Source organism: Micromonospora sp. NPDC047467 (assembly GCF_040643095.1).
In the GTDB taxonomy this organism is placed as follows: domain Bacteria; phylum Actinomycetota; class Actinomycetes; order Mycobacteriales; family Micromonosporaceae; genus Micromonospora.
The window spans coordinates 112,350-227,692 of record NZ_JBEYTO010000007.1; the positions used below are offsets into that span (position 1 = coordinate 112,350).

Annotated in this window: 103 protein-coding genes and 4 pseudogenes (1 of these 107 only partly in view); 53 read left to right on the plus strand and 54 right to left on the minus strand. The window is 71.4% G+C overall.

The genetic code is table 11. The annotated features are described in order from the left end of the window. The 17 genes from ABZ780_RS20500 to ABZ780_RS20580 all read left to right on the plus strand — a co-directional run. Nucleotides 1–315 carry the 3' portion of an STAS domain-containing protein gene (locus ABZ780_RS20500; RefSeq protein WP_357487031.1) on the plus strand. The gene continues 279 nt to the left of window position 1, outside the view, so 315 of the gene's 594 nt are visible here — the last part of the coding sequence; the start codon falls outside the window, past its left edge; its stop codon occupies nt 313–315. Nucleotides 316–347: 32 nt separating this feature from the next. After that, nucleotides 348–641 (plus strand): BON domain-containing protein, encoded by a 294-nt coding sequence (locus ABZ780_RS20505; protein WP_357487033.1) that lies wholly within the window; start codon nt 348–350, stop codon nt 639–641. 101 nt (nt 642–742) lie between these two features. After that, on the plus strand, nt 743–1,126 hold the full coding sequence (locus tag ABZ780_RS20510; protein ID WP_357487034.1) for an MmcQ/YjbR family DNA-binding protein: 384 nt from the start codon (nt 743–745) through the stop codon (nt 1,124–1,126). 241 nt (nt 1,127–1,367) lie between these two features. Then, nucleotides 1,368–4,280: a glycosyl hydrolase gene (locus tag ABZ780_RS20515; protein ID WP_357487036.1), complete on the plus strand. Its 2,913-nt coding sequence runs from the start codon at nt 1,368–1,370 to the stop codon at nt 4,278–4,280. Nucleotides 4,281–4,745: 465 nt separating this feature from the next. Continuing rightward, on the plus strand, nt 4,746–6,038 hold the full coding sequence (locus tag ABZ780_RS20520) for a cytochrome P450 (protein WP_357487037.1): 1,293 nt from the start codon (nt 4,746–4,748) through the stop codon (nt 6,036–6,038). Nucleotides 6,039–6,266: 228 nt separating this feature from the next. Further along, nucleotides 6,267–6,746, plus strand: a complete 480-nt coding sequence (locus ABZ780_RS20525) for a helix-turn-helix transcriptional regulator (RefSeq protein ID WP_357001321.1) — start codon at nt 6,267–6,269, stop codon at nt 6,744–6,746. A gap of 181 nt (nt 6,747–6,927) precedes the next feature. Further along, nucleotides 6,928–9,381, plus strand: coding sequence for a nitrate- and nitrite sensing domain-containing protein (locus tag ABZ780_RS20530; RefSeq protein ID WP_357487039.1), 2,454 nt, complete (start codon nt 6,928–6,930; stop codon nt 9,379–9,381). Between the two features lie 17 nt (nt 9,382–9,398). Beyond that, nucleotides 9,399–9,803, plus strand: coding sequence for a roadblock/LC7 domain-containing protein (locus ABZ780_RS20535; protein WP_357001325.1), 405 nt, complete (start codon nt 9,399–9,401; stop codon nt 9,801–9,803). Nucleotides 9,804–9,841: 38 nt separating this feature from the next. Beyond that, on the plus strand, nt 9,842–11,035 hold the full coding sequence (locus tag ABZ780_RS20540) for an ABC transporter substrate-binding protein (RefSeq protein WP_357001328.1): 1,194 nt from the start codon (nt 9,842–9,844) through the stop codon (nt 11,033–11,035). Nucleotides 11,036–11,040: 5 nt separating this feature from the next. Beyond that, the gene (locus tag ABZ780_RS20545; RefSeq protein WP_357487206.1) at nt 11,041–11,928 is read left to right on the plus strand and encodes a branched-chain amino acid ABC transporter permease; all 888 of its coding nucleotides are present in this window, start codon (nt 11,041–11,043) and stop codon (nt 11,926–11,928) included. Beyond that, complete coding sequence (locus tag ABZ780_RS20550) at nt 11,925–12,944, plus strand: branched-chain amino acid ABC transporter permease (RefSeq protein WP_357487041.1); 1,020 nt, start codon at nt 11,925–11,927, stop codon at nt 12,942–12,944. The genes ABZ780_RS20545 and ABZ780_RS20550 overlap by 4 nt, the downstream gene beginning before the upstream one ends. After that, the gene (locus ABZ780_RS20555) at nt 12,941–13,684 is read left to right on the plus strand and encodes an ABC transporter ATP-binding protein (RefSeq protein WP_357487043.1); all 744 of its coding nucleotides are present in this window, start codon (nt 12,941–12,943) and stop codon (nt 13,682–13,684) included. The genes ABZ780_RS20550 and ABZ780_RS20555 overlap by 4 nt, the downstream gene beginning before the upstream one ends. Continuing rightward, the gene (locus tag ABZ780_RS20560) at nt 13,684–14,454 is read left to right on the plus strand and encodes an ABC transporter ATP-binding protein (RefSeq protein WP_357001334.1); all 771 of its coding nucleotides are present in this window, start codon (nt 13,684–13,686) and stop codon (nt 14,452–14,454) included. Before ABZ780_RS20555 ends, ABZ780_RS20560 begins: the two co-directional genes overlap by 1 nt. 30 nt (nt 14,455–14,484) lie before the next feature. Continuing rightward, entirely contained in the window at nt 14,485–15,318 is an 834-nt protein-coding gene (locus ABZ780_RS20565) for a class I SAM-dependent methyltransferase (protein ID WP_357487045.1), read from the plus strand. A gap of 329 nt (nt 15,319–15,647) precedes the next feature. Further along, entirely contained in the window at nt 15,648–21,110 is a 5,463-nt protein-coding gene (locus tag ABZ780_RS20570) for a carboxyl transferase domain-containing protein (RefSeq protein ID WP_357487047.1), read from the plus strand. Between the two features lie 335 nt (nt 21,111–21,445). Continuing rightward, the gene (locus ABZ780_RS20575) at nt 21,446–22,639 is read left to right on the plus strand and encodes an endo-1,4-beta-xylanase (RefSeq protein ID WP_357001342.1); all 1,194 of its coding nucleotides are present in this window, start codon (nt 21,446–21,448) and stop codon (nt 22,637–22,639) included. A 206-nt stretch (nt 22,640–22,845) separates the two neighbouring features. Beyond that, on the plus strand, nt 22,846–23,856 hold the full coding sequence (locus tag ABZ780_RS20580) for an endonuclease/exonuclease/phosphatase family protein (protein WP_357487049.1): 1,011 nt from the start codon (nt 22,846–22,848) through the stop codon (nt 23,854–23,856). A 6-nt stretch (nt 23,857–23,862) separates the two neighbouring features. Here the strand turns inward: ABZ780_RS20580 and ABZ780_RS20585 are convergent, their stop codons facing one another. From ABZ780_RS20585 to ABZ780_RS20605, 5 genes are all read right to left on the minus strand, one after another. Then, on the minus strand, nt 23,863–24,462 hold the full coding sequence (locus tag ABZ780_RS20585; protein WP_357487051.1) for an LUD domain-containing protein: 600 nt from the start codon (nt 24,460–24,462) through the stop codon (nt 23,863–23,865). Next, complete coding sequence (locus ABZ780_RS20590; RefSeq protein ID WP_357487053.1) at nt 24,459–25,904, minus strand: LutB/LldF family L-lactate oxidation iron-sulfur protein; 1,446 nt, start codon at nt 25,902–25,904, stop codon at nt 24,459–24,461. Before ABZ780_RS20590 ends, ABZ780_RS20585 begins: the two co-directional genes overlap by 4 nt. Beyond that, nucleotides 25,901–26,674 (minus strand): (Fe-S)-binding protein, encoded by a 774-nt coding sequence (locus ABZ780_RS20595; protein ID WP_357487055.1) that lies wholly within the window; start codon nt 26,672–26,674, stop codon nt 25,901–25,903. Before ABZ780_RS20595 ends, ABZ780_RS20590 begins: the two co-directional genes overlap by 4 nt. A 67-nt stretch (nt 26,675–26,741) precedes the next feature. After that, entirely contained in the window at nt 26,742–27,491 is a 750-nt protein-coding gene (locus ABZ780_RS20600; protein WP_357487056.1) for an SDR family oxidoreductase, read from the minus strand. Then, a complete protein-coding gene (locus ABZ780_RS20605) occupies nt 27,488–28,339 on the minus strand; it encodes a fumarylacetoacetate hydrolase family protein (RefSeq protein ID WP_357487058.1) in 852 nt (283 codons plus the stop codon). The genes ABZ780_RS20600 and ABZ780_RS20605 overlap by 4 nt, the downstream gene beginning before the upstream one ends. A 191-nt stretch (nt 28,340–28,530) precedes the next feature. On the opposite strand from ABZ780_RS20605, the gene ABZ780_RS20610 reads away from it, so the two are divergent. From ABZ780_RS20610 to ABZ780_RS20625, 4 genes are all read left to right on the plus strand, one after another. After that, nucleotides 28,531–29,763 carry a serine protease gene (locus tag ABZ780_RS20610; RefSeq protein ID WP_357487060.1) on the plus strand — a complete coding sequence of 411 codons (1,233 nt, stop codon included), beginning with the start codon at nt 28,531–28,533 and terminating at the stop codon, nt 29,761–29,763. A 184-nt stretch (nt 29,764–29,947) separates the two neighbouring features. Next, the gene (locus ABZ780_RS20615; protein ID WP_357487062.1) at nt 29,948–30,784 is read left to right on the plus strand and encodes a CPBP family intramembrane glutamic endopeptidase; all 837 of its coding nucleotides are present in this window, start codon (nt 29,948–29,950) and stop codon (nt 30,782–30,784) included. Continuing rightward, entirely contained in the window at nt 30,781–31,935 is a 1,155-nt protein-coding gene (locus ABZ780_RS20620) for a histidine kinase (RefSeq protein WP_357487063.1), read from the plus strand. The genes ABZ780_RS20615 and ABZ780_RS20620 overlap by 4 nt, the downstream gene beginning before the upstream one ends. Continuing rightward, the gene (locus ABZ780_RS20625; protein ID WP_357487065.1) at nt 31,932–32,591 is read left to right on the plus strand and encodes a response regulator transcription factor; all 660 of its coding nucleotides are present in this window, start codon (nt 31,932–31,934) and stop codon (nt 32,589–32,591) included. The genes ABZ780_RS20620 and ABZ780_RS20625 overlap by 4 nt, the downstream gene beginning before the upstream one ends. Before the next feature lie 8 nt (nt 32,592–32,599). On the opposite strand, the gene ABZ780_RS20630 is transcribed toward ABZ780_RS20625, so the two are convergent. Further along, entirely contained in the window at nt 32,600–33,481 is an 882-nt protein-coding gene (locus tag ABZ780_RS20630; protein ID WP_357487067.1) for an MHYT domain-containing protein, read from the minus strand. Nucleotides 33,482–33,646: 165 nt separating this feature from the next. Then, nucleotides 33,647–36,448, minus strand: a complete 2,802-nt coding sequence (locus ABZ780_RS20635; protein WP_357001369.1) for a DEAD/DEAH box helicase — start codon at nt 36,446–36,448, stop codon at nt 33,647–33,649. A gap of 77 nt (nt 36,449–36,525) precedes the next feature. On the opposite strand from ABZ780_RS20635, the gene ABZ780_RS20640 reads away from it, so the two are divergent. Next, nucleotides 36,526–37,305, plus strand: coding sequence for an HAD-IA family hydrolase (locus ABZ780_RS20640; RefSeq protein ID WP_357002774.1), 780 nt, complete (start codon nt 36,526–36,528; stop codon nt 37,303–37,305). A 19-nt stretch (nt 37,306–37,324) separates the two neighbouring features. Here ABZ780_RS20640 and ABZ780_RS20645 read toward each other — a convergent pair whose 3' ends face one another. Together ABZ780_RS20645 and ABZ780_RS20650 are read right to left on the minus strand one after the other, a co-directional pair. Continuing rightward, the gene (locus ABZ780_RS20645; protein ID WP_357001372.1) at nt 37,325–37,723 is read right to left on the minus strand and encodes a hypothetical protein; all 399 of its coding nucleotides are present in this window, start codon (nt 37,721–37,723) and stop codon (nt 37,325–37,327) included. Then, nucleotides 37,720–38,016 (minus strand): hypothetical protein, encoded by a 297-nt coding sequence (locus ABZ780_RS20650; protein WP_357001374.1) that lies wholly within the window; start codon nt 38,014–38,016, stop codon nt 37,720–37,722. The genes ABZ780_RS20645 and ABZ780_RS20650 overlap by 4 nt, the downstream gene beginning before the upstream one ends. 118 nt (nt 38,017–38,134) lie before the next feature. Between ABZ780_RS20650 and ABZ780_RS20655 the strand changes: the two genes are divergently transcribed. Beyond that, complete coding sequence (locus ABZ780_RS20655; RefSeq protein ID WP_357001376.1) at nt 38,135–39,046, plus strand: EamA family transporter; 912 nt, start codon at nt 38,135–38,137, stop codon at nt 39,044–39,046. On the opposite strand, the gene ABZ780_RS20660 is transcribed toward ABZ780_RS20655, so the two are convergent. From ABZ780_RS20660 to ABZ780_RS20685, 6 genes are all read right to left on the minus strand, one after another. Then, the gene (locus tag ABZ780_RS20660; RefSeq protein WP_357001379.1) at nt 39,009–39,947 is read right to left on the minus strand and encodes a diacylglycerol kinase family protein; all 939 of its coding nucleotides are present in this window, start codon (nt 39,945–39,947) and stop codon (nt 39,009–39,011) included. The two genes, ABZ780_RS20655 and ABZ780_RS20660, sit on opposite strands and share 38 nt — an antisense overlap. Before the next feature lie 186 nt (nt 39,948–40,133). Continuing rightward, on the minus strand, nt 40,134–41,087 hold the full coding sequence (gene tatC, locus ABZ780_RS20665; protein ID WP_357001381.1) for a twin-arginine translocase subunit TatC: 954 nt from the start codon (nt 41,085–41,087) through the stop codon (nt 40,134–40,136). Between the two features lie 18 nt (nt 41,088–41,105). After that, nucleotides 41,106–41,417, minus strand: coding sequence for a Sec-independent protein translocase subunit TatA (gene tatA / locus ABZ780_RS20670; RefSeq protein WP_357001384.1), 312 nt, complete (start codon nt 41,415–41,417; stop codon nt 41,106–41,108). 169 nt (nt 41,418–41,586) lie between these two features. After that, on the minus strand, nt 41,587–41,832 hold the full coding sequence (locus ABZ780_RS20675; protein ID WP_357001387.1) for a hypothetical protein: 246 nt from the start codon (nt 41,830–41,832) through the stop codon (nt 41,587–41,589). Nucleotides 41,833–41,842: 10 nt separating this feature from the next. Then, complete coding sequence (locus ABZ780_RS20680; RefSeq protein ID WP_357001390.1) at nt 41,843–42,952, minus strand: YafY family protein; 1,110 nt, start codon at nt 42,950–42,952, stop codon at nt 41,843–41,845. Then, nucleotides 42,949–43,947, minus strand: a complete 999-nt coding sequence (locus ABZ780_RS20685) for a WYL domain-containing protein (protein WP_357001393.1) — start codon at nt 43,945–43,947, stop codon at nt 42,949–42,951. Before ABZ780_RS20685 ends, ABZ780_RS20680 begins: the two co-directional genes overlap by 4 nt. 129 nt (nt 43,948–44,076) lie before the next feature. Here ABZ780_RS20685 and ABZ780_RS20690 point away from each other — a divergent pair, with 129 nt between their 5' ends. Continuing rightward, entirely contained in the window at nt 44,077–45,084 is a 1,008-nt protein-coding gene (locus ABZ780_RS20690; protein WP_357001396.1) for a cation diffusion facilitator family transporter, read from the plus strand. Nucleotides 45,085–45,151: 67 nt separating this feature from the next. After that, on the plus strand, nt 45,152–46,243 hold the full coding sequence (locus ABZ780_RS20695; protein ID WP_357487069.1) for a DUF3866 family protein: 1,092 nt from the start codon (nt 45,152–45,154) through the stop codon (nt 46,241–46,243). A gap of 151 nt (nt 46,244–46,394) precedes the next feature. Here the strand turns inward: ABZ780_RS20695 and ABZ780_RS20700 are convergent, their stop codons facing one another. The 4 genes from ABZ780_RS20700 to rfbA form a co-directional block, all read right to left on the minus strand. After that, nucleotides 46,395–46,586, minus strand: a complete 192-nt coding sequence (locus ABZ780_RS20700; RefSeq protein WP_357487071.1) for a hypothetical protein — start codon at nt 46,584–46,586, stop codon at nt 46,395–46,397. A gap of 67 nt (nt 46,587–46,653) precedes the next feature. Next, the gene (pafA, locus tag ABZ780_RS20705; protein ID WP_357001402.1) at nt 46,654–48,012 is read right to left on the minus strand and encodes a Pup--protein ligase; all 1,359 of its coding nucleotides are present in this window, start codon (nt 48,010–48,012) and stop codon (nt 46,654–46,656) included. 68 nt (nt 48,013–48,080) lie between these two features. Beyond that, on the minus strand, nt 48,081–48,704 hold the full coding sequence (rfbC, locus tag ABZ780_RS20710; RefSeq protein ID WP_357487073.1) for a dTDP-4-dehydrorhamnose 3,5-epimerase: 624 nt from the start codon (nt 48,702–48,704) through the stop codon (nt 48,081–48,083). Next, entirely contained in the window at nt 48,701–49,588 is an 888-nt protein-coding gene (rfbA, locus tag ABZ780_RS20715) for a glucose-1-phosphate thymidylyltransferase RfbA (RefSeq protein ID WP_357001407.1), read from the minus strand. The genes rfbC and rfbA overlap by 4 nt, the downstream gene beginning before the upstream one ends. Nucleotides 49,589–49,675: 87 nt before the next feature. On the opposite strand from rfbA, the gene rfbB reads away from it, so the two are divergent. The 8 genes from rfbB (at nt 49,676) to ABZ780_RS20755 (ending at nt 57,091) form a co-directional block, all read left to right on the plus strand. Further along, nucleotides 49,676–50,677 (plus strand): dTDP-glucose 4,6-dehydratase, encoded by a 1,002-nt coding sequence (gene rfbB / locus ABZ780_RS20720; protein WP_357487075.1) that lies wholly within the window; start codon nt 49,676–49,678, stop codon nt 50,675–50,677. A 259-nt stretch (nt 50,678–50,936) separates the two neighbouring features. Beyond that, the gene (locus tag ABZ780_RS20725) at nt 50,937–51,308 is read left to right on the plus strand and encodes a DUF2304 domain-containing protein (protein WP_357001412.1); all 372 of its coding nucleotides are present in this window, start codon (nt 50,937–50,939) and stop codon (nt 51,306–51,308) included. Next, the gene (locus tag ABZ780_RS20730) at nt 51,301–52,002 is read left to right on the plus strand and encodes a glycosyltransferase family 2 protein (RefSeq protein ID WP_357001414.1); all 702 of its coding nucleotides are present in this window, start codon (nt 51,301–51,303) and stop codon (nt 52,000–52,002) included. Before ABZ780_RS20725 ends, ABZ780_RS20730 begins: the two co-directional genes overlap by 8 nt. Beyond that, the gene (locus ABZ780_RS20735; RefSeq protein ID WP_357001417.1) at nt 51,999–53,306 is read left to right on the plus strand and encodes a polysaccharide biosynthesis protein; all 1,308 of its coding nucleotides are present in this window, start codon (nt 51,999–52,001) and stop codon (nt 53,304–53,306) included. The genes ABZ780_RS20730 and ABZ780_RS20735 overlap by 4 nt, the downstream gene beginning before the upstream one ends. Nucleotides 53,307–53,646: 340 nt before the next feature. Then, a complete protein-coding gene (locus ABZ780_RS20740; protein ID WP_053661334.1) occupies nt 53,647–53,916 on the plus strand; it encodes a metal-sensitive transcriptional regulator in 270 nt (89 codons plus the stop codon). A 326-nt stretch (nt 53,917–54,242) separates the two neighbouring features. Next, nucleotides 54,243–55,637 carry an MBL fold metallo-hydrolase gene (locus ABZ780_RS20745; protein ID WP_357001419.1) on the plus strand — a complete coding sequence of 465 codons (1,395 nt, stop codon included), beginning with the start codon at nt 54,243–54,245 and terminating at the stop codon, nt 55,635–55,637. 20 nt (nt 55,638–55,657) lie between these two features. Next, complete coding sequence (locus tag ABZ780_RS20750) at nt 55,658–56,245, plus strand: rhodanese-like domain-containing protein (protein ID WP_357001422.1); 588 nt, start codon at nt 55,658–55,660, stop codon at nt 56,243–56,245. 69 nt (nt 56,246–56,314) lie between these two features. Next, entirely contained in the window at nt 56,315–57,091 is a 777-nt protein-coding gene (locus ABZ780_RS20755) for a sulfite exporter TauE/SafE family protein (RefSeq protein ID WP_357001425.1), read from the plus strand. Between the two features lie 53 nt (nt 57,092–57,144). Here the strand turns inward: ABZ780_RS20755 and prcA are convergent, their stop codons facing one another. The 7 genes from prcA to arc all read right to left on the minus strand — a co-directional run bounded on the left by prcA (nt 57,145) and on the right by arc (nt 65,338). Further along, nucleotides 57,145–57,975: a proteasome subunit alpha gene (gene prcA / locus ABZ780_RS20760; protein ID WP_357001428.1), complete on the minus strand. Its 831-nt coding sequence runs from the start codon at nt 57,973–57,975 to the stop codon at nt 57,145–57,147. A gap of 61 nt (nt 57,976–58,036) precedes the next feature. After that, on the minus strand, nt 58,037–58,876 hold the full coding sequence (gene prcB, locus ABZ780_RS20765) for a proteasome subunit beta (RefSeq protein WP_357001431.1): 840 nt from the start codon (nt 58,874–58,876) through the stop codon (nt 58,037–58,039). Next, nucleotides 58,795–59,274, minus strand: coding sequence for an endonuclease VII domain-containing protein (locus ABZ780_RS20770; protein ID WP_357001433.1), 480 nt, complete (start codon nt 59,272–59,274; stop codon nt 58,795–58,797). The genes prcB and ABZ780_RS20770 overlap by 82 nt, the downstream gene beginning before the upstream one ends. A 228-nt stretch (nt 59,275–59,502) precedes the next feature. Next, nucleotides 59,503–59,718, minus strand: coding sequence for a ubiquitin-like protein Pup (locus ABZ780_RS20775; RefSeq protein ID WP_088948111.1), 216 nt, complete (start codon nt 59,716–59,718; stop codon nt 59,503–59,505). 104 nt (nt 59,719–59,822) lie between these two features. Then, nucleotides 59,823–61,340: a depupylase/deamidase Dop gene (gene dop / locus ABZ780_RS20780; RefSeq protein WP_357001435.1), complete on the minus strand. Its 1,518-nt coding sequence runs from the start codon at nt 61,338–61,340 to the stop codon at nt 59,823–59,825. Between the two features lie 108 nt (nt 61,341–61,448). Continuing rightward, nucleotides 61,449–63,413 carry a hypothetical protein gene (locus ABZ780_RS20785; protein WP_357001438.1) on the minus strand — a complete coding sequence of 655 codons (1,965 nt, stop codon included), beginning with the start codon at nt 63,411–63,413 and terminating at the stop codon, nt 61,449–61,451. Between the two features lie 140 nt (nt 63,414–63,553). Further along, nucleotides 63,554–65,338, minus strand: a complete 1,785-nt coding sequence (gene arc / locus ABZ780_RS20790) for a proteasome ATPase (RefSeq protein WP_357001441.1) — start codon at nt 65,336–65,338, stop codon at nt 63,554–63,556. 179 nt (nt 65,339–65,517) lie between these two features. On the opposite strand from arc, the gene ABZ780_RS20795 reads away from it, so the two are divergent. Continuing rightward, on the plus strand, nt 65,518–65,811 hold the full coding sequence (locus ABZ780_RS20795; RefSeq protein WP_053661350.1) for a ferredoxin: 294 nt from the start codon (nt 65,518–65,520) through the stop codon (nt 65,809–65,811). Nucleotides 65,812–65,861: 50 nt separating this feature from the next. Here the strand turns inward: ABZ780_RS20795 and ABZ780_RS20800 are convergent, their stop codons facing one another. From ABZ780_RS20800 to ABZ780_RS20810, 3 genes are read right to left on the minus strand one after another with little or no spacing between them, the layout of a single operon-like run. Next, on the minus strand, nt 65,862–66,434 hold the full coding sequence (locus tag ABZ780_RS20800) for a hypothetical protein (RefSeq protein ID WP_357001443.1): 573 nt from the start codon (nt 66,432–66,434) through the stop codon (nt 65,862–65,864). A 40-nt stretch (nt 66,435–66,474) separates the two neighbouring features. Continuing rightward, nucleotides 66,475–67,428 (minus strand): tRNA (adenine-N1)-methyltransferase, encoded by a 954-nt coding sequence (locus tag ABZ780_RS20805; protein WP_357002776.1) that lies wholly within the window; start codon nt 67,426–67,428, stop codon nt 66,475–66,477. Between the two features lie 44 nt (nt 67,429–67,472). After that, nucleotides 67,473–68,627 carry a site-2 protease family protein gene (locus ABZ780_RS20810; RefSeq protein WP_357487077.1) on the minus strand — a complete coding sequence of 385 codons (1,155 nt, stop codon included), beginning with the start codon at nt 68,625–68,627 and terminating at the stop codon, nt 67,473–67,475. 77 nt (nt 68,628–68,704) lie between these two features. Here ABZ780_RS20810 and ABZ780_RS20815 point away from each other — a divergent pair, with 77 nt between their 5' ends. The 4 genes from ABZ780_RS20815 (at nt 68,705) to ABZ780_RS20830 (ending at nt 74,247) form a co-directional block, all read left to right on the plus strand. Beyond that, the gene (locus tag ABZ780_RS20815) at nt 68,705–69,619 is read left to right on the plus strand and encodes a RecB family exonuclease (protein WP_357001447.1); all 915 of its coding nucleotides are present in this window, start codon (nt 68,705–68,707) and stop codon (nt 69,617–69,619) included. A gap of 266 nt (nt 69,620–69,885) precedes the next feature. Next, nucleotides 69,886–70,572 carry a response regulator transcription factor gene (locus ABZ780_RS20820; protein ID WP_357487079.1) on the plus strand — a complete coding sequence of 229 codons (687 nt, stop codon included), beginning with the start codon at nt 69,886–69,888 and terminating at the stop codon, nt 70,570–70,572. Between the two features lie 352 nt (nt 70,573–70,924). Then, nucleotides 70,925–71,692 (plus strand): ABC transporter ATP-binding protein, encoded by a 768-nt coding sequence (locus ABZ780_RS20825; RefSeq protein ID WP_357001454.1) that lies wholly within the window; start codon nt 70,925–70,927, stop codon nt 71,690–71,692. Continuing rightward, nucleotides 71,692–74,247 (plus strand): ABC transporter permease, encoded by a 2,556-nt coding sequence (locus tag ABZ780_RS20830; protein ID WP_357001457.1) that lies wholly within the window; start codon nt 71,692–71,694, stop codon nt 74,245–74,247. Before ABZ780_RS20825 ends, ABZ780_RS20830 begins: the two co-directional genes overlap by 1 nt. A gap of 248 nt (nt 74,248–74,495) precedes the next feature. Here ABZ780_RS20830 and ABZ780_RS20835 read toward each other — a convergent pair whose 3' ends face one another. The 3 genes and pseudogenes from ABZ780_RS20835 to ABZ780_RS20845 form a co-directional block, all read right to left on the minus strand. Beyond that, a complete protein-coding gene (locus ABZ780_RS20835; RefSeq protein WP_357001460.1) occupies nt 74,496–75,281 on the minus strand; it encodes a hypothetical protein in 786 nt (261 codons plus the stop codon). A gap of 545 nt (nt 75,282–75,826) precedes the next feature. Further along, complete coding sequence (locus tag ABZ780_RS20840) at nt 75,827–76,489, minus strand: HAD family phosphatase (RefSeq protein WP_357002778.1); 663 nt, start codon at nt 76,487–76,489, stop codon at nt 75,827–75,829. 121 nt (nt 76,490–76,610) lie between these two features. Continuing rightward, nucleotides 76,611–77,375 (minus strand): annotated as a pseudogene (locus tag ABZ780_RS20845) (neutral zinc metallopeptidase); the annotation flags it as partial. A gap of 455 nt (nt 77,376–77,830) precedes the next feature. Between ABZ780_RS20845 and ABZ780_RS20850 the strand changes: the two are divergent. Further along, a pseudogene (locus ABZ780_RS20850) lies at nt 77,831–78,763 on the plus strand (DUF6596 domain-containing protein); the annotation flags it as partial. Nucleotides 78,764–78,800: 37 nt separating this feature from the next. Here the strand turns inward: ABZ780_RS20850 and ABZ780_RS20855 are convergent. Beyond that, nucleotides 78,801–79,901 (minus strand): ionic transporter y4hA, encoded by a 1,101-nt coding sequence (locus tag ABZ780_RS20855; protein ID WP_357001463.1) that lies wholly within the window; start codon nt 79,899–79,901, stop codon nt 78,801–78,803. A 114-nt stretch (nt 79,902–80,015) separates the two neighbouring features. On the opposite strand from ABZ780_RS20855, the gene ABZ780_RS20860 reads away from it, so the two are divergent. Together ABZ780_RS20860 and ABZ780_RS20865 are read left to right on the plus strand one after the other, a co-directional pair. Further along, the gene (locus ABZ780_RS20860) at nt 80,016–80,378 is read left to right on the plus strand and encodes a metalloregulator ArsR/SmtB family transcription factor (protein WP_357001466.1); all 363 of its coding nucleotides are present in this window, start codon (nt 80,016–80,018) and stop codon (nt 80,376–80,378) included. Then, a complete protein-coding gene (locus ABZ780_RS20865) occupies nt 80,375–80,890 on the plus strand; it encodes an SRPBCC family protein (protein WP_357001468.1) in 516 nt (171 codons plus the stop codon). Before ABZ780_RS20860 ends, ABZ780_RS20865 begins: the two co-directional genes overlap by 4 nt. Here the strand turns inward: ABZ780_RS20865 and mug are convergent. Further along, on the minus strand, nt 80,887–81,456 hold the full coding sequence (gene mug / locus ABZ780_RS20870) for a G/U mismatch-specific DNA glycosylase (protein ID WP_357002780.1): 570 nt from the start codon (nt 81,454–81,456) through the stop codon (nt 80,887–80,889). The genes ABZ780_RS20865 and mug overlap by 4 nt on opposite strands. Before the next feature lie 107 nt (nt 81,457–81,563). On the opposite strand from mug, the gene ABZ780_RS20875 reads away from it, so the two are divergent. The 4 genes from ABZ780_RS20875 to ABZ780_RS20890 all read left to right on the plus strand — a co-directional run bounded on the left by ABZ780_RS20875 (nt 81,564) and on the right by ABZ780_RS20890 (nt 87,543). Then, entirely contained in the window at nt 81,564–82,307 is a 744-nt protein-coding gene (locus tag ABZ780_RS20875; RefSeq protein ID WP_357001470.1) for a methyltransferase domain-containing protein, read from the plus strand. 37 nt (nt 82,308–82,344) lie between these two features. Beyond that, complete coding sequence (locus ABZ780_RS20880; protein WP_357001472.1) at nt 82,345–83,160, plus strand: type II CAAX endopeptidase family protein; 816 nt, start codon at nt 82,345–82,347, stop codon at nt 83,158–83,160. A 333-nt stretch (nt 83,161–83,493) separates the two neighbouring features. Beyond that, nucleotides 83,494–84,624 (plus strand): ThuA domain-containing protein, encoded by a 1,131-nt coding sequence (locus ABZ780_RS20885; RefSeq protein ID WP_357002782.1) that lies wholly within the window; start codon nt 83,494–83,496, stop codon nt 84,622–84,624. Nucleotides 84,625–84,711: 87 nt separating this feature from the next. Continuing rightward, a complete protein-coding gene (locus ABZ780_RS20890) occupies nt 84,712–87,543 on the plus strand; it encodes a PQQ-dependent sugar dehydrogenase (RefSeq protein ID WP_357487081.1) in 2,832 nt (943 codons plus the stop codon). An 80-nt stretch (nt 87,544–87,623) separates the two neighbouring features. On the opposite strand, the gene ABZ780_RS20895 is transcribed toward ABZ780_RS20890, so the two are convergent. After that, the gene (locus ABZ780_RS20895) at nt 87,624–88,568 is read right to left on the minus strand and encodes an acyltransferase domain-containing protein (RefSeq protein ID WP_357001478.1); all 945 of its coding nucleotides are present in this window, start codon (nt 88,566–88,568) and stop codon (nt 87,624–87,626) included. A gap of 180 nt (nt 88,569–88,748) precedes the next feature. On the opposite strand from ABZ780_RS20895, the gene ABZ780_RS20900 reads away from it, so the two are divergent. Continuing rightward, entirely contained in the window at nt 88,749–89,663 is a 915-nt protein-coding gene (locus tag ABZ780_RS20900) for an NAD-dependent epimerase/dehydratase family protein (RefSeq protein ID WP_357002784.1), read from the plus strand. Nucleotides 89,664–89,830: 167 nt separating this feature from the next. Here ABZ780_RS20900 and ABZ780_RS20905 read toward each other — a convergent pair. Then, nucleotides 89,831–90,034 (minus strand): annotated as a pseudogene (locus ABZ780_RS20905) (VOC family protein); the annotation flags it as partial. A 23-nt stretch (nt 90,035–90,057) separates the two neighbouring features. Between ABZ780_RS20905 and ABZ780_RS20910 the strand changes: the two are divergent. Then, complete coding sequence (locus ABZ780_RS20910) at nt 90,058–90,666, plus strand: hypothetical protein (RefSeq protein ID WP_357001481.1); 609 nt, start codon at nt 90,058–90,060, stop codon at nt 90,664–90,666. A 9-nt stretch (nt 90,667–90,675) separates the two neighbouring features. Here ABZ780_RS20910 and ABZ780_RS20915 read toward each other — a convergent pair whose 3' ends face one another. Together ABZ780_RS20915 and ABZ780_RS20920 are read right to left on the minus strand one after the other, a co-directional pair. Then, on the minus strand, nt 90,676–91,077 hold the full coding sequence (locus ABZ780_RS20915) for a hypothetical protein (RefSeq protein WP_357001484.1): 402 nt from the start codon (nt 91,075–91,077) through the stop codon (nt 90,676–90,678). 82 nt (nt 91,078–91,159) lie between these two features. Then, nucleotides 91,160–91,342, minus strand: a complete 183-nt coding sequence (locus tag ABZ780_RS20920) for a hypothetical protein (protein WP_357001487.1) — start codon at nt 91,340–91,342, stop codon at nt 91,160–91,162. 111 nt (nt 91,343–91,453) lie between these two features. Here ABZ780_RS20920 and ABZ780_RS20925 point away from each other — a divergent pair, with 111 nt between their 5' ends. Then, complete coding sequence (locus ABZ780_RS20925) at nt 91,454–92,377, plus strand: NADP-dependent oxidoreductase (protein ID WP_357487083.1); 924 nt, start codon at nt 91,454–91,456, stop codon at nt 92,375–92,377. Nucleotides 92,378–92,463: 86 nt separating this feature from the next. Here ABZ780_RS20925 and ABZ780_RS20930 read toward each other — a convergent pair whose 3' ends face one another. Beyond that, the gene (locus ABZ780_RS20930) at nt 92,464–92,904 is read right to left on the minus strand and encodes a VOC family protein (protein WP_357001493.1); all 441 of its coding nucleotides are present in this window, start codon (nt 92,902–92,904) and stop codon (nt 92,464–92,466) included. Nucleotides 92,905–92,928: 24 nt separating this feature from the next. On the opposite strand from ABZ780_RS20930, the gene ABZ780_RS20935 reads away from it, so the two are divergent. The 3 genes from ABZ780_RS20935 (at nt 92,929) to ABZ780_RS20945 (ending at nt 95,049) form a co-directional block, all read left to right on the plus strand. Next, complete coding sequence (locus tag ABZ780_RS20935; protein ID WP_357487085.1) at nt 92,929–93,570, plus strand: hypothetical protein; 642 nt, start codon at nt 92,929–92,931, stop codon at nt 93,568–93,570. Nucleotides 93,571–93,864: 294 nt separating this feature from the next. After that, a complete protein-coding gene (locus tag ABZ780_RS20940; RefSeq protein WP_357487087.1) occupies nt 93,865–94,266 on the plus strand; it encodes a DUF4878 domain-containing protein in 402 nt (133 codons plus the stop codon). A gap of 177 nt (nt 94,267–94,443) precedes the next feature. Continuing rightward, nucleotides 94,444–95,049 carry a hypothetical protein gene (locus tag ABZ780_RS20945; RefSeq protein ID WP_357487088.1) on the plus strand — a complete coding sequence of 202 codons (606 nt, stop codon included), beginning with the start codon at nt 94,444–94,446 and terminating at the stop codon, nt 95,047–95,049. A 153-nt stretch (nt 95,050–95,202) separates the two neighbouring features. Here ABZ780_RS20945 and metH read toward each other — a convergent pair whose 3' ends face one another. Beyond that, a complete protein-coding gene (gene metH, locus ABZ780_RS20950; protein ID WP_357487090.1) occupies nt 95,203–98,718 on the minus strand; it encodes a methionine synthase in 3,516 nt (1,171 codons plus the stop codon). Between the two features lie 262 nt (nt 98,719–98,980). On the opposite strand from metH, the gene ABZ780_RS20955 reads away from it, so the two are divergent. Beyond that, entirely contained in the window at nt 98,981–99,850 is an 870-nt protein-coding gene (locus ABZ780_RS20955; RefSeq protein ID WP_053655841.1) for a PAC2 family protein, read from the plus strand. Between the two features lie 184 nt (nt 99,851–100,034). Beyond that, nucleotides 100,035–100,826, plus strand: a complete 792-nt coding sequence (locus ABZ780_RS20960) for a GntR family transcriptional regulator (RefSeq protein ID WP_357002786.1) — start codon at nt 100,035–100,037, stop codon at nt 100,824–100,826. A gap of 770 nt (nt 100,827–101,596) precedes the next feature. Here ABZ780_RS20960 and mshC read toward each other — a convergent pair. The 14 genes and pseudogenes from mshC to ABZ780_RS21030 all read right to left on the minus strand — a co-directional run bounded on the left by mshC (nt 101,597) and on the right by ABZ780_RS21030 (nt 115,203). Further along, nucleotides 101,597–102,835 carry a cysteine--1-D-myo-inosityl 2-amino-2-deoxy-alpha-D-glucopyranoside ligase gene (gene mshC / locus ABZ780_RS20965; protein ID WP_357487092.1) on the minus strand — a complete coding sequence of 413 codons (1,239 nt, stop codon included), beginning with the start codon at nt 102,833–102,835 and terminating at the stop codon, nt 101,597–101,599. 66 nt (nt 102,836–102,901) lie between these two features. After that, on the minus strand, nt 102,902–103,720 hold the full coding sequence (locus tag ABZ780_RS20970; protein ID WP_357487094.1) for an SCO1664 family protein: 819 nt from the start codon (nt 103,718–103,720) through the stop codon (nt 102,902–102,904). Next, nucleotides 103,717–104,301, minus strand: a complete 585-nt coding sequence (locus tag ABZ780_RS20975; protein ID WP_357487096.1) for a DUF3090 domain-containing protein — start codon at nt 104,299–104,301, stop codon at nt 103,717–103,719. Before ABZ780_RS20975 ends, ABZ780_RS20970 begins: the two co-directional genes overlap by 4 nt. Nucleotides 104,302–104,559: 258 nt before the next feature. After that, entirely contained in the window at nt 104,560–105,264 is a 705-nt protein-coding gene (locus ABZ780_RS20980; protein WP_357001517.1) for an MSMEG_4193 family putative phosphomutase, read from the minus strand. Nucleotides 105,265–105,301: 37 nt separating this feature from the next. Continuing rightward, nucleotides 105,302–106,978, minus strand: coding sequence for an ammonium transporter (locus ABZ780_RS20985; protein ID WP_357487098.1), 1,677 nt, complete (start codon nt 106,976–106,978; stop codon nt 105,302–105,304). A 26-nt stretch (nt 106,979–107,004) separates the two neighbouring features. Beyond that, nucleotides 107,005–108,030 (minus strand): urea transporter, encoded by a 1,026-nt coding sequence (gene yut, locus ABZ780_RS20990; RefSeq protein WP_357487099.1) that lies wholly within the window; start codon nt 108,028–108,030, stop codon nt 107,005–107,007. 18 nt (nt 108,031–108,048) lie between these two features. Continuing rightward, nucleotides 108,049–108,966, minus strand: coding sequence for an urease accessory protein UreD (locus tag ABZ780_RS20995; protein ID WP_357487100.1), 918 nt, complete (start codon nt 108,964–108,966; stop codon nt 108,049–108,051). Further along, nucleotides 108,963–109,592: an urease accessory protein UreG gene (ureG, locus tag ABZ780_RS21000; RefSeq protein ID WP_357001528.1), complete on the minus strand. Its 630-nt coding sequence runs from the start codon at nt 109,590–109,592 to the stop codon at nt 108,963–108,965. The genes ABZ780_RS20995 and ureG overlap by 4 nt, the downstream gene beginning before the upstream one ends. Nucleotides 109,593–109,650: 58 nt before the next feature. Further along, on the minus strand, nt 109,651–110,328 hold the full coding sequence (locus tag ABZ780_RS21005) for an urease accessory protein UreF (RefSeq protein WP_357487102.1): 678 nt from the start codon (nt 110,326–110,328) through the stop codon (nt 109,651–109,653). A gap of 21 nt (nt 110,329–110,349) precedes the next feature. Next, nucleotides 110,350–110,913 carry an urease accessory protein UreE gene (gene ureE / locus ABZ780_RS21010; protein WP_357001534.1) on the minus strand — a complete coding sequence of 188 codons (564 nt, stop codon included), beginning with the start codon at nt 110,911–110,913 and terminating at the stop codon, nt 110,350–110,352. A 63-nt stretch (nt 110,914–110,976) separates the two neighbouring features. Next, on the minus strand, nt 110,977–112,695 hold the full coding sequence (locus tag ABZ780_RS21015; RefSeq protein ID WP_357001537.1) for an urease subunit alpha: 1,719 nt from the start codon (nt 112,693–112,695) through the stop codon (nt 110,977–110,979). 175 nt (nt 112,696–112,870) lie between these two features. After that, a pseudogene (locus tag ABZ780_RS21020) lies at nt 112,871–113,206 on the minus strand (urease subunit beta); the annotation flags it as partial. Nucleotides 113,207–113,248: 42 nt separating this feature from the next. Continuing rightward, on the minus strand, nt 113,249–113,551 hold the full coding sequence (locus ABZ780_RS21025) for an urease subunit gamma (protein WP_357001540.1): 303 nt from the start codon (nt 113,549–113,551) through the stop codon (nt 113,249–113,251). 206 nt (nt 113,552–113,757) lie between these two features. Further along, nucleotides 113,758–115,203: a sugar porter family MFS transporter gene (locus ABZ780_RS21030; RefSeq protein WP_357001543.1), complete on the minus strand. Its 1,446-nt coding sequence runs from the start codon at nt 115,201–115,203 to the stop codon at nt 113,758–113,760. Nucleotides 115,204–115,343: the final 140 nt, after the last annotated feature.

A 115,343-nucleotide genomic window follows, 5' to 3' on the forward strand; every position in this document is an offset into this window, starting at 1 on the left:
ACCGGGGACATCGATCTGGCCGCCGGGGACACCCTGCGTTCGGCCCTGCGCCACGCGGCCGAGATGGGTGGACACGTCGTGGTCGACCTGAGCCGCGTGCACCTCATCGACTCCACCGGCCTCGGCCTGCTCGTGCGCGCCCACCAGGACGCCCGCGGCCGTGGCGCCACGCTCAGCCTCGCCGCGCCGTCGCGGTTCATTCGCACCGTCCTGCACACCATGCGCCTGGACGGTGCTCTGCCGATCTTCGAGAGTCGTGATGACGCGCTCGCCCACCTGGCGCAGGGCGCGTCCGTGTCGGGCACCCGCGCCTGATCAGGGCCTATCCACCAGCAAGGAGCTCTCTCGTGCACACGCCATGGCCGCTGCCCGACGACAACGGGTTCGCCGCCGGTCCGCCCGAGCCGGACAGCACGGACCGGCATCTCGAGGCGTTGGTCGCGCAGCGGCTGAGCATCGACTCGACCACGCGGCGGCAACAGATCAGCATCGCCGTGCAGAACCGGGTGGTCATCCTGTCCGGGTTGGTGAGCGACGCGAACGCCCGCCAGGTCGCCGCGGACCTCGCCTGGGACGTGCCGGGAGTCTTCGACGTCTGCAACACGCTGCGGCTCGGCGACCAGCGTCGCACCCGTCGTTGACCGAGGCGGGCCGTCGTCGCCGCTTCGCACCGACCGGTGACCGCAGCGCGTGGGCGCGTAGCCTCGGCACATGCGGATCGCGCGCGCGGTGAGGGGGCACGGTGGCTGACGCCGACGACGTACGCCGCCTGGCGCTGGCCCTGCCGCAGGTGGTGGAGATCGCCAGTGACGGCTTCGACTTCCGGGTGGCCGACAAGGGGTTCGTCTGGTCCTATCCGGAGCGTCGGGCGGGGAAGCCACGCCTGATCCGCACCGACGTCGCCGTGCTGTACGTCGGCGACGAGGCCGAGAAGCAGGCGCTGCTGCTCGGCGAGCCCGACCTCTTCTTCACCGCGCCGGGTTATGAGGGACTGCCCCTGGTGCTGCTGCGCCTGCCCGAGGTCGACGTCGAACGCCTCGGCGAGCTGGTGACCGACGCGTGGCGGATGCGGGTGCCGGACACGCTCCTCGCCGACCTCGACGATCCCGCCGCGCTCCCGGGGTAGCGGACCTCGCCGATGGCGGGGACGCGACCAGCGGCGACGGAGGGTGCGACCGGCGGTGGCGAGGGGTGCGACCGGCGGCGGCAAATCGCGACATGAGTACGCAACCCGCCTGACACATTGACGCGGATCTCGGCGTTCGATTACCGTGCGGACTGAGAGAGCGCTCTCTCAGTCGACCTTCTCCTCAATTCAGACGCAACGCGCCGCGTCCGGCACGGACCCGGCGTGCGATGGAGGCACCATGAAACCTCCCGTCCCCCACCGCCGATGGGTCCTGGCCGCCACCACGGCCCTGGTCCTGGCCGTCGGCGGCCTCACGATCCCCCTCACGCGCGCCGCCGAGGCCGCCCCCGTCGGCGCCGGCAGCTACACCACCACCCCGGTCGGCCCGCTCCCCACCGGCTGCGGCGCGATGTCCAGCAACCCTCGGCAGTTCGCCACCGCCAACGCGCCCGGCGGCGCCATACCCACCAACGACTGGTGGTCCTCGCTGCTGTGGAAGCGCACCGACTGCGCCTTCAGCGAGCCCCTGCACGCCCACCCGATCTCGTACGACACGTTCACCGACGGGCTCGGGTTCTCCGCCAACTCCACCCCCGCCATCAGCGGCACCGCCACCGGCGTCGGCGAGTTCCACTTCCCGTACGTCCAGGACATCCGGGTCGGTGTCGCCGGGCTCGGCGCACCCCAGGTCAAGGTCGACGGCTGGACCGACTGGACGGTCAGCCCACACTGGAGCGACGGCACCCGCACCCTGCGGGCCACCATCGGTCACGGCCTGCCGTTCGCGTACTTCCAGAGCACCGGCGGGGACGCGGTGATCAGCACGAGCGGCAACCCCGAGGTCTGGTCCAACAGCGGCACCACCGTCGGATTCCGGGTCAACGGCCACGACTACGTGGGGTACGCCCCCAGCGGCGCGAGCTGGAGCGTCGGCTCGGGCCGGATCTCGTCCACTCTTGCCGGTCGCGGGTACTTCTCGGTGGCCCTGCTGCCGCCGACCTCCAGCGCGTCGGAGCGCGCCGACCTGGCCGCGACCTACGGGCGGTACGCGCACGCCCACGTCACCGGAACCACCGTCTCGTACGCCTACGACCCGGCGACCAGCGGGCTGAACACCACGTACGCGTTCACCACCACCGCCCGGGAGGGCAGCGCCACGCAGACGGTGGTCAGCCTCTACCCGCACCAGTGGAAGTCGCTGGCCGGCTCCACCCCAATCACCCCCACCTACCCGTCCGCGCGGGGCCGGATGAAGGTGCTCACCGGCGTCAACCAGTTCCGCACCGCCATGAAGTTCCAGGGCGTACTGCCGGAGTTGCCGGCCGTCGCCGACGGCAGCGGCGCCGACCTGGCGACGCTCACCGGCCACCTGGCCGCCGCTCGCGGGAACCCGATGGACCAGCGCGGCAACGACACCTACTGGACCGGCAAGGGGCTCGGCCGGGCTGCCCGGCTGGCCGAGGTCGCCGACCTGGTCAACGACACGGCCACCCGCGACAGCGCGCTGAACGCCATCCGCAGCACGCTCACCGACTGGTTCACCGCGTCCAGTGGCAAGACCAGCAGGGTCTTCTACTACGACAGCAACTGGGGCACCCTGATCGGCTACCCGGCGTCGTACGGCTCGGACCAGGAGCTCAACGACCACCACTTCCACTACGGCTACTACATCGCCGCCGCCGCGACGCTTGCCAAGTTCGACCCGTCGTGGGCCTCCGCCAGCCGCTACGGCGGCATGGTGGACCTGCTGATCCGCGATGGCAACAACTACCGGCGCGACGACACCCGCTTCCCCTACCTGCGGGACTTCGACATCTACGCCGGCCACGACTGGGCCTCCGGGCACGGCTCGTTCGGCTCCGGCAACAACCAGGAGTCCTCGTCGGAGGGGATGAACTTCGCCAACGCCCTCATCCAGTGGGGACAGGCCACCGGCAACACCGAGGTCCGTGACGCCGGCATCTTCCTCTACACCACGCAGGCCGCGGCCGTCCAGGAGTACTGGTTCGACGTCAGCGACCAGAACTTCCCCGCCGCCTTCGGGCACTCGACGGTCGGCATGGTCTGGGGCGACGGCGGCGCGTACGCCACCTGGTTCAGCGCCGAGCCGGAGATGATCCAGGGCATCAACCTGCTGCCGATCACCGGTGGGCACCTCTACCTGGGCAACAACCCGGCGTACGTCCGCACCAACTACGCCGAGTTGGTCCGCAACAACGGCGGGCCACCGACGGTGTGGCAGGACATCCTCTGGCAGTTCCAGGCCCTCGGCGACGGTGACGCGGCGCTGGCGAACCTGCGCGCGAACCCCGGCTACACGGTCGAGGAGGGGGAGAGCCGGGCGCACACGTTCCACTGGATCCGCAACCTCGCGGCGCTGGGCACCGTCGACACGACGGTCACCGCCAACCATCCCCTGAGCGCGGTCTTCTCCCGCAACGGCTCGCGCACCTACGTGGCGTCGAACCCGACCGCGAGCCCGATCACCGTCACGTTCTCCAACGGCACCCGGCTCACCGTGGCGGCCGGAAAGACGGCCACCACCGGGGCGTACACCTGGAGCGGTGGCAACGCCTCCGGCGGCGTCACCCCGACCACGCCGCCCACCACCGCCCCGCCGACCACGGCTCCGCCCACCACCGCCCCGCCGACGACGCCTCCCGCGACCACGCCGCCGCCGACCTCGGGCTCGCCGACGCGGTACCTGCTGGCCGGTGGCGGGCTGGGCGCCGCCGGGAGCGCGGCCACGACGACGGTCGTGGCGGCCAACGGAAACCACGACGGTACGCCGACCAACGCGCGGGTCTTCACGGCGACCGGCCTCAACCTCGCCTACTCCGGCGGGCAGACCGCGTTCGACCTGTTCCTGGACGCGGGCACGGCGGTCGGCAACGGCGTACAGGTGCGGATCTCCTACGACCTGACCGGCAACGGCAGCTGGGAACGGGTGGAGACGCTGCGCTACTTCGCCACCGACCCGGTTCCCGGCTACGAGCACTACACCCAGAACGCCGGCCTGGCCTCGGCCACCGGCACGTTGGGCGCGCTGGTCAACGGCACGGTGCGGGTGGAGGTCTGGTCGGCGATCGGCAACAACCCCACCACCCTGGGCATCGGCAACCAGTCGGTGCTCCGGCTCCCGTACTCCTGAGCACGGGCCCGGGTCGCCGTCGGTCGAGGTACGGCCGGCGGCGACCCGGGGCCGCACGGTGATCGTGGTCGTGAGGGGCGCGTCACCCTGTCGTACCGGAGATCGTTTGCCGGTCGTGGGGGTGGCGCGCTCGGTCATTGGCGCGCGGTCCGACGGGGAGGACCCACATTGCGTCGGGGAGGGAACGATCGTGGCCGGAAAACGCTCGGGGCACCGGATGGAAAGGCAGCCGTGCGCGGACCGGCAACGTTCCGGGCGCAACTTGCATCCGGCGGCGATTGGCGACGCTTTTGCAAGGCGCAACGGCGGTGCACATTAATAGATGGCCGCCTATCTTGACTTGTGCATCGAGCTGACGCACCGTGAAGAGCAACAGGCGGCGGAACGCCATTGTCGACCCCGATCTGACGTCGCTCGGAAAATGGCGTCGTCGTCGATTTCACGCCGTGCGTCAGGAGGCGTTCCATGCGGTTGAATCCGTTCGGCAGAATCTATCTCACCGACCCGGCCGCGATGTGGCGGCGCATTCTCGACGACCCGGACGGGGTGCAGCACGCCGAGGATCTGGGTCTGTGGTTGATCAGCCGGCACGCGCACGTGCGGCGTGCCCTCTCCGACCCGGCGACGTTCGGCAACTCCCTCACCCTCGCACCGGTCTACGAGGTCTGCCCGGAGGCGCTGAGCGTGATCATGCGGCTCGACGTGCCGCCCACCACGGTCGCCGCCGACCCGCCCGTCCACCCCCGCACCCGCCGCGCCCTGCGGGCGACCTTCGCGAACACCCCGGACCGGGTCGAGGCCGCGTACGGCGCGATCGTCCGTCGCCGCGTCGACCAACTGGTGTCCCGGCTCGCCGCCCGATCCGGCCAGCGGGTCGATCTCGTTCGGGAGTTCACCAGCGAGCTTCCCCTGCTGGTCGTGCTGGACATCCTCGGAGTGCCCGACACCGACGTCGACCGGATCCGGATCTGGGCGGACGGCCAGATCGCCCTCATCTGGGGGCAGCCGGACCCGGTCGAGCAGGTCCGCCTGGCGCGGGGTCTGCTGGAGTTCTGGCACTACTGCCAGGACCTGGTGCGGCAGCGGCTCGACAGTGGGCGCGACGGTGACGACTACATCTGTCGAGCGCTGGCCTACCGCGACGACGATGACGAGGTGCTGACGGTGACCGAGGTGGCGAGCATCGCCTTCAACCTCCTGGTCGCCGGCCACGAGACGACCGCCGGCCTGCTCGCCCACGCCCTGGACCAGGCGCTGTCCCAACCGCACCGGTGGCGGGAGATGGCCGCCGACCCGCGCTGCGTCCCCGCGTTCGTGGCCGAGACGCTGCGGTTCGCGCCCGCCATCGACGGCTGGCTGCGGGTGACCCAGCGCGACGTCACCCTGGGCGAGGTCACCATCCCGGCGGGGGCGCGCTGTCTGCTGCTGATCGGGGCGGCGAACCGGGACCCCTCGGTCTTCGCCCACCCGGATCGGTTCGACCCGCACCGCACCGACGTGGCCGATCAGCTGTCGTTCGGCCACGGGCCGCATTTCTGCATCGGCGCCGCATTGGCGCGACTGGAGGCCGACGTCGCCCTCACCGGCCTCGCGGCGGCCATTCCCGGCCTTCGACTGACGCCCGGATATCGCCGTTCCTTCAAGCCCAATGTCGCGTTTCGCGCACACCACGCGTTGCCCGCGACAATCGATGTCACGACGCCGGTCGACGGCCCGACGGCACCACCGGCCGCACCCGCCGAGGCGCACGCCGCCTGAGCGCGCACCCGCGCACGGCGCGAACTGAGGCCGGCCGGGGCGGGTCGGCGCGCCGCTCGGGGCGACCCGAGCGCACCCGTTCGCACATTGGGCAACGATCCATGTCGGTGAACGTCTTCACACCCATCGGGTCCTGGGTTAAGAATTGCCCCCTACGAATCTACCGCCCATCGGCCGATCTCGATCTGACACCCAATGCTGATTCACGGGTGCCACGAAGGTGAGCGCATGGAGCACACGCCCCCGCAGGACGCCGCTCACGCCGCCGCCAGCCACCGGTTCCGGTGGGAACTGCGCAGCTGTCGGGTGCGACGGGGCCTGACCCAGCGGGCCCTGGCGGATCTCGTGCGCTTCAGCCGGGAAACGGTCGCGGCGGTGGAGTCGGGTCGCCGCTTCGGCAGTCACGAGTTCGCGGTCCGCTGCGACGACGTCCTCGACACCGGCGGCCGACTGGCGGCGCTGTGGCCGCAGGTCGCCGCCGAGCAGTTGGCGGCCGACGGCCGGCGAGGCCCCCGGTCCCCGGAGCCGGCGCGGCTGGATCCACCGGTGCCGCGCCAGCGCGGTCGACGCGACGCGCGCGACCCGGGCGCCGTCGTGGACGCCATCGACGAGTTGCGGGAGCTGATCGGCCAGGTGCTCAACGGCCAACCCGAGGCCGACGATCCGGCAACCCGCCGCGCGCTCGACCCCCTCGACGACCAGCGCTGAGTGCGTGATCTGACGACCGACGCGGGGAGCGACCGGCCGCTGACTCTGGGTACAGATGCTGGTACGGGCAGTTTGTACCACCGCCAGGTATGGCCTCAGGGCGCGGGTTCCGGCGGAATGGGACTTGCATTCGGCAAGGTGCGAATAGACCGTCGTCGACGAGTCGTGGGAGTCAATCTTGGTGTCGAGCACGAGGTCCCACGCGGCCCGACCCTACCCGACCCGTCGGCGCGGCTGGAAGATCGCCGGTCGGATGCGCCTCATCGTGGCCGCGCCGCTGGTCGCCGTGATCGGGTTCGCCGGCCTCGCCCTCACCGAGAGCGCGCGACAGACGGCCCGCGCCAGCGACCTGGAGGTCGTGGCCCGCCTGGGCGGCGAGGCCGGCGACCTCGCCTACCGGCTGCAACGCGAGCGCATCGCCGCCGCCGACCTGCTCACCACCGCCACCCCCGAGCAGCAGGACGCCTTCGGCGACGCGATGGTCGCCACCGACGCCGCCGTCGACCGGTACCGCCGACAGCGCGACCGGGTGCACGCCGGCACCGACGCGCCCCTCCTGCGCCGCATCGACAGGGCGCTGGACGGCCTCGCCCCGCTGCGCACCCAGGTACGCACGGCCGAGCACGCCGCGGTGTCGGCGATGACGTTTAGCTACCGCATCGCGATCGCCGACCTGATCACCTTTCGGGAGAGCATCTCGCACGGCGTGGTCGACGCCCGGCTCGCCGACGGGATCCGCGCCTCGGCCGCCCTGTCGAAGACCGCGGAGGCCATCGGTCAACAGCAGGTCGCCGTGCTCCGCGCGGTCGCGGCCGGCGAGTTGACCCCCGCCATGCAGCAGGACATCACCGCCGCCCGCACGAGCTACACCGAGTCCAGCCTGTCGTTCCTGGCCCTGGCGCCCGCCGAGTGGAGCCTCTGGTGGGAGCAGGCCGGCACCGGCAAGGACGCGCTCACCCTGCAACGGATGCAGGACGACGTGTCCCGCGCGCAGCCGGGATCACGCCTGCGACTGCGGACCGACGCGTGGGTGACCACCACGCAGCAGCGCTCCGCCCGGCTGTCCGACCTGCGGGCGCGCGTCGACGCCGCGGTGCTCGACGACGTCCGGGCCGCCCACACCGACCAGCGCCGCCGGGCCGTCGCCGAGGCGGTCGGTGTGCTGCTGGCCCTGCTGCTGACCGCGCTGGTGACCTGGGCCGTGGCCCGGCAGATCACCCGCCGGCTGCGCCGCCTGCGCGACGCCGCCAACGCCGTCGCGTTCGAACAACTGCCCGCCGTGGTGGCCCGCCTCCAACGCCCGGACAGCTCCAGCGTCGACCCCGACGAACTGGCCCGCCAACAGTCCACCGCCGCCCTCGAACCCTCCAGCGACGACGAGATCGGCGAACTGGGCCAGGCGTTCAGCGCCGTGCACCAGGCCGCCGTGCGTACCGCCGCCGAACAGGCCGTCATGCGCGCCAACACCGCCGACATCTTCATCCACCTGAGCCGCCGCGAGCAGCGCCTGGTCGACGCCGTCCTGGCCCAGGTCGACCGCGTCGAACGGGACGAGACCGACCCCGACCGGCTCGACCAGCTGTACACACTGGACAACCTCGCGACGCGGATGGGACGCATCAACGCCAGCCTGCTGGTGCTCGGCGGCGTCGGCGTGGGACGGGTGCGCCAACACGACGTACCGCTGCAACAGGTCCTCCAGGCCGCCCTGTCCCAGATCGAGCACTACGCGCGCATCCGGCTCGGCATGATCGACGGGGACATCGCCGTCGCGGCCAAGAACGTCGACGAGGTCGTCCACCTGCTCGCCGAACTCATGGACAACGCCACGGCGTACTCGCCACCGGGCAGCGAGACCTGGGTGAGCGGCCGCAGCCTCGGCGACCGGGTCATCGTCCAGATCAGCGACGAGGGCGTGGGGCTGCCCCCGCAGCGGCTGCAACAGCTCAACGACCTGCTGGCCCGCCCACCGGCCATCGACGTCGCCGCCGTCCGGGCGATGGGCCTGGTCGTCGTGGGCCAACTCGCGGCCGGCCTCGGCGCCAACGTCCAACTGCGACGCGGTCCCCGACGCGGCACCATCGCCGAGGTGACGCTGCCCGCGGCGATGATCCGGTCGCTGCCGCCGGAGGAGTACCTCCTCGCACCCGGCCGGCTGTCGCGCCGGGCCGCCCGTACGGCCGCTCCCCCGGCCTACCGGCCACGCCCAGAGCCGACAGCCGGCCGGCCTCCCGCCCAGCGGACCCTGCCGGCGGCCCCGGTGTTCCGACCGACCCCCACCGCGGCCGACCGGGGCACCGCGCCGACCGAGGAGTTGCTCATCTTCGAGGAGGTCAACCACTGGTTCCACAGCGACGTCACCGCCGCGCCCGCCGACCGGCAGTGGTCCAGCCCCGCCGACGACGCCTGGCGCACGGCCGCCCAGGCGCACACCCCCGACGTCGGCGCGACCACCCACTCCGGCCTGCCCAAACGACAGCCGCAACGGCACCTCGTGCCCGGCGGCGTCACAGTGCCCCAGCAGCGGGAACGCTCCGAACACCGGGATCCGGCCCAGGTGGCCACGGCGATGGCCGCGTACGCGCGCGGAGTCGCGGCCCGCAGGCGAACCCCGATCAACCTCGGCAAACCATGACCCGACAGGGAGAGCACGTGACCGACCACCAGGACCTCGGCTGGCTGCTGGACAGCTTCGCCGAGCGCGCGACCGAGGTCAGCCATGCGATCGCCATCTCCAGTGACGGCCTGATGGTGGCCGCCACCCGCGACCTGCCACCCGACCGGGCCGACCAACTCGCCGCGACCGGCAGCGGGCTGGTGAGTCTGCTACGGGGCGCGGCGGCCTTCTTCGACGCCGGGGCGGTGATCTCCAACGTCACCCAGCTCGAAGGCGGATTCATGTTCTCGATGGCGTTCAACGACGGGGCGTCGCTGCTGGTGCTCGCCTCGCCGGAGTGCGACGTGGGCATGGTCTCGTACGAGATGACCGAGCTGGCCAACCGGATCGGCGACACGCTGACCCCCGCGGCCCGAGCGGCCCTCGCCCGCAGCCGCTGACCCCCCGGCACACCCCTCCCCCTTCCCCTGGAGACGACATGTCCCTCACCACCCCTGCGCGCCGCCGTGCCCTCGGGGCCACGCTGCTCGCGCTCGTGCTGACCGCCGGCACGGCCTGCGCCGGCGACGGGCCCGACACCACCGCCGGCGGACCGATCAAGATCGGCCTGCTCGCGTCGCTGTCCGGGACGTACCAGTCCGTCGGCAAGGACATCCGCGACGGCTTCGAGCTGTACCTGGCCACGCACGACGGCAAACTCGGCGGCCGGCAGGTCGACCTCGTCGTCGCCGACGAGGGCAACGGCGCCGCGACCGCCGTGCCGGCGGCCACCAAACTCCTCAAGCAGGACCGCGTGGCCGCGCTCACCGGCATCGTCGGCGGCGGCTCGGTCGCCGGGGTCTACCCCCTGCTCCAGGAGACCAAGGTGCCGCTCGTCGGCTCCAACGGCCGCCCCGAACTCAAGGACGTCTCCCGGGTCTGGCACACCTCATACCTGTCCGACGAGCCCGGCGCCGCGATCGCCCAGCACGTCCGGGACAACGTCAACGGCTCGGTGTACGCGATCGGCCCGGACTACCAGGGCGGCTGGGACGAGTTGCGCGGCTTCACCGACGCGTACGCCAAGGCCGGCGGGAAGCTCGCCAACCCCGACGGGAAGACCACCTTCACCCCGTTCCCGGCCACCACCAACTTCACGCCGTACTTCGCCCGGATCAAGGCCTCCGGCGCGCAGGCGGTCTACACCTTCTACGCCGGCAGCGCCGCCGTCGACTTCGTCAAGCAGTACGCGCAGTCCGAGATCAAGGACATCCCGCTGTACGCGGCCGGGTTCCTCACCGAGGGCGGCGTGCTCAACGCGCAGGGCGAGGCGGCCCGGGACATCTACTCGGTGCTCAACTACTCCCCCGACCTGGACAACGCGGAGAACCGCGCCTTCGTCGCGGCGTGGAAGGCCAAGCACGACGGATCGCCGACGACCTACGCCCTGGCCTCGTACGACGCGGCGGCGGTGCTCGACCGGGCCATCGGTGCCGCCGGCAACGACCCGACACCGGAGGCCATCAACGAGCAGATCGGCAAGCTCGGGCAGATCGCCAGCCCCCGGGGCGCCTGGCAGTTCTCCACCGTGACGCACTCGCCGGTGCAGAAGTGGTACCTGCGCCAGGTCCGCCAGGACGGCCGGGCGCTGTCCAACACCGTCGTGGGTGACCTCGCGACCATCGGCCAGTGACCACGATGGCGGCCGGCATGAACCGGATCGACCCGTACGTCATCCCGGCGCTGGACGGTGTCGCCTACGGGCTGCTCGTCTTCGTCGCCGCGGCGGGCCTGGTCTTCTGTTTCGGCGTCGCCAACATCCTCAACCTGGCACACGGCACGCTCTACGCGATCGGCGCCTACACGGCGGCGGCCGTCCTCGACGGCGGCTGGGCGAGTCTCGCGCTGGCACTGGCGATCGGTGTGCTGGCCGCCGCCGCCGCGGGTGCGCTGCTCGCCGGCCTGCTCACCCCGGTCGCGACCGGCAACCACCTCACCCAGGCGCTGCTGACCTTCGGTGTGGCCCTGGCCGGCGGCAGCCTGCTCGTCGCCGGCTTCGGCCCCGACGATCCGCAGGTCCGGGTCCCCGCCGCCCTCGACGGGTCGGTGGTCGTCGCCGGCCACCGCTACGCCGCGTACCGGCTGGTCTTCATCGCGGTGGCCGCGGCGCTGGCCGCCGGGATCTACCTGATCGTCCGGCGGACCAGGGCCGGAATGCTGGTCCGGGCAGCCGTCGACGACCCCGAGATGGTCGCCTGTCTGGGCGTGAGCCCCGCACGGATCCGGGCCGGTGTGCTCGCCGCCGGTGGCGCGCTGGCCGGCGCGGCCGGCGTCCTGGGCGCGCCCATCATCGGCCCCGGCACGGACACCGCCGACACCGTGCTGCTGCTGTCCCTGGTGGTCGTCGTCCTCGGCGGCCTCGGGTCCATGATGGGCACCCTGCTCGCGGCACTCGCGATCGGGGAGATCCAGACCCTGGGCGTGGCGCTGCTGCCGTCCGCCGCGCCGTTCCTGCTGTTCGCCGCCATGGCCGCCGTCCTTGCCGTACGGGCACGGGGCCTGGCCCTGCGGTGGAGGGCGACATGAGGGACGCGGTGATCCGGTGGGTGCGCGGCGCCGTGGCGGCGGTCGTCCTGGCCGGCCTGGCCGTGGCGCCGTGGATGGTCGACGACTACACCACGGCGATCCTCGCCCGGACCCTCGCACTGGGCCTGGTCGGGGTGAGCGTGGCGCTGCTCACCGGCGTCGCCGGGTTGCCCACCCTCGGCCAGACCGCGCCCTACGCGGCGGGCGCCTACGCCTGCGCCGTGCTGGGCAGTCAGGTCTCCGACGTCGGCGTCGTGCAACTCGCCGTGGCCGCGACGGCCGGGGCGACGCTGGCCGCGCTGACCGTGCCGCTCGTCGCGCCCGCCCGGGGCGTCATCGTCCTGATGATCACCCTGGCGATCGGCGAACTCGTCGTGACGGTCCTCGGCCGCTGGCGGTCGGTGACCGGCGGCACGGACGGGCTCGCCGGCATCGCCCCGGTCCGCCCGTTCTGGGGCCTGCCGGTCCTGGCCACCGACCAGGCGCGATACCTGTACACGTTGGTCGTCGTGGCGACGCTCGTCGGTGCCGTGCTGCTGCTGCTGAGGACCCGGGCCGGCCTGGTGCTGCGCGCCGGCCGCGACGACGAGATGCGGCTGCGGGCCAGCGGGCACCGGATGCCGCTGTACGTGTCGGGCGCGCACATCGCCGCCGGGGCGATCGCCGGCGCCGCCGGTTCCCTGCTGGTCGTCGCCCAGCAGTACATCTCCCCCGCCGACTTCGGCTTCGACACCTCCGCACTGCTGCTGCTCGGTGTCGTCATCGGCGGCACCGCCTCCGTCGGCGGGGCACTGGTGGGCGCCGCGCTCGTCATCGCCGTACGGGACTGGCTGTTCGGGGTGCTGCCCGGCCACGCGCCGCTGGTGCTGGGCGCGCTGTTCGTGGCGACGGTCTACCTGCTGCCCACCGGCGTCAGCCGCGCCCGACGCCCGCGCCGCGGGTCACCGCCGCCGACCGCCGCGCCGGACGTCGCTCCCACCCCGGACGACGCCGCGGTGGCGGGGTCACGCCGATGACCTGCCTGCTCGACGCCGAGGAGGTCACCGTGCGGTACGGCTCGCTCGCCGCGCTCGACGGCGTCGACCTGTGCGTGCACGACGGTCAGCGGCACGCGCTGATCGGCCCCAACGGGGCCGGCAAGTCGACCCTGCTCAACGTGATCGGCGGGTCGACGCGGCCACGGCACGGCACGGTGCGCTTCGCCGGCCGGGACGTCAGCCGCCTCGGGCCGGCGGCACGCGCCCGGCTGGGCATCAACCGGATCCACCAACGACCCGCGGTCTTCTCGACGCTCACCGCGACGGAGAACATCGTGGTCGCCGCACTACCGCGGACCATCCGGCGCCGCCGGTGGTGGCCCGGTGGGAGCGGGCGGGTCGCCCGACAGCGGGCCGGTCCGCTGCTGGAGCGGATGGGCCTGACCGAGGTCGCGGCGGTGCCCGCCGGGCACCTCGCGCACGGGCAACGACGGCAGTTGGAGATCGCGATGGCCCTGGCCGGCCGCCCCCGCCTGCTGCTGCTCGACGAACCGGCGTCCGGGCTGTCCGCCACCGAGGTCGGCCGGCTGGCCGAGCTGCTCGCGGGGCTGCCCAGGGAGGTCGCGGTGCTGCTTGTCGAACACCACCTGGACCTGGTGTACGCCCTCTGCGACACGGTCACCGTCCTGCGCGACGGCCGGACGGTGGCCGCCGGAACACCGGACGAGATCCGCACCTCGCCGCAGGTGCGGCGGGCCTACGCCGAGGGGGTCTCCTGATGTTGTACGTGGAGCGGCTCTGCGCCGGCTACGCCGGTGGGATCGTGCTGCACGAGGTGAGCCTGCGGGTGCGGCCGGGCAGCGTCCAGGCCGTGGTGGGCCGCAACGGGGCCGGCAAGAGCACGCTCGTGCACACGATCGCCGGGCTGGTCCGCGCCTCCAGCGGCCACATCGAGATCGGCGGCGTCCACGTGGCCGGTCGGCAACCGCACCGCGTCGCGCAGTCCGGCGTCGGTCTCGTCCCGCAGGGACGGCGGGTGTTCTCCCGGTTGACGGTGGCCGAGCACCTCGTCCTGGCGGCCGCGCCCTGGCGGGCGGCGACACCCGGCGGCGAGGGCTGGACGGTGGCCCGGATCCTCGAACTGCTGCCGAGGCTGGCGACGCGGCTGCGGCACCGCGGCAGCGAACTCTCCGGCGGTGAGCAGCAGATGCTGGCCATCGCCCGCGCGCTGCTCGGCCAGCCACGGGTGCTGCTGCTCGACGAACCGTGTGAGGGGCTCGCACCCGACCTGGCCGCGCGGGTTCGCGCCCTCATCGCTGACCTGGCCGCCGACGGGTTGACCGTGCTCCTCGTCGAACAGCAACTCCAGCACGCGATGGAGGTCGCGGACCGGGTGGCGGTGCTGGAGTACGGCCGGGTGGTCTACGACCGGCCGACAGCCGAGGCGCGCGCCGACCCGGCCCGGTTGGAGGCGCTGCTGAGCCTCGCCCCCGCCCCGACGCCCCCGGCCATCCGCACGACCCCGCGGCTCTGGGCCGACACCCCGTAGGTCACCCGACCCCTGGAGAGGCAGACACCGATGGCGACCCACGCACCCGATGGCGACTACACCTTTGACAACGGCTCACCGGACGCTGTCCCGCAGATGCGGGCCCTGGAGTCCTTCCTGGACCCGATCACGATGCGCCGCCTCGCCCGCCCCGTCCTGCGTCTCGGGTCGAGGTGCTGGGAGGTCGGGGCCGGTGGCGGCTCGATGGCCCGGCGGATCGCCCGCGCGGTCGGCGCGGACGGCGACGTGCTGGCCACCGACATCGACCCCACGCACCTCGTGGCCGAGGGCAACCTGCGCGTACGACGGCACGATGTCCGCACCGAGCCGCCGCCCGGGGACGCGTTCGACCTGATCCACGCCCGGCTGGTGCTGCTGCACCTGCCCGACCGGCGGCGGGTGCTGCGTACCCTCGCCGACGCGGTGGCTCCGGACGGCTGGCTGGTGGTCGAGGAGTTCGACTGCACCGCGCCGGTGCGGGTGCTGACGGCGCCGACCGACGACGCGGCGAAGCTCTTCACGCAGGTGATGGACACGATGATGGGTGTCCTGCAGGATCACGGCGCCGATCTGGGTTGGGCCCAGGACGTCCACACCGAGATGGCCACGGCCGGCCTGGCCGACGTCGACACCATCACCCACTCGCAGAGCTGGGTCGGCGGGTCGAGCGGGACGTCGCTCTACGAGACGAACTCCCGCCAGCTGGAGCCGGACCTGCTGGCGGCGGGGCTGTCGTCCCAGCAGTTGCACGCCTTCCGTCGGCTGGTGCGCGACCCCGGGTTCGCCGTGATGTCGTACCACTTCGTGTCGACGCGGGGTCGCCGACCGGCCGGCATCGTCCGCGGTGCGCCGCACACCCTGTAGAGCATCCTAGGAAGTTACCGCCGCGCGGCCGGTGGCCTTGTCGACCGTGGTCGGCGGGGCCACCGGCCGCGTCGCCGTCCCGGTGGCGAAGCGGCCACTATCTCGCGAACCTCGCCAACGGCGCATAAAGGTATCGACGCCGAGGATCGGGCAGGGATCCCGCACCCCCGGCTCGACAGCCAAAAAGTTTTGTCGAGTTCCTACAATTGAGCGGCGGTTGGTTCGGTGGTTGCGCCATGGCGCTGCCCGCTCCCAGCCGGAAAAGTGATCACTAGCGGGAGCAGTCGTCTCGCGGCGCGCACATCATGGTCTACCAAAGGGGTCGTCGGGTGTTCAACCGTGTCGCCATCGTCAACCGTGGTGAAGCCGCCATGCGGCTCATCCACGCGGTCCGAGAGCTGGCCGCGGAGACGGGCATCCGGATCGAGACCGTCGCCCTCTACACCGACGTCGATCGCACCGCCACCTTCGTCCGCGAGGCGGACATCGCCTACGACCTGGGTCCGGCGTCCGCACGCCCCTACCTCAACATGGCGAAGCTGGAGCGTGCCCTGGTCGAGACCGGGGCCGACGCCGCGTGGGTCGGCTGGGGTTTCGTCGCCGAGGACCCGGCGTTCGCGGAGCTGTGCGAGAAGATCGGCGTCACGTTCGTCGGCCCGAGCCCGGACGCCATGCGCCAACTCGGCGACAAGATCGGCTCGAAGCTGATCGCCGAGGAGGTCGGCGTACCTGTCGCGCCGTGGAGCCGTGGCGCCGTCGAGACGCTGGACGCCGCTCGCGCCTCGGCGGCCGAGGTCGGCTACCCGCTGATGCTGAAGGCGACCGCCGGCGGAGGCGGGCGCGGCATCCGCGTGATCCGCGACGAGGCCGAACTGGTCGACGCGTACGAGCGCACCAGCCAGGAGGCGGCGCGGGCATTCGGCAGCGGCATCGTGTTCCTGGAGCGTCTGGTCACCGGAGCCCGGCACGTCGAGGTCCAGGTGATCGCTGACGGGCAGGGCACCGCGTGGGCGCTCGGCGTGCGTGACTGCTCGGTGCAGCGACGCAACCAGAAGGTCATCGAGGAGTCGGCGTCACCGGTGCTCAGCCCCGAGCAGGCGGCCGAGTTGAAGACGTCGGCGGAGCGCCTCGCCGTCGCCGTCGGCTACCGCGGTGCCGCGACCGTCGAGTTCCTCTACCACCCCGGCGACCGGCTGTTCGCGTTCCTCGAGGTCAACACCCGCCTGCAGGTCGAGCACCCGATCACCGAGCTGACCACCGGGTTCGACCTGGTCAAGGCCCAGCTGCACGTCGCCTCGGGCGGCCGGCTCGACGGCGAACCGCCGGTCGAGCGCGGGCACGCCATCGAAGCCCGGCTGAACGCCGAGGACCCCGACCGCGACTTCGCGCCGTCGCCCGGCCGCATCGCGCGGCTGGACCTGCCCGCCGGTCCCGGCATCCGGGTGGACACCGGTGTCAGCGAGGGCGACACCATCCCCGCCGACTTCGACTCCATGATCGCGAAGATCATCGCGTACGGCCGCACCCGCGACGAGGCGCTCGGCAAGCTGCGCCGGGCGATGGCCGACACCACGGTGATCATCGAGGGCGGGGCGACGAACAAGAGCTTCGTGCTCGACCTGCTCGACCAGCCCGAGGTGCTCGACGCCAGCGCGGACACCGGCTGGATCGACCGGGTTCGGGGCGAGGGCCGGCTCGTCACCCACCGGCACTCCGCGGTGGCACTGGCCGCCGCCGCCATCGAGTCGTACGAGGAGGAGGAGCACGTCGAGCGGCAGCGGCTGCTGTCGACGGCCTCCGGCGGGCGCCCACAGGTGCAGCACACCAGCGGCCGACCCCTCGACCTCAAGCTGCGCGGCGTCACCTACCGCCTGCGGGTGGCACGGATCGGCGCGCACCGGTTCCGCGTCGGCATCGAGGCGGGCGGCACCGTGCGCACCGCCGACGTCGAACTCGACCGCTTCGACCGGCACACCGGCCAGATCGTCGTCAACGGTCTCCGGTACCGCCTGCTCACCGGCACCCACGGCCCGACCCACCTCGTCGAGGTCGACGGCGTGACGCACCGGGTCAGCCGCGACGAGGGTGGCGTCCTCCGCTCCCCCATGCCGGCGCTGGTCGTCGCCACCCCGCTGGAGGTCGGCGCGGAGGTCGAGGCCGGCGCGCCGGTGCTGGTGCTGGAGGCCATGAAGATGGAGACGGTGCTGCGGGCGCCGTTCCGGGCGCGGCTCAAGGAGTGCGCCGTCTCCGTGGGCAGCCAGGTCGAGGCCGGGGCGCCGCTGATGCGGCTGGAGCCGCTTGGCGACGAGGCCACCGACAGCGTGGCCGGCCCGAGCGCCACCGCCGCCGTCGAGCTGGACCTGCCGGCCGCCGACGACGAGGTGTCGGCGTACGAGCGCGGCCGGCGCGGGCAGGAGGATCTGCGCGGCCTGCTGCTCGGGTTCGACGTCGACCCGCACGACGACCGTCGGGTGCTCGACGACTACCTCACCGCGCGGCGGACGGCCACCGAGGACGGCCACCGGCCGCTCGCCGCCGAGCTGGACCTCATCGAGGTCTTCGCCGACCTGGCCGAGTTGAGCCGCAACCGGCCGACCGGCGAGGACGGCGGCGCCCACGTCCGCAGCGCACGCGAGTACTTCCACACCTACCTGCAGAGCCTCGACGTGGAGCGGGCCGGGCTGCCGGACGCCTTCCAGGCCCGGCTCGCCAAGGCGCTCGGCCACTATGGTGTCACCGACCTGGAGCGCACCGGCGACCTCGAAGCCGCCGTCTTCCGGATCTTCCTCGCCCAGCAGCGCGCCGCCGCCGACGCCACGGTCATCGCGACGTTGTTGCGCGCGTGGCTGCGGGAGACCCCGCCGGACGAGGCGCTGCGGGAGCCGGCCGGTTTGGCGCTGGAGCGGCTGGTGGCCGCCACGCAGGTGCGGTTCCCCGTCGTCGCCGACCTGGCCCGGGGCGTGGTGTTCGCCTGGTTCGCCCAGCCGCTGCTGCGCCGCAACCGCGCCCGCGTCTACGCCCAGGTCCGTGGGCACCTGCGGCACCTGGACGCGCAGCCGGACTCGCCCGACCGCGCCGAGCGCGTCGCCGAGATGGTCCGCAGCACCGAGCCCCTGGTCCGGCTGCTCGGCCAGCGCCTCGTCCGCGACCACCTCGACAACACGATCATGCTGGAGGTGCTGACCCGGCGGTACTACGGCAACCGGGCGCTCACCAGCGTGCGTACCCACGAGGTCGAGGGCTGCTCGTTCGTGGTCGCCGAGCGCGCCGAGTCCAGCGTGGTCTCCACCGCGGTGCGCTTCGACGCGCTGGGCGTCGCGCTGCGCGGGCTGGCCGAGCTGACCGGCGGTGAGGACGCCGTCGACGCCGACATCTACCTCGCCTGGGAGAACCAGCCGGAGGACTTCGACGCGATGGCCGCCGCGCTGCTGGAGGTCGTCACCGCGCACCCGCTGCCGTCGCGGGTCCGCCGGCTCACCACCACCGTCGCGGGTCGCGGCGGGGCGGTGATGCACCACCACTTCACCTTCCGCCCGTCGGACGGTCAGCTGACCGAGGATCGCCTGATCCGCGGCCTGCACCCGTACATCGCGCAGCGGATGCAGATGGAGCGGCTGCACCGGTTCGACCTGACCCGGCTGCCGTCGGCCGACGAGGAGGTCTACCTCTTCCAGTGCGTGGCCCGGGAGAACCCGTCCGACGAGCGTCTCGTCGCGTTCGCGCAGGTGCGTGACCTGACCGAGCTGCGCGAGCAGGACGGCCGGCTGGTGGCGCTGCCCACCGCCGAGGACACCATCGCCGCCTGCGTCGACTCGATCCGCCGCGCCCAGACGCTGCGACCGTCGAAGACGCGCTTCACCACCAACCGCATCGTGGTGTACGTCTGGCCGCCGAGCGAACTGACCCGCCAGGAGATGGAGATGATCGCCGGGCGCGTGCGCCCGACGACGGTGGGCGCCGGGCTGGAGGAGATCCTGTTCATCGCCCGCCAGCGCGACCGCCGGACCGGTGAGCTGACCAAGATCGCCGTTCGGATCACGTTCGACCCCGCGGGCGGCGCCGAGCTGACCGTCGGCGAGCCGCCGGTCGAGCCCGTCGAGCCGCTGGACGACTACCGGCTCAAGGTGCTGCGGGCGAGCAGCCGCAACACCGTCTACCCGTACGAGCTGACCGGTCGGCTCGGTGACTTCGCCGAGTACGACCTCGACGACGACCACGTGCTGGTGCCGGTGGAGCGGCCGAAGGGGCGCAACCGCGCCGCGATCGTCGCCGGTGTCGTCACCACGCCGGCACCGCTGCACCCGCAGGGCGTCACCCGGGTCGTGCTGCTCGGCGACCCGACGAAGTCGCTGGGCGCCCTCTCCGAGCCGGAGTGCCGGCGCGTGATCGCCGCACTGGACCTGGCCGAGCAGATGCGGGTGCCGCTGGAGTGGTGGGCGCTGTCCGCCGGGGCTCGGATCTCGATGACCTCGGGCACGGAGAACATGGACTGGGTGGCCGCGGCGCTCAAGCGGATCGTCGAGTTCACCCAGGCCGGCGGCGAGATCAACATCGTGGTGGCGGGCATCAACGTCGGCGCGCAGCCGTACTGGAACGCCGAGGCGACGATGCTCATGCACACCAAGGGCGTCCTGGTGATGACACCGGACTCGGCCATGGTCCTCACCGGCAAGCAGTCGCTGGACTTCTCCGGTGGCGTGTCCGCCGAGGACAACTTCGGCATCGGCGGCTACGACCGGGTGATGGGGCCGAACGGGCAGGCGCAGTACTGGGCGCCGAACCTGACCGCCGCGCGGGACGTGCTGATGGCCCACTACGACCACACGTACGTCGCGCCCGGCGAGACCGCCCCACGGCGGGCGACGACCACCGACCCCGTGGACCGGGACGTCTCCGACTTCGCGCACGACGTGGCGGGCAGCCCGTTCCACACGGTCGGCGAGATCTTCTCCGCCGAGGCCAACCCGGACCGCAAGAAGCCGTTCGACATCCGGACGGTGATGCGGGCGCTCTCCGACCAGGACCACCCGGTGCTGGAGCGGTGGGCGGGCATGGCCGACGCGGACACCGCGGTGGTGCAGGACGTCCACCTCGGCGGCATCCCGGTGTGCCTGCTCGGCATCGAGTCCCGGTCGGTGCCGCGGCGCGGGTTCCCGCCCACCGACGGCCCGGACACCTACACGGCGGGCACGTTGTTCCCGCGCTCGTCGAAGAAGGCCGCGCGGGCCATCAACGCGGCCAGCGGCAACCGACCCCTGGTCGTGCTGGCGAACCTGTCCGGCTTCGACGGCTCGCCGGAGTCGATGCGCAAGCTGCAGTTGGAGTACGGCGCCGAGATCGGCCGGGCGATCGTGAACTTCCAGGGCCCGATCGTCTTCTGCGTGATCTCGCGTTACCACGGCGGCGCGTTCGTGGTGTTCTCGAAGGCGCTGAACCCGAGCATGACGGTGCTGGCGCTGGAGGGGTCGTTCGCCTCGGTGCTCGGCGGCGCTCCCGCCGCGGCGGTGGTGTTCTCCGCGGACGTCAACGCCCGCACCGCCGCCGACGAGCGGGTACGCGACCTGCAGGCTCGCGTTGCCGCCGCGTCCGGCACCGAACGCGCCGCGTTGACCGCCGAGTTGGACGAGCTGCGGTCCTCGGTGCGCGCGGAGAAGCTCGGCGAGGTGGCCGCGGAGTTCGACCGGGTGCACAACATCCAGCGCGCCGTCGAGGTGGGCTCGGTGGACGCCGTCATCCGCGCCGCCGAACTGCGTCCGCGCATCATCGAGGCCATCGAGGCCCGCCTGCGCTAGTCCGCGCTCCACCGACGGTGCCACGGTCGATCCTTCGACCGTGGCACCGTCGTTTGTGCACGTGGATCGGACCGTCGAAACTTTCAGTGATCGGATGTTCGTGGCGGTGCAGCTCACCCCGGTGATTTCCGGAAGTTTTCAGTGTTGACGAGGCCCATCGACGGGCTTAACGTTTCGAGCATATTTCCGGTTCCCCCGCGGAACCACCGGCGCCACCCCTGACCTGTCCACACCCCCGGCACCCGGCGCCGACCCCACTCACCTCTCACCAGACACCGGGGCCGCACCTCCCTTCAAAGATCGACATCTGTCGATCAATATCGAGAGGAAGGCAGATGAAGCCAAGACGGTGGATCAGCGCCGGCGCCGTCGCCGTCGCGACCGCTGCCACGCTGAGCGCGATGCCCGCCACCGCGAGCCGGCCGTACGACCCGACCGCGCAGAGCCTCGGCGCGCTCGGCCAACGCCACGGCCTGCACATCGGCACCGCGGTGAACGCGACGGCCCTCAACGACGCCAGCGACCCGGAGTACCGCCGGTTGGCCGCCTCCGAGTTCTCCTCGGTCACCGCCGAGAACGCCATGAAGTGGGAGAGTCTGGAGCCCACCCGGGGCACCTACGACTGGGCCGCCGCCGACCAGCTCATCGAGTTCGCCAAGCGCAACAAGCAGAGCGTCCGAGGCCACGTGCTGGTCTGGCACAACCAACTGCCCGCCTGGCTGACCAGCGGCGTCGCCGACGGCAGCATCAGCAAGCAGCAACTGCGCGACCTGCTCCGCAAGCACATCACCACGGTGGTGAGCCGATACAAGGGCAAGATCTGGCAGTGGGACGTGGTCAACGAGGCCGTCAGCGACCCGTGGGACACCCCGTCGACGCTGCACTACAAGGGCTTCTGGGCACAGAACCTCGGCCCCGACTACATCGCCGACGCGTTCCGCTGGGCACGCGCCGCCGACCCCAAGGCGCTGCTGTTCTACAACGACTACAACATCGAGGCGTTCGGCTCCGGAAATCCCGCCGACGACAAGACGCAGTTCGTCTACGACATGGCCAAGGGTCTGCGCGCCAAGGGCGTCCCGATCGACGGCGTCGGCGCCCAGGGCCACCTGGGCACCCAGTACGGCAACTTCGACACCCTGCAGGTGACCGCCGCGCTGAAGAGGTTCTCCGGGCTCGGTCTCGCCACCGCGTTCACCGAGGTCGACGTGCGCAGTGAGATGACCGAGGCCGTCCGGGCCGGCAACTCCGCGGAGATCAACCCCCGGTTGCAGGCGTCGGCCGCCAACTTCAGCGTGCTGATGAAGGCCTGCCTCGCCGTCCGCACCTGCCTGTCGTACACCGTCTGGGGTTTCAGCGACAAATACTCCTGGGTGCCGGAGTGGTTCAGCGACCCGCCGGAGGGCATGGCCACCATCTACGACGAGAACTACCAGCCCAAGCGTGCGTACCAGGAGATCAAGTCCGACCTGATCTTCGCCGGCCCGCCGCACGTCCTGCCCCGCGTCGCGCCGAAGCCGCGCCGCTGAGCTGGACGCGGGCCGGGTGCGGGTTGACCACCCGCACCCGGCCCGCGTTCGCGCGGCCGCTCGGTCGGTCGGCAGCAGTGGCCGCATGAACGTCCGCTCGTAGCGCACCGGATGCGGTCCGCCGCCACGGCCCCAGCCGCCGGCCTGCTCACAGTAGGATCAGGGGCACCTCGGCGAAGGCCGTCGCCTCCCCCATCGGAGTCCGCATGTCCGAGCAGCCGGGCGCCGACACCACCCGATCCCGGTGGCACCCGCGCGACCTCGTCCGGCTCCGGGGTCGCGACATCGCCGGTCGTTCGCACCGACGTCTCCGCCGGGCCCTCGCCCTCGGCTGCCTGATCGCCGCCGCCGCGATGCCAGCCGGATCGTCGGTCGCCGGATGGCCGGTCACCCGATCGCCAGCCGCCGGCCCGCCCGTCTCAGGATCGCCTGCCTCTGGATCGCCGACGGCCGGACCGCCGGTCGCCGACATCCCCGCGCCCACCATCCTGCGGATGCTCCAGATGAACCTGTGCAACAGCGGTCGCGCCGGCTGCTACACCGGCCGATCGGTCGCCCGGGCCGCCGAGGTGATCAACGCGGAGCGGCCCGACCTGGTCACCCTCAACGAGATCTGTCAGGACGACGTGCCCGCCCTGCGACGCGTCTTCGCCGAGGTCCACACCGACGGGACAGTCGTGTCGGCCTTCCAGGCCGCTGGCGACCGCCCCAGCGGCGCCGACACCCGGTGCCGCAACGGAAAGTCGTACGGCATCGGGTTGCTGACCCGCCTGAGCGCGCCGGACACCCGACACACCGTGCACAGTGGAATTCATCCGACGCAGGACGTCGCGGACCCCGAGGAACGGGCCTGGCTCTGCGTGCACGTCGACAGCACGCTGCACGCCTGCACCACGCACCTGGCGGCCACCAGCCGCACCGTCGCGCTCGCCCAGTGCGGTCACCTGCTCGACGGGATCCTGCCGGCCATCCGCCGGAGCACCGGCTACGCGCCCACCGTCCTGGCCGGCGACCTCAACCTCCGCGCGGGCGACCCCGACGTGCGCGCCTGCGCCCCACCGGGCTACCTGCGGGTCGACGACGGCGCGCTGCAACACGTCCTGGCGAGCACCGACATCACCTTTCGCCGCACCAGGACGGTGCTCATGGACGGCGCGACCGACCATGCCGCGCTGCTGACCACCCTCACCATCGACGGCAGCCGCGCCAGTCGCTGACCGGCGTCAGGGCAGCAGGATGACGTGCATCTGGCGTGGACCGTGCACCCCCTCGACCCGGATGAGCTCGATGTCGCTGGTGGCCGACGGGCCGCTGATCCAGGTCAGTGGGCGGTGTGGCGTCAGCCGGGCGACGGCCTCGGGCACGGTGGCCACCACCTGGTCGGCGCGGACCACGCAGATGTGCCGGTCCGGCAGGAGGCTGAGCACCCGGCGGCCCTGGTCGGGCGAACCGTCGAGGACGACCGTGCCGGTCTGCGCGATGGCGAGCGCGGCGGCGGTCACGACGGCGTCCGCGGCAGCGATCCGCGCGTTGTCCAGCCCGTCGTCGGGCAGCGCGGTCACCGTCGACGGCAGCCACGACGGCGGCAGACCCGGGGGTACGACGACGGTGCCGCCCGTGGGCAGGATGCCGGCGATCGTCTCGGCGACGGCCGCCTCGGCGACCCGGTGCACGTGTGCCCGGTAGTCGGTCAGCCGCTCCACCAGTTGGTCGAGGTCGAGGGTGCCGGTGTGCCGGTAGTCGCGGGGTACCTCGACGGGCGCGGCGTCGCCGGTGGCGAGCGCGGCCCGCAGCCGGCCGAGGACGACGTCTCGCGAGGTCACCGCTGCGCCCACCAGTCGCGGAACGTCTGCGCCGGTGGGTCCGGCAGGTCCCGGCTGCCCGTCCAGCCGTTCAGCGGTGGCGGCAGACCTCGTCCGCGCCGGCCGGCGAACCGGCTCAGCCGGGCCGCGCGCTGCCCGGCCGCGTAGAGCCGGGGGTGGTCCATGGCGTACGCGGCGGCGGCCATCACGATCGACTCGGCGGTGGGTCGACGGTGCGACTCGACGGCCTCGGCCCGCAGGTGCACCAGCAGCTCCGGGATGTTGATCTTCACGGGGCACGCGTCGTAGCACGCGCCGCACAGCGTCGAGGCGTACGGCAGTGAGGCGTTGTCCTCGATGCCGGTGAGCTGGGGTGACAGCACCGCCCCGATCGGCCCCGGATACACCGACCCGTACGCGTGCCCGCCGGCGCGCTCGTACACCGGGCACACGTTGAGGCAGGCCGAGCAGCGGATGCACCACAGCGCCTGCCGGCCGACCTCGTCGGCGAGCACCGCGCTGCGCCCGTTGTCCAGCAACACGAGGTGGAACGCCTGCGGGCCGTCGCCGGGGGTGACCCCGGTCCACATCGACGTGTACGGGTTCATCCGCTCCCCGGTCGACGCCCGCGGCAGCAGTTGGAGGAACACCTCCAGGTCCCGCCAGGTCGGCACCACCTTCTCGACGCCCATCACGGTGATCAGCGTCTGCGGCAGGGTGAGGCACATCCGGCCGTTGCCCTCGGATTCGACCACGGCCAGCGCGCCGGTCTCGGCGACGGCGAAGTTCGCGCCGGACACCGCCACCGGCGTACTCAGGAAGGTCTGTCGCAAAAAGCGGCGGGCGGCGGCAGCGAGAGCCGTGGGGTCGTCGGTCAGCGTCGGGTCGACGCCGGGCATCTCGCGCAGGAAGATCTCCCGGATCTCCGCCCGGTTGCGGTGGATCGCGGGGACCAGGATGTGGCTGGGCCGGTCGTCGCCGAGCTGCACGATCAGCTCCGCGAGGTCGGTCTCGACGGGCGTGATCCCGGCGGCTTCGAGGGCCTCGTTGAGGCCGATCTCCTGGGTCGCCATCGACTTGACCTTGATGACCCGGTCCGCGCCGGCCGCCCGCACGAGGTCGGTGACGATGCGGTTGGCCTCCACCGCGTCCGCCGCCCAGTGCACGACGCCGCCGGCCTCGGTGACCCGCGCTTCGAGCTGTTCGAGCAGCTCGGGCAGGCGGGCCAGGGTGTCGGCCTTGATCGCCGCGCCGGCCGCCCGCAACTGCTCCCAGTCGGGCAGTTCGGCGATGACCGCGCCGGACTTCGCTCGGATCGTCGTCGTCGCGTGCCGGAGGTTGCGCCGCAGCTGTGGGTCGGCCAGGCTGCGCCGCGCGGCGGCCGGGAACGACTCCGTGCCGCGCAGGTGGCCCACCCCAGGTGGCGCGGTGGCCGGCATCCCGAGGAACGTCCTGCGCGTCATGGTCGCGCCGCCGACCGGCGGGGCGCGCCGGGTGTCGCGGTCCGCTCGGTCGAGGCCAGGATCTCGGCGAGGTGCACCGTGCCCACCCCGGCGCGCAGTCGCGACAACCCACCGCCGATGTGCAGGAGGCAGGAGGCGTCGCTGGCGGCGCACACGTCGGCGCCGGTGGCGAGCACGTGGCGCATCTTGTCGGCCAGCATCGCCGTGGAGGTCTCCGCGTTCTTCACCGCGAAGGTGCCGCCGAACCCGCAGCACTGGTCGGCGGCCGGCAACTCGACCAGGTCGAGGCCGCGCACCTCGCGCAGCAGTCGTCGCGGCCGGTCCCCCACCCGCAGCATCCGCGACGAGTGGCAGGTCGGGTGGTAGGTGACCCGGTGCGGGTAGTACGCGCCCACGTCGGTGACCCCGAGCACGTCGACCAGCAACTCGGACAGCTCGTACGTCCGGCCCGCCACCGACTCGGCCCGGCCGGCGAGCCGCTCGTCGCCCGCCCGCCGGGCCACCATGGCGTGCTGGTGTCGCACCGACCCGACGCAGGAGCCCGACGGCGCGACGATCACGTCGTACCTGTCGAAGACCTCCACGTGCCGGCGCACCAGCGGCACCGCGTCGCGCTGGTAGCCGGTGTTGACGTGCATCTGCCCGCAGCAGGTCTGGCCCGGCGGGAAGACGACCTCGTGCCCGAGCCGCTCCAACAACCGCACGGTCGCCGTGGCCGCCCGCGGAAACATGGTGTCGGCCAGGCAGGTCACGAACAGCGCGATCCGCACGGCCCACCTCCACCTGTCGGCCCATTCTGCGACACCGCCGCCGACGGCAGGGGGCAGGGTGCGCCAGTCATGGCCGGACGCGCAGGTGGGTGACACCGCCGTCGACGTCCAGCACGGTGCCGGTGGTGGATCCCGATCGGGGCGACGCCAGGTAGAGGATCGCGTTCGCGACCTCCTCGGGTGTCACCAGCCGTCCGATGGGTTGGCGTGCCCGCAGCGCCACCCGCTCGGCGGCCGGGTCGTCGGCCTCCTCCAACAGGCGCCCGACCCACGGTGTGTCGGCCGTGCCGGGGCACACGCAGTTGACCCGGATGCCCTCGCGGACGTGGTCGGTGGCCATGGCGAGGGTCAGTGACAGCACGGCGCCCTTGCTGGCCGAGTAGAGCGCCCGGTTGGGCAGGCCGTTGAGCGCGGCGATGGACGAGGTGTTGACGACCGACGCGTGGTCGGACCGGCGCAGCCACGGCAGGGCGGCGCTGACCACCCGGGCCATGCCGACCACGTTGACGTCGAGGACGCGGTGCCACTCGTCGTCGGTGTTGTCGGCGACGGTCCCGGTCGCCCCGACCCCGGCGTTGTTGACGACCACGTCGATGCCGCCGAGGGCGTCGGCAGCCGCGGACACCGCCTCGTGGACCGACGGGCGGCTGGCGACGTCGGCGGTGTAGCCGGCGATGCCCTCGTCGAGGCCGCTCGGGTCGAGGTCCAGGACCGCCACGCGGGCACCCCTGGCCCGCAGTTGCCGGGCGGTGGCGAGACCGATGCCGGACGCGCCTCCGGTGACGATCGCGGTCAGCCCGGCGAACTCGGCGGTCATGCCGCCGCCATCGTCTGCCGGGCACGGCCCAGGCCGGCGATCTCCAGCTCCACGACGTCACCGGGGCGCAGGTAGGGGTGGTCCGGAAGGCCGAGCGCCACCCCGGCCGGAGTCCCCGTGTTGATCACATCGCCGGGGTACAGGACCATGAACTGGCTGAGGTACCAGACGACGTGCGCGACCGGGAAGATCATGTCGCTGGTCGACCCGTCCTGGCGCAGGACCCCGTTGACCCACAGCCGCAGCGTGAGCGCCTGCGGGTCGTCGATCTCGTCGGCCGGGACGAGGCTCGGCCCCAGCGGGTTGAACGTCTCGCAGCTCTTGCCCTTGTCCCACTGGCCTCCCCGGTCGAGCTGGAACTCGCGCTCGGAGACGTCGTGTGACAGCGCGTACCCGGCGACGTGCCGCATGGCCTGCTCCGGCGAGTCGGCGTACCGGATGGTCGTGCCGACGACGACGGCGAGTTCGACCTCCCAGTCGGTGCGGGTGGAGCCCCGTGGGACGTACACGTCGTCGAACGGCCCGACCATGGTCATCGGGTCCTTCATGAAGACCACCGGCTCGGCGGGGAGCGCCGCACCGGTCTCCGCCGCGTGGTCGCGGTAGTTGAGCCCGATGCAGACGATCTTGTTGGGCCGGGCGAGGGGCGCGCCCACGCGCAACGCGGCGGCGTCGGGCAGCTCGGCCAGATCGCCGCGACCGAGCGCGGCACGGGTACGCGCGATCCCCTCCGACGCCCAGAACGCACCGTCCAGGTCGGCCGTGAGCGGCCGCAGGTCGAAGGTCCTGCCGTCGTGCTGGACCACCGGGATCTCCCGGCCGATCGGGCCGAGACGCTGGAAGTTCATCGCCATCTCCTCTGTGTCCGGGCTGCCGCGCGCTGGTCGCCCGAGGACCGTTCGCGATCATTCAACACCGATCGCCCGCGCGTCGCGCACCGATCACTACCCTTAGATATCGATGCTCTTGCATGTCTTGCGCCGCCTCGTGTAGGAAGACTGCAGCACCATCGGGTGCTGTTTCCTGGGGAGGAGCAACGATGAAACATGCTCTACGCCGCCTGCGAACGGTGGCGGTAGCGCTCGGCGCCTGCGCGTTCGGGTTCACCCTGCTGCCGTCACCCGCCGCCGCCGAGGCGCCCGTCCAGCCTCTCGCGCCACGATCCGAGCGGGCACCCGAGTCGAGCCAGTTCTCGGCCGAGGGTGTCACCACCGTCGGCGAACTCCGCATCGTCTCCGGCGCCCTCTCCGACGCACGCGACGACCGGACACAGGTCATCCGGCACCCCGGCGCGACGTACATCAAGGTGCACTTCAGCGCGCTGCGTCTGGGCCCCGGCGATTACGTCACCGTGTCCAGCCCGGACGGACGGGAGAGCTACCGGTACGACCGGAACCTGAGCACGTCGAGCGGGTCGCCCTACACCACCGACGGGCAGCCGGGATTCTGGGCGATGTCGGTGGACGGCGACACCGCAGTGGTGACGCTGCACCACAACGGCCCCTCGCGCGGCACCGCGGCGACGATCGACCGGTTCTGGCGCGGCTACGACCCCACGGAGATCAGCCAGCACAACTTCTCCACCCAGTCGGTGTGCAGCACCGACGCCCGGCGCGACGCGGTCTGCTACCAGAGCAGCCACCCCACCGAGTTCGCCCGTGGCCGGGCGGTGGCACGCCTGCTGATCAGCGGCGGCGGGATGTGCACCACCTGGCGGGTCGGCAACACCAACCGAATGTTGACCAACAAGCACTGCTTCTCGACCCAGGCCGCCGTGAGCGGCAGCGAGATGCAGTTCAACTACCAGTGCGCCACCTGCGGCGGCGCGAACCCGGGCGCCGGCACCAAGGTCAGCGGCGCCACCCTCTACAAGGTGAGCAGCGGCGGCTCGAACCAGCTGGACTACGCCCTGTACTCGGTGAACAACTTCGCCAGCATCCAGACCTTCGGCACGCTCTACCTGGCGACGAGCGCCACCACCACCGGCACCCGGATGTACGTCCCCGGCCACGGCGACGGCAGCCCGAAACGACTGTCGATCTACGAGGACACCCAGGGCGGCGCGACGTGCACCGTCAAGAACGCCAACTACAACACCTGGAACATCAGCTACAGCTGTGACACCTCCGGCGGCAACTCGGGCTCGCCGGTGCTCAACGCCAGCCACCGGGTGATCGCCCTGCACCACCTCGGCGGCTGCCCGTCCAACCAGGGCGCGAAGGCGCACCTGATCTACAACGAGATCGCCAGCCTGATCGACAACAACGGCTGAGACGGACGAGACCGACGGGCCGTCGGGGTGCGCGCACGCGCCCCGGCGGCCCGCTCGGCACCTGGCTTGTCCCCCGTGCGAGCTACCGCAGGTGCGCTCCGAGCGGTGACGATTTCCGGCAGGCGAAAAAATAGCGTTCAACCCAAGCCGCTGCGCCCGTGCAACGGCCTTGGGAAGGACTCCAATGCGTTTCGTAAAGCAACTCGTGGCCGTCGCGGCGGTCGCCTTCGCCGGCGGCCAGGCCATCGTCGCCGTGCAGGGCAACGACTGGCTCACCCTGCCACTCGGTGTGTTGACGTCCGTGCTCTCCATCCTCGTCTACATCTGGGTCGTACGGCGTACCGAACGTCGCGCGGTCACCGAACTCGCGAGGGCCGGAGCCGTCTCGCAGGCCGGCCTGGGAACGGTGCTCGGGGTCGGGATGTTCGTGGCCGTACTCGTCAACATCGCGCTCTTCGCCGAGTACCACATCAACGGCTTCGGTTCGGCGACGGGCGCGATGGGGCTGGTCGGGTTCATGGCCGCCGCCGCCGTGACCGAGGAGGTGCTCTTCCGCGGCGTCCTGTTCCGCATCATCGAGGAACGCGCCGGCACCTGGATCGCCCTGCTCCTCACCGGCGTGGCGTTCGGCATGATGCACCTGACCAACCCGGATGCCAGCCTGTGGGGCGCGACCGCGATCACGATCGAGGCCGGGTTCATGTTCGCCGCCGCCTACGCCGCCACCCGCAACCTGTGGCTGCCGATCGGCCTGCACTTCGGCTGGAACATCGCCGCGGGCGGCATTTTCAGCTCCGTGGTTTCGGGCAACGAGCAGTCGAAGGGCCTGCTGGAGACGGCGATGTCGGGCCCGGCGCTGCTCACCGGGGGTAACTTCGGCCCCGAGGCGAGCGTGTTCGCGGTCACGGCGGGCGTGCTGATGACCGCGGGGTTCATGTGGATGGCTCACCGCCGCGGCACCATCGTCCCGCGTCGCCGCCGCGCGGCCGTCGCCCCGGCGACGGTTACAGTCACCGCGTGATCGACCGTCGGACGTTCCTGGACCGGTGGCGGCAGCACGCCGTCACGGTCCGGGATCTCCCGGTGGCACTGCTGCTCGCCGCCGCGTCGGTGGTGCCGGCGCTGCAGGACCGCGGGACGCAGCTCGGCGACCTGCCGGCGCGTCCCTTCGACGCGCTGACCGCCGTGGCGATCCTCCTCCAGTGCCTGCCGCTCGCCGTCCGTCGACGCTGGCCGGCGCTCTGCCTTACCCTGGTGGCCCTCGGTTTCGCGCTCGACCAGCTCCGGGCCTACCACACGGTGGCGGGTGCCGGGCTTGCCATCGCGCTGGTGAGCGCGGCGGCCCACCTCGACCACCACAGGCGTACCGCCGTGGTCCTGGCCTCCGCCGCGTACCTGTCGCTGGCCGTCGCCCTGCACCGGCAGGGGGCGACCGAGGGTCTGCTCGGGTTCGGCACGTTCTACCTGATGCTGGCCTTCGCGTGGGGCGTCGGGGCGTGGCTGCGGCAGTCCCGGGCGGCCGAGGCCGAACGCCGTCACCACGTAGCCGTTTCCGCCCGCAACGCCGAACGCACCCTCATCGCCCGTGAACTGCACGACGTCGTGACCCACCACGTGACGGCGATGGTCGTGCAGGCGGAGGCGGCGCGCTACCTGACCGCCGCCCCCGAGCGCCTCGACACGACCCTGACCGCCATCACCGACACCGGCCGGCGGGCCATCACCGACCTGCGGCATCTGCTCGACCTGCTCAACCCCGACCACGGCACCGACCCTCGTACGCCGGCCGTCGGCGACCTGCGCGCCCTCGTGGAGCAGACCCGCCGGGCCGGGCAGCCGGTGGAGTTCACCGAGGAGGGCAGCCCCGCGGGGGTGACCGGCGGCGCCGAGGTCGTCGCCTACCGGGTCGTGCAGGAGGCGCTGACGAACGCCCTCAAGCACGCCCAGGGCAGCCGCACCATCGTCCACGTACGGCACGGCGAAAGGGACACCTCGGTGAACGTCAGCACTGACGGATCTGGCTCGCCCGCCGCGACGCCCGGGGGGAGCGGGCGCGGCCTCGCGGGGCTGCGTGAACGGGTCGACGTGCTCGGTGGCGAGTTCAGCGCGGAACGGCAGGCGGGCGGCGGTTTCGTCGTGCGGGCCCGCATCCCCACCGGGAGCCCGTCGTGACCGCGTCTATCCGGGTGCTTGTCTGCGACGACCAGGAGCTGATCCGCACCGGCTTCGCGACGATCATCGACGCCCAGCCCGACATCGACGTGGTGGGCGAGTGCGGCAACGGGCGCGACGCTGTCGACCTCGCCCGCCGGCTGCGCCCGGACGTGGTCGTCATGGACGTACGGATGCCGATCCTCGACGGCATCGGGGCGACCCGGCTGCTGGCCGGCCCCGGGGTTGCCGATCCCGTCAAGGTGCTCGTGGTGACGACGTTCAACCTCGACGAGTACGTCTACGAGGCGCTGCGCGCCGGAGCGAGCGGTTTCCTGCTCAAGGACGCCCCTCCGGCGCAACTGCTGCACGGCATCCGCACCGTCGCGTCCGGCGCCTCGTTGCTGGCGCCCGAGGTGACCCGGCAACTCGTGGGCAGGTACGCGGAGCGGATCCGGCCGGCCGGGAGCGCCGTGGACGACGTCGGCCTGACCCCGCGTGAGCTGGAGGTGCTGCGCCTGGTCGCCACCGGCCTGTCCAACGGCGAGATCGCCGCCCGGCTGGTAATCAGCCAGGAGACCGTGAAGACCCACGTGTCGCGCATCCTCACCAAGCTCGACCTGCGCGACCGGGTGCAGGCGGTCGTCTACGCCTACCGGGCGGGCCTGGTGAGCTGACTGTCGAGTCAGCGGGGCGGGTTGTCCCGGCGCGACGGGAACGGGGTGCCGGGCTGGCCGAGGGTGGTGCGGGCGCGCAGCCCGACCGGGTCCGGCGCGGCCACCGGCGTCGCCGGCTGCTCCGGAATCCGGCGTGCCTCCAGGTACGCCGTTGCGGCCCGGTCGTCGTCGGTGGGCGCGGCCAGCAGGGCGTAGAGCAGACCGACCACTCCGAAGACCACCGCCAGGATGATCGGCACCAGCAGCGCGCTCACCCCGGTGCCGACCACGCCGCCCTGGCGCTCGTGCAGGTGCACCGAGAGGGCACTCATGCCGGTGAAGTGCATCCCGTTCACGGCGATGCCCATGACCAGGGCGGAGGCGAAGATCACCAGGCCGCGCCGGACGGTCATGGCGAGCCAGAGCGCGACGGTGGCCGCGACGATCGCGATGACCACCGAGAGCACGACCCGGATGGCGTCGTAGCGCAGGCTGCCGTTGAGGTGCATGGCCGCCATGCCCATGTAGTGCATGGCCGCGACACCGGCGCCGGTGAAGACACCGCCGGCGATCAGCCGTGCCGGGTTCAGCCGGCCGGTGCCCACGATGGCAAGGCCGATGCCGACCGCCACCACGGCGACCGCGGTGCTGGCGGCGGTGAGGGGCACGTCGTACCGGATGCGGGTGCCTGCGACGGCGAAGCCGAGCATGGCCATGAAGTGCATCGCCCAGATCGCGGTGCCGCCGAGTGCCCAGGCGGCCAGAAGGCCCCACCAGGCGCGCTGCCCGCTGGTGCGGGCCGTACGGATGCGGCCGGCGCACACGAGTCCGAGGATCGACCCGAGGACGGACAGCGCGTAACTCAACGCGGGTGTGATCCACCCGTACTCAAAATGATTGATCTCCGCCATGGCGGTCTGCTCCCCACTCGTTACCAGCGCGTACGCACGGCGCTCGGGCAATGATCAGGTGTGCTGTGAGCAGGCGCAACAGCAGCCCCCGGGCGATCCGGGGGGTGCTGTTGTGGTGACCCTCCGCTGCGTCGATTCAGTAGCAGTGTTGACCGAAAGTGATCGTCAGGCTGAGGTGTGGTACGCCAGAACGCCCCGGTTGATGGCCGCTATCGCCTGCCGGGCGGTGGAGCGCAGCTCCGGCGCCGCGCCGCCAGAGTCGGCAAGTTGACCGAGCAGGTCGACGACCTGCCGCGCCCACCGGACGAAGTCGCCGGCCGGCATCTCACCGTCGATCTCGTGCCCGCTGCCGAGCACCTTGGCCAGCGCCTCGCCCCGCGCCCACCGGTAGACCGGCCAGGCGAAGCCGAGATCCGGCTCCCGGGTCGCGGTCAGACCGCGCGCCGCCTCGTCGGCCTCGATCTCGCCCCACAGCTTCAGCGTCTCGTCCACCGCGTCGGCCACCGGGCCGCGCGGCAGCGACGCCCGCTCGTCGACGTCGCGGCGCGCCTCGAAGACCACCACGGACACCGCGGCGGCCAACTCGGCCGGCGACAGCCCGTTCCACACGCCTCGGCGCAGGCACTCGGCGACCAGCAGGTCCGCCTCGGTCCAGATCCGGCCGAGCATCCGACCCGCGTCGGTGACCGCGCCGTCGCGGGCGAGGTAACCGCGCTCGGTCAGCAGCGCCACGATCCGGTCGAACGTCCGCGCGAGCGACCCGGTACGCCCGGACACCCGCTCGCGCAGCTCCTCGGTGTCGCGCTCCAGCCGTCGGCGGCGCTCCGCCCAGCGGGCGTGCTCCTCCCGCTCGGGGCAGGCGTGGCAGGGGTGGTTACGCAGCTCGGTGCGGAGCTGGCTGATCCGGTGGTCCTCGCCGGCCGCCTGCCGGGAGCGACCACCGCGTCGGCCGCCATGCCGGTCCAGCCCGGTGCCGCTGACCTCGGCGGCGAGGTCGCGTCGGGCTGCCGGTGACCGGTGGTTGAAGTGCTTGGGCACCCGGATGCGGGCCAGCACCTCGGCCGGGGTGGTGAAGTCGCCGGGGCTCACGCGCCCCGCCCAGCGATCCTGGGTGAGCACCAGCGGGCGCGGCTCGCCGAAACCGCCGGTCGCCGGGTCCAGCACCACGGCCAGGCCGGCCCGCCGGCCCGACGGCACCCGGATCACGTCGCCGACCCGCAGCCGCTCCAGCGAGGCCACGGCGGCGGCCTTGCGCTGGGTCTGCCCCTGCCGGGCGATGGCCTTCTCCCGGTCGGCGATCGCCACCCGCAATGCGAAGTACTCGTCGAAGTCGCCGTGGTGGCAGGCGGCCTCCGCGCCGTACGCCTCGATGCTCTCGGTGTTGCGCTGCACCTGCCGGGCCAGGCCGACCACCGACCGGTCCGCCTGGAACTGGGCGAACGACGACTCCAGCAGCGCCCGGGCCGGCTCCGCGCCGACGGTGCCGACCAGGTTCACCGCCATGTTGTACGAGGGCCGGAAGCTGGACCGCAGCGGATAGGTGCGGGTGGAGGCGAGCCCGGCCACGTGCCGCGGATCGGTCTCCGGGGACCACACCACGACGGCGTGCCCCTCGACGTCGATGCCACGCCGGCCGGCACGCCCGGTGAGCTGCGTGTACTCCCCCGGGGTCAGGTCGACGTGCGCCTCACCGTTGTACTTGACCAGCCGTTCCAGGACCACACAGCGGGCCGGCATGTTGATGCCCAGCGCGAGGGTCTCGGTGGCGAAGACCGCCTTGACCAGGCCACGGACGAACAGCTCCTCGACGATCTCCTTGAACACCGGCAGCATGCCGGCGTGGTGGGCCGCAAGGCCGCGCTCCAACCCGTCGAGCCACTCCCAGTAGCCCAGCACCGTCAGGTCCTCGCCGGGGATGGCGGTGACCCGGGACTCGACCACCCGGCGGATCTCCGCCCGCTCGTCGGGCGAGGTGAGCCGCAGCCCGGCGGCGAGGCACTGCTGCACCGCCGCCGCACAGCCGGCCCGGCTGAAGATGAACAGGATCGCCGGCAGCAGACCCTCGCGGTCCAGCCGGTCGACGATGTCCGGGCGCATCGGGCCGCGCCAACGCGGGCCACGCCGACCGGCGCCCGGCCCGGCGCTGCGCCCCTCCCCCAACTCCAGACGGCGCGTCTGGTCGCGGGTGTAGCGCAGCAACTCCGGGTGCACGTCGTGCTTGCGGGCCGCGTCGGCGTCGTGGAACAGGTCGAACATCCGCTTGCCGACCAGCATGTGCTGCCACAGCGGCACCGGCCGGTGCTCGCTGACCACCACGGCGGTCTCGCCACGCACGGTGACCAACCAGTCGGCGAACTCCTCGGCGTTGGACACCGTCGCCGACAGCGACACCAGGGTCACCGAGGCGGGCAGGTGGATGATCACCTCTTCCCACACGCCACCGCGGAACCGGTCGGCGAGGTAGTGCACCTCGTCCATCACCACGTAGGCCAGCCCCTGCAGGGTGCTGGAGCCCGCGTAGAGCATGTTGCGCAGCACCTCGGTGGTCATCACCACCACCGGCGCGTCGCCGTTGATCGCGTTGTCACCGGTGAGCAGGCCGACCTGTTCGGCGCCGTACCGGGCGACCAGGTCGTGGTACTTCTGGTTGGACAGCGCCTTGATCGGCGTCGTGTAGAAGCACTTGCGCCGCGTCGGTGGCGTCTCCGCGCCGTCGGCCGCCGCCGGGTCGTCGGGCCGCCCGCGCAACGCCAGGTGTACGGCGAACTCCCCGACCACCGTCTTGCCGGCGCCGGTGGGAGCGCAGACCAGCACTCCGCTGCCCCGCTCCAACGACTGACACGCCTCCCGCTGGAAGTCGTCGAGGTCGAACCCCAGGTCAAGGGCGAACTCGTCCAGCGCCGGGAACTGTGAGGCCTGCGCGGCCCGGTGGCGCGTCGCTGCGTAGCGCTCGGCGGGGCTCGACATGGCACCAAGATTAGTGCGTGCCGGGACACGACACCCGACAAGGCCGTCCGGAGGGGCCGTCGGCGGCGGTCGGTAGGGTGCACGGCGTGCCGGACCACGCCGAATCGCCCCAGACCAGTCCGCCGGGCAGTGTCGAGGACGCCGCCGCCCCCCGGGCGTCCCGACGGCCCGTCAAGGCGGTGCTCTTCGACTTCCACGGCACTCTCGCCCAGGTGGAGGAGCCCCGGCAGTGGGTGCTGGAGGCCGCGGCCGCGTGCGGGGTCACCCTGGACCGGGTTCGCGCCACCTCGCTGGCCGACCGGCTCCTGACCGCCGGGCGGGCCGGCGGGCCACTGCCGGCACGGGTGCCACCCCGGCTGGCCGAGTTGTGGGCCGACCGGGACCTCTACGCGCACGCCCACCGGGCCGCGTACACCGGGCTGGCCGAGACCGTCGACGCGGGCATCGACGGCTTCGCCGACGCGCTCTACGAGCGGCTGCTGATCGCCGAGGGCTGGCTGCCCTACCCGGACACCGCCCCCACGCTGGCCGCGCTGCGCGACGCCGGCGTGCGGGTGGCGGTGGTCAGCAACATCGGGTTCGACCTGCGGCCACACTTCGACGCCTGGGGGCTGACCGATCTCGTCGACGCGTTCGTGCTGTCGTACGAGGTGGGGCGCTGCAAGCCCGACCCGGCGATCTTCTGGCGGGCCTGCGGGATGCTCGGCGTCGACCCGGAGCAGACCCTGATGGTCGGCGACACACCGGCGGACGCGGGCGCGGTGGCCGCCGGCTGCGCGGTGCTGGTCCTGCCGGCCGCCGACCCGGGGCGGGAGAACGGGCTCGGCGCGGTGCTGGACCTGGCCCTGCCGGCCTGACCCGCGGGTTTCTGTGCCGTCAGCCGGGAATGTGGATCACTGGTAGCTCGCCGTCGCCGTACCGATCCTCGCCGGTCAGGATCGAGGCGTCGTGTTCGAGTACGGCCAGCGCGGTGGTCGCCAGATCGACGCGGCCGGTCACCGTGCGCCAGTAGCTGAGCTCGTGCCAGGAGTGCCCCTCGGTGGAGAGCACCGCGCAGGCGTCAAGGGTCAGCAGTCGGTGCAGGGTCGCCCGGTCTTTCGGGTCGCTGACGAGCGTCAGGGTCTCCGCCGCGGTCACGGCGGTGACGCCGAACCTGTTGCGGTCCTGGATGACCTCATGCAGCGGCTCCCCGACGTGCACCGACCCGGTCAGGTAGGCCAGCAACGCCGACCGGTCCAGCACCAGCCGGACGGGCCGGTCGTCCTCGTGGGTCACGCGGCGGGCTGCTCGGCGGTGTCCAGCAGGTGCTGGCGTGCCCGCTCCCGCAGAGCACTCCGGCGCTCCGGCGACCACTCGGCCTCCACGGCGGCACGACGGGCACGCGCCTCGGCCACGCCCTGCTCGGTGATCTGGATGCCCTGATGGGCCAGCTCCGCGTCCAGGGCGTCCAGACGCATCCGGTCCCGGACGGCCTGCGTGATGTAGGCGCTCGCGTTGGCCTCGCGCTCCAGGCGCTCGGCCACGTCGGGTGGCACGGAGATCGACAGTTTCCGCATCGCGCTGGTCATACCCGCGACGGTACGCCGGTAGCACCTGGTTGGCGACCACGTACGGCCCTGTTGGCGCGAGCGGCCAGCCTCGGGAGCCGCCCGAGAACGGCCGCCGCCGATCGCCTAGCGTCGTGCCGTGACGGACACCCTGCTGCCTGCGCCGAGCCCGGCCGCCGCGCCCCCCGAACGCCGCGGTGGCGTCGCTGCCGTGGGCCTGGTGCTCGGCGGGGCGTTGTCGGTGCAGTTCGGCTCCGCCGTGGCCGCGCTGCTCTTCCCCCGGACCGGGGTGGCCGGCGCGGTGACCCTGCGGCTGGCGATCTCGGCCGTGCTGCTGCTCATCGTGTGCCGGCCCCGACTGCGCGGGTACGACCGGTCGGCTTGGCTCGCGGTGGGTGGCTTCGGGCTGGCGCTGGCCGGCATGAACTCGCTGTTCTACCAGGCCATCGAACGGATCCCGCTCGGCCCGGCGGTGACCCTGGAGGTGCTCGGCCCGCTGGCGCTGTCGGTGTTCACCGCCCGCCGGCTGGCCAGTTGGTGCTGGGCGGGGCTGGCGCTGGCCGGGGTGGCACTGCTCGGGCAGGGCGGCTTCGACCGTCTCAACCCGGCCGGCGTGGCCTTCGCGTTCGGCTCGGGCGTCATGTGGGCCGCGTACATCGTGCTCAGCGCCCGGGTCGGCGGCCGGTTCCCGGGCGCGCAGGGCCTGGCGCTGGCGCTCACCCTCGCCGCGCTGGTCACCCTCCCCCTGGGGATCGTCGACGGCGGGGCCGCCCTGATCGACCCGACCGTGCTGGCGTTCGGCACGGCGCTGGCGGTGCTCGCCTCCGGGCTGCCCTACACGCTGGAACTGCTGGCGCTGCGCCGGATGCCCACCGCCACCTTCGCGGTGCTGATGAGCCTCGGCCCGGCCATCGCCACGCTCGCCGGCTGGCTGGTGCTGCGCCAGGAGCTGACCCTGCTGGAGTGCGCCGCCATCGTGCTGGTCATCGCGGCCAGCATCGGCGCGGTACGGGTCAGAGCAGCAGCCGCACGGCCCCCGGCACCGCTCTGATCGTCACCGGCAGGGCCAGCGACCGCTCCCCGTCGGCGTACCCGACGATGCCGTCGGCCGCCACCTCCACCGTGCGGGCCCGGTAGCTGGTCACCAGCGGGTGGTGGACGTGGGTGCCCTGGTAGATGCGCGGCTTGACCCGGACCAGGGTTCGCCGGTCGGCCCGGCCGGCCACCACCACGTCGAGCAGCCCGTCGGTCGGGTCGGCGTCCGGGCAGATCCGCATCCCACCGCCGTACGTCGGGCAGTTGCCGACCGCCACCAGCACCGCGTCCAGCTCGTGCGGCACCCCGTCGAGGCGCAGCGTGTAGCGGCGGGGTCGCAGCCGGGCCAACTCGACCAGGATCGCCAGGTCGTACCGGCGAGGGCCGCGCGGCCACCGCATCCGGTTGGCCCGCTCGTTGACGATCGCGTCGAACCCCGCCGCGAGGACCGCCCCGTACCAGCGCTCGGTGCCCTCGCCGTCGATCATCCGGGCCAGGTCGACGGCGTGGGTCCGCCCGGCGCGCAGCGCCTCGACCATCACCGCCACCGCCGCGAGGGGGTCGGCCGGGAACCCGGTGTCGACCGCGAAGTCGTTACCGGTGCCCGCCGGCACCGGGCCGAACGGCACACCGGTGCCGGCGACCGCCTGAAGCGCCTGGTGCACTGTGCCGTCCCCACCGATCGCGACCAGCGCGCCGGCCCCCTCCGCGATCGCGGCACGACACGCCGCCTCCGCCTCGCCCGGATCGGACGCCGACAGCAGCCGCACCGGCCGGCCGGCGGCGGCCAACCCGTCCAGCAGCCGGGGCAGCAGCGCGCGGTGCCGCCCCCGACCGGCCGTCGGGTTGGCGAGCACGGCGACGGGACCATCGGCGAGCGCGCCGGGCAGGTGATCGTCTGCGGTCACGGGCAGCACCGTACCGCCCGGACACCCGCCGGTCACCCCTGCGACGTCACGATCAATTCCGCCGCCAGCGCCGCGGTAGGCCCCGCGAGGGCCGGCCGGGCCGACCCCGTGGCCGGCGGTGGTGGGCGGCTGACGCGGCGACGCCGCCCCCGGCAGGCGGGGACGGCGTCGGCGAGACCAATCGGCGCGGGGCCGTCAGGTCATGTCGTCGTAGCGGCGCTCGATCGGCGCCGGCTTGGCGATCGGCTCGGGGACGCCGATCGGCGCGGTCGCGTCGACCCGCTGCCCGGCCACGACCGGATCCGCGTCGTGCTCCAACGGCGACACCTCGTCGTCGTCGAGGCCGGCGTAGACCTCCTTGCCACGCCCACGCCGCTTGTCGTTGATGAACGCCACCCCGACCGCCACGAAGTAGAGCAGTGACAGGGAGAGCGCCAGCAGGGTCATGCCGAACGGACCCGGATCCGGGGTCGCGATGGCGGCGAAAGCGAAGGAGATGAAGATGACCGCGCGCCACCAGCTCAGCAACCGACGGGCGCTGGCCACGCCGGTGAAGTTGAGCATCAGCAGGATGAGCGGGAACTCAAACGCCACCCCGAACAACAGGATCATGTTCGTGACGAACGAAATGTACCGAGTGACTTCCAGCTGGGTGGAGAGACCCGTGACGCCCGCCTCCAACAGGAAGGCGAGGCCCTTGTCGACCACGAGGTAGGCCAGGACGGCACCACCGGCGAACAGTGGCGCCGCGATCGAGACGAAGACGTACGCCCATTTACGCTCGTTTCGGTGCAGCCCGGGTGCGATGAACGCCCAGAGCTGGTACAGCCAGACGGGCGCCCCTGCGATCAGACCGATCCACAGCGCCAGCTTCAGCTTCAGGATGAAACCGTCCGCCGGTGACAGCTGAAGGAACTGATGACAGTTGCCGAGCGCATCCCGCGCGCCCGGCAGGCTGCAGTAGGGCTCCTTCAACAGGTCGAAGGCCGGCTGGGCCAGGAAGAAGCCAAGAATCAGGCCGGCGACGATCGCCAGCGAGGCGCGGAACAACCGATCGCGCAGCTCGCGGACGTGCTCGATGAGCGTCATCGAGCCGTCGGCGGCCCGCTCGAACGCCTTTGGGCCGCGCTTACGCAGTGCGAAGGCCACGGTGGTGGGGCCTCTCGGTCAGTTGTCGCGGACGCGGTGCACCGGGTCGGCGACCGGCTGCTGCGGCGCCTGCTGGTACGGCGCCTGCTGCGGCTGACCGGCGTACGGTGCCTGCTGACCGGCGTGCGGCGGCAGCGGCTGGTAGCTGGCCTGCGCGTCGGCCTTCTCGGCGAGGTCGCGGTCGTCGTCCTGCAGGCTCTTGGTCTCGGCCTTGATGATCCGCAGCGAGCGGCCCAGCGAGCGGGCCGCGTCGGGGAGCCGCTTCGCACCGAAGAGCAGGATCAGCACAACCACGAGAACCGCGATGTGCCACGGCTTGAGGGCACCCATGAGAAGCTCCAGTCGCTCTGTGTCCGGGGGTGGTACGCAGCCCATCGTACGTGCGGACGAGCCAATTGCCACCTGCCGGGCGGTGGTGGTCCTGGCCCGGTCGGTGAAGTCTTGACCAACCGGGATGATCCGTCAACCGTCGCCCCGACCTGGTGCTGACGCCCGTCGATCAGCCGCGCTTGGCCTTGATCAGGGCGAGGCGTTGCTGAGCGGTGTCGAGCTGCTGCTGGACCCCCTCGGCGCGCTGCTGCAACGCCTCGGCGGTCTCCCGCAGCATCTCGGCCTCGCCGGCCCGACGCTGCAGCGCCACCGAGGCGCGACGCAGCTGGGGCAGTCGGGTCAGCACCGGTCGTACGGCCAGCGCGAGCACCACGAGCGGGAGCAGCACCACCGCGAGCACGATCCACGTCAACACGCCGGTCAGCCTACTGGGTGCGGCCGGCCGTCGCCGGATCGGCCGACGGCACGCCGAGCGGGCCGGACGTCGCGGCGTCGGGGATCGCCGTACCGGCCTCGGGCGTGGCCAGGTCGGCCTCCGGCCGCCGTGGCGTGGTGGTGGTCACGGGCACGGCGTACGCGTCGAGCGCGGCGGCGGTGGTCGCCCGGACCTGCTCGGCCAGCTCGACCGGGGCGACCACCGTGGCGTCCGGGCCGAGACCGAGCACGAACCGGCGGGCCCAGCCCAGGTCGGTCACCCGCAGTGAGACGAGCCACTGGTCGCCGTCACCGGCCTCCACCTGTTCACACGGGTAGTACTCGGTGATCCACCGCTCGCCCCGCCCGATGCGCAGGGTGATCAGCGGCAGGTCGGGCGAGGGGTGGAAGACGCCCCCGCTGAGGTCGTGCGGGACAGCCTGCGGCGGGACGGCGGCCGGCTCGTCCAGCTCGACGATCGCGTCGATCCGGTCGGCGCGGAACAACCGGACCGCCTCGGCACGCCGGCACCACGCCTCCACGTACGCCCGGCCGCCGACCATCAGCATCCGCAACGGGTCGATGACGCGGTCGGTGGTCTCGTCCCGTGCGGCCGTGTAGTAGGTGATCCGCAGCGCGCGGCCGCCCTCCACGGCGGCACGCAGAGCCTCGACGCGCCGGGCGTCGCCGGGCAGCCGCACCGCCACCGGCGCGCCCACCAGGTCGCCCGCGGCGTCCTCGATCTTGGCGAGGGCCCGTTCGATGGCGTCCCGGTTGGCCACCCCGGGCGTCTCGGCGAGCATCCGCAGCGCCACCACGAGCGCGAGGGCCTCGTCGGGGGTGAGCCGCAGCGGCCGGTCGATGCCGGCGTCGTAGGTGATGGTCACCCGGTCACCGTCGAAGGCCATGTCGATCAGGTCACCGGGGCCGTAACCGGGCAGCCCGCACACCCAGAGCAGCTCCAGGTCCTCACGGAGCTGGCGTTCGGTGACACCCAGGTCACCGGCCGCCTCGGCGATCTCGATGCCGGGCCGGGCCAGCAGGTAGGGCACCAGGTTGAGCAGCCGGGCCAACCGGTCGGCGGAGGCCCGGGAGCCGCCACGGGCAGCCGGCCGGGTCACCGGGCACCCCCCGCGACAGCCAGCTCGTCGTGTCGGGCGGCGATCTCCTTGAGCCGCTGGATGACCGCCTCGCGGACCTCCGGCGGGTCGAGGACCCGCACGTCCGGGCCGTACCCGACGAGTTGGCCGGCCAGCCCGTCCGGGTCGGCGTACGGCAGGACCAGCCGGTCGCCGTCCGGACCGGCGGTCACCTCCACCGCCCAGCGACGCAGGCCGGCGGCCCGGCCCGGCGCGGCCAGCACTGTGGCACGGCCGGTGCGCTCCACCGGGCCCGACCAGCGCGCCACGTGGCTGATCAGGTCGACACCGGCCGGCGGCTCGTAGGCGCCGGGCGCGCCGGTCACCCGGACCGCGCCGACGACGCGGGACAGGCGGAAGCAGCGGGTGGCCTCGCGGTCCAGGTCGTGGCCGACCACATACCACCGGCCACGCCAGCAGACCACGCCCCAGGGCTGCAAGCGCCGACGGCTGGGCGCGTCCCGATCGGGTACGCGGTAGTCGAACCCGACCTCGCGGCGGTCCCGCGCGGCGGTGGTCAGCGGCGCGAAGGACGGGTCGACGGTGACCATCGGCTCCAGACCCAGGGTGGCCTGCGGATCGACGTCCACCCCGGCGGCGCGCAGCTTGGCCAGCCCGGACGACGCGGCGGCCGCCAGCCCTGCGTGCTGCCACAGGCGGGCGGCGATGCCCACCGCGGCGGCCTCGTCCGGCTCGAGGGGGATGTCGGGCAGCGCGTACTCGCGGTGGGCGATCCGGTAGCCGGGCTCGGCGTCGAAGACGCTGGCCGTGCCGGTCTCCAGCGGGACACCCAGCTCACGCAGCTCGGCCTTGTCCCGTTCGAACTTGCGCTGGAAGGCCTCGTGGTCACGCGCGTCGTCCGGATCGTGCTCGTAACCGGGCACGGTCGCGGCGATCTGCGCGGCGGTCAGGAACCGTCGTGTGGACAGCAGGCAGATCACCAGGTTGACCAGGCGTTCGGTGCGGGTCCGCGACACGGGTAGACGCTAGCAGCCGACACCGCGCGGGCGTGCACCCGCGCGGGGCGTGCCGCACACTTGTTCGGATCGGTGGTGTCCCCTGCGTCTATCCGACGCGTCGCCGACGCCGGCCATAGTGTGGCCCTCATGGCGCAAGCGGAGATGAAGACCGAGAGCGAGAGCGTCGGCACGGTGGTCGTCGCCGGTGCCGCCAACCTCGCCATCGCCATCGCGAAGCTGGTCGCCGGGCTGATCTCCGGCTCGGCGGCGATGCTCTCCGAGGCGGCGCACTCGGTCGCCGACACCACCACGGAGGTGCTGCTCTTCCAGGCGCTGCGCCGGGGCGCCCGGCCGGCGGACCCCCGCCACCCCTTCGGGTACGGCAAGGAAAGTTACGTCTGGGCGTTCTTCGCCGCGATGTTCACCTTCGTGGCCGGCGCCGGTTTCGCCGTCACCCACGGCGTCACCACCATCCTCGTGCACGAGCACAGCGGCGACTACATGATCTCGTACGTCGTGCTGGCGGTGTCGTTCGTCATCGAGTCGATCTCGCTGGCGCGGGCCGTGCGGCAGGTTCGCCGCGAGTCCCGGCGCTGGCGGACCACACCCCGGCGATTCCTGCGGCTGACCGCCGACACCACCGTCAAGGCGGTCTTCCTGGAGGACAGCGCGGCCCTGATCGGGCTGCTGCTGGCCGCGCTCGGGGTCGGCCTGTCCGAGGCCACCGGCGACGAGGTGTGGGACGGCATCGCGTCGATCCTGATCGGGGTGCTGCTGCTGGCCGTCGCCGGCATCCTGGCCAGCAACAACCTGTCGCTGCTGGTCGGCCGGGCGGTGCCGGAACGGCTGCGTCGCGAGATCGAGCACGACCTGGCCGGCCTGCCCGAGGTGGAGCGGATCGACACCCTGCTGACCATGCAGCTCGGCCCGGACGACGTCCTGGTCGCCGCGAAGGTCGACTTCCGCGACGATGCCACCGGCGCGGCCATCGAGGCCACCGCCGACGAGGCCGAGCGGCGGCTCACCGAGCGGTACCGGGAGATCCGCTACGTCTTCCTCGATCCCACCCGCTCGCTGCCCGGGGCCGCCGGGAAGGCCCGCCACACCCAGACCAGGCCGAGCGACGACGCCGGCGACGAACCCGACCCGACCTGAGCCACGCACCCAGCGGCGGGACCACCCGGACGCGGGGCAGCGGGCACGCGCCGCTAGCGTGCCCGTCATGGTGCGATGGCGGGCGGGGACGGTGGCGGGGCTGCGACGGCAGTGGACCGGGGCGGTGGAGCTCGACGTCGACCTGCCCGACGGCACCCGGATGCGGGCGCTGGCCTATCCCGAACTGGTCGGCACGCCCGAGCCCGGCGACCGGGTGCTGCTCAACGCCGGTGCGCTGCTGATGGGGTTGGGCACCGGCGGGTACGCCCTGGTGGTGGCCCTGCCGGACCGGCTCCCGCCCGACCCGCCACAGGCGCTCGACACCCGCGACGCCGGGCACCTCGTCAAGGCCCGCTACACGCCGCTGCAGCCGATCCTGCTCGGCGTCGACGAGGAGGCGTCGCCGCACCGCGACGTACTGGCCGACGCCGACGACCTGGGCGGGATGCCGGTGGTCACCGCCGATCTGCACTCGGCGTTGCCGGCGATCCTGGCCGGTATCCGGGCCGATGCCCCGCACGCCCGGGTGGCGTACCTGCTGACCGACGGCGGGGCGTTGCCGGCCTGGTTTTCCCGCACCCTGGCCGGGCTGCGCGCCGAACTGGCCGGCACGATCACCGTCGGGCAGTCGTTCGGCGGCGACCTGGAGGCCACGACCCTGCACGGCGGCCTGCTCGCCGCCCGCCACGTGCTCGACGCCGACGTGGCAATCGTGGCGCAGGGACCGGGCAACCTGGGCACCGGCACCCGGTGGGGTTTCTCCGGAGTGGCCGTCGGCGAGGCCGTCAACGCGATCGTCACGCTCGGCGGTCGGGCGGTCGGCTCACTGCGGATCTCCGACGCCGACGCCCGCCCCCGGCACCGGGGGGTGTCGCACCACAGCCTCACCGCGTACGGGCGGGTGGCGCTCGCTCCCGCGGAACTGGTCGTGCCCGAGGGCCTGGCCCCGGCGCTGACCGCCGAGGTCGACACGGCGCTGGCGCCGCTGGCGGCCCGGCACCGGATCGTGCGGGTGCCCACCGCCGGTCTCGACGCCGCGCTGCGGGCCAGCACCGTGCCGCTGTCCACGATGGGCCGTGGCCTCGACGCCGACCACGCCTACTTCCTCACAGCAGCAGCAGCCGGCCGCCACGCGACAACCCTGCTAACCCACCCCTGACACTCCCCGCGCTGCCCCGCCCCACCCCCGATCCGGTGGATCATGGAGTTATGGTGCCTGACTCCTGGCGCTATACGGCTTTCCTCCCCCACCACAACTCCATGATCGACACGGGAGGGTGGAGCGGGAGGCGGGGCAAGGGGCGGGGCGGTCAGGCTAGGAAGATCAGGGCTAGCCAGCCGCCCACGATGAGGGCCAGGGCCAGGGCCAGCACCCACGTCGGCACGGTGTAGTCGCCGCGCCGGTTGCGGTCGACCTCGGCGCGGATCTTTTCGCGCCGGCGTTCGACCCAGTTCTGCCGCTCGGGGCGCCCGGTGGGGTCGGAAGGTCCAGAAGTCGTCATGGCGCGCCCAGCCTACCGGGCTGGCCGGCCCCGCCGGCGGTCACCACCGCCGGGGCCGGCACACCCGTCACATGCTGGCGATCAGCCGTTCCACCCGCTCGTCGTACGCGCGGAACGGGTCCTTGCAGAGCACGGTGCGCTGCGCCTGGTCGTTGAGCTTCAGGTGCACCCAGTCGACGGTGAAGTCCCGCCGCTTCTCCTGCGCGTGCCGGATGAACTCGCCGCGCAGCCGCGCCCGGGTCGTCTGCGGCGGGGTCTCCTTGGCCTCGAAGATCTCCGGGTCGGTGGCCACCCGGTCGACCTCGCCCCGGCGCTCCAGCAGCCCGTAGAGGCCGCGTCCGCGGCGTACGTCGTGGTAGGCCAGATCCAACTGCGCCACCCGGGGGTGCGACAGCGGCAGGTCGTGCTTGCGCTGGTAGCGCTCGATCAGCCGCAGCTTGCTGACCCAGTCGATCTCCCGGGAGACGGGCTCCAGGTCGCCGGTCTCCACCGCGTTCAGGACTCGGCCCCACAGCTCGACGACCCGCTTGGCGGCCTGGTCGCCGCCCCGGCGCTCGACGAACTCGGTGGCCTTGGCCAGGTATTCCTGCTGGATGTCGAGCGCGCTGACCTCCTTGCCGGAGGCCAACCGCACCTTGCGCCGGCCGGTGATGTCGTGCGAGACCTCGCGGATCGCCCGGATCGGGTTCTCCAGCGACAGGTCGCGCATCACCACCCCGGCCTCGATCATCCGCAGCACGATGTCGGCGGTGCCGACCTTGAGCAGCGTGGTGACCTCGTTCATGTTCGAGTCACCGACGATGACGTGCAGCCGTCGGTACCGCTCGGCGTCGGCGTGCGGCTCGTCGCGGGTGTTGATGATCGGGCGGCTGCGGGTGGTGGCCGAGGAGACGCCCTCCCAGATGTGCTCGGCCCGCTGCGACAGGCAGTAGACCGCGCCGCGCGGGGTCTGCAGGACCTTGCCGGCCCCGCAGATCAACTGCCGGGTCACCAGGAACGGGATGAGCACGTCGGCGAGCCGACCGAACTCGCCGTGCCGGGAGACCAGGTAGTTCTCGTGGCAGCCGTACGAGTTGCCGGCCGAGTCGGTGTTGTTCTTGAACAGGTAGATCTCACCTGCGATGCCCTCGTCGTGCAGCCGCTTCTCCGCGTCGACGAGGAGCCCCTCCAGGATCCGCTCGCCGGCCCGGTCGTGGGCGACCAGGTCGGTCACCGAGTCGCACTCCGGTGTCGCGTACTCCGGGTGCGACCCGACGTCCAGGTAGAGACGGGCCCCGTTGCGCAGGAAGACGTTGCTCGACCGGCCCCAGGACACGACGCGTCGGAACAGATACCGCGCGACCTCGTCCGGGGACAGCCGCCGCTGCCCGCGATAGGTGCAGGTGACGCCGTACTCGGTCTCGAGGCCGAAGATTCGCCGCTCCATGGTGTGACATTAGCCGCCCGGAGGCCCCGTTCGTCACTGTCACACCACAGGTGGTACGTCGGGCGTGGTCACATACCGGTTGAGTGCGACATTCCGTCCGGCCCGAGGCTCGCCACGAACTGCCGGCAGTTGTCGTACTCCGGCAGCATGCCGCGCTCCCGGGCCTGGGCGAGGGTCGGCGCCGCGTCGTCGCGGGCGGACAGCAGCGGGACGTCCGCCGGCCAGTCGATGCCCAACTCCTCGTCCAGCGGGTGCACACCGTGCTCGCCGGTCGGGTTGTACGTGGCCGAGCAGAGGTAGCTCAGCGTCGCGTCGTCGGTCAGCGCGCAGAAGCCGTGCCCGAGGCCCTCGCTGAGGTAGACCGCCCGCCGGTCGGCGTCGTCCAGCCGGACGCCCTCCCACCGGCCGAAGGTCGGCGAGCCCACCCGCAGGTCCACGATCACGTCGAGGACGGCGCCGCGCACGCAGGTGACGTACTTGGCCTGGCCGGGCGGCACGTCGGCGAAGTGGATGCCGCGCACCACGCCGCGCGCCGAGACCGACAGGTTGGCCTGGGCCAGGCGCAGCGGGTGGCCGACCGCCTCGGCGAGCTTGTCGAAGCGGTACCACTCCATGAACATGCCGCGCTGGTCGCCGTGCTGTTGGGGCGTGATCTCCCAGGCGCCCTCGATGCCCAGCTCACGGATCTTCATCGGCCCACCTGCCGGTCGTGCTTCTCGGCCAGCAGACCGATCAGGTAGTCGCCGTAGCCGCTCTTGGTCAGCGGCTCGGCCAGAGCACGCAACTGGTCGTCGTCGATGAGGCCGGCCCGCCAGGCCACCTCCTCGATACAGCCGATCTTCAGCCCCTGCCGCTCCTCGATGACCCGGACGAACTCGCCGGCCTGCATCATCGAGTTGAACGTGCCGGTGTCCAGCCAGGCGGTGCCCCGGTCGAGCACGGTGACGGTCAGCTCGCCGTTCTCCCGGTACGTCTCGTTGATCGCGGTGATCTCCAGCTCGCCCCGGGCGCTGGGGGTGAGCTTGCTGGCGATCTCGACCACCCGGTTGTCGTAGAAGTACAGGCCGGGCACCGCGTAGCGGGACTTCGGCCGGGCCGGCTTCTCCTCGATCGAGAGCACCCGGCCGTCGGCGTCGAAGTCCACCACGCCGTACGCCTCGGGGTTGGCCACCGGGTACGCGAACACCCGACCGCCGACCAGGTCGCCGTGGGCAGCCAGCTGCCGGCCCAGGCCGACGCCGTGGAAGATGTTGTCGCCGAGGATCAGCGCGACCGAGTCGTCGCCGATGAAGTCGGCCCCCAGCACGAACGCCTGTGCGATGCCCTCCGGGCGGGCCTGCGTGACGTACTCCAGCCGCAGCCCGAACTGGCTGCCGTCGCCGAGCAGCCGGCGGAACTGGTCCTGGTCCTCCGGTGTGGTGATCACCAGGATCTCCCGAACCCCGGACATCACCAGGGTGGAGAGGGGATAGTAGATCATCGGCTTGTCGAAGACCGGCATCAGCTGCTTGGACACTGCCCGGGTGATCGGCCAGAGCCGGGAGCCGGTGCCGCCGGCGAGTAGGATTCCGCGCACCGGGGGAGCTTAGCCGCAATCGGCCGCCGGCATGTCGGTGGTCGCCGCCCCCGGCCGGCTCGCCGTTTCGCGTACACTCCTGGACCCGTGAGGATCCTCGTCACCGGCGGTGCCGGCTTCATCGGTTCGGAGTACGTCCGCATGCTGCTGGGCGTGCCTGGTGGCAGCGCCTCGGGCGTGCCCGCGGTCGATCCCGCCGCCGTGACAGTGCTCGACAAGCTGACCTACTCGGGCAACCTGGCGAACCTCGACCCGGTACGCGACGACCCTCGGCTGCGCTTCGTGCAGGGCGACATCTGCGACCCGGCCACGGTCGACGAGGTGGTCGCGGGGCACGACGTGATCGTGCACTTCGCCGCCGAATCGCACGTCGACCGCTCGATCGCCGGCGCCGCGCCGTTCGTCACCACCAACGTGCTGGGCACCCAGACGCTGCTGGACGCCGCCCTGCGGCACGGCACCGCCCGTTTCGTGCACGTCTCCACCGACGAGGTGTACGGCTCGATCGACGAGGGCTCGTGGACTGAGACGTGGCCGCTCGCCCCGAACTCCCCGTACTCGGCCTCGAAGGCCGGCTCGGACCTGCTCGCCCTGGCCTACCACCGCACCCACGGCATGGACGTGGTGGTCACCCGCTGCTCCAACAACTACGGGCCGTACCAGTTCCCGGAGAAGGTCATCCCGCTGTTCGTCACCAACCTGCTCGACGGCGGCACCGTTCCGCTCTACGGCGACGGTGGCAACATCCGCGACTGGCTGCACGTGCACGACCACTGCCGGGGCATCGCGCTGGTCCAGCAGAAGGGCCGCGCCGGCGAGGTCTACAACATCGGCGGCGGCACCGAGCTGACCAACAAGGAGCTCACCGGTCTGCTCCTGGACGCCTGCGGCGCCGGCTGGGACCGGGTCGTCCCGGTCGCGGACCGCAAGGGCCACGACCGGCGCTACTCGCTGGCCATCACCAAGATCAATGAAGAGCTGGGGTACGCCCCGAGCATCGATCTCGCCGACGGCCTGGCGCAGACCGTGCAGTGGTACCGCGACAACCGCGCCTGGTGGGAGCCGTTGAAGGCGGCACCGACCGCATGACCCGACCGCTCGTCCCCGGCGTCGGCCGTACCATCTGGTCCGGCCCGGGCCGTTCGGTGTTCGCGCTGCGTGGCGGGGATTCCGACCGGTTCCGGCCAATCAGCGACGACCTGTCCCCCCGTTCCGCCCTCCGACGGGCGTACAGTCTGCTAGGGCACGGCCGTTGGGCCGCCGCGAGTGTGTCACCCCTCGAGGGCTGGCGCACCACCCTGGTCGCCGCGTTCGCCTCCGCCGCTCCACCCTCCTCGTGGAAGGTCGCATGAAGCTCACCCTCGTCACCGGCTTGACCGGCCTGATATTGCTGGCCACGATCGTCGAGCTGCTGCGCCGCCGGCAGCTCCGCGAGAAGTACGGCATGCTCTGGCTCGGCGTCCTGGTGATCATCATCCCGCTGTCGCTCTTCCCCCGACTGCTGGACAACGTCGCCGAGTTGCTCGGCGTCGCCTCCGGCGTGAGCCTGGTGCTCTTCCTCGGCATCGTCTTCCTGCTGCTGGTCTGCGTGCACCTCAGCTGGGAGGTCAGCGCCCTGGAGGAAGAGACCCGCACCCTGGCCGAAGACTTCGCTCTGCTCCGCGCCGAGATCGACGCGGACCGGGCGGCCCGAGACGAACTGGTGTCGCACGATGGTTAACGGCAAGCGGGTCCTGATCATCATCCCGGCGCTCAACGAGTCCGGCTCGATCGCCGACGTGGTCGGCGAGGTCCGTGGCGAGTTGCCGGGCGTCGACGTGCTCGTCGTCGATGACGGCTCCACCGACCGCACCGCCGACGTCGCCGCCGCGGCCGGCGCCCGGGTCGCCAAGCTCCCCTACAACCTGGGTGTCGGCGGCGCCATGCGGCTGGGCTACCGGTACGCCCGGGACCACGACTACGACGTGGCCATCCAGATCGACGCGGACGGCCAGCACGATCCCCGGTACGTGCCGAAGCTCGTCGACCTGCTCGACGAGACGGATCTGGTGATCGGCGCCCGGTTCGCCGGTGAGGGTGACTACAGCGTCCGCGGCCCCCGCCGCTGGGCCATGGTCATGCTCTCCGGCGTGCTGTCCCGCGTCGCCCGCACCAAGCTCACCGACACCACCTCCGGGTTCCGGGCCGCCAACCGTCGGGTGATCGACATGTTCGCCACCTGGTACCCGGTGGAGTACCTGGGCGACACCGTCGAGACGCTCGTGCACACCGCCCGGCGCGGCTACACCATCCGCCAGGTGCCGGTGGCCATGCGCAAGCGGATGGCCGGCACCCCCAGCCACTCCCCGGCCAAGGCGATGATCTACCTCGGCCGCGCGTTCGCCGTTCTCACGTTGGCGCTCATCCGCAGGTGATCCGGCGGCTCCTGAGTCTGGTCCCACCGGGCACCGTCGCCGTCGGCGCGGGCCTGGCCCTGCTGGGGCTCGCCTCCTACGTTCACCTGGCTGTCGCCGGGCACAGCCTCACCGTGGCGGACTACTCGTCGCTGTCGGTGCTCTGGACGATCGTCTTCACCCTCGGCATCGGCCTGTTCATGCCCGTCGAGCAGGAGGTCGCCCGGCTCGTGGCCGGGCGGCACAGCCAGGGCCTGCCGCCCGGGCCGGTTCTGGCCCGGGGTGCCGCCCTGGCCCTCGGCCTGCTCGTCGTCGTCGTCGCGCTGATCATCGCGGCCCGTGCGCCGCTCACCGACCGGCTCTTCGCCGGCGACAGCCGCATGGTCACCGTGCTGATCGGGTCGCTCGCCGCGCTCGCCGTCGCGCACACCACCCGGGGCGTGCTCTCCGGCCTGCAACTGTTCCCCTGGTACGGCACCCAACTCGGCGTCGACGGCGGTCTGCGCATCGTTCTCGTCGCCGTGCTCGGCCTGACCGGGGTCACCTCCCCCATCTGGTACGGCGCGGTGCTGATCGTCGCGCCACTGATCGGGGTGGCGCTCACCGCCCCGCCGGTGCTGCGGGCCCTCGGCGGTGGCGTCCCGGTGGCCTGGGCGCCGTTGCTGCGCGGCCTCGGCCTGCTCATCGTGTCCAGCCTGCTCTCCCAGGTCGTGGTCAACATCGGCGTGATCAACGTCCGGGTGCTGGACCCGTCCGACGTGGCCACCGCCGGCGCGCTGCTCTCCGCGCTGGTGCTGGTCCGGATCCCGCTGTTCGTCTTCGCCTCGTTGCAGGCCTCCCTGCTACCCGGCCTCGCCACCAGCGCCACCACCGGCGACCTCACCGGTTTCCACAGCCTTCTACGCCGGGCACTGGGGGTGGTCACCGCGCTCGGCCTCACCGGCGCCGTGGTCGCCGTGCTGCTCGGCCCGTGGCTGGTGCAGACCCTCTTCGACGCGCCGGACGTCCTCGGCCACGGCGACTTCGCCTGGCTCGCCGCGGCCACCCTCGCCTACCTGTGGGCGATGGTGCTCGGCCAGGGGTTGCTCGCCCTCGACCGGCACCGGGCGCAGGCAGCAGCGTGGGCCGTCGGCGTGGCGGCGCTGGTCGTCGCCACGCTCGCCCCGGTCTCCACCGCGCTGCGGGTCGAGCTCGGCTACACCATCGGCTCCGTCGTGGTCGCCGCCACCATGATCGTCCTGCTGCGCGCCCGCACCGCCGGCCCGGCCCCCACTCCGGCCCCTCCCCTGGAGGCTGTCACGCCGGGAGTGCCCGGAGGGGCATGACCCCGGTGCCATCCCGGCCTCAGACCGGGTGATCGACTCGCTTTCCTGGAAATCGGGGTGTCCCAGCGCGTCGGATGGCCCGATTTCCAGGAAAGCGAGTCGATCGTGGCCGGGCTGCGCCGAGTGTCGGCGCAGCGTGGGCGTTTTGTCTGGCTTTGGCGCGGGCTGAGCCTGCGCTTGAGGCCGCCGGAAGGTGGATCTGGGTGCGCCCGGGGACGGGGACCGGTGACGCAGCACCGCAGCGGCGGAAACAGATACCCCCTGGGGTATGTTGGATGGAGACAGTAGCGGGGCTTGTACATACCCCCCGGGGTATCATGGCGACGGAGGTGGGTGCGGCATGGAGATGGGTCCGATCATGCTGAAGGACGCGCTGACCCGACTGAAGCGGGCACAGGGGCAACTCGGCGCCGTGATCGCGATGATCGAGAACGGTGACGACTGCAAGCGGGTCCTCACCCAACTGGCGGCCGTGTCCAGCGCTGTCGACCGAGCGGGTTTCAAGATCATCGCCACCGGCATGCGAGAGTGCCAGGCTGCCCGCGGGCGCGGCGAGGAGCCGCCGATGAGCGAGGAAGAACTCGAGAAGCTGTTCCTGGCCCTCTCCTGACCTACGGAGACGGGGGGACGACCGGTGCATTCCAGGTCCCCCGGGGTATCCGCTGGCGAATGCCGCCCGCGCGACAGGGGTTGAAGGAGCCGCACCGGCACGGCGCGATGGGGGCACAACGCCCAACCGGCTCGCCGCTGGATCAAACGTGCCGGTCGACGCAGCCGCCGCCCCCGTGGGGACGCCCGCCCTGGCGACGGTGTGCCACTGCGGTGGGCTGGTCGCCGTACACCCGCTGGCTGACGACGGACACCAGCGCTGGCTGACCGATCGCCCCGAGACCGGCCGCTTACCTAATTACCGCAACCGAACGAGGAGGCAGCGCAGTGACTGACCTGAGCGTGGAGGTCGTGACGACCTCGTCCCTGGGCGACCGCAGCTACCTCGCCCACGACGGCCAGGTGGCGATCGTGGTCGATCCGCAGCGGGACATCGACCGCATCCTGACCCTGGCCGGCAGTCTCGGCGTACGCGTCACCCACGTCGCCGAGACGCACCTGCACAACGACTACGTCTCCGGAGGGCTCGCCCTCGCCCGGTTGACCGGCGCGACCTACCTGGTCGCGGCCGATGACCAGGTCGACTTCGAGCGGCGGCCCGTCACCGACGGCGACACGATCCAGGTCTCGGCGCGGATGAACCTGCGTGTCGTGGCCACCCCCGGGCACACCTTCCACCATCTGTCCTACGTCCTCGACGACGACAACGGGCCTGTCGGTGTGTTCACCGGCGGATCCCTGCTGTTCGGCACCACCGGGCGCACCGACCTGCTCGGCGAGCAGCACGCCCACACCCTCGCCGAACACCAGCACGCCTCCGCGCGCCGGCTGGCCGATCTGCTGCCCGACGGCGCCCACGTGTGGCCCACCCACGGCTTCGGCAGCTTCTGCTCCGCCACCCAGGCCGACGCCCCCGAGTCGACCATCGGCCGGGAACGCACCGCCAACCCGGCGCTGCGCCTGGAGACCGACGACTTCGTCCAGCAGACCCTCGCCGGGCTCGACGCGTACCCGGCCTACTACGCGCACATGGGTGCCCGCAACACCGCCGGCGCCGACCTGATCGACCTCACCCCGGTCGCCGTCGCCGACCCGGCCGCGCTGGCCCAGCGGATCGCCGACGGGGAGTGGGTGGTCGACCTGCGCTCGCGCAAGGCGTTCGCGCAGCGGCACCTCACCGGCACCCTGAGCTTCGGCCTCGACGGCCCGATGTCGACCTGGCTGGGCTGGATGGCCCCGTGGGGTGCGCCGATCACGCTGCTCGGCGACAGCGAACAGCAGGTCGCCGACGCGCAGCGGGAACTGGCCCGCATCGGCATCGACCGGCCCGCCGCCGCGGCCACAGGCAGCCCCGAGCAGTGGGCCGCGGGCGACGACACCCGGCTGACCGTTCTCACCACGGCGACCTTCGCCGATCTCGCCGCCGCCCGCGCCGAGACCCCGCCACACGGCCTGCCCGCCGTCGACGTGCTGCTCGACGTACGGATGACAAACGAATGGCGCACCGGGCACATCGACGGCGCGGTCCACATCCCGCTGCCCGACCTGCCGCACCGCCTCACCGACGTGCCAACCGGCACGGTGTGGGTGCACTGCGGCTCCGGCTACCGCGCCGCGGCCGCCACCAGCCTGCTACAACGCGCCGGCCGCCAGGTCGTGCACATCGATGACGCCTACACCGCCGCCGCCGACGCCGGCCTGCCCACCGTCCCCGGAAACTGAATCAGGAGCACCCGCACCACATGACCACGCCCACCCGCACCCCAGCCAGCCTCGACGTCCCCGCCCTGCAACACCTGATCGCCACCGGCAACGCGCCCCGACTGATCGACGTGCGCACCCCGGCCGAGTTCGAGAGCGCGCACATCCCCGGCTCCTACAACGTGCCCCTGGACCTGCTGCGCGAACACCGCGACGAACTCCGCGCCCACCTCGACGAGCAGGTCGTGCTCGTCTGCCGCTCCGGGCAGCGCGCCGCCCAGGCCGAACAGGCCCTCACCAGCGCGGGCCTGCCGCACCTGCGGGTGCTCACCGGCGGCATCACCGCCTGGCAGGCCGCTCGCGCTCCGGTCACCACCGGCACCCCTCGTTGGGACCTGGAGCGGCAGGTACGCCTCGTCGCCGGCAGCATCGTCCTGGCCGCCGTACTCGTCAGCACCCTGGTCGAGCCGGCCAAGTGGATCGCCGCGTTCGTCGGCGCCGGCCTCACCGTCGCCGCGCTCACCAACACCTGCGCCATGGGCATGCTGCTGGCGAAACTGCCGTACAACCGGGGCCCCCGCACCAACCTCGACCAGGTCGCCAGCACCCTCGCCGCGGACCAGCGGTAACTCGATGCGCTGCCGGTATGGCACACGCTTCCGGCCGGCCGGTACCGTCCGGCCGGAAGCAGGCGCCGCATGATCGCCGCGATCGGGTTCGGCGTCCTCATCGGCCTGCTGCTCGGCCTGCTCGGCGGCGGTGGCTCGATCCTGGCCGTCCCCGCCCTCGTCTACGGCGCCGGCCTCACCCTTGCCGCCGCCGTACCCACCTCACTGCTCGTGGTCGGCATCTCGTCCGCGACCGCCCTGCTCCCCCGGCTGCGCGCTGGCCTGGTGCGGTGGCGGCTGGCCGCCATCATCGGCGGCACCGGCGCCGCCGCCACCTTCGCTGGCGCCGCCGTCAACCGGCTCCTGGACCCCGGCGTCGTCCTCGCCGGCTTCGCCGTCCTCATGGTCATCGCCGGCGTACGGATGCTGCGCGACACCGTCGACTCCGGCGGCGACTGCGCGCTGCCCAACGGCGGCGTCAACTGGCGCGGCTGCCTCCCCAAAGCGGTCGGGGCCGGGCTCACCGTCGGCTTCCTGACCGGCCTGTTCGGTGTCGGCGGCGGCTTCCTCATCATCCCCGCCCTCGTCCTCATGCTGGGGCTGAGCATGCCGGCCGCCGTCGCCACCTCACTGGCCATCATCGTCGTCAACTCCGCCGCCGGGTTCGCCGCCCACGCCGGCGATGCCACCATCGACTACGGCATCACCACGGCCTTCACCGCCGCCGCCATCACCGGCTCACTGGCCGCTGGCCGGATCGCCACCCGGCTGCCCACCCACCGGCTGCAACGCGCCTTCGCCTGGCTCGTCTTCGCCGTCGCGGCGTTCGTCGCCACCCAGGCGATCGTCAACCCCGCTGCGGCCTGATCCACGGTTCGCCGGAGGTTCGGCGGCGGCGGTGTGTGCCGCACCGCCGGCCGCTACTTGCCGTCGGCCGGCTTGTCCTCCAGGTCAGCGGAGCCCGCCGACGTCGTCGGCTTGTGCGACTCCGTCGCCGGCACCGTCGGCGTGTCCGGGCCGCCCGCCTCGCCGGGCTGCTCGGCGGCGGCGACATCGCCATCCAGCAGCGCCGTCAGGGCCGCGCCGGTGATCCGCCGGAACGTACGGCCCACCCGCTGGCGGTCCAGCACCGCCACCTCGAGCTGGTTGGCGGCGATCGTCCGGGCCGCGCCACCCTCTCCGCCGACGGCGCTCAACGCCTGCACCGCCACGCGGGCCGCCTCGGCGAGGGACATGTCGGGGCGGTGCTGCGACTTCAGCACACCGGTGATGGCCTCGGCCTGGCCACCCATGGCCATCCGCCCCGGCTCGTCGTTGACCGAGCCGTCGTAGGTGAGCCGGTACAGCTCGTCCTCCTCGGCGGTGGCCCCGACCTCCGCCACGCAGATCTCCACCTCGAACGGCTTCGACTGCTCGGTGAAGATCGCACCGAGGGTCTGCGCGAAGGCGTTCGCCAGCGCGCGGCCGGTGACGTCACGCCGGTCGTAGCTGAGCCCGTTGAGGTCGGCCATCCGCACACCGGCCCGGCGCAGATTCTCGAACTCGTTGTAGCGGCCGACCGCGGCGAAGCCGATCCGGTCGTAGATCTCGCTGACCTTGTGCAGGGCACTGGAGAGGTTCTCCGCGACGAAGAGCACGCCGCCGGAGTAGCTGAGGACCACCGCGCTGCGGCCCCGAGCGATGCCCTTGCGGGCCAACTCGGAACGGTCGCGCATGATCTGTTCGGGCGAGGCGTAGAACTGCATGGCCACGGCGGCGGTTCTCCTTACGGCGCTGTGCTGACGACTGCTGACGGGTGGGGGTGGACGGGGCTCAACCGCCCGGGTTCTCCATCCGGCCACTGACCACACCTTCGGCGATCGCCGCCGTCTCGGGGTCGGTCAGCCGGCGGGTGCCCTCGGCGGTGGCGGTCATCACCACCGGATAGATCCGGCGGGTCAGGTCAGGTCCGCCGGTCGCGGTGTCGTCGTCGGCCGCGTCGTAGAGCGCCTCGACCGCGAGCCGGGTCGCGTCCTCGACGGACAGGCCAGCCCGGAAACGCTTCTTCAGGGCCGACTTCGCGAAGAGCGAACCGGAGCCGATCGCGTCGTAGCCGGTCTCCTCGTACGGGCCGCCGGTGACGTCGAAGCTGAAGATCCGCCCGGCCTTCGCCGGGTCGGCGGCGGCCAGGTCGAAGCCGGCGAACAGCGGCACCACCGCGAGGCCCTGCATGGCCGCGCCCAGGTTGCCCCGGATCATCGAGGCCAGCCGGTTGGCCTTGCCGTCGAGCGAGAGCATCGCGCCCTCGATCTTCTCGTAGTGCTCCAGCTCCACCTGGAACAGTCGCATCAGCTCGATGCCGATGCCCGCGGTGCCCGCGATGCCGACCAGCGAGTACGCGTCGGCGGGGTGCACCTTCTCGATGTCGCGCTGGGCGATCAGGTTGCCCATGGTGGCCCGACGGTCGCCGGCCATCACCACACCATCGGCGGCCGCGATGGCCACGATGGTTGTCGCGTGCGGCGCCAGGTCGGCGGCCATGCCCGGCGGCAGCGGTCGCCGACCGGGCAGCATCTCGGGGGCCACCCGGCTCAGAAACGTGGTGAAGGAGGACGTCCCCGCGTTGGTGAACACATCTGGTAGACGCCCGGATGGATCAAAGCCCGCTGCCACGTGGTTCCTCTCAGGTACGTGATCGCCCTGGCCAGCCTCATGGGACTGTCACGGAACTGGCCAAGACCACCGTTGCAGTTGAAGCAGAGTATCCCGCGCACCCATCCGGTGCGATGATCGTGGTCCAGATGTTCCGGATCGGGGTGCTGACAGATGGCGCAGACGCCGCCCTGCTCGGCCAGGAGCTCCTGAAACTCCTTCTCCCCCACGCCGTACCGCCGCCGCAGGTGGTACTCGCGATTGCCGCCGTACAGCCGCTCTTTGGTTTCCCTGGTCTTGGTGTTGTGGCAAGGCTTGCAGTAGGTGGCATAACCGGAGGCATCCGCCCGGTTGTGCGGGAAGGAATCGAACGGCTTGACCGCGTTGCAGGCCGGACAGAACTTGTGCCCCTCCGGCACGACACGACCTTCGCGCACTTCACGGTCGAACTTCGCCCTTACCCGACGCGCGTAGCTTGCCTTGGACCGCTCGTTGAAGCAGGGCTTGCAGTAGCTACCCCGCCCACCCGGTCTCTTGGAACTCGCACAGAACTCATCGAGCGCCTTCCACTCACTGCAATCTCGGCAGCGACGAAGCCCGTCTCGATCATCGCTCGCTTGACCCATGTCCGAATTGACCCTATATGCTCACTCACCTCCCTTTTGTACGTAACCTCGCACGAACTCCTCGGCGTTCTCTTCGAGGACAGAGTCGATCTCGTCCAGGAGGTCGTCGACATCCTCGGTGATCTCGGCGTGCCGCTCGGCCACCTCGGGGTTGGCCTCGGTGGTGACGTCCTCGATCTCCTCGCCCTGGCGGGACTTGCCGGACTGCGACTGGCCGCCGCTGTCATGAGTGGCCATTGCTGCCTCCTCCACGATCGTCTGCGATGAACTTACCTCGCTGGGGGGACGAAAAGCCCGCCGCGCGCCGGGTTACGGCACACGACGGGCATCCGGACGCGGGTTCAGCCCCCGGTCAGCGTCTCCAGCAGGTCCTTGGCGCTGGCGCACCTGTCGAACAGCGCCCCGACGTGCGCGCGGGTGCCCCGCTCCGGCTCCATCATCGGCACCCGGACCAGCGACTCCCGGCCCACGTCGAAGATCACTGAATCCCAGCTGGCGGCGACCACCTCGGAGGCGTACTGGGCGAGGCAGCGGCCACGGAAGTAGGCCCGGGTGTCCTCCGGAGGCTCGGTCATCGCGCTGCGGGTCTCGTCGTCGGTGAGCAGCGTCTTCATCGCCCCCCGCGAGACCAGCCGGTGGTAGAGGCCCTTCTCCGGCCGTACGTCGGAGTACTGCAGGTCGACGAGCTGGAGCTTGTGCGAGCCCCAGCCGAGCTTCTCCCGCTCGCGGTAACCCTCCAGCAGCCGCAGCTTGGCCACCCAGTCCAGCTCGTCGGCGCAGAGCATCGGGTCCCGGCCGAGCCGGTCCAGGACGCCCTCCCAGCGGTCGAGCACGTCGGCGGTCTGCTCGTCGACGTCGGTGCCGTAGCGGTCGTCGACAAAGGACCGCACCCGCTCCAGGTACGCCCACTGCAGGTCGAGGGCGGTGAGCCGGCGCCCGTCGCGCAGTCGCATCCGGTGCGTCAGGGAGGGATCGTGGCTGACCGCGCGCAGCTCGCTGACCGGGTCGGCGATGCCGAGGTCGGCGGGGAGCGCCTTCTCCTCGATCATGGTGAGGATCAGCGCGGTGGTGCCGACCTTGAGGTACGTGGAGATCTCGGAGAGGTTGGCGTCGCCGATGATGACGTGCAGCCGACGGTACTTGTCGGCGTCGGCGTGCGGCTCGTCGCGGGTGTTGATGATCGGCCGCTTGAGCGTGGTCTCCAGACCCACCTCGACCTCGAAGAAGTCGGCGCGCTGGGAGATCTGGAAGCCGCTCTGCCCGCCGTCCTGCCCGATGCCGACGCGGCCGGCGCCGCAGACGATCTGCCGGGTGACGAAGAACGGCGTCAGGTACGCCACGATGTCGGCGAACGGCGTCTGCCGGCGCATCAGGTAGTTCTCGTGGGCGCCGTAGCTGGCGCCCTTGTTGTCGGTGTTGTTCTTATAGAGGTGGATCGGCTGGGTACCGGGGATGGTGGCGGCCCGGCGGGACGCCTCGGCCATCACTCGCTCGCCGGCCTTGTCCCAGCGCACGATGTCCCGGGGGGTGGTGACCTCGGGGGTGGAGTATTCGGGGTGGGCGTGGTCCACGTAGAGCCGGGCGCCGTTGGTGAGTATCACGTTGGCCAGGCCGAGGTCCTCGTCCGCGAGGGCCTCGGCGGGGTCGTAGGCGGCCCCGGAGTAGGTGAAGCCGCGGGCGTCGCGCAGCGGCGACTCCTCCTCGTAGTCCCAGCGGGCGCGCCCGCCCCGGTTGAGCTCGGGCCGGGCCCCGTAGGCGTTGACCACCTGGGACGAGGTGACCATCGGGTTGGCTCCGGCCTGGCCGGGCACGGAGATGCCGTACTCGACCTCGGTGCCCATGATCCGTCTTACGCTCATCGACCTACCCGCTTCGCTCGCCCGACCAGTCCCCCGTCACGTCGAGCGTAGTCCGACAGTTCGGGGACGGGGGCGCGCCGGTGCAGCGGGTTTCCCGGTGTCGCCGCGTCAGTGCTTGATGATCATGGGTACGGTGCTGACCCGGGCGCGGAGTTCGGGGTGTGTGGTCAGCAGTTGGTCGACGCGTCGCTGCGCGGCCGGATCGCTGATCAGCAGCCGGATCGGGCCCCTCGTCCCGCGCAGGATCTCGCTTGTGCGCTCGGGTTCCTCGAACATCGGCAGGTAGACAGCCGGTTCGGTCTGCGCGGTCGTGTCCTGCAGGGCGGAGAGGCAGATCGTCTCGGCGTAGCCGCGGTAGCCGGTGCGATCCAGGATCACGGTCACGGTGCCCGGTTCGGCCGGGTGGCGGCGGTACGCGGCGGCGCAGACCTTGCCCACTCTCGACGGTTTGTCGACGCCGTACCCGACCCAGAGTTGGGTCCAGCTCTGCTTGTCGACCACGAGCAGGCTGGCGCTCCAGCCGGTGAGCCCGCAGAGGGTCACGACGGTGAGCACGGCCAGGGCTGCGGCGAGCGCCGGAATCGCGGCGGCCCGGACCGGTGCCGACCGGACGGCACCGGACGGGACGGGCAGCAGTCGGACCAGGGCGGCGCTGCCGACGATCAGCAGCACGGTGGCGAGGTGGACGCCCTTCATGAAGTAGTACGCGGGCTCGACGCCGGTGAGGACGTTGACCAGGGCGATGGAGAGCGCGAACCCGACGGCCACCAGCACGGCGGCGAGGTGCCGGCGCCAGGCCCGGTCGGCGCGGCGGGCCTGGATCGCCAGGGCGATCAGCACGATCGGGGTGAGGCCGAGCAGAGCCCGCCACGCCTCGGCGAGCTCCCGGCCGGCCTTCGCGTCGAGCGCCTCGGTCTGACCCGCGCCGAGCACTCCGACCAGCAGGGGCAGGGGCGCGAGCAGGGCGGTCACCAGGCCAACGGTGAGCAGCGTCCGGCGGACCCGGGGCAACTCCCGGCGGTGCCCGATCAACCAGCCGAGCACCAGCAGCCCGGCCGGCGGAAGGTACAGGTAGTAGGTGAAGCCGATCCCGGTGAGCAGGGCGCCGAGCAGGACGAGTTGTTCACGGTTGCCGGCCAGCGGGCGTACGACCAGGGCGGCCAGCGCCACCGCGAGGGCGAGCCCGAGCACCTCACTGGGGTAGCCGGCGATCAGCAGCCGGGGCATCTGGCTGCCGAGGAACAGCGCGGCGACCACAACCGTCAGAACGACCCGGTGCAGGGGGTGCGACGGGCCGGGCAGCCGTTGGGCGGCCCAGAGCAGGGTGAACACGAGCAGGCCGACGGTGGCCAGGCACCACCACCCGTAGTGGGTGAGGCTGCTGACCCCGCTGGGCGTGCCGGCGGCCGAGCGCAGGTTCGCGTCGAGCAGCGCGGTGGTCAGGTGCCAGCCCTGCGGGTAGCGGGTGAGCAGGGAGACGATGTCCTCGCGGGCGGCGGCCGGGTCGAGGAAGACGTACCCGCCGAGCCGGCCGACGGCGTCGACGAGGGCCGCGTGGCGGAAGTTGTCCTCGCCGAGGCCGAGCAGGCTGAGGTGCCCGGCGAGGGTGCGGGCACGCAGCCAGGGCAGGGCGAGGTAGCCGACGACGGCGATGGAACCGACGATCGGCAGCAGGTCGGTCCAGCCGGGGCGGGGCAGGGTGGGGCGTCGGCCGGTGGCCGCCGCGGTGAGGGTGAGGACGGTGAGCGCCGTGCCGCCGACCGCGACCGGGTGCAGCCCCCAGGGCCAGACCGTGAAGAGCAGGCCGGCGGCGGTGCTGGCGCCGACGAGCAGCAGCACGGCGAGCATCAGCCGGTCGAGCAGGGTGCGGCCGCCGCGCAGCAGACTGGCCGTGGCCAGCAGCACCAGCGGGGGCAGCAGCCAGGCCAGGTGCAGGGGGTACGTCGCCGCAGGCACCAACCAGGCCGCCGCCAGTGCGACGAGGAGCCGGCGGTACGGGCGGGCGGGCGACGGGTTGCCCGGGTCGACCGCCGGACGTGCGGACGGGTCGGTGACGGTGAGCTCGGACGGCACGCGGATCCTCGACGATTCGGAGAGTGGGAACACCACAGCGTATCGGTCATATGGGTACGCGTGGGGGCCGGCGCGTCGAGGGGCGACCGGTGAGGCCCGGGACGCGTCGCGTCCCGGGCCTCGGTGGTGTTACCGCTGGCTCAGAGGTACTGGCCGGTGTTGCTGGCGGTCTCGATCGACCGGCCGGCCTCGGCGCCCTTGCCGCCGGAGACGAGCGTGCGGATGTAGACGATCCGCTCGCCCTTCTTGCCGGAGATGCGGGCCCAGTCGTCGGGGTTGGTGGTGTTGGGCAGGTCCTCGTTCTCGCGGAACTCGTCGACGCAGGCGTCGAGCAGGTGCTGCAGGCGCAGCCCCTTGCGACCGGAGGTGAGGAACTCCTTGATGGCCATCTTCTTGCTCCGGTCGACGATGTTCTGGATCATCGCGCCGGAGTTGAAGTCCTTGAAGTAGAGGACTTCCTTGTCACCGTTGGCGTAGGTGACCTCGAGGAAGCGGTTCTCCTCGGTTTCGGAGTACATCCGCAGCACCACGGCGTCGATCATCGCCGCGACGGTGGCCTGGGGGTCGGCTCCGTGCTCGGCGAGGTCGTCCGGGTGCAGCGGCAGCCCGGAGAGGATGTACTTGGAGAAGATGTCCTTCGCCGCCTCGGCGTCCGGCCGCTCGATCTTGATCTTCACGTCGAGCCGACCGGGGCGCAGGATCGCCGGGTCGATCATGTCTTCCCGGTTGGAGGCGCCGATGACGATGACGTTCTCCAGCCCCTCCACGCCGTCGATCTCGCTGAGCAACTGAGGGACGATGGTGTTCTCCACGTCGGAGGAGACACCGGAGCCACGGGTCCGGAAGATCGAGTCCATCTCGTCGAAGAACACGATCACCGGGGTGCCCTCGCCGGCCTTCTCCCGAGCCCGCTGGAAGATCAGCCGGATGTGCCGCTCGGTCTCGCCGACGTACTTGTTGAGCAGCTCCGGGCCCTTGATGTTGAGGAAGAAGCTGGTGTGCTTCTCCTTGCCCTGCCGCTCGGCGATCTTCTTGGCCAACGAGTTGGCCACCGCCTTGGCGATCAGCGTCTTGCCGCAGCCGGGCGGGCCGTAGAGCAGGATGCCCTTGGGCGGACGGAGCTGGTGCTCGCGGAACAGGTCCGCATGCAGGAAGGGCAGCTCCACCGCGTCGCGGATCTGCTCGATCTGCGACTGGAGGCCACCGATGTCGCCGTAGTCGACGTCGGGCACCTCCTCCAGGACCAGCTCCTCGACCTCGCTCTTCGGGATCCGCTCGTACGCGTACGCCGAGCGGGGCTCGATCATGAGCGAGTCGCCGGCCCGGATCGCCGAGCCGATGAGCGTCTCGGCGAGGTGCACGATGCGCTCCTCGTCCGAGTGGGAGACCACCAGCGCCCGGTCACCCGGCCCGCCGTTCGGTCCCTCCAGGATCTCCTTGAGCATCACCACCTCGCCGACCCGCTCGTACCCGAACGCGTCGACGATGTTGAGCGCGTCGTTGAGCAGGACCTCCTGGCCACGACGCAGCTCGGCCACGTCCAACGAGGGCGAGACGGCGACCCGCAGCTTGCGGCCGCCGGTGAAGACGTCCACCGTCCCGTCGTCGTGCTTGGCCAGGAAGACGCCGTAGCCACTCGGCGGTTGCGCGAGGCGGTCGATCTCCTCCTTGAGCGTAACGATCTGCGTGCGAGCCTCCTTGAGGGTGCTCACCAGCCGGTCGTTGTTCTCGGTCAGCCGCGCCAACTGTGCCTGGGTGGCCGCCAGCCGCTCTTCGAGCTGCCGGACGTGTCGGGGGCTTTCGGTCAACTTACGCCGCACCAGAGCGAGTTCCTCCTGAAGGAACGCGACCTGCGTGGAGAGATCGTGGGCTTCCTTCTCCCACCGTGCGGCGCGCGAGTCCGCGTCGTCGCTGCGTGCTGCCACGTCCCACCTCCCCGGGGGGCTTGAACGTTCTGAGCTAACACTAGCCGCTATGAGCCCGATTCGGTCCCACGCAACACCCTCGTCACTGAACCTTGATCGCCAAGGGGTGGTCTGCGGGGTCGGTACCGGCGTTCGGGTACCGTCGGGTGGTGGCACGGGAGAACATGGGGGGTGCACCAATGGCCGAGGTCGCGACCGATCAGTTGCAGGTCTGGGTGGACCAGGATCTCTGCACGGGCGACGGGCTCTGTGTGCAGTACGCGCCGGAGGTCTTCGAGTTCGACATCGACGGTCTGGCCTACGTCAAGGGCGCCGACGGTGAGCTTCGGATGGCGCCGGGCAGCCGGGTCGACGTGCCCGAGCACCTGCGACTCGAAGTGATCGACTCCGCGAAGGAGTGCCCGGGCGACTGCATCCACGTGGTCCGCGGCGACGGCGTCGAGGTCGCCGGCCCGGACGCCGAGGACGACTGAGCCAGGCCGGCCGGGCCGCGTGGCCCGGCCGGACCCGAAAGGGGTACGCCTCAGAGCATGGGGCGGCCGACCACCGAGGCGACCAGCCGGGCGAACTCTTCCAACCGGGCGATCTGCCCGGCCCCGCCGTCGTCGAGGGTCTTGCCGAAGCGCAGCGCGTCGTGTCGCGGCGTGCCGGTCATGTCCTCGCTCGGCGGCGCCTCGTCCAGCGAGGTGAGCAGCAGGTACACATCGATGCTGTCGACCCGGATCTCGCCGCTGTCGAGGCGGTTGAGCCGCCGCCGACAGCCGACCTCGGTCACGGTGGAGACCGGCACGACCCGCAGCGACGAGGTCATCGACCCCGGTGGCCCCTCCCCCGGCGGCACGTCCTCGCCGTGCCAGAGGATCAGCCGGCTGCCGTCGCAGACGACGACCTCCTGCCACACGCCGTTGACCTCGTTGACGAAGCGTTCCAGGGTGAAGCCGAGCACCGAGGCGCCCCGCAGCACCCCGCCCAGCGCCTCCAGGGCGACGTCCGGGTCGCGCAGGTAGGCCCGCGCCGCCGACTCCAGGTCCTGGTAGGGAGACCAGTCCGGAAACACCGCGGGGAGGTCACCGCCGCCGTAGCCCGGTCGGCTCATGCCGCCGCCTCCCCCCGGTCACCGGCGCCCTGCTCGATGGTCACGGCCTGTCCATCTCCCCCGGCGCGTCGGGCTGCACACCTGCCGCCTGGGCGGCGGCAGCCTGTCGGGCCGCCTCCGCCTCGCGCAGGTCCTGGCGGCGCTGCGCGTACGCCTCGGTGCCCTTGCTGGGCTTGCGCCGACGCGGCGGCGCGGTGACACCCGGGGCGAGCTTGCGCGCGGAGACCAGGAACGCGGTGTGCGCGATCATCCGGTGGTCCGGACGGACGGCGAGGCCCTCGGCGTGCCAGTCGCGCACCAGCGACTCCCAGGCGCGCGGCTCGGTCCAGCCGCCGCGCTCACGCAGCGCCTCGACCAGCTCGGAGAGCTGGGGCGTGGTGGCCACATAGCCGATGAACACGCCGCCGGGCACCAACGCCCGCTCGACCATGTCGAGGGTCTCCCAGGGGGTGAGCATGTCCAGGATGATCCGGTCGAAGCCGGTCTCCTGGCACTGTGCGACGTCGCCGACGTGCAGCTGCCACGCCGGGTGCGGCCCGTTGAAGAAGGCCTCGACGTTGCGCTTGGCGATCTGGGCGAAGTCGTCGCGCAGCTCGAACGAGTGCAGCTCGCCCTCGCTGCCGACGGCCCGCAGCAGGGAGCAGCTGAGCGCGCCCGAGCCGGCGCCGGCTTCCAGGACCTTCGCGCCGGGAAAGATGTCGCCCATCGCGACGATCTGCGCCGAGTCCTTCGGGTAGATCACCTGAGCGCCGCGCGGCATGGACAGCACGTAGTCCGAGAGCAACGGTCGCAGCGCGAGGAAGGCCGTGCCGCCGCCGGTGGTGGTCACCACACTGCCGTCGGGCAGCCCGATCAGCGCGTCGTGCGCCAGGATGCCGCGATGGGTGTGGAACTCCTTGCCGGGCTCCAGCGTCACGGTGTGCATCCGCCCCTTCGGGTCGGTCAACTGCACCCGGTCGCCGGGCCGGAACGGGCCACGGTGCACGGGTGTCAGCGCCGGGGTGGCGGCGTCGGCTCCGACGGTGGAGGGAGTTGCGGTCACGATGTCATCTTCCGGTTGGGTTCGAGGAGCTGCGCCAGATCGGCGATGTGCAGAATGCCGACGACATCTTCGCCTGCCGTCACCACGTACTGCGCGGCCGGGTGGGTCTGCACGGCCTCCATCACCCGCTCCCCGTCGAGCCCGACCGGCAGGGTCGGGAGCGTGCCCAGTGACCGGGCGACGGCGTCCACCGCCAGCCACGGGCGACGCTCGGCGGGCACGGCCGCGGCGGCGGCCGGGTCGACCAGCGCGACCGGGCGGCCGGTGGAGTCGGTGACCAGCAGCGCGGCGGCGGGTTGCCCGCCCTCGTCGCGGCGCCGCTGGGCCTCGGACAGCGGTGTGCCGGAGGCCACCGGCCAGGCCGGCCGCGCCAGCCGGGACAGGTCGATCAGCGGGAACCGGCGGCTGACCCGGGCTGCCCTGATCGACTGCCCGGCGCCCCGCCAGAGGGTGACGGCGACGAGCAGCATCAGCGGCAGCGCCAACGGCGCCAGATAGTCGGCCAGGGTGAGCAGCAGGACCAGGGCGGCGGTGCCGACGGCGACCACGCGACCCGCCCAGCCGGCGACCTCGGTGCCGCGGTGCCGGTCGCGGGTCAGGCCCCACACGGCGGCGCGCAGCGCCCGGCCGCCGTCCAGCGGCAGCCCGGGCAGGATGTTGAAGAGCGCGACGATGACGTTGCTCAGCGCGAGTTGGAAGGCGAGTTGGTGCGCCACCGTGCCCTGCGGCAGGGCGAGGGTGGCGGCCACCGCGAGGACGGCGAGCACCGCGGAGACCGCCGGACCGGCCAGCGAGACCAGCAGGTCGACCCGGGGTGTCGGGGCGTCCCGGTCCATCTCGGTGTACCCGCCGAGCAGTTCCAGGGTGATCCCGCGCACACCGATGCCGTAGCGTCGGGCGGTGAGCGCGTGGCCCAGCTCGTGCAGCAGCACCGAGCCGAGCAGCGACACCACGAACCCGAAGCCGATCAGATAGCCGCTGATCTGCGGCAGAGCCAGCTGCCGGCGGGCGAACTCGGCGTAGAGCACGGCGACCAGCACGGCGAGCAGGACCATCGAGGCGTTGAGGTGCAGCGGCACCCCGAACACCCGCCCCACGCTCAGGCCGGGACGCCGGTCGGGTCGGCGCGGCGGCCGGGATGTCTGCTCCATCGCAACGATGCTACGGACCGGCGGCGGGCGGGGCGGGCGGCGGTCGGTGTCATACCGGTGCCCTACCCTTTGCGAATATGACGGCGGAACCGGTCACCACCCCCAAGCCCCCCTTCCCGGCACAGACGCCGCCGACGGTGCGGGCGTCGCTGTCCCCGTCGCGGGCGGCGGATTTCAAGACGTGTCCGCTGCTCTACCGGTTCCGCAGCATCGACCGGCTGCCCGAGCGGACGACCGTCGAGCAGGCCCGGGGCACCCTGGTGCACGCCGTGCTGGAGCGGCTGTTCGACCTGCCCGCGCAGGGCCGCACGCCGACCGCGGCCGGTGACCTGGTGGCCCCTCAGTGGGACCGGCTGGTCACCGAGCAACCGGAGCTGGCCGGGATCTTCGACGGCGCCGAGCCGGCCGGTCCGGTGGAGTTCCTGCGCTCGGCGGCGGGGCTGCTGGAGGGTTACTTCGCGGTGGAGGATCCGACCCGACTGGAGCCGGCCGAGCGAGAGAGCCTGATCTCCGCGGTGGTCGACGACGAGCTGCTGATCCGGGGCTACCTCGACCGCCTGGACGTCGCTCCGGACGGCGCGCTGCGGGTGGTCGACTACAAGACCGGTGGCGCCCCGCGCGAGGCGTTCGAGGCGCGGGCGCTGTTCCAGCTGAAGTTCTACGCCCTGGTGCTGTGGCGTACCCGGGGGGTCGTGCCCAAGGTGCTGCGGCTGCTCTACCTGCGCGACGCCGAGGTGTTGGATTACACGCCCGACGCCGACGAGCTGGTTCGCTTCGAGCGCACGGTGGTGGCGTTGTGGCGGGCGATCGAGCAGGCCACCGCCCGGCAGGATTTCCGGCCCCGGCCGAGTCGGCTCTGCGACTGGTGCAGCCACCAGGCGCTGTGCCCCAGCTTCGGGGGCACTCCGCCGCCGTTCCCGGTGGCGCTGGCCGCCCCCGATCCGCTGCGGGACGCCCGGTCCGCGCCGGTGACGCCCGGCGCCGACGAGTGACAGCCGGACGCGGCGCTCCGAGCCCGACGCGGTAATCCCGGCGCGCTGATCCCAGCGCGGTGACCCCGGGCGGCCCCCGGCCCTCTCGCCCACCCCCGGGGCGGGCGCCTCAGCACGCGCCGCCGCCGGCGTCCCGACCGGAGCTGCGCCGCGCCGGTCGGGACGCCGGCGGCGGCTGGCCTCTACCGTGGTCCGCGACGCACTGGTACGGCTACGCGACGATGACCGGTGCGGCACCTGGCGTCGGCGCGGAAACGGGAGACGAGATGACCGATCGGGTGGCTCCGGTGCGGCCGGTGCGGATCCTGCTCGCCGATGACCAGCCGCTGTTGCGCACCGGGTTCCGCATGGTGCTGGGCGCCGAGCACGACCTGGACGTGGTCGCGGAGGCCGGCGACGGCCTGGAGGCGGTGGAGCTGTCCCGCCGGCTCCTGCCCGACGTGGTGCTGATGGACATCCGGATGCCCCGGATGGACGGGATCGCCGCGACCAAGGCCATCGTCGACTCCCGGCTGCCGGTTCGGGTGCTGGTGCTCACCACCTTCGACCTGGACGAGTACGTGGTGGGCGCGGTGCGCGCCGGCGCCAGCGGGTTCCTGGCCAAGGACGTGCCCGCCGAGGAGCTGATCGCGGCGATCCGCACGGTCGCCGGCGGGGACGCGGTGGTGGCGCCCCGGATCCTGCGGCGGCTGCTGGAGCGCTTCGCCGACCTGCTGCCCGACCCGGCGGCGACACCATCGGCGGCGTTCGACGCGCTCACCGACCGGGAACGCGAGGTGCTGGTGCAGGTGGCGCGCGGGTTGTCCAACACCGAGATCGCGGCGGTGCTGTCGGTCAGCGAGACGACCATCAAGACCCATGTCGGGCACGTGCTGACCAAGCTGCGGCTGCGCGACCGGGTGCAGGCGGTGGTGTTGGCGTACGAGTCGGGTTTGGTGCGACCCAGGTCGTAGCCGCCGCTCGGCGGCTACCCCGTTCGGCGTACCAGAGGATCCCTCCGTGGGGGGACGGCCCTGTTGCCGCGGTCACCTACCGTGACCGGAGACGGCCCGGAGCGGTTGACCCTCCTGTGACGTGAGGCGGAAGGCTCGTCTCCGGTAGCTGGGAAACGGCTCGACTGGCCGTCATGTCAGGGGCAACCCTGACCCACCATGGGGGTGCACCCGCAGCGGGAAATCCGCTCCGCGTCCGCCCGTGGGCGGACGGGGGCGGCGCGAACAGCGCCGAGAATGGATCTGTCACGCCGGACCATCGGGGGGTGGCGTGGGGTTTGAACAGACGGAACAGACGGAAGAGGTAGATGACGTGACCGCGACGGTAGGCCAGCAGGCGCAGGCCGCGGCCCGGGCGAACGACGTGTGGAAGGTGTACGGCAGCGGCGAGGCGCAGGTCCTCGCGCTGCGGGGGGTCAGCGCGGAGTTCGAACGGGGCCAGTTCACCGCGATCATGGGTCCGTCGGGTTCCGGCAAGTCGACGCTGATGCACTGCCTGGCCGGCCTGGACTCGGTGACCCGGGGCACGGTGGCGATCGGCGAGACCACCGTCACCGGTCTGGGCGACGCGGGGCTGACGAAGCTGCGCCGGGACAAGGTGGGGTTCATCTTCCAGCAGTTCAACCTGCTGCCCACCCTCACCGCCAAGGAGAACATCCTGCTGCCGCTGTCGATCGCCGGGCGGAAGCCCGACCCGGCCTGGTACGACACCGTGATCGACACCGTCGGTCTGCGCGACCGGCTGGACCACCGGCCGGCGCAGCTCTCCGGCGGCCAGCAGCAGCGGGTGGCGTGCGCGCGGGCGCTGGTCTCCCGCCCTGAGGTGATCTTCGCCGATGAGCCGACCGGCAACCTGGACTCCCGCTCCGGCGCGGAGGTGCTGGCCTTCCTGCGCAACTCCGTCCGCGAGCACGGGCAGACCATCGTGATGGTCACCCACGACCCGACCGCCGCCGCATACGCCGACCGGGTGGTCTTCCTCGCCGACGGGCAGATCGTCTCGGAGCTGATCGAGCCGACGGCCGAGACGGTGTTGGACACCATGAAGAAGCTGGACACTCCCGCCGAGGTGGGCAACTGATGTTCCGGGCGACACTGAAGAGTCTGCTGGCCCGCAAGGTTCGGCTGATCCTGTCCGGGCTGGCGGTGGTGCTCGGGGTCATGTTCGTCTCGGGTGCCTTCGTGCTCACCGACACGCTGGGCCGCTCCTTCGACTCGATCTTCGCCGACGCTTATTCCGAGACCGACGTGAACGTCGCGGCGAAGCCGAAGGTGGAGGTCGACGAGGTCGAGGGTGAGCAGACCGCCAACCCGCTGCCGGCCGCCGTGGTGGACCGGGTCAAGCAGGTGCCGGGGGTGGCGTCGGCGACCGGTGTCGTCGCCGCCGACGGCGCCCGGATCATCGGCAGCAACGGCAAGGTGGTGACCTCGTTCGGGCCGCCGCAGTTGGGCGAGAACTGGATCGGCGAGGGTGAGCTGCTCCAGTTGCGCGAGGGGCGCGCCCCGCAGGCCGACGACGAGATCGTCATCAACAAGGCGCTGGCCACCGCGGCGAAGGTGCAGGTCGGCCAGAAGGTCGGCGTGCTCACCGCGTTCGAGTCGAAGAAGCGGGACTTCACCCTGGTCGGCGTCTTCGGTTACAGCGGTGACCGGGACTCGATCGGTGGTGCCAACGAGGTCTTCTTCACCACGCCGGTGGCGCAGCGGCTGATGCTCGGCGAGCCGGACGTGTTCAGCAACATCACCGTGCGCGCGGCCGGTGGCGTCTCCGACGAGACGCTGCGCGACGACGTGGCCCGCGCCCTTGGCGCCGACTACGAGGTGAAGACCGGCGAGCAGTTGGCCGCGGACGCCGCCGGTGGCCTGAAGGAGGGCCTGTCCTTCTTCAACAAGATCCTGCTCGGCTTCGCCGCGGTGGCGCTGCTGGTCGGCACCTTCCTGATCCTCAACACCTTCTCGATCATCGTCGCGCAGCGGACCCGGGAGTTGGCGCTGATGCGCGCCATCGGGGCCAGCGGCCGGCAGATCATCGGATCGGTGGTGCTGGAGGCGATCGCCGTGGGGCTGATCGCGTCGGTTCTCGGCCTGGCCGCCGGCATCGGGATCGGGGCGCTGCTGGCGTTCGTCTTCGGCAAGCTGGCCGGCGGTCTCACACTCGCCGGGATCGGTGTGCCGGCGGCGGCGGTGATCGGCTCCTTCGCCGTCGGGCTGGTGATCACCGTCGTGGCGGCGCTCCTGCCGGCGCTGCGGGCGTCCCGGATCCCGCCGATCGCGGCGATGCAGGACGTGGCCACCCCGGACCGGCCGTTGACCAAGGTCACCGTGGCCGGGTCGGTGGTCACCGGTATCGGCGCGGTGCTGCTCTTCCTCGGGCTCAGCGGCAACGCGGGCGGCCAGACCCTGGCCACCATCCTGGGCGGTGTGCTGTTCGCCTTCATCGGGGTGGCGCTGCTGACGCCGTTGCTCAGCCGGCCGGTGGTGAGCCTGCTCGGCGGGATCTTCTCCTGGTCGGTGCCGGGCAAGCTGGGGCGGCTCAACTCCGGGCGCAACCCACGCCGCACCGCGATCACGGCCGCCGCGCTGATGGTCGGCATCGCGCTCGTCACCGGCGTCACGGTGATCCTCGACTCGGCCAAGGGCAGCCTCGGCGCGCTCGCCCAGGACACCATCAAGGCCGAGCTGGTGATCGCCGGCAGCCAGGGCGGGCCCCGCCCGCCGAGCTTCGACCCGGCGGTGCTCGACCAGGCCAAGGCGCTGCCCGGTGTGCAGATGGTCGACGGCGAGTACGGCGACATGGCGCAGCTCGACGGTAAGCGCACCTGGGTCGGGGCGAGCAGCGACATCGCGTCGCTGCGGCAGATCTTCGGTGCCAAGCCCACCGCCGGTGACATCGACCGGCTCTCACCGACGCAGATGCTGGCCAGCTCGGACACCGCCACCTCGCGTGGCTGGTCGGTGGGCTCGACGGTGAACGTGCAGTTGACCCGGGGCGAAGCGCGGCCGTACACGGTCAGCGGGATCTACGAGTCCGGGCAACTGCTGAACCTGGTGGTGCTGCCGGTGACGGCGGCGAAGGACTTCGCGATCCCGCAACCCTTTCAGGGGTACATCCAGTTGGCGCCCGGCACTCGGGTGACCGACGTGCAGCCGCAGGTGGAGTCGCTGCTCGCGGACAGCCCCGAGGTGTCGGTGGCCGACCGGGACGCGTTCATCGAGCAGCAGACCAGTCAACTCGACGGGCTGCTCACGATGATTCAGATCCTGCTGGCGTTGGCCATCGTGATCGCCGTACTGGGCATCATCAACACCCTGGCGCTGTCGGTGCTGGAGCGGACCCGCGAGCTGGGCCTGCTGCGGGCGATCGGCCTGCGACGTGGGCAGACCATGGCCATGATCACGGTCGAGGCGGTGGTGATCTCCGTGTTCGGCGCGCTGCTGGGCGTGGTGGTCGGCACCGGTCTCGGCGCCGCCGTGGTCGAGGCGCTCAAGGACGAGGGGATCACCGACCTGATCCTGCCCTGGGGGCAGATGGGTCTCTTCCTCGGTCTCGCCGCGATCATCGGGGTGGTGGCCGCGGTGCTCCCGGCCATCCGTGCGGCCCGGATCAACGTCCTGGGCGCCATCGCCCACGACTGACGTTCGGAAAGACGGGGTTCCTGCTGCCGCGCACGGCGGCAGGAGCCCCGTCCTAAGGGACGCCTCGTAACTCGGCCGTGCGTCCATGGTGGATCGCCATCGACGCCCACACCCCGTACCGCAAGCCCACCGACGGCAGCGAACTGCCCGCGTGGAAGGCAGACCTGAACAGGCAACGCCGCACCAGTCCGACGCCGGTCAGCCCGGGGCAGACCAGGATGTCCGGTCGATACGGGCTTCGGAGTTTGTCAGCGGCGCTGTCGGCCGCGGCCGTTGTTCTGTTCCCGCCCGCCGTTCCTCGGTCGCTCAGCAGGTTGAGGCGCTTGCGCGGGCAAGCTCGAGCTTGATGTCAAGCTGGCGACCTGGGCTCGGCTCTGTTGCTCGAGACGCGTGTGCCGGCTGTGCTGCCTATCGAGTTCTCTCACCCACGGAGTTTCCCGGTCGATCGGCCGGCGGCTGGTCATCCGTACGCTTCTTCTCCTTGCGGTCTGCGCCGCAGCGGAAACACTGCGCGTGTTGTCGTTCAAAGCGTGGATAACGTTTTCCTTGTGGTGGTTCTGTGTTACGTCCCGATCACCTTCGAGCAGGCGTCGGCTGGTGGCGAGATAATCGCTAGTCCTCATTGATTGAGAGGTGCCTTCGACTTGCCGAAGATACAGGTAGGTCTCACTGCCCTGCCCGCCGACGCTCCTGAGGAACGCTAGCGCCTCTCCGCTTCCTTCGGCGCTCAAAGTATCCACGGTAAGGCGCTCGATCGTGGAGCGCTCAGGTTGAACCTGCGCGTAAAGCCATTGCGCCGGACTGGCGTTGACCTGGAGAGTTGGGGCCGTCACCGGTGTCGGGAACCGTGTGCCGATGTTCTCGTTGGCGGTGGTGAGCTGAAAGAAGAGTTGACGGTCCCTACTCAAAACCGTGTCGAAATGCTGCGGCGAATAGGGCATTGGAGTTTCAACGGAAGAATTTTCGTACCATTCAGCGTACTCCTCGACAGAGTTGCCTATGTCCTGATGCTGGAGATTTTGCTCTTCGGACACGATTCTCCTGCCTAACAACATAGGTGATAGAAAATGAGCTGTCCCCAGTCTCGCAATCTGAGAACAAGTGGCCACGACACCCAGGCTGGCGCCTCAACCGACATGACCACCACCCCTACGCAAGCGACCGCTTACCGGTTCACCTCTGAGTCGATCAAGGTGTGCCCGTCGGGTCCGGCGCAGGCCAGGTACACCCCGATCTGACTGTTTCGATCCGCCCGGGCCGTGCCACAGGTCGCCACGGACGGCGTTGGCGTCCCACACCGCCCGGTACACCAGCCGCTGCATCGCATCGGGTCGGGCGTGGCCCGCCTGCTCGGCCAACTACCAGCACGTCCTGGCGTGAAGCTCGGACAGCAGCCCGGTCACGAACGCCGCTGCGCACCGGCGCGTCTCCACCCGCAGGAACCGGCCCGCGGTCGAGCCGAGCACTCCGGCCGGGATGTCGTGCGGGATACGCCGGACCCACAGTGCTCGGCGGTGGCCGCGCGACAATCGCCGAATCGGCGTTGCCGTGCCAGTTCAGGTCTCCGGCAGCGTCCGCCCTAACGCTCCGGACGCGCGCCGGCCCGGTCGACCAGCAGATCCGCGAGGACCTCCAGGTCCACGCCGGTCAGGCTCTCCACCTGGTGTACGCCGGCAGTGCTCGGCAGCGGCGCCTCCGCGGGTACGGCCAGCACGGCCGCGCCGGAGGCGAGCGCACTGGCCACCCCCGTCGCGGAGTCCTCGATCGCCACGCACCGCTCGATCGGCACGTCGAGCAGCCGGGCTGCGGTCAGGTACGGCTCCGGGTGCGGCTTGGCGGCGACCACCTCGTCGCCACAGACCACCGCGTCGAAGTTGTCCCGGCCCAGGGTGTCCAGGGCGACCTCGACCAGCGCCCGGCCGCTGGAGGTGACCAGCGCGGTGGGGATGCCCGCCGCGCGGACCGCGCCCAGCAGGGCGAACGCGCCCGGTTGCCAGCGCAGCCCGGTGCGGAACAACTCCAGGATCCGGGCGTTGATCCACGCCGCGCTGATCTCCGGGTCCCGTTCGGGTTGCCCCAGGTCGTCGTGCAGGATCCGCATGGACTCGGCCATGCTGGTGCCGATGATCGACTGTCGGGCGTGAGCGGACAGCTCACCGCCGTACTCCCGGGCCAGTTCCTGCAGCGCGACGTCCCACAGCTTCTCGCTGTCGACAAGCGTGCCATCCATGTCGAAGAGCACGGCGGCGGGGTGATGGCTGCTCAGCGGATCCTCCAGGGTCGTGGTCGGCACCGACGATCCTGCCAGGGCCGGTCGCTGTCGGCGCCGCCGACGGGCGCCCGGGTGATCCGGGCAACGCCGCTCAGCCCAGGCCGCAGGCCTCCAGCGAACGCTCGTAGCCGCGGAAGAACGAGTCGGTGCGTTGCTCCGCGGTGCCGTGCGAGCCCTCCGCGAACCATGGCTGGTCCGGGTCGTCGCCGACCGCCGCCACCCCCTCGCGGAACTCCTCCAGGTCGCCCTCGGCCAGGGTCAGGGCACCGGAACGCACCGAGTCGCCCAGGTACGCCCCGGCCATGCAGTCGGCCTGCAACTCCTGCTGGATGGTGAAGCTGTAGTTGATGCCGAGTCGCACCTGGATGCCGTGGGCGTACTCGTGGCCGAGCAGGTAGAACACGAACGCGTCACCGACCTGGCGGAACGCCGCCACCGACCAGTTGACGTCGTACGCGATGAAGTCGCCCCGCGAGCAGTAGACCGCGTTGTTGCGGGGCAAGGGCTGGCCGCCGCAGGACACCTCGCCCTCCCGCTGGTACGGGATGATCCGCTGGATGGGCTGGAACCGCTGCCCGGACGCCTTGAACTGGGCGGCCCAGTACCGCTCGGCGACCGACTGCGCGTCGGCGACGTCCTGCTCGAACTCGGCGACGCTGGTGGTGCCGTCGGCTCGCGTCGTCTCCGTCCCCGGCGACGCCTGCGACTGGCCCGGTGCCGGGCGCTCCCCCTGCGGCTCGGCCAGCCCACCGCCGGCGCAGGCGAGTGACACCAGCGCGGCGACCAGCAGACCCGCCAACGGACCTCGGGCGTCGCGTCCTGACCGTGCCCCCACTGCGCCTCCCCAGACATCGGTGCGTGCGCTGGAAGTACCCCGCCGATACGACCGTCACGCCCGTCACCAGCTACACGCGCGGCAGGGCCAGGCGGTTCACGACCCTGTGTGCGATGCACCGCGCGGACGCCCAACGGCCACAATGGACCAGGGGTTCAGCCGCTGGAATCCCGGCCGCGCTGCCAGGTGTCGCCCTGGTTGCCGTGTCGCTCGGCCTCGTACCGCTGCTGCCGATCACGGGCGTCCCGCCCAGCCGCACGATCGTCGTCCCCCGCGATCCCCCCGGCGTTCCGCCCCCGCCAGACCACGGCCCCGTAAGCCGCCCCAGCCACCACCGCAAAAACCCCGACCACCACCCAAACGGTCTCCACCCCGCCAACCTAATCCCCCCACCCCCACCACCCCTCCAGCCCTCGTGATCATGAAGTTGTTGTCACGACACGCCGAGCCGGGTGACGCTAACTTCATGATCACCGCTGATCCTGCTGTTCCTGTGCTGCCATCCGGCGCTCACGCCGGCCTCGCAGATCGCGCTCACACTGCGCGCGGTGGGCGGGTTGAGCACCGCGGAGGTGGCCCGCGCGTTCCTGGTGCCGGAGGCGACGATGACCCGGCGGATCAGCCGGGGCAAACAGCGGATCCGCGACAGTGGGCTGCGGTTCGCCCCACCGACCGGCGCGGAGCGCGCCGACCGGCTCGCCGCCGTGCTGCACGTCCTCTATCTGATCTTCACCGAGGGGTACGCGCGGACCACCGGCCCGGGATTGCTGCGCGCCGATCTGACCGCCGAGGCGATCCGGCTGGCCCGCCTGGTGCACCGGCTGCTGCCCGACGACCCCGAGGTCGGCGGCCTGCTCGCGTTGATGCTGCTCACCGACGCCCGCGCACCGGCGCGGGTCGGCCCGCACGGCGAGCTGGTGCCGATGGCTGAGCAGGACCGCAGCCGGTGGCGGGCCGACCAGATCGCCGAGGGGGTCGACCTGATCACCGAGGCGCTGCCGCGCGGGGTCGTCGGGCCGTACCAGCTCCAGGCGGCCATCGCGGCCGTGCACGACGAGGCTCCCAGCGCTGCGGCCACCGACTGGGCGCAGATCACCGCCCTGTACGAGGTGCTGCTCGGCATCGCCGACAACCCGGTCGTGGCGCTCAATCACGCGGTGGCGGTGGCGATGAGTCGGGGCGCGCGGGCCGGGTTGGCCCTGCTCGACGATCTGGCCGGCGACGCCCGGTTGGCCGACGATCCGCGGCTGCCGGCCGCCCGCGCCCACCTGTGGGAGCGGGAGGGTGAACGGGTCGCGGCGCGGGAGGCGTACCGGCTGGCGGCGGCGCGGTCGACGAACCTGGCCCAGCAGCGCTACCTGAACGCCCGCGCCGACCGCCTGTCGAACGACCTGCCGACCGCCCGCTGAGGCAGGCGGTCGGCGGCGCGGAGGGCGCGGACGGCGGTCAGGGGCTGGCGGCCAGGAAGACGAAGGCGGCCAGCAGCACCAGGTGGACGCCGCCCTGCAGCACGTTGGCCCGCCCCGGCACCACGGTCAGGACCGAGGTCACGGCGGTGAGCGCGAGCAGCACGAGCTGGGTGCCGCCGAGGCCGAGCAGCAGCGGGCCGTCCAACCAGATCGAGGCGATCGCGATAGCCGGGATGGTCAGACCGATGCTGGCCATCGCGGAGCCGAGCGCGAGATTGAGGCTGATCTGGACGCGGTCCCGGCGGGCGGCACGGCCAGCGGCGAGGGTCTCCGGCAGCAGCACCAGCAGGGCGATGATCACGCCGACGAACGCCGGCGGCAGGTTCGCCCCCGCCACCGCGGCCTCGATGGTCGGGGAGACGGTCTTGGCGTCGCCGACCACCGCGATCAGTGCCACCACCAACAGGCCCAGGCTGATCAGCGCCGCGCGGTTGGTGGGCGGCTTGGCGTGCTCCTCGGTCTCGATGACCTTGCCCCGGCTGTCGACCGGCAGGAAGTAGTCCCGGTGCCGGCCGGTCTGCACGAGCACGAACAGTCCGTACAGGGCCAGCGACGCGACAGCGGCGAAGGCGAGCTGGGCCGGGCTGAACTCCGGACCGGGCCGGGCCGTGGTGAAGGTCGGGATGACCAGGCTCAGCGTGGCCAGGGTGATCACGGTGGCCAGCGCCCCGCCGGTGCCCTCCGGATTGAAGACGGCCACCCGTCGGCGCAGCGCTCCGAGCAGCAGGGACAGACCGAGTATGCCGTTACAGGTGATCATCACGGCGGCGAAGACGGTGTCGCGGGCAAGCGACTGGGTCTTCTCCGGCCCGCTGATCATCAGCGTGACGATCAGTGCGACTTCGATGACGGTGACCGCGACGGCGAGCACCAGCGAGCCGTACGGCTCACCCACCCGGTGGGCGACCACCTCGGCGTGGTGCACGGCCGCGAGCACCGCGCCACCCAGCAGTACCGCGACCACCGCCATGATAGAGCCGGGAAGTTCTCGTCCCCATGTCACGATCAGCATCAGCACCGCGAGCACGGGTACGACAACAGTCCAGTCGGACAGGCGGAATCGAAGCAGGGCTGGCATGTCGTCAAGAGTGCCAGGTCACGTGATCATGTCGCCACCATCGACCATATCGGCAGGGGTGTCAGGAAAATCTCCACAGCCATAATCTGTAACCTCTGGGTTACGCTTTCCGGCGTGGACGAGGTGGCCTCCGCGATCGCGGATCCGGTGCGGCGGCGCATCCTGACCCTGCTGCACGGCACGCCGCTCTCCGCGGGCGAGATCGCCCAGCGGTTCGCGATCAGCCGACCCGCGATCAGCCGCCACCTGCGGGTGTTGCGCGAGAGCGGGCTGGTCCGCGACGACCTGGTCGGCCGCAAGAGGATCTACCGGCTCGAACCCGGCCCGCTCGCCGCACTGGTCGACTGGCTCACCGAACTCGTCTCACCGGCCCCGTGGGAACGGCACCTCGACGCGTTGGAGACCGAGGTCTATCGCACCCGCCGAGAGAGCCGCACCCGCGGCCCGGCGGAGCACCGAAGGGAGCACACGGCATGACCCGCACACCCGCCGGACGCCTGTTTCGCACGGCCACCGGCCACGATCTCATCCTCACCCGCACGTTCCGCGCCCCGGCGGCGGACGTGTGGGCCAGCCTGACCGAGCCGGAACGCACCGCCCGCTGGTTCGGCCCCTGGGAGGGCGACGCCGCGCCCGGCCGAACCATCCGGGTCCAGATGGCGTACGAGGAGCAGCAGCCCTGGTGCGAGGTCCGGATCGAGGAGTGCGAGCCTCGGCAGCGCCTCGCCGTGTCGATGGTCGACAGCTACGGAACCTGGCTGCTGGAGATGGCGCTGACCGAGACCGACGGCACCACCGAGTTGCGGTTCGCCCAGCACCTCACCAACCTCGATGGCATCGCCGAGGTGGGCGCCGGCTGGGAGTACTACCTGGACATGCTTGTCGCCTCCCGGGACGGCTCGCCTCGGCCGGAGTTCGACGACTATCACCCGGCGATGCAGCCCTACTACCAGGCGCTGGCCGCCGACGCCGCCGCACCACACGCCTAGCGGCCAACCTCCCGCCGCAGCGCCGCGAACTCCGTCGTCAGCGCCGGCAGCGGGAAGTGCGCGTTCAGGCCACTCGGGTTGGGCAGCACCCAGACCCGGGCCGGGCCTAGCTGATCCGGCTGCGGACCCAACCCGGCCCGGGGCCGGGCAAAGGCGATCCGGTACGCGGTCACGCCGAGAATCGCCACCCACGCGGGCCGGTGCCGTTCGGCCTTCACCGCCAGCCTCGTCACCCCGGCCACCAGTTCGGTCGAGGTCAGCTCGTCGGCACGCGCCGTGGCCCGGTTGCTGAGGCTGGTCAACCCCAGGCCCTGCCGCAGCATCTCGTCGCGCTCCTGCGGGCGCAGCTCCCGGTCGGTGAACCCGGAACGGTGCAGCGCCGGCCAGAACCGGCTGCCCCGCCGGGCGAAGTGCTCCCCCACGGCGGCGGAGTACAGGCCCGGATTGAAGCCGCAGAAGAGCACGCGCAGGCCCGGGCCGATCACATCCACCAGACCGCGCCCGGCCGCCGCCGCGACCTCCTGCGGGGTCGGCCTCCACCACCGTCCCGACGCGTCCACGTCCACCCCACCGATCCTGCCGTACGCCGCGCCGCCCGGCCGCGCCTTGCTGGCCGTACGCGGCACAGCGGACCCGGTGCGCGCCCACGATCACGCCTTGACACCCTGAACGGATGCGATCCACCGACCACCTCGCCACCAGCCGCTACGCGCGGATGCGGTGGAACACGCCGCTGTCGGAGGAGCACGCCGCGCTGCTGCTGCGGCGACTCGACGTCCGCCCCGGCGCACGCGTGCTCGACCTGGGGTGTGGCTGGGGCGAGCTGCTGCTCAGGGCCGTCGCTGCCGGTGGCGTGGCCGGCCCGGTCGCGACGCGGGGCGTCGGCGTCGACACCGACGAGACCGCCCTGGCCCGAGGGCGGGCACTCGCCGCCAGCCGGTCGCTGAACCGACACGTCGCCTTCGTGATGGGGGAAGCGGCGGCCTGGCAGGAGCCGGCCGACCGGGTCCTGTGCATCGGCGCGGCGCACGCCTTCGGCGGCACCGGCGCGGCCCTCGACGCGCTCGCCTCGGTGGTCCGGCCCGGCGGTCGACTGCTGTTCGGCACGGCGTACTGGCAGCGCCAGCCCACGGCCGAGGCCGAGCAGATCTTCGGCACCGAGGTCACGGACCTCGCGGGCCTCGTCGAGGCTGCCCGAGAGCGGGGCTGGCGGCTGCTGCACGTGAGCACCGCCGATCAGCGGGAGTGGGACGACTTCGAGTCCACCTGGCTCGCGGGCCGGCAGGAGTGGCTGCTGACGTACCCGCAGGATCCCCGCGCGGCGCAGGTCCGCGCCGAACTCGACGACCGGCTACGCCAGTACGTCGGCTGCTACCGCGACGTCGTCGGCCTCGCCTACCTGGTCCTGGGGCACTGACCGCTCGCCATTGATCTCGATGGCTACGCTGCGCGTGGTGAGCAGTGAACCTCGCCTCGCCCTGCCCTGGCGGATCGTTGTCGTGTTCGCCGGCACCGTGCTGGTGTGGCTGTTCCTCTATCACGATGCCCTGCTCGGTCGTGACTACGACCGAGTGACCCACGTCGCCCGGGCCGTCCTCACGACGGCGCTCGTCGTACCCCTGGTGGTGCTCGCCCGGCGTCTGCTCGACCGGCGCCCGTGGGCCGGGATCGGGCTGCCCTCCCTGCGGGCCGGCTGGCGGCGCCTGCTGCTCGGCATGGTCTGCTGGCTCGTTCCGGCCGCGATCGGGTTCGCTCTCTGCCTCGGTCTGGGCTGGGTCCAGATCAGCGTGCGGACGTCGGTCGGGGACGCCCTGCGGGTGGCGGCGCTGCTGGTCGTGCTCGTCTTCCTCTACGAGGCGCTGCCCGAGGAGCTCGTCTTCCGCGGCTATCTGCAACGCAACCTCGCCACCCGACTACCGGTCTGGCAGGCGGTCGTCGGGCAGGCGGTGCTGTTCACCCTGTTCGGGTTCCTCCTCGGGGCCGCCCGCTCCCCCGATCGGCTCGCGCTGTTCTTCGTCTTCGCGCTGCTGCTCGGTGGCTTCCGGGCCGCCACGGGTGACATCTGGGCGGGCATCGGTTTCCACGTCGCCTTCCAGACGGTCGCCCAACTGTTCGGCGATGTCGGCGGCGTCTTCGACGTGCGGGGCGCCGACGTCCTGGGCGGCGTCGCGATGGGGGCCATACCGTTCGCGGTCGGCTGGACCGTCGTGCGACACCTCTACCGGGACCGCTTGGCCTGGCGGGCCGTCCGCCCGGAGACCGTTTCCTGAGGCGTCCCGGCGACGACCGGATTCCAACCCGCGGACGCAGCCGGGCGCACCGCTTGACGACGCTCATACATCAGAGGTTTACTGCGTCAGCGATGGCAATCGATATAGTGTGAGCGCTCACACTTGTCGCTCGGAGTCGTCGGCTGGCTCCACGCACCATCCGGACACGACCACCACACCACCTCGGCCGAGCATCGGCGGCTTGGCTTCCGCACCACCGCCACCCTGGCCCTGGCGTGCCCGCGGGCACATCCCGGGGTCCCCGCTCAGCAGAGGAGCACAAGCATGCGTTCCCGTCCCCGTGTGTTGGCACTCGTCACCGGCCTGGCCGTGATGCTGGCCAGCCTCGTCGCCCTACCGGCCCCGGCCTCGGCCGCCCCCCTGACCAAGGTCCTGGTGTTCAGCAAGACCGCCGGGTTCCGCCACTCGTCCATCCCCACCGGCATCGCGGCCATCCAGCAGCTCGGCTCCAGCAACGGGTTCACCGTCACCTCGACCGAGGACGCCGCCCAGTTCACCACCGCCAACCTGGCCCAATACCAGGCAGTGGTCTTCCTGTCGACGACCGGCGACGTTCTCAACGCCACCCAGCAGTCGGCCTTCGAGGCGTACATCGCCGCCGGTGGCGGGTACGTCGGCGTGCACGCCGCCGCCGACACCGAGTACAGCTGGCCCTGGTACGGCGGGCTGGTCGGGGCGTACTTCGACTCGCACCCGGCGATCCAGACCGCGACCGTACGGATCGAGGACCGGACGAACCCGTCGACCGCCCACCTCGGCGACACCTGGGTCCGCTCCGACGAGTGGTACAACTACCGCACCAACCCCCGGTCGAGCGTGCGGGTCCTGGCCAGCCTCGACGAGTCGTCGTACAGCGGCGGCAACATGGGCGGCGACCACCCGATCACCTGGTGCAAGGCGTACGGCGGCGGGCGGGCCTGGTACACGGGTCTCGGGCACACCGAGGCGTCGTACAGCGATCCGAACTTTACCCAGATGCTGCTCGGCGGCCTCCGCGTCGCCGCGGGCGCTGTCACGGCGGACTGCTCGCCGCGCACCACGACCCCGCCGCCCAGCGGATCGAGCCTGCGCGCCCGGGCCAACAACCAGTACGTCAGCGCGCCGAACTCCACCACCGCGCTGATCGCCAACCGCAGCGCCATCGGCACCAGCGAGCGGTTCGACCTGGTCGACCTCGGCAACGGCAACGTCGCGCTGCGCGCCAAGAGCAACGGGCAGTACGTCGCGGCCGAGAACGCCGGCGCCGCCGCGCTGATCGCCAACCGGGCCAGCGCCGGCGCGTGGGAGACGTTCCAGCTCGTGCGCAACTCCGACGGCACGGTGAGCCTGCGGGCCACGGTGAACAACCGCTACGTCGCCGCCGAGAACGCGGGCGCGTCCGCGCTGATCGCCAACCGGACCTCCATCGGCCAGTGGGAGAAGTTCGACCTCGTCACCGGCTGACCCCACCCCCGGCGCGCCTCTCACCACCCCCACCCGGCCGTGGTGCGCCCCCGCACGCCCGGCCCTGGTCGTCGAGGAAGGACGATCATGCCCTCGTACCCCCGGCGCTGGCCCCGGGTCCTCGTCGCGGCGCTCACCGCCGCCGCGGGCGTGCTCCTGGCCGTTGCCGCGCCATCCACCGCCCAGGCGGTGGTGATCCCCGCATCCGACTACCAGCAGGTCAAACTCGCCACCGGCTCGGCGGAGCTCGGTGAGGCCATGTCCATGGCCGTCCTGCCCAACCGCTCGGTGCTGCACACCGCCCGCAACGGCGTCCTGCGGGTGACCGACGTGGCCGGCAACACAAAGGTCTCCGGCACCCTGTCGGTCTACACTCACGACGAGGAGGGGTTGCAGGGCGTCGCCGTCGACCCCAACTTCGCCACCAACCGGTGGATCTACCTCTACTACTCCCCCACGTTGAGCACCCCGTCCGGCGACGCCCCCACCACCGGCTCTCAGTCGGACTGGGACCGGTGGAAGGGGCACCTGCGGTTGTCCCGGTTCACCCTCAACACCGACGACACGCTCAACCTGGGCAGCGAGAAGATCGTGCTCCAGGTCGCCAACGACCGTGGGCAGTGCTGCCACGTCGGCGGTGACCTGGACTTCGACGCCGCCGGCAACCTGTATCTGACCACCGGCGACGACACCAACCCGTTCGAGTCGTCCGGCTACGCGCCGCTGGACGAACGGACCAACCGCAACCCGCAGTTCGACGCCCAGCGCACGGCGGCCAACACCAACGACCTGCGGGGCAAGCTGCTGCGGATCAAGCCGCAGGCCGACGGCACGTACACGATCCCGTCGGGCAACCTGTTCGCGCCCGGCACTGCCAACACCCGCCCCGAGATCTACGCGATGGGTCTGCGCAACCCGTTCCGGATGGGCGTCGACAAGGCGACAGGCGTCGTCTACCTCGGCGACTACGGGCCGGACGCCGGCACCACCAACTCCAGCCGGGGCCCGTCGGGTCAGGTCGAGTTCAACCGCATCGCCGCGCCCGGCAACTACGGCTGGCCGTACTGCACGGGCACCAACACGAGCACGGAAACATACAATGAATACACGTTCCCGTCCGGGCCGTCGCAGTCCAAGTACAACTGCACGGGCGGGCCGACCAACAACTCGTTCCGCAACACCGGTCTCACCACGCTGCCCGCGGCGAAGCCGGCCTGGATCAAGTACGCCGGCGACTCCGGGTCGCCGTCGGAGTTCGGCAGCGGCTCGGAGTCCCCGATGGGCGGGCCGGTCTACCGGTACGACGCGTCGCTCAACTCCAGCATCAAGTTCCCCGCCTCGCTGAACGGGCAGTTCTTCGCCGGCGAGTACGGCCGCCGCTGGATCAAGGCCATCGCCGTCAACTCCGACGGCTCCCGTGGCGAGATCTCCAACTTCCCGTGGAGCGGCACGCAGGTCATGGACATGGCCTTCGGCCCGGACGGCGCCCTGTACGTGCTGGACTACGGCACCGGCTCCAACAACCAGGCGCTGTTCAGGATCGAGTACATCGGCGGCGGCAACCGCAACCCGATCGCTGTCGCCTCGGCGAACCCCACGTCGGGGGCCAACCCGTTGACGGTCAACTTCTCGTCGGCCGGCAGCTCCGATCCCGAGGGTGGGGCGCTGAGCTACCTGTGGACCTTCGGCGACGGCACCACGTCGACGGCGGCGAACCCCACGAAGACGTACACCACGAACGGCACGTACAGCCCCACCTTGAAGGTCACCGACCCGACCGGTCTGACCGGCACGGCGAGCCTGGTCGTCACCGTGGGCAACACCGCGCCGACGGTGACGCTCACCCTGCCCACCGACGGGCAGCTCTTCAGCTTTGGTGACACGGTGCCGTACCAGATCTCGGTGAGCGACCCGCAGGACGGCACGATCGACTGTGCCCGGGTGAGCCTCACCTACGCGCTGGGCCACGACAGCCACGCCCACCAGATCACCTCGAAGAACGGGTGCAGCGGCACGATCACCGTGCCCACCGACGGTGAGCACGACGCGGCGGCCAACATCTACGGTGTCTTCGACGCCGCCTACACCGACAACGGCGCGCTCACCACGCACAGCATCAGGACCCTGCAACCGAAACACCGCCAGGGTGAGCACTTCGGCGCCCAGTCGGGTGTCCAGGTCACCGAGCACACCAGTGCCGAAGGTGGCCGCACCGCCGGGTTCATCGAGAACAACGACTGGATCTCGTACCAGCCGTACAACCTGTCCAATGCGACGCGCTTCACCGTGCGGGCGTCGTCGGCGGGCGCAGGCGGCACCGTCGAGGTCCGGGCCGGGTCGGCGACCGGCACACTGCTGGGCACCGTCACGGTGCCGGTGACCGGCAGCTGGGAGACCTTCACCGAGGTGTCCGGCGCCATCACCAACCCGCCCGCCTCGACGACCACGCTGTACCTGGTCTTCAAGGGCGGGTCCGGCTACCTGTTCGACGTCGACGCGTTCACCGTCACCACCGGCACCAGCGGCGGCACCGCCGGGATCAGCCTGCGGGCGCAGGTCAACAACCAGTACGTGTCGGCGGTGGGCACCACAGCGCTGATCGCCAACAAGGCCACCGTCGGGTCGACCGAGCAGTTCGACCGGGTGGACGCCGGCAACGGCACCATCGCCCTGCGGTCCCGCGCCAGCGGCCTGTACGTCTGCGCCGAGAACGCGGGCGCAGAACCGTTGGTGGCGAACCGCACGACGATCGGCGCGTGGGAGACGTTCCAGCTCATCACCAACACCGACGGGACGGTCAGCCTCCGCGCCACGGTCAACAACCAGATCGTGGCCGCCGAGAACGCCGGGGCGGGAACACTGATCGCCAACCGCACGACGGTCGGGTCCTGGGAGAGGTTCGTCCTGACCACCGGCTGACGGGTGGCGGGCCCGGCCTGGTCGGTGGCCAGGCCGGGCCCGCTGACACCGCGGGCTGAGCCGGTGGACGTGGGGTGTGGCTAGATCGGGAAGCGGCCCTGGCGCCACTGCCAGTGGCGGCCGGCCTTGAGGTGGTCGACGACCGCGCGCTGAAGGGCGGTGCCGCGCGGCAGCTGGTCGAGCGGCGTGGTCAGGGAGCGGAAGACGAACCGCAGCACCTCCACGTCAGCGTCCAGCCCCTCCGGCTCCTCGTAGGGCTCCAGCTCGAACCTCCGCTGGAACCGCACGATGTTGGAGGCCTCCGGCAGGTACTCCCGCAACTGCGGGTCGAGCAGCCACGAACCGCAGGAGAACGCCGTGTAGTGCTCGTCGGGAAAGTGGCGCGGGAAGAACACGCGAGCCTCGTCGAGCGAGGCCGCGACCGCCTGCGGGGTCAACGGCCCCGAATCGGGGATGTGCAGACCGATGGCGCCGTCGCCACGGTGGTGCTGTAGCCGGCCCAGCTCGTAGACCGCGCCACGGGCGTGCAGCGTCAGCCAGGCCTGCATGACCGGCCAGCCCTCGCCGCGCATCCGCCGGTCGATCGCGAGGTTGCGGCCCAGGTCCGCCAGGGTCACCCACGACACGGCGTCGGCGATGCCGTGGTCGCGGTGGTAACCCCGAACGACCTCGACCAGAGCCAGGTACGCGTACACGTGGAGATGCCGCCAGGCGGGACCCCTGTCACGCGGCAACTCCGGACCGGGCACCAGCCAGCCGTAACCCCCGAGATCGGCGCGGACCAGTGCGATCGTACGGTCGAGCAGCCAGCGCAGCTCCGGAGTCCACAGCGGTGAGTCGGGGTCGGGCCAGCCCGCCATGATCTCGGCGGCGTCGTCCGGCGGCACCGCGAGCCGGTCGAGGATCGCGGGCGCGTCGACCTTGGCGGGCAGCGGAGCCGACGGCCGGTCACCGGCGAGTTGATGCACGCGCTCGACGTCCTCGACGGGCACCCCGAGCCGGGCGGCGGCCTCGTCCAGATCCACGCCGCCAACCCTACCGGCCACGGGGTCTCCGGTGGGGCCGGGATGTGCGCCCAAGCCCGCGGGCACCCCGGCTTCGCGCTGACGTCCGGGTGCCATTCTGGCCGTGCCACACCGTCATCGCACCCGTAGCGACGGTGATGGTCCTTGACAAGCAGCCGGGTCCAGAGTGGACGATTGAGTGTGCGAATTCTTGTGGTGGGCGGCAGTGGTCTGATCGGCGCTCATGTCGTGGACGTGCTGCGCGAGCACGGCCATGCGGCGACCACGGTGGCGCGGACCGCCCGGCCGGGTGTCGATCACCTGGCGGATGTCGACTCCGCCTCGGTCGACGACCTGCGGGCGTTGCTCGCCGGCCACGACGGCGTCGTGTACGCCACCCGCACCGACGAACAACGCCCGCTGCCCAAACCGATCTACCCGCAGTTTCGCCGGGACAACGTCGAGCCGGTGGTACGCCTGTTCACCGCCGCCCGCCAGGAGGGTCTCACCCGCGGTGTCGTGATGGGCTCGTACTACACCTACTTCGACCGCCTGCACCCGCAGTGGCAACTCGCCGCCCGCCACACCTACATCCGGTGCCGGGTCGAGCAGGCGCGGGAGGGACGGGCTGCGGCCGGCGAGGGCCTGCCGATCGCCGTACTCGAACTGCCCTTCGTCTTCGGCCGGGCCGGCGAGCGGCTGCCGAACTGGGCCGGGCCGCTGGACCGGTGGGCGCGGTCCCGTACACCTCTGGTCGCGCCGACCGGCGGAAGCGCCGCGGCCTCGGCGCGCAGCGTGGCCGAGATCGCGGTGGACGCTCTGGAGCAGGCCCGTGGTGACGACATACCGGTCGCCGACGAGAACCTCACCTGGGACGACATGATCGGGCGCATCGCCGAGGCGGTCGGCCGGCCCCGCCGGGTCACCCGACTGCCGTCCGGCGCGGCGAGGGCCGCCCTGCGACTGGGCGGCGCGCTCCAGGCCCTCAGCGGCAAGGAGTCCGGCGTCAACCCGACCCACCTCGCCGACCTCCTGCTCGCCGACCTGTTCATCAAGCCAACAACCGGCCGCCCCCTGAACCCAGCCCTAAAAGAAACCTTCCCCAACCCCGTGTAGCCGCCCGACCCCCGGCCCCGCCCAACCCGCGCGCCCGCCCCACCCACGCGTCGATCATGGAGTTGTGGTGCCCGGGAGATGGCGGGAGGGTGCTTTTGTCCCCCACCACAACTCCATGATCGACGCGGGCGGGCCGCACCGGGCCACCCCTACGGTCCTCGGGCGGGTCAGTTGAGCTGTTCGGCTAGCCCGACGATGATGCCCTCGGGGCCACGGACGTAGCAGAGCCGATAGACGTCCTCGTAGTGCGCCAGCTCTCCGACGAGTTCGGCACCATGCCGACGCAGGCGGGCAACGACGTCCTCGATGTCGTCGACGGCGAACATGATGCGACGGATGCCAGCGTGTTCGCCGGTGCGCCCTTCGGTTCGGCGCGGATCGCCGTCGGTGCGTCGTGGACGTGCTGCGCGAGCGCGGCCATTCCGCGACCACGGTGGCGCGTACCGCCCAGCCGGGTGTCGACCACCTGCTCGATGTGGAGTCCGCCCCGGTCGACGAGCTGCGGGCGCTGCTCGCCGGTCAGGACGGCGTTGTCTACGCCACCCGCACCGACGAGCAGCGGCCGCTGCCCAAGCCGATCTATCCCGAGTTCCGCCGGGCCAACGTCGAGCCGGTCGTACGCCTGTTCACCGCCGCGCGCCTGGAAGGGCTGACCCGTGGGGTCGTCATGGGCTCGTACTACACCCATTTCGACCGGCTGCACCCGCAGTGGCGGCTCGCAGAGCGGCACACGGACATCCATTGCCGGGTGGAGCAGGCCCGGGAGGGACGGGAGGCCGCCGGCCCGGGTCTGCCGATCGCCGTCCTGGAGCTGCCGTTCGTCTTCGGTCGGGCCGGCGACCGGCTGCCCAACTGGGCCGGGCCGCTGGACCGGTGGGCGCGCTCGCGTACACCCTTGGGCGCGCCGACCGGCGGGAGCGCCGCCACGTCCGCCCGCAGCGTCGCCGAGGTCGCGGCCGATGCCCTGGAGCAGGCGACCGGCGGACATCCCGGTCGCCGATGAGAACCTGACCTAGCACGACATGATCGGACGCATCGCCGAGGCGGTCGGTCGACCCCGACGGTCGGTCGGCTCCCGGGCGACGCGGCGAAGGCGGCCCTGCGACTCGGCGGCGCGGTGCAGGCCCTCGGCCGCAAGGAGTCGGGCATGAATCCGAGCCACCTTGACGACGACGTTCTCGATGACGGCATACGGCGACGCCGACCGGGTGAGGTTCGGGATCAGGTTGAGGTACGTAGTAGCGACGACGATACCGTCAACCTCAAGGACGAACAGGTGCAGCGCCGGAGAGGCCAGGATCTGCTGGAAGGCCGCGGCATCGGATCCGTCTTCGAGCACCGGGTCGTCGGGGTTCAGCTGCCGGTAGAGGTGGAGGACCTGCGCGAAATCTTCTGGCCGGGCCGCACGGAACATGACCGACCCTAACGAACGCTTGCCGGCCTGTGCGCCCGTCAGGCGTCGGAACTCGGCTCCAGGTGTTGGTACGCGGTGCGGATCACCGAGTCCAGCCGGTCGCGGGCCTCGGCGAGGTCGCGCAGTTGGCGGTCGATGCGGTCACGCTCGCCGTGAGCCTGGTGATCATGTCGGGGGTGGCGCTGCCGGTGTAGACGCACGGGAGCAGTTCGAGGATGTCCCGGCTCGACAGGCCGGCGGCGTAGAGCTGCCGGATGAGGTCCACCCGCTCGCACAATCACCGAGCCAGTGTGACCCCGGCCACTGATAGTTGCCTCTGACGTCAACGTCAGCAATTAGCGTCGCCAGTCGTCAGCACACATGGAGGAGATCGACGATGAGCCGCGCATTTGGATACCACGCATTCGGTGGCCCCGAGGTCCAGCAGTACTTCGATCGACCCGACCCGCAACCCGGCGACGGCGAGATCCTCATCCGGGTCCGGGTCGCCGGGGTGGCACGCCTGGACCACCTGCTCCGCTCCGGCGTCGTCCCGGACCTCAACGGGCACGTGCCATTCCCGCAGGTGATGGGGATGGAGGCCGCCGGCGACGTACTCGCGCTCGGGGCCGGCGTCACCGGCCTCCAGGTGGGCGACGCGGTGTTCGGGTTCGCGCTCAACGGCGCCGGCACGTACGCCGAGACCACCGTCCTGCCCGCCGAGAACGTGGCCCGCAAGCCGGAGTCACTGCCCTACGAGTGGGCGGCGACCGTACCGGTGTCCGGCACGACCGCTCTCGACGGGATCGACCGGCTCGACCTGCCGGCCGGCTCGACGCTGCTGATCAACGGCGTCGGCGGCAGCACCGGCCTCGCCACCGCGCAGCTCGCCCGAGCGCGCGGGCTGACGGTCATCGGCACAGGCAGCGGCAGCAAGCGGGCGGTGGCCGAGACGCTCGGCGTCACCTTCGTCGACTACACCGCCGGCGACGTGGCCGCGCAGGTGCGTGAGTTCGCCCCGTCCGGCGTCGACGGCCTGTTCGACCTCGTCGGCGGCGAGTCGCTGCGCTCGGTCGCCGAGCTGGTGAAGGACGTCAAGCAGCTGCTGTCGGCCGCCGACTACACCGTGAGCGAGTTGGGTGGCGAGTTCGTGGTCCGCCGGCTCGGCAGACCGTCACTTGAGGCTGTCGCCGCGCTGATGGTGGACGGGACGATCGATCCGCACATCACGCGCACGTTCACCTTCGACCAGAGCGCGGAGGCGGTGGCGGCCGTGGAGACCGGCCACACCACCGGCAAGCTGGTCATCGCCCTCGGGTGAGACTCCCTACCGGCCGCAGGCGGGGTGGCGCAGACGACGTGCGCCACCCCGCCCTCTCGTCGTCGCCGCTCTGGTCGCCGGCGACATCACCGGAGCTGTTGGGCCAACCCGACGATGATGTCCTCTGGGCCTCGGACATAGCAGAGCCGATAGACGTCCTCGTACTGCTCCAACTCCCCGACGAGTTCGGCACCGTGGGTACGCAGACGGGCAACGACGTCCTCGATGTCGTCGACGGCGAACATGATGCGACGGATGCCCAACGTGTTCGCCGGTGCGTGCTTCGGCTCGCTGCTGATCGCCTTGGGCGTGTGGAACATCGCCAGCTCCACCTTGCCGTGGCCGTCGGGGGTGCGCAGCATCGCCACGTCCTGCCGGACGCCATCGATCCCGATGACGCGCTCCACCCAACGACCCTCGACCGGCCCCTTGCCTTCCAACTCCATGCCGAGTTCGACGAAGAACGAGATGACGGCGTCGAGGTCTTCGACAACGATGAGGACGTTGTCCATCCGCTGGATCGCCATGCCGGATCTTCCCCCTTGGATTCCATGCGGCCACCGTTGCCGCATCCACCCCGGAGACGGAGCCGCCCGCCCGTTCACGACACCATCGTCTCGGGTGGCTACGCCGCTCGCCACCGCTTCCTGGAATCCGTCGCGGTCGTCGTACACACCATCGGCTTACCGGTCTTCGTCACCCCACGCGCGCCCTGGGTGGAGCAGAACGCCCCCGGGTGCACCGTTACCGGCGGGGGTTTCGGCTTCGCGGTCGTGGGCTTCGGCTTCGGCGCCGCCGTCGTGGGCTTCGGCTTCGGCTTACTGGTTGTCGGTTTGACCGCAGGCCGAGACGTCGGTGCACTGCTGGTGCGCTGCGGTCCCGGCGTCGGGTTCACCGACGGCGGTGGGCTCACCGCTGCCGCAACGTCCGGTGTGCTGCCCGCGGCGTCCGCCTCGGGGCTGGTGGCGGCAGTCGGGCTCTCCGCGATGCGATCGCTGACCGTCGCCGGCGCCGTCGCCACGGCATTCGGCTTCTTGTCGGAGTCGTCGCCGATGAGCGCCCCGGCGGTACCGATGCCACAGCAGAGCAGAACCGTCACGGCGGCAGCTATTCCGACGACGCCGAGATTGCTGATCTTCTTTTGGATGGGTAAGTCGTCACTCCCGGGAGTGTGCTGGGCATCGATGGGATGACGGCACCACTGATCGGTGACAGTTGAACTCCAACGACCCCAGCCGGACCACAGCAGGTTCACAGCAGAGGGGCCGGTCGTCGATATCTACCGGCTGCCCGTCCACGTCGGAACATCGATGTGGGTGGCCGCCGATGGACGTACCGATGCGCGCCCGACCGGACGAACGGGCGAACCGCCACGGCAAGATCAACCATTCGGGGGGATCGAAGGTTTCTCGCATCCTCTACCGTCGCTACCTATGACCTACCCGTACCAGGCGCCCCCACCACCCAAGCGGCGGACGCTGCGGACCGTGCTGATCGTCGTAGGCGTGGTCGTCGTGCTGTGCTGTGCCGGTGCCGGCACCGGCGGCTTCTTCCTGTTCAAGGGCATCAAAGCCGCAACCGATCCGGCCCGACAGGCCGCCGAGTCGTTCGTGAGCGACCTGGAGGCCGGCGACGCGGCGGCGGCGTACGAACTGCTGTGCACCGACACGCGCGGAAATTTCACGAAGGACGCATTCGTCCAGGGCGTCGCCAGGCAGCCACAGATCCAAAGCCACAAGGTCAACGGCGTCAACGTGTCGACCGTCAACGGGCGCACCTCAGGGACCGTGAACATGGCCCTGAAGCTGGACAGCGGCTTCACCGACCGGCGCGCGATCCCGCTGGTGAAGGAGGACGGCGCCTGGAAGGTGTGCGGCCAACCCTACTGAGACTCCCCCGCTCGGGAGGATCAGCAGGTGAGTGGCTGCCAACTCACCTTCGTCACCACCATGGGCACGTACAGGATCAGGACGCATTGCGGCGACGAGCGTCCCATGACGGTCGGGAAGCGACCGCCGCGAGCAGGTAGCACGGCGGGAATCATCGGGAGTGGACGGAGCGCGGACATGAACGACGGCGGATTGCTGGGGTCGCTAGATCAGTGGGTGCGGCAGGGGTGGGGTCGGTTTCTGCTGCTGGTGGTCGCGCTGACGGTCGCGGGGACGGCCGTCGTCGTGATCCTGACCGCCGTGCTCGCCGAGTCCGGCTTTCCCTCCGGAGACTCGCGATTCTGGCACGGTGTCAGGCCGGACTGGGCGGGCGTCGTCGGCTTCCTCCTCTGCGTCGCCGGGGTGGCCTGCTTGGGAGGCGGTGCCTGGTGGCTAATGCGCAATGGCTACTACCGGCGCAACGCTCGCGCCCGGGTATTGGGGGCGGAGAGCTGGTCTCGTCGCCGGCAACTGGCCCAGCAGGTACGCGGCACCGCCTCGCGCCGTGACGAGGATCGGCCGCTGCTGCCCGTGGTCGCGAGGCATCTGATCGACCAGCCGAAATTCCTGCCGCCACTCTGCGGCTTGGCGCTGTTTGAGGTCGGGCAGGCGTTCCTCCAGTGGGCACCGTTCTTCGTCCTCATCGCCGCGTTCATCGTCGGACTGCTCGCCGTCATGGCCATCCTGTCGTTCCGGGGCGCGCGCCAGGCGAGAGCGTTTCTCACCGAACACGCGGACGGCTAGACCTTCACCGAAGCACGGGACGACCGCCTGCGGCCACGCCCTGGCCGCAGGCGGCGGGCGGGCAAGTCGCAGCACCACGTCGGTTCAGCCTGGGCAAGGAGGCAGAACTCGTCGCCTTCCGGGTCGGCGAGGACGGTCCACGGGACGCGCCAGTTACTTGGCGTTGAAGTAGCTGGCCTCCGGGTGGTGGGCCACGATCGCGTCGGTGGCCTGCTCCGGCATCAACTGGAACTCCTCGGACAACTCCACACCGATCCGCTCCGACCCGAGCAGGTCCACGATCTTCGCCCGGTCCTCCAGGTCGGGGCAGGCCGGGTAGCCGAACGCGTACCGGCAGCCCCGGTAGTCGTTGCGCAGGATACCGGCCAGGTCCGTCGGGTCGTCGTGGCCCAGCGGACGGCCATCCGGCAGGGTCATCTCAGTGCGGATGCGCCGGTGCCAGTACTCGGCGAGCGCCTCGGTGAGCTGCACGGACAGCCCGTGCACCTCCAGGTAGTCGCGGTACTCGTTGCGGGCGAACAGCTTCGCCGCGTACTCGCTGACCGGCTGGCCGACGGTGACCAGTTGCAACGCGACCACATCGAGCTGGTCGCCCTTGGGCCTGAAGAAGTCGGCCAGGCAGAGCCGCCGCTCCTGGCGCTGCCGGGGGAACGAGAACCGGGCGCGCTCCGCGTGCCCGTTCTCGTCGAGCACCACCAGGTCGTTGCCCTCGGAGTACGCCGGGAAGTAGCCGTACACGACGGCGGCCTCCAGCACCTGGTCGGCGATCAGCCGGTCCAGCCAGTAGCGCAGCCGGGGCCGGCCCTCGGTCTCGACCAGCTCGTCGTAGGAGGGGCCGTTGCCGCCCCGGGCGCCGTTGAGCCCCCACTGCCCGCGGAAGGTGGCCCGCTCGTCGAGCAGCGCCGCGTAGTCGGCCATCGGCACGCCCTTGACCACGCGGGTGCCCAGGAACGGCGGGGTGGGCACCGGCACGTCGGCGGCCACGTCGGAGCGGACCGAGGAGTCGTGCAGCTCCGGCAGCGACTCGGAGACGACCGAGCGCTGCCGCTCCCGGCGCGCCCGCCGGGTCGCCAGGGCCGCCTCCCGCTCCGGGTCGATGACCGGGGCACCGCCGCGCTTGGCGGTCATCACCTTGTCCATGAGGGACAGCCCCTCGAACGCGTCCCGCGCGTAGTGCACCTGCCCGGGGAACATCGACCGCAGATCGTCCTCGACGTACGACCGGGTCAGTGCCGCCCCACCCAGCAGGACGGGCCAGCGCTCCGCGACCCCGCGCGTGGCCATCTCGGCCAGGTTCTCCTTCATGATGACCGTGCTCTTGACCAGCAGCCCCGACATACCGATCGCGTCGGCGCGGTGCTGCTCGGCGGCGTCCAGGATGGCGCTGATCGGCTGCTTGATGCCGATGTTCACGACCTCGTAGCCGTTGTTGGACAGGATGATGTCGACCAGGTTCTTGCCGATGTCGTGGACATCGCCGCGCACGGTGGCCAGCACGATGCGGCCCTTGCCGCCGTCCTCGGTGGCCTCCATGTGCGGCTCCAGGTACGCCACCGCGGTCTTCATCACCTCGGCGGACTGCAGCACGAACGGCAGCTGCATCTGCCCGGAGCCGAACAACTCGCCGACCACCTTCATCCCGTCGAGCAGGATGTCGTTGATGATCGACAGCGGGGGCCGGCCGCCGGCCATCGCCGCGTCCAGGTCGGCCTCCAGGCCGTTGCGCTCACCGTCGATGATCCGCCGCTTGAGCCGCTCGTCCAGCGGCAGCGCCGCCAACTCCTGCGCCCGGCTGGCCCGCGCGCTCGTCACGTCGACGCCCTCGAACAGCTCAAGGAAGCGCTGCACCGGGTCGTACCCCTCGCGGCGCCGGTCGTAGACCAGGTCCAGCGCGACCTCGCGCTGCTCGTCGGGGATCTTCGACATCGGCAGGATCTTGCTGGCGTGCACGATCGCCGAGGTCAGCCCGGCCTGCACGCACTCGTGCAGGAACACCGAGTTGAGCACCTGGCGGGCCGCCGGGTTGAGGCCGAACGAGATGTTCGAGATGCCGAGGGTGAAGTTGACCCCCGGGTAACGGCGGGCGATCTCCCGGATCGCCTGGATCGTCTCGATGCCGTCGCGGCGGGTCTCCTCCTGCCCGGTGGCGATCGGGAACGTCAACGCGTCGATGAGGATGTCGGACCGGTCCATGCCCCACCGGCCAGTCAGGTCGTCGATGAGCCGGCCCGCGACCCGGACCTTCCATTCCTGGGTACGCGCCTGCCCCTCCTCGTCGATGAGCAGCGCCACCACGGCCGCGCCGTGCTCGCGCACGACCGGCATCACCCGCGCGTACCGGGAGTCGGGGCCGTCGCCGTCCTCGAAGTTCACCGAGTTGACCACGCATCGGCCGCCGAGCATCTCCAACCCGGCCTCGACGACGGCCGGCTCGGTGGAGTCCAGCATGATCGGCAACGTGGACGCGGTGGCGAACCGGCCGGCCAGCTCCCGCATGTCCTGCGTGCCGTCGCGGCCGACGTAGTCCACGCACAGGTCCAGCAGGTGTGAGCCGTCCCGCGCCTGACTGCGGGCGATCTCCACGCAGGCCCGCCAGTCGGCGGCCAGCATCGCCTCCCGGAACGCCTTGGAACCGTTGGCGTTGGTCCGCTCCCCCACCATCAGCACCGAGGCGTCCTGCGCGAACGGCACCGGGTGGTAGACCGACGAGACGCCCGCCTCGTGCTGCGGCTCGCGGGCGGGGGCGGTGACGCCGTGCAGCCGCTCGGACAGCACCCGGATGTGCTCCGGGGTGGTGCCGCAGCAGCCGCCGATCAGACCCACGCCGTACTCGGTGACGAACCGCTCCAGGGCGTCGGCCAGCTCCACGGGAGTGAGCGGGAAGTACGCGCCGTCGGCGGTCAGGACCGGCAGGCCGGCGTTCGGCATCACCGACAGCGGGATCCGGGAGTGCTGCGACAAATACCGCAGGTGCTCGCTCATCTCCGCCGGCCCGGTGGAGCAGTTGAGCCCGATCAGGTCCACGCCGAGCGGCTCGATGGCCGCGAGGGCCGCGCCGATCTCGCTGCCCACCAGCATCGTGCCGGTCGTCTCCACGGCCACGTGACAGATGATCGGCACCGACTGGCCCAGCTCGGCCATCGCCCGCTTCGACCCGACCACCGCCGCCTTGACCTGGAGCAGATCCTGGCAGGTTTCGATGATCAGCGCGTCCGAGCCGCCGACGATCAGACCGGCGGCATTTTCCTGGTACGCGTCACGCAGCGTCGCGTAATCGGCGTGCCCGAGGGTGGGCAGTTTGGTGCCCGGCCCGATCGCGCCCAGCACGTACCGGGGTCGCTGCGGGGTGCTCGCCGCGTCGGCGGCCTCCCGGGCGATCCGGGCACCCGCCTCGGACAGCTCCCGGATGCGGTGCGGGATGTCGTACTCGGCGAGGTTGGCCAGGTTGGCGCCGAACGTGTTCGTCTCCACGCAGTCCGCGCCGACGGCCAGGTAGGCGTCGTGCACCCCCCGCACCACGTCCGGCCGGGTGACGTTGAGGATCTCGTTGCACCCCTCCAGCCCGTCGAAGTCGTCGAGCGTGAGGTCCGCGGCCTGCAGCATCGTGCCCATCGCCCCATCGGCGATGAGGATCCGATCGGCCAGCACATCCATCAACGAAGTCCGCACTCGTTCAGGTTAGTGCGGCCCAGGCCTTACACGACTGCCCTCGGAGCCCGATCCCATATTGTGTCAGCCGAATCACGCTGCCCGGTTCGCCACCGTATGACTGACCCCCGGCTGGGCCGGACCGGCGCGGCCGACGGGCCGCATCCCTGACCGGCACGTAGGCTGGCGGACGTGAGGACAACAGTGACGCCGCCGTGCACCACGGCCCAACGACCGGGCGCGGTCCCGGTGTCGGCCGCGACGAGCAGGGTGAGGTGACGGCGTGACCGAGTTCGACGGACTGCCGGTGCTGCGGTCCCCGGTGGCGATTGCCGCGTTCGAGGGCTGGAACGACGCCGCCGACGCGTCCACCGCGGCTGTCGAGCACCTGGAACAGGTCTGGAACGCGCGGCAGCTCGCCGAGCTGGACCCGGAGGACTTCTACGACTTCCAGGTCAGCCGGCCCACCATCACGATGGCCGACGGGGAGACCCGCCGGGTGGAGTGGCCGACGACCCGGTTCATGGTGGCCAGCCCCGAGGGCACCGACCGTGACGTGGTGCTGATCCGGGGCATCGAGCCGAGCATGCGCTGGCGGACGTTCTGCGAGCAGGTGCTGGAGATCTGCCACAGCCTCGAGGTGGAGCGGGTGGTGCTGCTCGGCGCGTTGTTGGCCGACGTGCCGTACACCCGGCCGTTGCCGATCAGCGGCAGCGCCTCCGACGCCCAGGCCGCCGAGCGCTACCAGCTCACGCCCACCCGCTACGACGGGCCGACCGGCATCGTCGGGGTGCTGCACGACGCGTGCACCCGCGCCGAGGTCGACGCCGTCTCGTTCTGGGTGCACGTGCCGCACTACGCCAACAACCCGCCCTGTCCCAAGGCCACCCTCGCCCTGCTGCACCGCGTCGAGGAGGTCGTCGACCTGCCGGTGCCGATGGCCGACCTGGCCGAGGAGTCCGCCGAGTGGGAGCAGCGGGTGCGCAGCGCCGCCGAGCAGGATGCCGAGCTCGGCGAGTACGTCCGCGAGCTGGAGGAACGGGTCGGCGACGAGGGCATCACCCCGTTGACCGGTGACGAGATCGCCCAGGAGTTCGAGAAGTACCTGCGGCGCCGAGGCGGCTCGGCCGGCCCGACCGCCGGCTCCTGGTAACGCCTCCCTCCCGTCGAGTACGGGCCTCGGACCTTGAGTCCGGGGCCCGTACCCGTTCTTGGCGGTCCCGTTCTTGCGTCGTGGTCCTGTTTTCGCTTCGTGGTCTTGTTTTGGCGTGTCTGGGGTGGCGGCGTCACGCCCGCTGAGGCATCCTAGGAACCTAGCTGTGATCAAGGAGGCGGATGTGCAGATCAACCCCGGGGCCGCCGAGTTCCCGCACCGGCAGATCGCCGCGCAGCTCAAGGCCCAGGTCCGCCGCGGCGACTGGGCGCCGGGCGAGCGGCTGCCGTCCATCCCGGCCATCGCCGAGATGTTCGGCGTCGCCAAGCAGACCGTGCAGCGCGCCGTCGACCAGCTGCGGGTCGAGGGCATCCTGATCACCAAACCCGGCTCCGGTACGTACGTCCGGGGCACCCGACGCCGACTCAACCGGCTCTCCCGAGGCCGGTACGGCGGCTTCCGCGGCTACCACACCGACCTGGCCGCCCGGTACCGTCAGCAACTCGTCTCGGTCAGCCGCGCCCCCGCCCCCGCCGAGGTAGCCGACGCGTTCGGGGTGCCCGACGGCACCGATCTGCTCTGCCGCCGCCACCTCGTACGCACCGACGACTCCCCCGTCGAGGTAGGCGCCTCCTGGTTCCTGCCCACCGACACCGCCGGCACCTCGCTGGAGCGCGCCGAGGCGTTCGGACGGCCGCTCTATCAGGAAGCCGAGGAAGCCACCGGGCGGCGGTACGTCTCGGCCGCCGACACGATCAGCGCCCGCCAGCCGAGCCGGGAGGAGGCCGAGACCCTCCAGATCCGGCCCGACACCCCGGTGCTGCACCTGCTGCACGTCGCGTACGACGCCCACCGCAAGCCGATCGAGGTCGCCCAGGCCACCTGGCCCGGCCCCATGACCACCCTGACCGAGGAGTACAAGATCCCCGCCCCAACCTCGGACCCCGACCCCAACCCAGGCTTGGTCCTAGGCTGATTTCCCGCGTCCTGCCCCGCACTCCGCGCCCCCGTGCGCCCCGCCCCGTGCGCCAGCACTCCGAGTGCCCCGCGCCCCTGCCCACCAGCACTTCGCACCCCCACACGCCCCGCGCACCAGCGCTCCGGGCGCCCTGCACCCCTGCACCCCCAGCATTCAGGGTGCCCCGCGCCCCTGCACCCCGGCGCCACCAGCACTCCGCACCCGGGGCGCCCTGCGCACCTCGTAGGAGTTCGAGGGCGAGCGGCACCGGGCACCGGGCACCGGGCACCGGGCACCGGGCACCGGGCACCGGGCACCGGTCGATCATGGAGTAGTGGTGGCCGTTGTGTGGTGTTCTGCACCTTTCGTCGGGCACCACAACTCCATGATCGACGGGGCTCCGGGTCTTGACGCACCCGCACTCCCGCGATCTTGCAGTTTCTGTCCTGACAAAAGGTGCGGAGCGGCCCATACCGCCGACCGAAAGTGCAAGGTCGACGGGGCGAGGTGCGGGCGAGGCACGCGGGACGCTGCTCGACCGGCTCTGTCTTGCTCGCCCCGCGCACCTAGCACTGCGCCGCCTGCGCCGGGCACGGGGGCGAGCAGGGCACGGGGCGAGCAGGGCCGAGCGAGCAGGGCCGAGCGAGCAGGGCGGGGCGAGCAGGGCGGGGCGAGCAGGGCGGGGCGAGCAGGGCGGGGCGGGGCCGAGCAGGGCCGGGTGGGGTGGGGCGGAGCGGGGAGAGCGGCAGCGGCGGGGCCGAGCAGCGGGGCGCGCAGGGCGGGGCGGATTAGAGGCGGATGCCTAGGAGGGCGTCCACCGTGTTCGCGAAGAGGGCCGGGGCGCCCGGGTCATCCGTTGCGCCGGCGAGGGTCGCGTCGGCCCAGCGGTCGGCCACCGTCAGGGCACCGGGAGTGTCCAGGTCGTCGGCGAGGCGCTCGCGTACCCCCGCCAGCAGCTCGGCCCCGGACGGCCCGGCGGGCGCGGCGGCAGCCTGCCGCCAACGGGCCAGGCGTTCCTGCGCGACGGTCAGCACGTCGTTGGTCCAGGTGCGGTCGCTGCGGTAGTGCCCGGAGATCAGCGCCAACCGGACCGCCATCGGGTCGACCTTGTCGGCGCGCAACCGGGACACGAAGACCAGGTTGCCGCGGGACTTCGACATCTTCTCGCCGTCCAGGCCGATCATGCCGGCGTGCACGTAGTGCTGAGCGAACGGCGCCTGGCCGGTGAGCCGCTCGGCGTGCGCGGCGGACGCCTCGTGGTGCGGGAACAGCAGGTCGTTGCCGCCGCCCTGCACGTCGATGCGGTCGCCGAGCAGGTTTAACGCGATGACCGCGCACTCGATGTGCCAGCCCGGGCGGCCCGGCCCCAGCTCGCCGCCGGGCCAGGACGGCTCACCCTCGCGGGCTCCACGCCACAGCAGCGGGTCCAGCGGGTCGCGCTTGCCGGCCCGGTCCGGGTCGCCGCCGTTGATCGGGAAGATCTCCAGCATCTGCTCCCGGGTCAGGTTCGACTCGTAGCCGAACCGGCCGGTGGCGGAGATGTCGAAGTAGATGTCGCCGGTGCCGTCGTCGAGCCGGTACCCGGCCCCGTCCTTGACCAGCACCTCGACCTTGTCGGCGATGTCCGGGATCGACTCGACGGCGCCCACGTAGTGGTCCGGCGGGATGATCCGCAGCGCCTCCATGTCCTCCCGGAACAGCGCTGTCTCGCGCATCGCCAGGACCACCCAGTCCTCGCCGTCGCGGTCGGCCCGCTCCAGCAGCGGATCGTCGATGTCGGTGACGTTCTGTACATAGCGCACCGGACGGCCGGCGTCGCGCCACATCCGCTGCACGAGGTCGAACGTGATCATGGTGGCGGCGTGGCCGAGGTGGGTGGCGTCGTACGGGGTGATGCCGCAGACGTACATGCTGCCCGCGTCGACCGGATCGCTCGGGTGGATACCCTGCCGTGCCGAGTCGTACAACGCCAGCGGCTCGCCCCTGCCCGGCAGCCGTGGCACCTCGTGTCCCGCCCAAGACTCCATGGCCTCAGCCTAGCCAGCCAGTCGGCGCCCTCGGGCCGCGCTACCGGTGATCAAGATGACAGTGACTCACATGGGTGGCCAGGGCACGGCCGGCCAATCCTCGGGCGGCTGCGGGAACCGCCCGGTCTCCCGCAGACCGTCGATGCGGGCGGCCAATTCGGCGATCTCGCTGATCGTCAGGTGGTCGGCCAGCTCCGCGCCGAGCGCGCCGGCGACCTGCCCGGCCAGCCCGTCCAGCATCTCCACGGCGTCCGGCGGCAGCTGCCGGCCGGCCCAGCCCCACAGCACCGTGCGCAGCTTGGCCTCGACGTGGAAGCTCACCCCGTGGTCCACGCCGTAGATCCGGTCGTCCGCGCCGACCAGCACGTGACCGCCCTTACGGTCCGCATTGTTGATCACCGCGTCGAGCACCGCCAGGCGGGCCAGTCGCGGGTCGTCGGCGTGAGCGAGGGCGTACGCGGCGCCGTCGTCGTCGCGGGCCGCCGCGATCGGGAACCAGCGCGGCGGCAGTTCCTCGGCGGGCACGAAACCGACAAGCGGCGCGGCGTCCTCCGGCTCGTCGATCCAGAGCTGGCAGGAGCCCGGCCCGAACGGGCCGTCCCGCAGCACGGTGGGCGGCACCAGGCCCCAGCCGGTGGCCCGGGAGACCAGGTACGCCGAGACCTCCCGGCCAGCCAGGGTGCCGTCGGGGAAGTCCCACAGCGGGCGCTCGCCGCGGATCGGCTTGTAGACGCAGCGGGCCGTGGCGCTGTCGAGGGTCAGGATGCCGCGCAGGGTCGTGTTCGACGCGTCGACGAGCCGCCCCTCCAGGTCGAGCGTGCCGTCGCGCAACAGCCGCAGCGCGGCGTCGCCGTCCTGGCGGGGCTGCAGGCCGGACGAGGTCACCGGTGGTAACCGTTGTGCCGCGGGCACAGGTGCCCGGCGGGATCCAACGGTTGGCCGCACAGCGGGCACGGCGGCCGGCCCGCGTTCACCACGCGCCGAGCCCGCTCGATGAACTGGCGGGTGGCCTGCGGGGTGAGCCGGACCCGGAGCCGGTCCAGGTCCTCGTCCGGCTCGTCGTCGTCATCGTCGTCGTCGGAGTCGTCGTCCTCGTCGTCCAACTCGACCTCGGGCTCCACCTCGCCGGCGGCGATCGCCTCGATCACCACGGTCGCGGTGTCCACGTCGAAGGCCAGGCCGAGTGTCCCGACCCGGAACTCCTCGTCGACCGGCGTGTCCAGTGGCTCGTTGTCGCCCACCACCGGCGCCAGCTCGGGCAGGTCCACCCCGAAGCGACGCTGCGCCTCGGTGAGCAGCTCTTCCAGCTTCTCGGCGAGCAGGGTCACCTGGACCTTCTCCAGCGCGACGCTGACCAGCCTGCCGCCGCCACGGGCCTGCAGGAAGAACGTGCGCTCCCCCGGCGGCCCGACAGTCCCGGCGACGAACCGCTCCGGCGGTTCGAAGGCGTGCACCTGGTGGGTCATACCCACGACCCTATCCGGCCCGTCATCGCGTTGCGCACCCCACCGACCCGAATCGCCGCACGGGCGGCGCGCCCGGCGTACCAGGGGTTGCAGCCGGGCGTGGCGGGCACGCGGACGCCCGCCGGCCCGCCGAACCGGGCGGTCGCGGCCCCCGGCCCAGCACGGAATGCGGCCCCCTGCCCCGAGCCGTGCCGGGGCCTCCGGCCGGCAGGGTGCGCGGCTCCTGCCCGGGGCGGTGGCGCGCCCTCGTGACGCGGCTCACGGGGTCGCGCCGGCCCCGCCGCCGACGGCGGCGTCCGAGTCGGCCGCGCGGGTCGCCCGCCGGCGCCGCTTGCGCGGCGGCGGCACCAGCGCGGCCAGGTCGCCGCCGGTGTCGTTGAGCCGCACCAGGAACGGCCGCAGCGGCGTGAACCGGATCGCGGTCACCGACGCCGGGTCGGCCACGATCCGCTGAAAAAGATCCAGGTGTACGCCGAGCGCGTCCGCCACGATCGCCTTGATCACGTCACCGTGGCTGCACGCCAGCCAGACCGCCTCGGGCCCGTGCTCGGCGCTGACCCGGGCGTCCCACGAGCGCACCGCCGCCACGGCACGCGCCGCCATCGCCGCCATCGCCTCGCCGTCGGGGAAGACCGCCGCGCTCGGGCGCTGCTGGACCACCGGCCAGAGCGGCTCCTTGGCGAGCTTCTTGAGCGGCTGCCCCTCCCAGCTGCCGTAGTCGCACTCGATCAACCCCTGCTCCACCGTCGGGGTGGCCTGCGGCAGCGCCAACTCCAGGGTCTGCCGGCAGCGGATCAACGGGCTGGTCACCACCGCCGCGAGCGGCACCGCCCGCAGCCGTTCGCCGACGGCGGTCGCCTGGGCCCGGCCCGTGTCGTCCAACTCGACGGGCTGGTGGCCGGCCAGCCCACCGTCCGCGTTCGCGGTGGTCCGGCCGTGTCGCAGAAGCAGAAGGGTCGCCACGGGATCACCCTATGACCTGCCCTCGGCCGGGGTCTGGTCAGCGTAGGTCCGTCGCGGGCTGGACGTCCTGCACGAAGCTGTCCGACCGGTCGGCGCCGTACTGGCCGAGCACGTCCAGCACGGCCGGCACCGCCTCGTACGCCGCCACGACCTCGACCCGGGCGCGGTCCAGGAGGTCCTGGTCCAGCCAGTACCCCCGGGGCAGCGCGCGGGCGGCGGGCTGGGCGGTGGAGACGGTGGCGTCGAAGACGACGATGGAGGTGGCGCCCGCGGCGAGCAGGGCTTCCCGGAGTTCCCGGGTGGTCGGCAGCCGCGCCGGATCCACCGTCGCGGTGACGAGTCGGACCCGCTGCGGCGACTGACCGGGTTGGGTGGGCCGGGCTGGCGGGGCGACGGGGCGGTCGTGTCCCGTCCTGCGGCGCTCGGGCGCGCCCGAGCCGTTGAGGCCTGCGACACCGCCCAGGTGGTACGCGTCGGCGCCCTGCTGGGCGTGGTCGAGGTTGTCCTGCGTGTCGGCCGGGGCACGGAGCCCGATGACCGACTGCACGCCGGCGGCGATCAGCCACGTGAGCACGAAGGAGAAGATCACCACGCAGACCACGCCGGCGAACTGGTGCCAGAGCAGGGATCCGCCTCCGCCGAAGAAGAGGCCGTCCTTGCCGAGCGGGTTGGTGCCACTGTTGCCGAAGAAGCCGACCAGCAGCGAGCCGAGCATGCCGCCGACGAAGTGGACCGCGAGGACGTCCAGCGCGTCGTCGAGGCGCAGCAGGTACTTCAACCGCAGCGCGGTGTGGCAGACGATGCCGGCGATCGCGCCGATGGCGATGGCGGAGAGCGTGTTGACGTACCCGGCGGCGGGGGTGATCGTCGCGAGGCCCGCGACGGCGCCGGAGACGCCGCCCACGACGGTGCTGTGGCCGTCCTTGGCCCGTTCGGCCACCAGCCAGACGAGCATGCCGGCGGCCGCCGCGAGGTGGGTGTTGATCACCGCTTGGGCGGCGATCCCGTTGGCCTGGAGGCCGTCGCCGCCGTTGAAGCCGAACCACCCGAACCAGAGGATGCCGGCGCCGAGGATGGTCAGCGGGATGGAGTTGGGCGGGGCGGCGGTATTCGGCCAGCCACGGCGACGGCCGACCACCAGCAGGGTCGCCAGGACGGCGGCGCCCGCCGAGGCGTGCACCACCATTCCGCCGGCCCAGTCCTGGGTGCCGAACCGGGCCAGCCAGCCGTCGGGGTGCCAGAGCCAGTGCGCGATCGGCGCGTAGACCACGATGGACCAGATCGCCAGGAACACGACCCACCCGAGGAACTTCAGCCGGCCGGCCGTGGCACCGGTGATCAACGCGGGGGTGATCACCGCGAACATCATCTGGTACGCGACGAACGCCAGGGTGGGAATGGTCACCTGCCCGGCGACGACGTGCAGGTGGGGTGCGGGTGGCACTCGGAGGTCGGTGAGCCCGAACAGCTCGAAGTTGCCGAGCAGGCCGCTGCCGGCGTCGTCGCCGAACGCGATGGTGTATCCCACCAGCACCCAGGTCAGGCTGACGACGCCCAGCGCGATCATGTTCTGCTGCAACATGGCGAGCACGTTGCGGGTGCGGACCATCCCGCCGTAGAAGACGGCCAGGCCGGGAGTCATGAACAACACCAGGCCGGTGCAGACGAGCACCCAGGCGGTGTCGCCCGAGTTCACCGCTTCCTGAGCGAGCATGGGAGCTCACCTCTCCTCTCGGTACGTCAGACGGTGTGCCGCACCGCGGAGACGACGGACTCCTTGACGCGTTCGTGGTTGGGCACCGGCGCGAAGTGCCGTTTGGGCAGCAGCAGCAACCAGGTGGCGATGTTGAACGGCCCGGTCAGCACGGGGATGCCCAGCGGGGTGAGGACGGTCGCCAGGGCCATCTGGACGAAGAGCGTCAACGCGATGCCGAAGAGGGTGTAGACGGTCACCAGCGCGCCGGGGCGGTGCAGCACCGCGCCCACGGCGATGGCCGTCAGCACCGCGTTGAAGCCGAACAGGCCCTTGTCCAGGGAGGCCGCGTCGGCGCCGAACCAGAGCGCCAGCAGGGTCGCGCCGACGGCGCCGACCACCGCGAAGAGCGCCGACCAGCGGGAGTTGACCAGCAGCGCGACCAGAATGATCAACCCGGTGACCCAGCTGTCGATCAGGAAGACCTGGGACACCCCGCGCAGGAAGGTGGGGATCAGGTCCCAGTCGAAGCGCCCACCGGTCACCTGTCCCTCGCCGGGGAACATCGGCTTCAGCTTGGTGAGCACGGTGAACCGGTCGAACTGGTAGGCGGCCATCAGCAGCACCCAGGTGGTCAGCACGAACGGCATGGTGAACGCGGTCAGGCCCCAGGTCTTGAAGATCGCGTTCAGGGCCAGGGTGACCACCGTCGTGGCGATCGCGCCGAGCACCAGGTAGAACCACATCAGTGGCCGGTCGTCGAGGAACGTCGGGACGGCGATGCCGGTCAGGAACGGGCTGAAGCCGAACAGTCCCTTGCGCAACGAGGCGTCGTCGACCCGGAGGACGACGGCCGTGGCGGTGCCGACGACCAGACCGAGGACCGCTCCCCCGAAGATCCGTGGTTGGCCGTTCTCGAACGCCCCCCAGGCGACCGCGATGAGAACCAGCAGGCCGGTGAGCGGGTTGTTCTGTAGGACGACCTGCGCGGGCCCGCGCAGGCAGGCGTCGACGAACGCGATCAACGGGTTGCGGTCACTCAGCCTGTCCCATTGGCGCACCGCTGCGGTCACGGCCGTCTCCTCGCTATCTCATCGCCAGCTGAAGGCCGGCGGGAAGGTCCGGCCGGTCACCTCTTCGCGGGCGGCCACGCAGAAGGCGCGGATCGCGGCGCGGACCGGCTCGGTCTCCTGACCCAGGACCTTGAAGATGAGCCCCGCGTCGTTCGGCAGCCGACTGACGGCGCTGGCCAGGGGGGTCTGCTCGTCCCAGACCGGTGTCGACGTCCGGTCGAAGACCCGTGCCGCCCGGTCGGGGTCGGTGAGCAGCACGACGTTGCCGAAGATGTGGAAGCGGTCCATGACACCGACCCGCGCCACGTCGAACTGCCCCGGGGCCGCCACGAACTTCTCCACGAACAGTTGCCGACCGTCGGGGCGCTCGCCGCGCAGTGAGGAGGAGTAGAGGTCGTAGGCGAAGAGTTCGCCGTCGCGGTAGTACTTGCGGCCGGGTTGCAGGACCTCGGCGTAGAGCATGGTGGCGCTCTCCGCGAGCCGCACCCGGGTGTCGGTGACGAACCGGCTGGCCCGGTACGGGATCACCGGCTCCGGGAGGTATTCGAGGTAGGTCTCCTCGGCCAGGGTGAACGTCTGGATCTGCGAGCCGTAGTTCGCGTCCATCTCCTGGATCTTGGTAGCGGACTGGGTCACCAGGTGCGCCTGGCTGCCGGGGGCCAGGGAGACGTCCATCCGCAGGCGGTCGCCCTGGAGCACACCGCCGGAGGTGGTGAGGATCATGACGCAGGGCAGCTCGGGCATCTCCTCGTCCCAGTAGAGCGCCCGTTGGACCAGCAGCGGTGACTGCCGGTAGAGATCGCGCAGGATCGTCCGGTCCCCACGCCGCTCGAACCCGAGGCGCAGGATGCCGACCTTGCCGTTGGACGCGGCGGGCAGCTGGGCCGGTTGGTCCTGGTACGGCTCCAGCTCCCGCGCACTGTCCAGTGTGATCATGCGACCACTTCGGCGTCGAAGAGCGCGTTGCGGCGGATCAGCGAGACGAGCTCGTCGATGCCCTCGCCGGTCTTGCAGTTGGTGAACACGACCGGCTTGCCGTTGCGCATCATGTCCGCGTCGCGCGCCATGACACCGAGGTCGGCGTCCACGTACGGCGCCAGGTCGGTTTTGTTGATCACGAGGATGTCGGACTTGGAGATCCCCGGGCCGTTCTTGCGCGGGATCTTGTCTCCGGCGGCGACGTCGATGACGTAGATGAAGTAGTCGACCAGGGCGGGGCTGAACGTCAGGGTGAGGTTGTCGCCGCCGCTCTCGATGAGGACCACGTCGGTGTCCGGGAACCGGGACTCCATGTCCTCCACGGCGGCCAGGTTCATGCTCGGGTCCTCGCGTACGGCCGTGTGCGGGCACGCCCCGGTCTCCACACCGAGGATCCGTTCCTCGACCAGGACGCCGGTCAGGGCGCGTCGGACGTGCTTCGCGTCCTCCGTGGTGACGACGTCGTTGGTGATCACCAGGACCCGCAGTCCGTTGTCCACGAAACGGGGCACGACAGCCTCGATGATCGCGGTCTTGCCGCTGCCCACCGGGCCGCCGACGCCGATACGACTTGCCGACTTCATGCTGTGACCAGTCCTTCTGGGAGACGTTTCAGGTGCGAAAGATGTGGGTGTTCGGCGCTCAGCTCATGAACATCCGCACGTGGACGTGCTGGTGCGCGGCGGACAGGACGTCGAGGTGCGGCCCGAAGGTCTGCATGTCCTCCAGGTCCGCCGTGCGGATGTCCTGGTAGTCGTCGGTGACCTTCTCGTTGACCGCGAAGAGGATCGACTGCGCGTCGAGGTGGTCGACCCGCATCAGCCGGATGGCGGCGCTGAGCACCGTCGACGCCGCGCCGTACTGGTGGGCCGCGAAGGCGTCCTCCTCGGGCACCCCGAGGTCGGCGAAGCACACCCCGAGCGCGACCGGATAGGTGACCGGCGCGCCGGCCACGGACTCGCTGAGCCGCTTCTTGAGCAGCGTCTCACCGACGATCCGGGTCGCGGCTTCGGCCAGCTTGCGCCCCATCCGTACGGACATGATCCGCATCTCTTCGTTGATCTTGCGCTGGTGGACGGCCTCGTCCGCGCACCGGATCCGGTCCAGGTCACCGGCGGTGGCGGCACGGTGCCCGACGAGCAGGGCGACACCGTCCCCGGTGGCGGCGAGCCGGGTGACCGTCCGGACGTAGTCCTGAAGGGTCGTCCGGTCGTGGACGACGCCGTGCTCGACGGCCATCTCCAGGCCGCTGGAGAAGGAGAAGGCACCGACCGGGAAGACCGAGTCGCCGAACTGCAACAGCTTCAGGGTTTCGGGCATGGTACGCACTCCGGCCCCCGCTCAGTTGAGGTCGGCGGGCAGATGGGAGTGCGGCGTCGAGTCGGCGCCACCGAACAACCGCCGCGACTCGTGCGGCGCGAGATACGCGATGATCTCGGTGCCGGGGACGAACTCGTGGGTGATCCCGGTGAACGCGTGCGTCCGCATCACCGAGTCCATGACCTTGCGGTCCACGGTCAGCGGGACGTACATCTTGGTGCCCTTGACCACGGCCGGCCAGTGCTGGTTGCCGATGGCGTGACCGAGTTCGACGGCCGAGCGGATCAGCAGTTCGGCCGACTCGCCGCGCAACTGGTCGAGGTGGACCACCATCACCTCGCCCAACTGCACCCGGGCCACCACCGCCGTGGCGGTCAGGTCGTCCCAGGCGAGGACGTCACCGTCGCGCAGCCGGACGCCACGCGCGAGCGCGACCGACAGCTCCGCGCCGTTACTGGTCATCTTGCGGATGCGGCTCTTCTGGGCGTCCCACTGGTCGAGGACCAGGTCGTCGATGCGCGCTTCCTTCAGCCGGAGCGTCCAGTCCGGCTCGTTCATGTTGCCCAGCACCGTCTCGACGAGCACGGGCCTCTCCTATCGGTCGGTGTGTGCCGGGGACCGGGCAGGTGCGCCACGGTCCCGGCGGTGTCAGCTGAAGAAGTAGAGCTGGCCCAGGGGCAGGTTCCGGGCCGGCGGCACGGTCGCGTGGACGCCGTCCATCGTCACGGCGAAGGTCTCCGGGTCGACCTCGAGCTTGGGGGTCCGGTCGTTGCGGACCATGTCGCGCTTGGTGAGACTCCGGGTCCGGTACACCGGCATGACCTGCCGTTGCAGGCCCAACTGCTCGGCGATGCCCGCCTCGTGCGCGGCGCGGGACACGAAGGTCACGCAGTTGCGGGCGAGCTGGCTGCCCATCGCGCCGAAGGACGGCCGGTAGTAGACCGGCTGCGGTGTCGGCAGCGAGGCGTTCGGGTCGCCCATGATCGACCAGGCGATCATGCCGCCCTTGAGGACCAGCTTCGGCTTAGTACCGAAGAAGGCCGGCTCCCAGAGCACCAGGTCGGCCATCTTGCCCGGTGTCACCGACCCCAGCACGTGCGAGATCCCCTGGGTGATCGCCGGGTTGATGGTCATCTTGGCGACGTATCGCAGCACCCGGAAGTTGTCGTTGGCGCTGGAGTCCTCGGCGAGCTTGCCGCGCACGATCTTCATCTGCCCGGCGAGCTGGATGGTCCGCAGCCACGTCTCGCCGACGCGTCCCATCGCCTGCGAGTCGCTCTGCATCATCGAGATGACGCCCTCGTCGAGCAGGACGTCCTCGGCCGCGATCGTCTCGGTCCGGATCCGGCTCTCGACGAAGGCCACGTCGGAGGGGACCTTGGGGTTGAAGTTGTGGCAAACCATGATCATGTCGTACAGCTCGGACTGGCTGTTGATGCCGTACGGCACCGTCGGCGTGGTCGAGCTCGGCAGCACGTTCATCTGGCTGGCGACCTTGATGACGTCCGGCGCGTGCCCACCGCCGGCACCCTCCGTGTGGAAGGTGTGGATCGTCCGGCCCTCGAACGCCGCGACGGAGTCCTCCAGGTAGCCGCTCTCGTTAAGGGTGTCCGTGTGGATGCTGACCTGCACGTCGAACTCGTCGGCGACGTCCAGGCAGGCGCGGATCACCGCGGGCGGCGAACCCCAGTCCTCATGGATCTTGAAGCTCGGCGCGCCGGCCATGATCTGCTCGACCAGGGGGGCGCGACCGGTGCTGTTGCCCTTCGCCATCAGTCCGATGTTGATCGGGATGCTCTCGAAGGCCCGCATCATCGCCTGGATGTTCCACGGGCCGGGGGTGATGGTGACGCCGTTTGTGCTGTCCGTCGGGCCGGTGCCGCCACCCCAGAGGGTGGTCACGCCGTTGCTCAGGGCCGCCTGCGCCTGGAACGGCGTCACCAGGTGCACGTGCGTGTCGATGCCGCCGGCGGTCAGGATGAGGTGCTCACCGGAGATGGCCTCGGTGCCCGGCCCGGTGATCAACTCGGGGGTGACCCCGTCCATGATGTTCGGGTTGCCGGCCTTGCCGATGCCGGCGATCTTGCCGTTCTTGACCCCGACGTCGGCCTTGACCACACCGAGGATCGCGTCGACGACGGTCACGTTCGTGATGACCAGGTCCAGGCCACCCTCGGCGTTGGTGTACTGGTTGTGCACGCCCATGCCGTCGCGCAGCGTCTTGCCACCGCCGTACATGACCTCGTCGCCGAGGACGCGCAGGTCCTTCTCGATCTCGATGTAGAGGTCGGTGTCACCCAACCGGATCTGGTCGCCCGTCGTGGGGCCGTACATTCCGGCATACTCTTGCCGCGAAATCTGGCTCATCGAATCATCTCTCCTGCCCGAGGCTGGCAGCCCTTCGGGAATAGTCGATCTACTGCTTCTTGCCCTTGGGGTTGTCCTGCTGCTCCGGGTCGAACTTGAAGCCGCGGGTCTTGGCGTTGTGGATCGCCTCGGTCCGGTCCGGCCGGTAGCTCGGCGCCGACTGGCTGCCGGTCCACCCCTGCACCAGTCCGTTGAACCCGTACACGCGTTGCAGCCCGCCGAAGGGGACGAGCTGCACCGTCTTCTTGTCGCCCGGCTCGAAGCGGATGGAGGTCGTCGCCGGGATGTTCAACCGCTTACCGAAGGCCGCCTCACGATCGAAGGCGAGCATTCGGTTGGTCTCGAAGAAGTGGAAGTGTGAGCCGACCTGGATCGGCCGGTCACCGGTGTTCTGGACGACGATCTCCGTCACCGGTCGACCCTCGTTCAACTCCAGCGGCTGGTCGCTGAGGATGTAGCCGCCGATGGGTCGGAGGTGCTTGGAGTTGGGTCCGGGATGCTGCTTGGTCATTTCTGCTCCGCCTTCCTGGAGACCGCGAATGCGCTGGTACGCCTACTGGATCGGTGAGTGCACGGTGACCAGTCGCGAGCCGTCGGTGAACACCGCCTCGACCTGGAGCATCGGCAGCATGTCCGGCACGCCTGGCATCACGTCGTCGACGCCCAGGACGCTGCGGGAGTCGTTCATGACCTCTTCGACGGTCTTGCCCTCCCGGGCCCCCTCCAGGGCCGCGGCACAGATCACCGCGACAGCCTCGGGGTGGTTCAGCTTGATCCCCCGGGCCTTGCGGGCGTTGGCGACCATGGCCATCGAGAGGATCGTCAGCTTGTCGAATTCCTTCGGTGTCAGATGCACTGTCCTGGTCCTTCATGACTGTCGTTGGGGAGCCGCCAGCCGGGGGGCTCGCCGTGGGAGCGCGGCCAGAACGCGGCTAAAAGCGGGCGATCCGGCTACATGCCTTAATCGGTATGTTTCACGGCAAACCGTACGCTTTTGACCTGCGCCCCGAGTCAGATTTCGGGAAGTGACGGCAACGATCGGACCGCCGCGGCGGCCATCGCTCACCGGGAGCCGCCGCCCGCGCGGTGCGGGTGCTGGGCGCGGCTGTCGGTCTGCCACATCTGCTGGATCTGTTCGAGGGTCTTGCCCTTGGTCTCCGGCAGGTACCGCCAGACGAACAGGAACCCGAGCACGCAGGTGCCGGCGAACAGCGCGAACACGCCGGAGCGCCCCAGGGTGCTGAGCATGGTCAGGAAGAACTGCGTGACGAGGTACTCGGTGCCCCAGTGGGTGGCCGAGGCGATCGCCACGCACCGACCCCGGATGCGACCCGGGAAGATCTCGTTGATGACGGTCCAGGCGGTCGGGCCGATCGACATCGCGTAGAACGCCACGAACATGACCACACCGATCAGCAGGAAGATGCCCGCGTCGCTGGGGTGGTGCCCCGTCGCCCCGGCCGACCCGGCTCCCGGAGGCATCTTCGCGAAGCTGACGCTGACCACCACGAGCGAGACCGCCATGCCGAGCAGCCCCACCAGCAGCAGCGGACGGCGGCCGAGCCGATCCAGGAAGGCGACCGCGACCAGCGTGAACAGCGAGTCGACCCCGCCGATCGCCCAGGTGGTCGCGGCCAACTGCTCACCCGGGGTGTGGAAGCCCGCGGCCGAGAAGATCTCATCGGCGTAGTAGATGATCCCGTTGATGCCGGTCAACTGCTGGAACAGGGCCAGACCCACCCCGAGCACCAGCGGACGTCGCCACTCGTGCGAGAGCACCTCCCGCCAGCCCGCCTTCCCGGCCGAGAGGCTCTGGTCGATGGCGTCCATCCGGTGGGAGACCTTCTGCTCCGGCACGGTCGCCCGCAGCGACGCCTCGGCCCGGCGCTTGTCCCCCCGCCCGAAATACCAGACGGCCGAGTCGGGGATCACGGTGGTGACCAGGGCGAGGGCCAATCCCAGCAGCGCGGCCGCCGCCAGCAGGTAACGCCACGAGGTGCCCGCCTCGAACAGTTCGTCGGCGAGATAGCCGACGAAGATCGCTAACGTGGTGGAGAACTGGTAGATCGCCAGAAGGCTGCCCCGGATCCGTTCCGGCGCGGCCTCCGCCGCGTACATCGGGCCGGCTACCGAGGCCACCCCGATGCCCAGCCCCAGGATCAACCGGGCACCGAACATGACCCCGATCACCGGCGCGAACGCCTGCACGATCGTGCCCACCGCGAACGTGACGGCGGCGACCCGCAGCGCCCCCCGGCGCCCGATCCGGTCCGCGAGGTGACCGCCGAGCAGCGCACCCACCAGCGCGCCCGGGGTCACCCAGCTCGCCGCGATCTCGACGGCGAACGTGTCCGCGTGGAAGGTCTGGCGGATGTCGCGCAGCGCCCCGCTGATGACGCCCTGGTCGTAGCCGAAGAACGCGCCGGAGAGCACGACGATCGAGACGACCGCGACGAGGTTGCGTCTCGGCGGCCTCCCCCGCCCGCGCTTCGCGCCGCTGGCGGTCACGGCCGGCCCCTTTCCCCGCGCGCTGTAGGCGGATCTCGTGCGAGATGCCAACCCGACAGGAAGAGACTAGGGGCGCAATGTCTGCATTGTAGGGAATGCTCCGAATGCGATGTGCCGGTACGTGAACCGGCCCCCGACAC

What these genes read in the sequence shown, in the direction of transcription:
- ABZ780_RS20515 (WP_357487036.1), top strand. Translation starts at nt 1,368, where the DNA reads ATGAAACCTCCCGTCCCCCACCGCCGATGGGTCCTGGCCGCCACCACG.
- ABZ780_RS20520 (WP_357487037.1), top strand. Translation starts at nt 4,746, where the DNA reads ATGCGGTTGAATCCGTTCGGCAGAATCTATCTCACCGACCCGGCCGCG.
- ABZ780_RS20525 (WP_357001321.1), top strand. Translation starts at nt 6,267, where the DNA reads ATGGAGCACACGCCCCCGCAGGACGCCGCTCACGCCGCCGCCAGCCAC.
- ABZ780_RS20540 (WP_357001328.1), top strand. Translation starts at nt 9,842, where the DNA reads ATGTCCCTCACCACCCCTGCGCGCCGCCGTGCCCTCGGGGCCACGCTG.
- ABZ780_RS20545 (WP_357487206.1), top strand. Translation starts at nt 11,041, where the DNA reads ATGGCGGCCGGCATGAACCGGATCGACCCGTACGTCATCCCGGCGCTG.
- ABZ780_RS20550 (WP_357487041.1), top strand. Translation starts at nt 11,925, where the DNA reads ATGAGGGACGCGGTGATCCGGTGGGTGCGCGGCGCCGTGGCGGCGGTC.
- ABZ780_RS20555 (WP_357487043.1), top strand. Translation starts at nt 12,941, where the DNA reads ATGACCTGCCTGCTCGACGCCGAGGAGGTCACCGTGCGGTACGGCTCG.
- ABZ780_RS20560 (WP_357001334.1), top strand. Translation starts at nt 13,684, where the DNA reads ATGTTGTACGTGGAGCGGCTCTGCGCCGGCTACGCCGGTGGGATCGTG.
- ABZ780_RS20565 (WP_357487045.1), top strand. Translation starts at nt 14,485, where the DNA reads ATGGCGACCCACGCACCCGATGGCGACTACACCTTTGACAACGGCTCA.
- ABZ780_RS20575 (WP_357001342.1), top strand. Translation starts at nt 21,446, where the DNA reads ATGAAGCCAAGACGGTGGATCAGCGCCGGCGCCGTCGCCGTCGCGACC.
- ABZ780_RS20580 (WP_357487049.1), top strand. Translation starts at nt 22,846, where the DNA reads ATGTCCGAGCAGCCGGGCGCCGACACCACCCGATCCCGGTGGCACCCG.
- ABZ780_RS20590 (WP_357487053.1), bottom strand. Translation starts at nt 25,904, where the DNA reads ATGACGCGCAGGACGTTCCTCGGGATGCCGGCCACCGCGCCACCTGGG.
- ABZ780_RS20600 (WP_357487056.1), bottom strand. Translation starts at nt 27,491, where the DNA reads ATGACCGCCGAGTTCGCCGGGCTGACCGCGATCGTCACCGGAGGCGCG.
- ABZ780_RS20605 (WP_357487058.1), bottom strand. Translation starts at nt 28,339, where the DNA reads ATGAACTTCCAGCGTCTCGGCCCGATCGGCCGGGAGATCCCGGTGGTC.
- ABZ780_RS20610 (WP_357487060.1), top strand. Translation starts at nt 28,531, where the DNA reads ATGAAACATGCTCTACGCCGCCTGCGAACGGTGGCGGTAGCGCTCGGC.
- ABZ780_RS20615 (WP_357487062.1), top strand. Translation starts at nt 29,948, where the DNA reads ATGCGTTTCGTAAAGCAACTCGTGGCCGTCGCGGCGGTCGCCTTCGCC.
- ABZ780_RS20630 (WP_357487067.1), bottom strand. Translation starts at nt 33,481, where the DNA reads ATGGCGGAGATCAATCATTTTGAGTACGGGTGGATCACACCCGCGTTG.
- ABZ780_RS20635 (WP_357001369.1), bottom strand. Translation starts at nt 36,448, where the DNA reads ATGTCGAGCCCCGCCGAGCGCTACGCAGCGACGCGCCACCGGGCCGCG.
- ABZ780_RS20650 (WP_357001374.1), bottom strand. Translation starts at nt 38,016, where the DNA reads ATGACCAGCGCGATGCGGAAACTGTCGATCTCCGTGCCACCCGACGTG.
- tatA (WP_357001384.1), bottom strand. Translation starts at nt 41,417, where the DNA reads ATGGGTGCCCTCAAGCCGTGGCACATCGCGGTTCTCGTGGTTGTGCTG.
- ABZ780_RS20690 (WP_357001396.1), top strand. Translation starts at nt 44,077, where the DNA reads ATGGCGCAAGCGGAGATGAAGACCGAGAGCGAGAGCGTCGGCACGGTG.
- ABZ780_RS20695 (WP_357487069.1), top strand. Translation starts at nt 45,152, where the DNA reads ATGGTGCGATGGCGGGCGGGGACGGTGGCGGGGCTGCGACGGCAGTGG.
- ABZ780_RS20700 (WP_357487071.1), bottom strand. Translation starts at nt 46,586, where the DNA reads ATGACGACTTCTGGACCTTCCGACCCCACCGGGCGCCCCGAGCGGCAG.
- pafA (WP_357001402.1), bottom strand. Translation starts at nt 48,012, where the DNA reads ATGGAGCGGCGAATCTTCGGCCTCGAGACCGAGTACGGCGTCACCTGC.
- rfbC (WP_357487073.1), bottom strand. Translation starts at nt 48,704, where the DNA reads ATGAAGATCCGTGAGCTGGGCATCGAGGGCGCCTGGGAGATCACGCCC.
- ABZ780_RS20725 (WP_357001412.1), top strand. Translation starts at nt 50,937, where the DNA reads ATGAAGCTCACCCTCGTCACCGGCTTGACCGGCCTGATATTGCTGGCC.
- ABZ780_RS20730 (WP_357001414.1), top strand. Translation starts at nt 51,301, where the DNA reads ATGGTTAACGGCAAGCGGGTCCTGATCATCATCCCGGCGCTCAACGAG.
- ABZ780_RS20740 (WP_053661334.1), top strand. Translation starts at nt 53,647, where the DNA reads ATGGAGATGGGTCCGATCATGCTGAAGGACGCGCTGACCCGACTGAAG.
- ABZ780_RS20750 (WP_357001422.1), top strand. Translation starts at nt 55,658, where the DNA reads ATGACCACGCCCACCCGCACCCCAGCCAGCCTCGACGTCCCCGCCCTG.
- ABZ780_RS20755 (WP_357001425.1), top strand. Translation starts at nt 56,315, where the DNA reads ATGATCGCCGCGATCGGGTTCGGCGTCCTCATCGGCCTGCTGCTCGGC.
- ABZ780_RS20775 (WP_088948111.1), bottom strand. Translation starts at nt 59,718, where the DNA reads ATGGCCACTCATGACAGCGGCGGCCAGTCGCAGTCCGGCAAGTCCCGC.
- dop (WP_357001435.1), bottom strand. Translation starts at nt 61,340, where the DNA reads ATGAGCGTAAGACGGATCATGGGCACCGAGGTCGAGTACGGCATCTCC.
- ABZ780_RS20795 (WP_053661350.1), top strand. Translation starts at nt 65,518, where the DNA reads ATGGCCGAGGTCGCGACCGATCAGTTGCAGGTCTGGGTGGACCAGGAT.
- ABZ780_RS20800 (WP_357001443.1), bottom strand. Translation starts at nt 66,434, where the DNA reads ATGAGCCGACCGGGCTACGGCGGCGGTGACCTCCCCGCGGTGTTTCCG.
- ABZ780_RS20810 (WP_357487077.1), bottom strand. Translation starts at nt 68,627, where the DNA reads ATGGAGCAGACATCCCGGCCGCCGCGCCGACCCGACCGGCGTCCCGGC.
- ABZ780_RS20815 (WP_357001447.1), top strand. Translation starts at nt 68,705, where the DNA reads ATGACGGCGGAACCGGTCACCACCCCCAAGCCCCCCTTCCCGGCACAG.
- ABZ780_RS20820 (WP_357487079.1), top strand. Translation starts at nt 69,886, where the DNA reads ATGACCGATCGGGTGGCTCCGGTGCGGCCGGTGCGGATCCTGCTCGCC.
- ABZ780_RS20830 (WP_357001457.1), top strand. Translation starts at nt 71,692, where the DNA reads ATGTTCCGGGCGACACTGAAGAGTCTGCTGGCCCGCAAGGTTCGGCTG.
- ABZ780_RS20855 (WP_357001463.1), bottom strand. Translation starts at nt 79,901, where the DNA reads ATGCCAGCCCTGCTTCGATTCCGCCTGTCCGACTGGACTGTTGTCGTA.
- ABZ780_RS20865 (WP_357001468.1), top strand. Translation starts at nt 80,375, where the DNA reads ATGACCCGCACACCCGCCGGACGCCTGTTTCGCACGGCCACCGGCCAC.
- ABZ780_RS20875 (WP_357001470.1), top strand. Translation starts at nt 81,564, where the DNA reads ATGCGATCCACCGACCACCTCGCCACCAGCCGCTACGCGCGGATGCGG.
- ABZ780_RS20885 (WP_357002782.1), top strand. Translation starts at nt 83,494, where the DNA reads ATGCTGGCCAGCCTCGTCGCCCTACCGGCCCCGGCCTCGGCCGCCCCC.
- ABZ780_RS20890 (WP_357487081.1), top strand. Translation starts at nt 84,712, where the DNA reads ATGCCCTCGTACCCCCGGCGCTGGCCCCGGGTCCTCGTCGCGGCGCTC.
- ABZ780_RS20915 (WP_357001484.1), bottom strand. Translation starts at nt 91,077, where the DNA reads ATGTTCCGTGCGGCCCGGCCAGAAGATTTCGCGCAGGTCCTCCACCTC.
- ABZ780_RS20925 (WP_357487083.1), top strand. Translation starts at nt 91,454, where the DNA reads ATGAGCCGCGCATTTGGATACCACGCATTCGGTGGCCCCGAGGTCCAG.
- ABZ780_RS20930 (WP_357001493.1), bottom strand. Translation starts at nt 92,904, where the DNA reads ATGGCGATCCAGCGGATGGACAACGTCCTCATCGTTGTCGAAGACCTC.
- ABZ780_RS20935 (WP_357487085.1), top strand. Translation starts at nt 92,929, where the DNA reads ATGCGGCCACCGTTGCCGCATCCACCCCGGAGACGGAGCCGCCCGCCC.
- ABZ780_RS20945 (WP_357487088.1), top strand. Translation starts at nt 94,444, where the DNA reads ATGAACGACGGCGGATTGCTGGGGTCGCTAGATCAGTGGGTGCGGCAG.
- mshC (WP_357487092.1), bottom strand. Translation starts at nt 102,835, where the DNA reads ATGGAGTCTTGGGCGGGACACGAGGTGCCACGGCTGCCGGGCAGGGGC.
- ABZ780_RS20975 (WP_357487096.1), bottom strand. Translation starts at nt 104,301, where the DNA reads ATGACCCACCAGGTGCACGCCTTCGAACCGCCGGAGCGGTTCGTCGCC.
- ABZ780_RS20985 (WP_357487098.1), bottom strand. Translation starts at nt 106,978, where the DNA reads ATGCTCGCTCAGGAAGCGGTGAACTCGGGCGACACCGCCTGGGTGCTC.
- ABZ780_RS20995 (WP_357487100.1), bottom strand. Translation starts at nt 108,966, where the DNA reads ATGATCACACTGGACAGTGCGCGGGAGCTGGAGCCGTACCAGGACCAA.
- ureG (WP_357001528.1), bottom strand. Translation starts at nt 109,592, where the DNA reads ATGAAGTCGGCAAGTCGTATCGGCGTCGGCGGCCCGGTGGGCAGCGGC.
- ABZ780_RS21005 (WP_357487102.1), bottom strand. Translation starts at nt 110,328, where the DNA reads ATGCCCGAAACCCTGAAGCTGTTGCAGTTCGGCGACTCGGTCTTCCCG.
- ABZ780_RS21015 (WP_357001537.1), bottom strand. Translation starts at nt 112,695, where the DNA reads ATGAGCCAGATTTCGCGGCAAGAGTATGCCGGAATGTACGGCCCCACG.